Source organism: Paraburkholderia atlantica, from assembly GCF_000092885.1.
GTDB lineage: Bacteria > Pseudomonadota > Gammaproteobacteria > Burkholderiales > Burkholderiaceae > Paraburkholderia > Paraburkholderia atlantica.
Window position 1 is genome coordinate 2462563 of sequence record NC_014117.1, and the last position, 114156, is coordinate 2576718.

Consider the following 114156-nt stretch of genomic DNA (forward strand, 5'->3'; position numbering starts at 1 on the left):
GATCTGATCAACGCGCTCGTCAAGCTGTATGAGGACAACGCGTCGACATTGACGCCCGACCCGCTCTACACCGCGTTCTACTACTCGCATCCGCCGGCGTCGCAGCGGATCGACCGACTGCTGCAGCACGCATGAGCGGCCGCGCTCCGAAGAAAGCGGCGCGCGGTGCCGGGTCCGGCATGCACGGCACGCGCACGGGCGGGCTCGTGGTGGCCGCGCACGGGCGACACTATCTGGTCGCTCCTGAAGACGGCGGCGCGCCGCTGCAATGTTTCCCACGCGGCAAGCGCAGCGAGGTCGCGGTCGGCGATCGGGTGATCTACGAGCCGACTTCGGCGGATCAAGGCGTGATCGTCGAAATCGGCGAGCGGCGCAATCTGCTGTACCGCTCGGATCAGTACAAGTCGAAGCTGTTCGCCGCGAACCTCGACCAGCTGCTGATCGTGCTCGCGACCGAGCCGCATTTCAGCGAGGATCTGCTCGGCCGAGCGCTCGTCGCAGCCGAGGCGAACGAACTGAAGCCGCTGATCGTGCTGAACAAGATCGATGTCACCGCTGCTCTGGACGGCGCGCGCAAGCGGCTCGAGCCGTATCGCGCGCTCGGCTATCCGGTGCTCGAAGTGTCGATCCGCATGCAGCCCGAGGCCGCCCGCGCCACGCTGACCGAACATCTGCACGGTCACGCGACGCTGCTGCTCGGCCAGTCCGGCATGGGCAAGTCGACGCTCGTGAACCTGCTGATTCCCGATGCCGAAGTGGCGACGCGCGAGATCTCGACCGCGTTGAACAGCGGGCGCCATACGACGACGTTCACGCGTCTTTATCCGCTGCCTCATTCGTCGGATACGGCCGGCGTGAATGCCGTCAACGGCGCGGCCGGCGCGCTGATCGACTCGCCGGGCTTCCAGGAATTCGGCCTGCACCATCTGACCGAAGGCCGGCTCGAACGCGCGTTCCCCGAGTTCCGGCCGCTGCTGCCGAACTGCCGTTTCTATAACTGCCATCATCTGCACGAGCCTGGCTGCGCGATCCTCGAAGCGGTCGCCGACGGCCGCATCCGCCGCGAACGGCATGCGCTTTATGCGCAACTCGTGCACGAGGCGAGCCAGATCGTCCGCTGACATGAAACTGATGCGCGCGCCGAACCTGATCATCGGACAGCATTGGGTCAACGTGCTGGAGACCGCGGGCATCGCGTGCGAGCTGCATAACCGCTATCTGAACGGCGCGCTCGGCGAGATTCCGGCCGATCAGTGCGCGCCGGAGCTTTGGCTCGTCGATGAACGCGATGAGGCGGTCGCGCGGCGGCTGATCGAAGCGGCGTCTCGAGGACCCGCGCCCGGCGCGCCTCTATGGCAATGTCGGCAGTGCGGCGAGATGCTCGAGGCGCAGTTCACCGTGTGCTGGCAATGCGGGACTGTGCGCGATCCGTTGCAGGGGTGAAACGGAGTCGGGAATGGAAAAAGCCGGGCGACGCCCGGCTTTTTCTTGTGCTGCGCGCGTGGCGTGGCTGCTTCAGGCGAGCCACACCGCGATGGTCAACATCAACAGCAGGATCATCCACAGCACGACCGCGCGCCAAACCAGCCCCACCGCCGATTGCAGCGTGCGCGGAGTGCAGTCGTCGCCGACCTGCATCGGACCGCCGTCGCCGGTGGCGAGCGCGTCGAGGCTCGACGGCTCCGCGAGCGGTCCGGCCAGGCGTGCGCCGAGCGCCCCGCTCCCCGCGGCGAGCAATACGCCGTCGTTCGTATCGGGCCACTGCCGCGCATGATTGCGCCATGCGTAAATCGCATCCTCGAAATTGCCGACGATCGCAAAGCCCAGCGACGTCAGCCGCGCCGGCACCCAGTCGATCACGAAGAACGCGCGCTGCGCGAAGCTCGAAAACGCGACGGTGCGGTCGTCGGCCGGCCGCGCCCATGCGCGCGCCAGATATTCCGCGCAACGGTACAGCACCGCGCCGGCGGGACCGACCGGAATCAGGAACCAGAAGAACACGCCGAACACGTGGCGATGCGACGCGACCACCGCGTGAATCAACGTGTGACGCACGATCTCGCTGACCGGCATGTCGACTGTCTCGAGCCCGGTCCATTCGTTGAGAATTTCGCGCGCGCGGGGCACGTCGTCGTTGTTCAACGCGAGATGGATGTCGGTGAAGTAGTGGCTGAACTGCCGGAAGCCGAGCGTGAAGTACAGGACCACGACGTTCCACAGGAACGCGAGCATGAAGTGAATGTGATACAGCACGTAGTAGACCAGCGCGACCGCGAGCGTCCAGGGCACCACTACTACGAGCCACGCGAGCAGACCATGACGTTGCTTGCCCGCATCGAATCCGTGCGCCGCCGACTCCGCATGGTATTGAAGCAACGCGGACACCGGATTGTTCGGCGATAGCGCGCGTACCTGTTCAATGATCAGAGCCAGCAATACGGAGAAAAAAGTCATGCGATGCGCCGTGCTTTTTAAGTTTTTACGATTGTTTTATAACGATAGCACAGGGTCGGATGAGTCTGAACGCGGACGCTGACAAAGCGCCGACAAGTGCGTCGTTCGCGCAACTTGCATCGTCGGCGCGGCGACGCGAGTCATGTAACTCACGCGGCGAGGAACCGATACAGGTTGCGCAGCATCGCGGCCGTCGCGCCCCAAATGAAATGTTGGCCACTTTGTACGGCTGCTGGCGTGACCGTCTGCGTGTCTGGTTCGCCGCGCTGCTCGGCGGCTTCCGGAGCCACCGTCAATTCGCCACGCGGATACGGCATCGCGAAAAAGCGGCGCTCTCCGCCCTCGTAGCGGAACAGGCGCTCTTCGTGGTTGGACGGGTCCATCAGGAACGCGAGCGGCACTTCGAAAACCTCGGCCACTTCGAGCGGATCGATCTCCAGCGAGAACGGTGGGTGCACGAGAGCGATGATCGGCGACACGCGAAAGCCGGTGCCAGTCAGATAGTCGGGCAACGCGCCGAGAACTTCGACGCGCGACGCGTCGAGGCCCACCTCTTCGCGCGCTTCGCGCAGCGCCGTGGCGGTCGCATCGGCGTCGAACGGTTCCTGGCGGCCGCCGGGAAAACTCACCTGGCCGGCGTGATCGCTCAGATGGTCCGCGCGCTGCGTGAGCAACACGGTAAGGCCTCGCGCGCGCACGACGAGCGGCACCAGCACCGCAGCCACGCGTGGATCGAGGTCCGCGTTGCGCCACGGCGCATCGGCAATTTTCTCGGGGGTCCAGGCAAGTTGCCGATCGAAGCGCGCCCGCAGTGCATCGGGCGTGAGACGCTCGCCCGTGACCGGTGGCAGATCGGCGCCCGTCGCGATGACAGGCAGAGTTTCGGGCTCAAAGACGGGGCGGATCAACGGGTCTCTCTGATGAGCGGGGACATGCCGCTATTTTGACCTGGCCAACAAAAAAGCACCCGCGAGGGGTGCTTTTTCTTACAGCATTTACGCTTGGGAAGCAGCGCGGTCCTTCGAGACCAGCTTTTCCTTGATTCGAGCCGACTTGCCCGAACGCTCGCGCAGATAGTACAGCTTCGCACGACGCACATCGCCGCGACGCTTGACGACGATGCTTGCCAGCAGCGGCGAATACGTCTGGAACGTACGCTCGACGCCTTCGCCCGACGAAATCTTGCGGACGATGAACGACGAATTCAGACCACGGTTACGCTTGGCGATAACGACGCCTTCGTAAGCCTGCACACGCTTACGCGTGCCTTCAACCACGTTCACGCTGACGATGACCGTGTCGCCCGGACCAAAATCCGGAATGGTCTTTTCGCCGAGAACGCGCGCGATTTCTTCCTGCTCGAGTTTTGCAATCAGATTCATCACTGACTCCTAGATCCATCTTGTCGGCGTTCGTACCTGCCCGCGCGCTTACTGCGTTGGGCTACGGCCCCGATAGAGGATGGGTTCACATCTGGCGCCGCACACGCATGTACGGCACCGCCTTTTGTCCGCTCGAAAGACCGGGGCCTCAGGCCTTCGGCTCTTCCTTCGCGAGACTTGCGAGCCACGCCTCGTCGGCACGGCTCAGCATTCTGTTCTTTCTGGCCTTCACGATCAGATCTGGCCGTTTGTTCAACGTGTTGCGCAGTGCTTCGCGCCGCCGCCACGCTTCGATTTCCGCATGATGGCCGCCGAGCAGCACATCGGGCACCCGCACACCCTCGTATTCCTCGGGGCGCGTGTAGTGCGGACAATCGAGCAGCGCGTCGACGAAGCTATCCTGCACAGCCGACTGCGAGTCGTTCAGCACGCCAGGCAACTGACGCACGACCGCATCCATCAACGCCATCGCGGGCAGCTCGCCGCCCGACAGCACGAAGTCGCCAAGGCTGACTTCCTCGTCGACGACACGGTCGAGCAGACGTTGGTCGATCGCTTCGTAACGCCCGCACAACAGGATCAGCCCGGGTTCGGCCGCGAACTTCATCACGCGCTCGTGATTCAGCGTGGCGCCTTGCGGCGACATCATCACGACGCGCGACGCGCCGATGCCCTGCTCCGACTGCGCCGCTTTCGCGGCACCGATCGCGTCTTCGAGCGGCCGGGCCAGCATGACCATGCCGGGGCCTCCGCCGTACGGGCGATCGTCGATCGTGCGGTAGTTGTCGGTCGTGAAATCGCGAGGATTCCACGTACGCAACCCATAACGCTGCTGCTTCGCGGCCCGGCTAGTGATACCCCAGTCGGTCAGCGCGCGGAACATTTCTGGAAAGAGCGTCACGACATCGAACTGCATCGCTCTCCCCACTCAACGATTGATTTCAATAGTCAGCTTCCCAGTCGACGACAATTTGCTTTGCCGCCTGGTCCACCGTTTTGACAAAGACGCCGACGAACGGGATCAAACGCTCGCCTGCGACCGGCTTGCCGTTTTTATCGGTAGCCGGATATTCGATGCGCAGCACCGACTGCGCGCCGTTGTCGACCATGCTGGCGACCTTACCAAGGTTGAGCCCGGCAAGATTCACCACGTCAAGGCCGATCAGATCGACCCAGTAGAATTCGTCGGCTTCGAGCGCCGGAAATTCGCTACGGCTGATGTACACGCGAGAGCCGCGCAAACCCAGCGCCACATCGCGGTCAGCGACACCACCCAGACGGGCGACCACGCTGTCGCTATGCGTTTTGGCCTGCAAGGACGGCGCCGATTTGCGCTCCGGGCCTTTCAGCAGCCACCAGCGCTTCGCGCTCAGCAAGGCGTCGCCACCCTGCCCGGCATCCGCATGCGCGGCCACCTTGACCCAGCCTTTGAGACCATACGCATCGACGATTGCGCCGACTTCGACCGCATCGGCCGGCCAGCTTGCCGCCGTTTCGATGCGCATTTCTGCAGCTTTGGAATCGGCGTTCGCGACCTTGGCCTGCGCCTCTTTCGCCTTGCCGTCGGTTCGTTCGACCGGCTTGCGGACGAATGCACCGAACGACGCCTGACCAGACGCCTTTGCGCGCGGAGCTGCCTTGGCGCTACCAGAACTGCCGGAATCACGCTCAGACATCGAATAACCTCGACAACAACTTCGCAGCCTGCTTTGGCGTCTGCTTCAGTAAAACAAATTGCGCATCGGACTGCTCACGCGAGTCGCGCGAGCCGCCGGCCGAGCCGACGACGATACGCCTGCGGGCCGCCATATCAAGCAGCCGGCTGCGCCTTTTGCGCTTCCTTCACGAGACGCTCGACGGTCGGCGACAGTTGCGCGCCAACACCTTGCCAGTACGTCAGGCGATCCTGAGCGATACGCAGGGACTCGCCCTTCGTAGCGACCGGGTTGTAGAAACCGACGCGCTCGATGAAGCGGCCGTCGCGACGGCTGCGCGAGTCGGTAGCGACGATGTTGTAGAACGGGCGCTTCTTGGAGCCGCCACGAGCCAAGCGGATGATGACCATACTAGAATCCTTGAAAACCGGGGTTCGGAACGACTGAAACACGCGATTATAGCGGGAAACCGACGCCATAACAAACACTTACCGGGATAAACTGAGCAACCGGGCTGCACCGGCCTTCTACAAGAGGTGCGCGACCCCGCTCAAACGCCCGAAATACCTGAAGGAGTGCGTGTGCTACGCCAGCCGAACCTCGCGTTTCCATTCGCCTTTTTTTCCTTTTTCGTGCGCTTTGCTGGACTTTCCCGCACTCCGTGCCGCCGGATTCTCCGCGTGGCAGCGGCCGCGTTGCTGGCCGCGCAGGCGTTGACGGTAAACGCCGCGCTGCCCGTCGAGAAAATCAAGCTGCCACCGGGCTTTCACATCGAGGTGTTGTCGGACGACGTGCCGAGCGCACGCGCGATGACGTTGTCGCCCAAGGGCATTCTCTACGTGGGCAGCGAGGATGGGCACGTCTATGCGCTGGAGCTGCGAAACGGCCACGTGACGGGCCGCCATGTGATCGCGTCCGGTCTGCAGATGCCAACCGGCGTAGCGTGGGGCGATGGCGCGCTGTATGTATCGGCCGTGTCGAAAATCGTGCGCTTCGATGCGATCGACTCGCACCTGAACGATCCGCCGAAACCGGTCGTCGTCACCGACAAGCTGCCGACGGACACGCATCACGGCTGGAAATTCGTCGCGTTCGGCCCGGACGGCAAGCTGTACGTGCCGCAAGGCGCGCCATGCAACATTTGCCAGAGAGATCCGGACCGCTTTGCGCTGATTGGCCGCATGGACCCCGACGGTAGCCACTACGAGGTCGTCGCGCGCGGCATCCGAAATTCGGTTGGCTTCGCATGGCACCCGGTCACCCACGAACTGTGGTTCACCGACAACGGTCGCGACCTGCTCGGCGACGATATCCCGAGCGACAAGCTCAGCCGCGCGCCACAAGTCGGCATGAACTTCGGCTTTCCGTACTGTCATGGCGGCGACACGCCCGACCCGCAGTTCGGCAAAGATCATCCGTGCAGCGAATTCACGCCGCCCGTGGTCAAGCTTGGCGCGCACGTGGCGGCGCTTGGCATGCGCTTCTACGACGGCCCGATGTTTCCAGCCGACTACCGCAACAACATCTTCATCGCCGAGCACGGCTCGTGGAACCGCAGCAAGAAGGTCGGCTACCGCGTCGTGCGCGTGATCACCGACCCTGACGGCAGCCACGCGCGCCAGCAAGTCTTTGCCGAAGGCTGGCTGCAACCCGGCGAATCGGTCTGGGGCCGTCCCGCCGACGTGCTGCCGCTTCCGGACGGTTCGCTGCTGATCAGCGACGATACCGCCGGCGCGATCTATCGCGTCACATATTCGGCGCCGTAGCGCGCGGATGCACGGATGTCCCGGCTGACCGGCCGCACTCATCTTCAGCCAGGTGTGGCGCATCCCGCCGCCCGCTTTCACCGCGGGCGCCCGCCCCCAACGTGACCGCCCGCCCGCCGCAGGCGTAGAATGCGCGTCGGTCCGCGCCCTGCGGCGCGCCGCTCCTTTCGACCGCCTGTCACTCTGCCCACCCGTTCATGTCCACCGTTGCCTCGACCTCCCCGCGCTTCAGATCCAAAACGCTCACCGCCGCGTTGGCGTTCCTGTTCGGCAGCCTCGGCGCCCATCGCTTCTATCTGTATGGCATGCGGGACATCTTCGGTTGGGCCCATTTGCTCGGCACGCTGATCGGCATTCCCGGCGTGATGCTGCTGATCGCGACCGAGCGCGGGTCGGTCCCAGGCTGGGCGCTCGCGTCGATTGGCGCGGTTTCGTTGTTCGCGGCGTTTCTGGCCGCGCTCGTCTACGGGCTGCGTCCGGATGAGAAATGGGATGCGCAATTCAACGCCCACACGCAACGCAAAAGCCGCTCAGGCTGGACGGTGATTTTCGTCGTGATCTTTTCGCTGCTGATCGGTGCGTTTCTACTGATGACCGGTCTCGCGCTTGCGTTTCAGACCTACTTCGAAAGTCAGGTTGAGGCGGCCAAAGCGATTTCGCAGTAACGCCCCGTAGCGGGACCAGCAAGCATTCCCTCGCGCTAGAAAAGCCTAAGTTGCGGATTGTCGCGCGCCGGTGCGCTTGGCTGCTCGGCGCGCAGCGACTCGATCCGGCGAAACTGCGACATGTCGAGAATGCCGCGGTCGCGCCCGCTCAGCCCTAACCGGCGCACGGCCTTGTGAAAGCGCTGCCTCAGCAGATCCGCCCATAAGCCCTCTCCCTTCATGCGGGTCGAGAACGACGAGTCGTAATCCTTGCCGCCCCGCATATCGTGCACACGGTTCATCACCCGCTCGGCCCGATCCGGGAAATGTGCGCTCAGCCAATCCTTGAACAGCGGTGCGACCTCCCACGGCAACCGCAACACGATATAGCTCGCGTTGCTGGCGCCCGCTTCCGCGCACGCGTCGAGCACGCGCTCCATGTCCGGCTCGGTGACGAAAGGGATCACCGGCGCGATGCTGACGCCGACCGGTATGCCCGCCTCACTGAGCGTTCGGATCGTGCGCAGCCGACGCGACGGCGTGGCCGCGCGCGGTTCGAGCGTGCGGGCGATGTCGGCGTCCAGCGTGGTGATGGTGATCGCCGCCATGAATTGCCCGCGCTCCGCCATCGGCGCGAGCAGGTCGATGTCGCGCTCGATCAGCGACGATTTGGTGATCGCCGCGAACGGGTGATTGCGCTCGCTGAGCACTTCGATCACCCGACGTGTAAGTCGCAAGTCGCGTTCGGCCGGCTGCCATGCGTCGGTCGCGACACCGAGCGCGATCGGCTCGGGCACATAGGATTTCTTCGACAGTTCCCGCTCGAGCAGTTCGGGCGCGTTGATCTTCGCGTAGATGCGGCTTTCGAAATCGAGCCCCGGTGACAACCCCAAATAGCTGTGCGTGGGCCGCGCGAAGCAATAGATGCAACCGTGCTCGCAACCGCGATACGGATTCAGCGACACATTGAACGGAATGTCCGGCGACGCGTTGCGTGTGAGGATAGTTTTCGCGCGTTCCTCGAACACCTGCGTGCGCAAAACCTTCGGCTCGCTGTCTTCGTCGGCCGCCTGCCAGCCGTCGTCGACGGCCTCGCGCTGGTCGACTTCGTAGCGGCCTTGCAGATTCGTGACTGCACCGCGCCCCTTGCGAGGCGCCGGCGGCGCGATCGGAAATTCGGGAATGTCAGGGGTGTCGGGGTCGTCCACGGCGGGCCACGCAAAGCAAACGCAAACAGGAAGCGCCAAAGGAAAACGGCGCAAAATACCTGTATAAATATACAGTGTTTACGCCGTTTGTCGAGCACTTCGTTGCCCGCGAGAGCGTGATGAGCCTCGTCAGCGATCAAGGCACTTAGTCGGTCACCGCGATGGTCAGCGTCTCCTTGATTTCCTCCATCACCACATAGCTCTTCGACTGCACCGCCCCCGGCAACTGCAGCAGGATGTCTCCGAGCAACTTGCGGTAGTCGGCCATTTCGCCGATGCGCGCCTTGATCAGATAGTCGAAATCGCCCGACACGAGGTGGCACTCGAGCACCTCGGGAATCTTCTGCACCTCGCGCCGGAACTGGTCGAACATGTTGCCGCTCTTGTGGTCGAGCGTGATCTCGACGAACACCAGCAGCGCCGCGCCCAGCTCGGCCGGGTTCACCCGTGCGTAGTAGCCGGTGATCACGCCGTCGCGCTCCATCCGCTTGACGCGCTCGATGCATGGCGTCACCGACAAACCGACCCGTTCCGCCAGGTCCTTCATCGCCATACGGCCGTCTTGCTGCAGGAGCCGCAGGATCTTGTGATCGAGCTTATCGAGAGCCCGCACGGGATGGCGCTGGGTACGCATAGTGTTTTTGCTGAAAATGATGAAAATACGATAACAAAACCTGCTTCACTGTTAATAGTATAGCGGTTAACACTGGGCGGCCGGCATTTCACCTCACGTTGCAGCGCGTTGAATCGAATCAGATCGAATCCAGCGACGCGCGCCTTGCCCTCACTCAATTCTTGGATATCCGGAGCAGCTATGCGAGTCGTCGTTTTGGGCAGTGGCGTCGTCGGTGTGACGAGCGCGTATTACCTCGCGCGCGCCGGTCACGAAGTGACCGTCATCGATCGCGAGGCCGGCCCGGCGCTCGAAACCAGTTTCGCCAATGCGGGCCAGATCTCGCCGGGCTACGCGTCGCCGTGGGCCGCGCCGGGCGTGCCGCTGAAGGCCGTCAAGTGGATGTTCCAGAAACACGCGCCGCTCGCGATCCGCCTCGACGGCACCGCGTTCCAGCTGCAATGGATGTGGCAGATGCTGCAGAACTGCACGGCGCCCCGCTATGCGGTGAACAAGGGCCGCATGGTGCGGCTCGCCGAATACAGCCGCGACTGCCTGCAGGCGCTGCGCGCCGACACCGGCATCCAGTACGAAGGCCGCACCGGCGGCACGCTGCAGGTATTTCGCACGCAGCAGCAGTTCGACGGCGCCGCGAAAGACATCGCCGTGCTGGAGGAAGCCAACGTGCCGTACGAACTGCTGACCGCTGACCAGCTCGGCAAGGCCGAACCGGCGCTCGCGGCGGTGTCGCACAAGCTCACCGGCGGCCTGCGCCTGCCCGGCGACGAAACCGGCGACTGCCAGATGTTCACGACGCGCCTCGCGGCGCTCGCCGAGCAGTTGGGCGTCAAGTTCCGCTACAACACGCCGATCGACGCGCTCGCGATGGCCGGTGGCCGGATCGCCGGCGTGCAGTGCGGCGGCGAACTCGTGCGCGCGGACTCGTTCGTGGTCGCGCTCGGCTCGTACTCGACGCGCTTCCTCGATGGCATGGTGAAGATTCCGGTCTATCCGCTGAAGGGCTATTCGATCACCGCGCCGATCGTCGACGCGACTGCGGCGCCGGTATCGACCGTGCTCGACGAGACCTACAAGATCGCGATCACGCGCTTCGATGACCGGATTCGCGTCGGCGGCATGGCTGAGGTCGTCGGCTTCGACAAGTCACTGCGCGAGGCGCGCCGCAAGACGCTCGAGCTTTCGGTGAACGACCTGTTCCCGGGTGGCGGCGACACGTCGAAGGCGACGTTCTGGACCGGTCTGCGGCCGATGACGCCGGACAGCACGCCGATCGTCGGTCGCACGCCGGTGCCGAACCTGTTCCTGAACACCGGCCACGGCACGCTCGGCTGGACGATGTCGTGCGGCTCGGGCCAACTGCTTGCCGACCTGATGTCGGGCAAGCAGCCGGCGATTCGCGCGGACGATCTGTCGGTGCATCGCTATCTCGGCGAGACCGCGGGCGAACATCGGCCGGCGTATGCGTGAGTTCGAGTGCGTGCGGCGACGTGGCCTTGGCCACAAGCACAGACCTCGACAAACAGCAGCAGTAAAAACAAACGGCGCCTCGCGAGGCGCCGTTTGCTTTTCAATGTACCGCCGCAATCGCGGCAGGCATCAACGCATGCTCAGAACTGGTCTTCCGACAGAGCCAGCACGCCCTCTCCACCCTTCGCGCTAACGATCGACACTTCGAGCGCGGCCGCCTGTGGCAGCACATGCTCGGCGTAAAACCGTGCAGTTGCAATCTTCGCGTCATGAAACGCGGGGTCCTCGTCGCGCCTCGCCGCCGCGGCGAGCTGCGCACGCGCCATCTGCCAGCCACCCAACACGATGCCCGCGAGCTTCAGATAGGGGACGCTGCCCGCGAACACCGCATTCGGATCGCTCTTCGCATTCGCGACAACGAAATCGACGACCGCGCCAAGCGCACGCTGCCCCTGCGCGAGCTGTGTGCGCATCGACGCGAACGCCGCGCCCTGCTGCGCGCCGAGCGCTGCAACCGTTTCGGCGATGCCAGCCAACAGTTCCTTCGCGACCTTGCCGCCGTCGCGCAGCGTCTTGCGACCGATCAGGTCGTTGGCCTGGATCGCGGTCGTACCTTCGTAGATCGGCAGAATGCGCGCGTCGCGGTAGTACTGCGCGGCGCCGGTTTCCTCGATGAAGCCCATGCCGCCATGCACCTGTACACCCAGGCTCGTCACGTCGATCGACAGTTCCGTGCTCCAGCCCTTCACGATCGGCACCAGGTATTCGTAGATCGCCTGATGCTTCGCGCGCGTAGCGTCGTCCGGATGACGATGCGCGATATCGCAGTGCGCGGCCGCGACATACGCAAGCGCGCGCGACGCCTCGGTCAGGCTGCGCATCGTCGACAGCATGCGGCGCACGTCCGGGTGCTGGATGATCGCGACCGACTGCTTCGCGGAGCCATCCACCGGACGGCTCTGCACGCGCTCCTTCGCATACGCGACCGCCTTCTGATACGCGCGATCCGAGATCGCGACCCCTTGCATGCCGACCGCGAAACGCGCGGCGTTCATCATGATGAACATGTATTCGAGGCCGCGATTCTCCTCGCCGATCAGCTGGCCGAGGGCGCCGCCGTGATCCCCGAACTGCAGCACCGCTGTCGGGCTCGCCTTGATGCCGAGCTTGTGCTCGATCGACACGCAATGCACGTCGTTGCGCTCGCCGAGCGAGCCGTCCTCGTTGACGAGAAACTTCGGCACGAGGAACAGCGAAATGCCCTTCACACCATCGGGCGCGTCAGGCGTGCGCGCAAGAACGAGATGCACGATGTTCTTCGCCATGTCGTGCTCGCCCCACGTAATGAAAATCTTCGTGCCGAACAGCTTGAACGAACCGTCGCCCTGCGGCTCGGCGCGGGTGCGTACCAGCGCGAGATCGGAGCCCGCCTGCGGCTCGGTCAGGTTCATCGTGCCGGTCCATTCGCCTGAGATCAGCTTCGGCACGAAGGTCTGTTTCTGCGCTTCGCTGCCGGCAGTCAATAGTGCTTCGATCGCGCCGTCGGTCAGCAAAGGACACAACGCGAACGACAGATTCGACGCGTTGAGCATTTCGACGCATGGCGTCCCGATCAGCTTCGGCAGCCCCTGCCCTTCATAGTCGAGCGGATGCTGCACGCCCTGCCAGCCGCCCGCGGCGAACTGGCGGAACGCGTCGCTAAAACCGGGCGTCGCGGTGACGACGCCATCCTTCCAACTGCTCGGGTTGCGATCGCCGTCGACGTTCAGCGGCGCGAGCACTTCGCCACATAGTTTCGCCGACTCTTCGAGCACGGCCCGCGCCGTGTCGAGGTTCGCGTCTTCGAAGCCGGGCAGCTTCGCGATGTCTTCGAGTCCGGCCAGTTCTTTCATCACGAACAGCATGTCCTTGATGGGCGCCGTATAGCTCATTTCGGTTCTCCTCCCTTGATATGAAAAAAGGGCGCGGGACTTGGTCGGTCCTGCGCCCTTCGCTTGCTTTCGGCGGCCTTTTTCAGCCGCCGCGGCGCTTAGCCGAGTTCCTTCACGAGTTCCGGCACGAGGGTGAACAGATCGCCAACGAGGCCGTAATCGGCGACGCTAAAGATCGGCGCTTCTTCGTCCTTGTTGATCGCGACGATGACCTTCGAGTCCTTCATGCCGGCGAGGTGCTGGATCGCACCCGAGATGCCGACCGCGACGTACAGTTGCGGCGCGACGATCTTGCCGGTCTGGCCGACCTGGTAGTCGTTCGGCACGAAGCCCGCGTCGACGGCCGCGCGCGATGCGCCGAGTGCCGCGCCGAGTTTGTCGGCCAGTGGTTCCAGAACCTTCGTGTAGTTCTCGCCATTGCCCAGACCTCGGCCGCCCGACACGATGATCTTCGCGCTCGTCAATTCCGGACGATCGAGCTTCGTCACTTCGCGGCTCACGAACTGCGAGATGCCGGCGTCGGCTGCGGCTTCGATCTTTTCGATCGCTGCGCTGCCGCCTTCGGCTGCGACGGCGTCGAAGCCGGTCGAACGTACCGTGATGACCTTGATCGCATCTTGCGATTGAACCGTCGCGATCGCGTTGCCCGCATAGATCGGACGCTCGAACGTGTCGGCGCTATCCACTGCCGTGATGTCGCTGATCTGCGCGACGTCGAGCTTCGCGGCGATACGCGGCGCGACGTTCTTGCCGTACGCGGTAGCCGGCGCGAGGATGTGCGTGTAGTTCTTCGCCGCATCTTGCACAAGCGTCAGCACCGTCGCTTCGACGTTTTCCGCGAGACCCGCTTCGAGTTGCGGCGCGTCGGCCAGCAGTACCTTGGCGACGCCGGCGATCTTCGCTGCCGCATCGGCCGCGGCCTGCGCGTTGTGACCCGCGACCAGCACGTGAATGTCACCGCCGATCTTCTGTGCCGCTGCGATCGTGTTCAGCGTCGCGGCCTTGATCGACGCGTTATCGTGTTCTGCAATTACCAGATTCGTCATTTCTTGCGTCTCCTCACAGCACCTTGGCTTCGGTCTTCAGCTTCTCGACCAGCGTCTTCACGTCCGGCACCTTCACACCGGCGGAACGCTTCGGAGGCTCGGCGACTTTCAGCGTCTTCAGACGCGGCGTGACGTCTACACCGAGATCTTCGGGCTTGATCGTTTCCAGCGGCTTTTTCTTCGCCTTCATGATGTTCGGCAGCGTCACGTAACGCGGCTCGTTCAGGCGCAGATCGGTCGTCACCACGGCCGGCAGCGTCAGCGACAGCGTTTCGGCGCCGCCATCCACTTCACGCGACACCGTCGCCTTGCCGTCCGCGACAATCACCTTCGACGCGAACGTCGCCTGCGGCAGGTTCGCCAGCGCGGCGAGCATCTGGCCGGTCTGATTGGAGTCGTCGTCGATGGCCTGCTTGCCGAGGATCACCAGCTGCGGTTGCTCCTTGTCGACCAGCGCCTTGAGCAGCTTCGCGACTGCGAGCGGCTGCAGCTCTTCGTTCGATTCGATCAGGATCGCGCGATCCGCACCGATCGCGAGCGCGGTGCGCAGCGTTTCCTGCGACTGCGTCACACCGGCCGACACGGCGATCACTTCGGTCGCCACACCCGCTTCCTTCAGACGCACGGCCTCTTCAACCGCGATTTCGTCGAACGGATTCATCGACATTTTCACGTTCGCAATATCGACGCCCGTGCCGTCCGATTTCACGCGGACCTTCACGTTGTAGTCGACCACTCTTTTCACTGGCACCAGAATTTTCATGCACACGCTCCAAAGTTACGAATACGTCAACCCGACGAACATTATAGCGACTGCCCTGATGGCAGCCGTGTCGCGGGCGCTCTGCGGGAGGATATCGCTCCTCCGCGGCGTGACGGCAATATCGAACGATCGTTCTATTTTAATCTCTAAAAAACCCGGGAGACAACCCCGGGTTCCGAATCCGACCTCTAATTTCGCATCGCCGTCGTGTTCTGCGAGGTCCGTGGACCATTGCATCACCAGGAGGTGATCACCGCGCCGCCGAATTTGCCGTCGACGAACTGCTTCACTTCCGGCGAGTGGTACGCCGCGACGAGCTTAGCGACCCACGGCTTGTTCTTGTCCGCTTCGCGGATCGCGATGACGTTCACGTACGGACCCTTCGGGTCCTCGATCGCGATGGCGTCCTGCTTCGGCTTGAGGCCCGCTTCCATCGCGAAGTTGGTGTTGATCGCGGCGGCATCGACGTCGCCCAGCGAACGCGGAATCTGCGCCGCGTCCAGCTCGACGATCTTCAGCTTCTTCGGATTGTCGACGATGTCGAGCGGCGTCGCCTTCAGGCCGGCATCGGCGCGCAGCTTCAGCAAGCCCTGCTTCTGCAATAGCAGAAGCGCGCGGCCGCCGTTGGTCGGATCGTTCGGCACGGCGATCTTCGCGCCCGGCTGCAGTTCGGCGAGCGACTTCACCTTCTTCGAGTAGATGCCCATCGGGTACGTGACTGTATCGGCGATACGGATCAGTTTGTAGCCACGGTCCTTCACCTGCGCCTGCAAGTACGGGTCGTGCTGGTAGCTGTTCGCGTCCAGATCGCCGCTCGCGAGCGCAGCGTTCGGCTGCACGTAATCGGAGAATTCGACGATCTTGATGTTCAGGCCGTTCTTCGCGGCGACCGACTTCACGACATCCATGATCTGCGCGTGCGGGCCGCCGGTGACGCCGACCTTGATCGTGTCGTCGGCATGCGCCGCGGTGGTGGCGAAGAGCGTTGCCGCGCCCAGCGCGGCGGCCAGCTTGAGAATGAAGCGACGTTGCATGATGGACCTTTTCCGAATCTCTATTAGCGGGCTTCCGAACGCCCTTGTTTATTTATGGCTCAAACGACGCACGAGCCAATCCCCAAACGACTGCACCAGCTGCACGAACACGATCAGGATCAGCACGACCGCGAGCATCACTTCCGGCAGGAAGCGCTGATAGCCGTAGCGGATGCCGAGGTCGCCAAGACCACCGCCGCCGATCGCGCCCGCCATCGCCGAATAGCCGACCAGCGACACGAAAGTGATCGTCAAGCCGGCGACTACGCCCGGCAGCGATTCCGGCAACAGCACCTTGAACACGATCTGACTGGCGGTCGCGCCCATCGCCTGGGCCGCCTCGATGAGCCCGCGATCGACCTCGCGCAGCGCCGTCTCGACCAGGCGCGCGATAAACGGCGCGGCGGCGATCGTCAGCGGCACGATGGCGGCCGCGGTGCCGATCGACGAGCCGACGACGAGCCGCGTAAACGGAATCACCGCGACCAGCAGGATGATGAAAGGTGTGGAGCGCACCGCATTGACGATCACGCCCATCACGCGATTCACCGCGACGTTTTCGAGCACGCCCTGACGGTCGGTCAGATACAGCAGCACGCCGAGCGGCACGCCAACCACGGCGCCAATCAGCCCGGAGATGCCCACCATGATGAGCGTCTCCCAGAACGACTGGACGAACATATCGAACATTTCACTCAACATGCGAGAGCTCCTCCACTACAACACCCTGCTCGCGCAGAAACGTGATCGCCTGCGCGACCTTGGTCGGATCACCGCCCGCCAGGACCGCGAGCGAGCCGAACGCCTGCCCCTGGATCTCGTCGATCTGGCCGTGCAGGATGTTGAAGTCGAGTTCGTAGCGGCGAATCGTCTCCGACAGGATCGGTTGATCGACGCCGGAACCGGTGAACGCGAGGCGCAACAGATGGCCGCTGCCGGTCTTCAGGCGCTGCGCGACGCGCGCCTTCATGGCGGGCGGCAGTTCCTGCGCAATCACGTCGCCGATCAGCGCGCGCGTGACTTCGTGGTGCGGCTGCAGGAACACGTCGATCACCTTGCCTTCTTCGACAACGCGGCCCGCGTCGAGCACAGCGACGCGATCGCAGACCTGCTTGATCACGTCCATCTGGTGCGTGATCAGCACGACCGTCAGGTTCAGTTCGCGGTTGATGCGCTTCAGCAGATCAAGAATGGCGCGCGTGGTTTCGGGGTCGAGCGCGGAAGTCGCCTCGTCCGACAGCAGCACCTTCGGCTTGCTCGCAAGCGCCCGCGCAATGCCCACGCGCTGCTTCTGCCCGCCGCTGATCTGCGCCGGATAGCGGTCCTTCTGCGCCGACAGTCCGACGAGCTCGAGCAGCGGCAGCACGTTGGCCTCGATTTCGTCGCGCTTCATGCGGGCCAGTTCGAGCGGCAGCGCGACGTTCTCATACACGGTGCGCGACGACAACAGATTGAAGTGCTGGAAGATCATGCCGATCTCGCGACGCGCGTCGCGCAGTTGCGCGGCGGGCAGCGTCGTCAGATCGCGGCCGTTGACGAGGATGTTGCCCTCGGATGGGCGCGTCAGCAGGTTGATCGTGCGCACGAGCGTGCTCTTGCCCGCGCCGCTGCGGCCGATGATGCCGAACACCTCGCCCGCCGGAATCGTCAGATTGACGTTGTGCAGCGCTTCGACCCAGCCCCGGGGTCCGGCGAACCGCTGGGAAACATTGCGTATTTCGATCATGGACAAACGAAAACGGCGGAGGCTGCCGGCGAGCATCGTGCTCCCGACAAGCGGCCGCCGTTTCTTTTATTGGGATTTGAGGTCGCCATTCTACCGCAGCGGCGACATACCCTTTAATAATCAATTCCGATCTTTTCATAACCTGAGGGCATTAGAGCCGCGCCTTTATGCACAAACCCTCGCGCGCGTCGCGCCGCTGCGACTATGATCGGGCCACCCCCTCCGTACAGGCTGCCGCCATGCAGACTTCCCCGAGCCACACCGTGCGCGCGAGCGCCGGCAGTCTTAAGAAAGACGCGCCGCAGCGCGCGTCGGTCACGACCGGCGATGGCATCGAGTTGCCGCTGTATCGCTGGCAGCCGAACGGGCCGATACGCGCGACGGTCGCGCTGCTGCACGGCCTCGCCGAGCACGCCGGCCGTTACGCGGCCGTCGCGGACCGGCTCAACGCGGCGGGCATCGAACTCGTCGCGATCGATCTGCGCGGACACGGGCACGCGCCCGGCAGGCGGGTCTATGTGAAACGCTTCGACGACTACCTGCTCGATGCGCAGGCGCTGCTCGATGCCGCCGCGCAAAGCTGCGCGCCGCTCTTCTTGATGGGTCACAGCATGGGTGGCGCGGTGGCCGCGCTGTACGCGATCGAACGTCTCGGCTCGAACGGGCGGCGCCTGAGTGGTCTGATCCTGTCGAGTCCCGCGCTTGCGCCGGGCCGCGACGTGCCGAAGTGGATGCTCGCGCTAAGCCAGCTGATCAGCCGCGTCTATCCGGGCTTCCCGGCGATGAAGATCGACCCTACGCTGCTGTCGCGCCTTCAGCCGGTGGTCAAAGCCAACCTCAACGATCCGCTCGTGCATCACGACGCGATTCCGGCGCGAACGGGCGCCGAGCTGCTGCTTGCGATGGCGCGGATTGAACGTGGTCGCGCGGGGCTGCGCATGCCGCTGCTCGTGTTTCATGGCACCGACGACAAACTGACCGAGCCCGACGGCAGCCGCGCGTTCGGCGAGCAAGCGGGCTCGCCTGACAAGACTCTTACGCTGCATGAGGGCAGCTATCACGAGACGATGAACGACCTCGACCGCGACCGGGTGATCGCGGCGTTGGTCGACTGGATTGAAAGACGGTCGGTGGGACGGAGTTGAGAAGATGCGGCGCCTGGTAGCCGTCGACTACCGCTTCCACGCCGGCGCGCGTTTGTCGATAAAAGCCTGCACGCCTTCGAGCGCCGAGTCGTCCATCATGTTGCAGGCCATCGTCTGCCCCGCGAGCTGGTACGCGGCTTCGATACCCATTTCGAGTTGCCGGTAAAACAGGCCCTTGCCCGCGCTGACCGCTTCGACCGGCTTCGCGCAGATGCTCCCGGCGAGCCGCGCGACTTCGTCGTCGAGCGCGTCGGCTGGGGCGACGCGGTTAACGAGCCCCTGCTTGCGCGCTTCGGCGGCGTCGATGAAGTCGCCGGTCAGCAGCATTTCAAGCGCGGACTTGCGCGACAGGTTGCGCGACAGAGGCACCGATGGTGTCGCGCAGAACAATCCGAGGTTCACGCCCGACACGGCGAAGCGCGCGGTCTCGGCGGCGACCGCGAGATCGCACATTGCGACGAGCTGGCAGCCGGCCGCGGTCGCGATGCCGTGCACGCGCGCGATCACCGGCTGCGGCATGCGCTGGATCGTCAGCATCAGCTTCGTGCAGCGCGCGAATAGCTGCTGGTAGTACTCGAGCGACGGCGCCGCGCGCATTTCCTTCAGGTCGTGGCCCGCGCAGAATGCGCGGCCTGCGCCGGCGATCACGACCACGCGGGCATCGGTCTTCGCGATGTCGGTCAACGTCTGTTGCAGTTCGTCGAGCAGCGCTTCGGACAGCGCGTTGAATGCATCGGGCCGGTTCATCGTTACGCGCACGACGCCCGGTACGTCATACGCGTCGTGTTCGATGGTGACCAGCGACGCGTCGCCGGTATTGACGGGGTTGACGTTCATGGCTCAAATCTCCGCCAGCGACCGCACGTGCGCGACCACGCTGCGCCCGAGCGCCGACAGGTTGTAGCCGCCCTCGAGACAACTGACGATGCGCCCGCGCGCGTAGCGCCGCGCGATCTCGCGCACCTGGTCGGTAATCCACGCGTAATCGTCTTCGACGAGACCCATGTTGCCGAGGTCGTCCTCGCGATGCGCGTCGAAGCCGGCCGAGATAAACAGCATCTCCGGCCTGAACTCGTGCAGGCGCGGCAACCACAGCATATCGACCGCTTCGCGCACGGCCATGCCGTTCGAGCGTGCCGGCATCGGCACGTTGCACATGTTGGACGCCTGGTTGTCGGCGCCCGTGAACGGATAGAACGGGTGCTGAAAGATGCTGCACATCAGCACGCGCGGGTCGCCGGCGAACGCGGCCTCGGTACCGTTGCCGTGATGCACGTCGAAGTCGACGATGGCGACCCGTGCGAGACCATGCACGTCGAGCGCGTGGCGCGCGGCGATCGCGACGTTGTTGAAGAAGCAGAAGCCCATCGCGCGCGCCGGCTCCGCGTGATGGCCGGGCGGCCGCACGCTGCAGAACGCGTTGTCGTAGCGGCCTTCGATCACCGCGTCGGTGGCGGCGACGGCCGCGCCCGCCGCGCGCAACGCGGCCCGCAACGTGTGCGGATTCATCGTCGTGTCGGGATCGATTTCGGCGACGCCCTCGACCGGCGAGCGGCCGCGGATGTAGTCGACGTGCGCCTGCGTGTGCACGCGCAGCAGCGCGGCCTCGTCGACGAGCGGCGCCGACTCGCGCTCGATCAGCGCGTCGATGCGGCTCGCGATCAGCTGATCCTCGATCGCCTGCAGACGCGCGGGACACTCGGGATGCCACTGGCCCATGTCGTGCAGCAGACAGTCGGGGTGGGAATAGAAACCTGTTGCCATAGTTCGTGTTGTGCGTCTCTTCTACGGCGCGGCGCATGAACTGCGCGCGCGACGTGTCTCCGTCGAGGGGCGCGCGCCCCCGCGCGCCCATATTCGTCAAGTTACCACACGACGCCGCTGTCGCCGATTCAGCACGGTTTTGCGGGAGCCGTCGGGTATACTTCCCCGACCCGTTATTCGCCGTTTCGTTCCTGCCGCTTTCCGACTGCTTCCAGCCTTTCACGCATCGCGCTCACTGCTCACCATGACCGTCAAGCTTGCTCTGTCCGCAGGATCCCCATGCAACCGGCTTCGCCTCAACACCCTCGCCGCCTCACTGACCGTCGCATCGTGCATGTTCATCGCAGCAAGTCCCGCGAGCGCGCAAAGCGCCCCGCGCAAAGCCTCGGTGCAGCTCGCGCAGAGCCAGCCGCAACAGCCGGTACCGCAAGGGCAAACGTTTGAGGAAGAGATCATTCCGCAGCGTTATGCGAACAACGCGAACGTCGATGCGTTCATCAACGAGATGGTCGCGCGCTACGATTTCGACGAAGCGTCGCTGCATGCGCTGTTTGCCGGCGTCAGCTACTCGGCGACCGCGGTGAAGCTGGTCACGCCGTCGCTGACGCCGTCGGTCAAGAACTGGCGCTCGTATCAGGCGCGCTTCCTCGACCCGGTGCGCGTCAATGCCGGCGTGCAGTTCTGGCGCGAGAACCGCGCCACGCTGCAGCGCGCGTATCAGGAGTTCGGCGTGCCGCCGGAGATGGTCGTCGGCATCATCGGCGTCGAGACGATCTATGGCCGCTACATGGGTAATTTCCGCGTGCTCGATGCGCTGACCACGCTGAGCTTCGACTATCCGAACACCGCGAATCGCGCGGACCGCCAGGCGACCTTTCGCAAGAATCTCGAAGACTACCTGGTATGGACGCGCGACGCGCAGATCGACCCGAACACGGTGCTCGGTTCGTACACGGGCGCGATCGGCATTCCGCAGTTCCTGCCGAGCAGCATCGTCCAATACGCGGTCGACTACGAGGGCAACAAGCACATCGATCTGCGCACGAGTGACGCCGATGCGATCGGCAGCGTCGCGAACTATCTGCGCCAGAACGGCTGGGAAAGCGGTCGGCCGGTGGTATGGCGAATCGGCTCGGACGCGGGTAGCCTCGGTGTCGCGCAGGCGGCGGCCACCGGTCAGCCGGAGCCGCACTGGCCGCTCGACCAGTTGCTGCGCGCCGGCCTCGTGCTGAACGAGCCGAACTTCGACATCGCTTCCGAAGCAGGCACGCCGGTCACGGTGGTCGATCTGCCGACACCGGGACGCGGCACCGAGTTCGTGCTCGGCCTGAAAAACTTTTACGTGCTCACCCGCTACAACCGCAGCTTCTTCTATGCGCTCGCGGTGTATCAGCTGGGTCAGAAGGTCAAAGCGCAGATGGAAGCAATCGACGCGGCGAATGCCGCGAAAGCGGCCAACAACGGCGGCGCGTCGCGAGGTCAGGCGGATCAGTCGAACTCAGATTCGCAGTGAGTCACGCAGCGAGTCGCCGTGGGCGCCTCGCGTTGACGGAGGTAAAAAAAGCGCCGGCTCGACCGGCGCTTTTCATTGGCTCGTGCGCCCGCGAAGGCGCTCGGTGACCCGCTTACGCGGGAAAGACCCCAGTGGACAGATAACGGTCGCCGCGATCGCAGACGATGAACACGATCGTCGCGTTCTCGACCTGACGCGCGATGCGCAGCGCGACTTCGCACGCGCCGCCCGACGAAATTCCGGCGAAGATGCCTTCGACCGACGCCAGGCGGCGCGCCATCGCCTCGGCGGCGGATTGACTGACGTTCTCCACACGGTCGACGCGGCTGCGGTCGAAAATTTTCGGCAGATACGCTTCCGGCCATTTGCGAATACCCGGAATACGTGAACCCTCTTCCGGCTGCGCGCCGATGATTTCAATCTGCTGGTTCTGCGTCTTCAAATATGTCGACACGCCCATGATCGTGCCGGTCGTGCCCATCGACGACACGAAGTGCGTGATGCGCCCTTCCGTGTCACGCCAGATTTCCGGACCCGTGCCTTCGATGTGCGAGGCCGGATTGTCCGGGTTGGCGAACTGATCGAGGATGATGCCCTTGCCTTCGCGCTGCATCTGCTCCGCGAGATCGCGCGCGTACTCCATGCCGCCCTTGACCGGCGTCAGAATGATTTCCGCGCCGTAGGCCGCCATGCTCTGACGGCGCTCGACCGACAGATCTTCCGGCATGATCAGCACCATCTTGTAGCCGCGGACCGCCGCAGCCATTGCGAGCGCGATGCCCGTGTTGCCGCTGGTCGACTCGATCAGCGTGTCGCCCGGCTTGATGCGCCCGCGCGCTTCGGCCTTCTTGATCATCGACAATGCCGGACGGTCCTTCACCGACCCCGCCGGGTTGTTGCCCTCGAGTTTCGCGAGGATCACATTGTTGCGGCTGCGGATCTCGTCGTCGGGAAGCCGGACGAGTTGTACGAGCGGCGTATTGCCGACCGTGTCTTCAATCGTTTTGTATGCCATATGAGGTCTAGCGATCGATGCGCGAAAGAGTGTCTTCAATCCATCGATTCTAAACCACGAACTCCGGCGCTGGCCTGCAGCCCTTCTGTCCGCATGGATGCATGCCGCTTGCGGCGCAAAAAGCCCGCGGCTGCGAGCCGCGGGAAGTGGTGTGTGCAAATCGAAGCAATGGGATGTTCGCGGACCTTGCGCGCCGCAAGCCGCGAGTCAGCATGGCATGCGCAAGGCTCGCGGCCGCTTACTTCTTCACCGCCACTGCGGCGGCGCCCTTCTGCGTGGCGGCGGGCGCGGCCGCAGCGGCCGGCTCCTTGGCCGCTGCAGCTGCCGCAACCTGCGTGCTAGCAGCCGCGCCAACCGGTCCGACAGCGAGACCCTCCGCCTGCAGGCGCTCGATGGTGTGGCCGCCCATGCCCTTGACGCGCTTGCCGAGATCGGCCGCGTCCTTGAACGGGCCGTGCGCATTGCGTTCGTCGACGATCGCTTTGGCTTTTGCCGGACCGATGCCCTTGATGCCGCGCAGCGCGTCCTCGTTAGCCGTGTTGACGTCGACCGCCGCATACGCGTGGCCGAAAGCGGCGAGCATCGCCGCGGTAACCAGTACTTTTCGAAACATATTGGAATCTCCCTGTTGCCACTGGCCGGCGACCATCACCGGCCAGGAGATTCCAGTTTAAAGAGGACGGCGTACTAATTACACCTGGCCGAACAGCCAGCGCACGTAACGATCGACACCTTCCTGCACGCTCAGAAACGGCGCGTCGTAGCCGGCCGCGCGCAGCTTCGACTGATCGGCCTGCGTGAAGCACTGATACTTGCCGCGCAGCGCGTCGGGAAACGGAATGTATTCGATCAGCCCGCGTTGCACCTGATCCGCGAGCGACAGCGCCGGCTCGTTGTTCAGCGCACGCAGCGTGTTGACCACGGTGCTCGCGATGTCGTTGAACGGCTGCGCGCGGCCGGTGCCGAGATTGAAAATGCCGGACTTCTCCGGATGATCGAAGAAGAACAGATTGACCTTGACGACGTCTTCGACCGAGATGAAATCGCGCGTCTGCTCACCAGCCGCATAGCCGTTGTATTCGCCGAACAGCTTGACCTTGCCCTCGGCGCGGAACTGGTTGAAGTTGTGAAATGCGACCGACGCCATGCGCGCCTTATGCGTTTCGCGCGGACCGTAGACGTTGAAATAACGGAAGCCCACGATCTGGCTTTTCGCGGTGGGCAACACGCGGCGAATCACCTGGTCGAACAGGAACTTCGAATAGCCGTACACGTTGAGCGGCTGCTCGAGCTCGCGCTCCTCGACGAAGCGGCTCGAGCCGCCATACGTCGCCGCCGACGACGCATACAGGAACTGGACGTCCTGCGCGAGACAGATGTCGAGCACGTCGCGGCTATAGCGATAGTTGTTGTCCATCATGTAGCGGCCGTCGGTTTCCATCGTGTCCGAGCAGGCACCTTCGTGGAAGATCGCGCGCACCTTGCCGAAGTCGCCGCGCCTGAAGCGGTCGACGAATTCGGTTTTGTCGAGATAGTCGTCGATTTCGCAGTCGACCAGATTCCTGAACTTGTCCGCGCGCGTGAGGTTGTCGACGGCGATGATGTGCTGTTCGCCGCGCTCGTTGAGCGCCTTCACGAGATTGCTGCCGATAAAACCGGCCGCGCCGGTGACGATGACGGTCATGATGATCCTGCCGTAGTGAGCTTGGTAGTGAGCTTCGTTCAGTCAACGCCGCGAGGGGCCCGCTGGTCCGTCGACGACGGCGCCCCGCGGGCTGCATCAGGAGAAGAGTTCGTCGTAGTCGACGGTGGCGGTGCCCAGTTTGCCGACCACGATGCCGGCCGCGCGATTCGCAAGCCCGACCGCGTCGACGAGGGAAAGACCCGCGCCGAGCATCGCGGCAAGCGTCGCGATCACGGTGTCGCCCGCGCCCGACACATCATACACTTCGCGCGCAACGGCCGATGCGTGCAGGATGCCATCGTCGGCAAACAGCGTCATGCCCTCCTCCGAGCGCGTCAGCAGCAGCGCCTCGAACTGTAGTTCGGCGCGCAGCTTCGTGACGCGCGCGATCAGGTCTTCCTCGGACTTCCACTGCCCGACGACCTCGCGCAATTCCGCGCGATTCGGCGTGATCAGCGTCGCGCCGCGATAGCGTTCCCAGTCGTCGCCCTTCGGATCGACGAGCACCGGTTTGCCGGCCGCGTGCGCCTTCGCGATCATTTGCGTGACGTGCGTGAGGCCGCCCTTCGCGTAGTCGGACATCAGGATCACGTCGTGCGATGGCAGCAGCTCGTCGAAACGCGCAAGCCCCGCTAGCAGCACTTCATGCGCCGGCGAGTTCTCGAAATCGACGCGCAGTAATTGCTGCTGACGCGATAGCACCCGCAGCTTGATCGTCGTCAGCAAGGCCGGATCGCGTTCGAGATGCGGCGTCACGCCGCTTTCGTCGAGCAGCTGCACGATGCGCTCGCCGGGCTCGTCATGACCGACCACGCACAACAGGCCCGCTTGCGCGCCGAGCGCGACCGCGTTGCGCGCGACGTTCGCCGCGCCGCCCAGGCGATCTTCCTGGCGCTGCACGTGCACGACCGGCACGGGCGCCTCCGGAGAAATGCGGTTGACGTCGCCGAACCAGTAACGGTCGAGCATCACGTCGCCGACCACCAGCACGCGCGCCGCACTGAGCTGCCCGCGCGGCACGACCGTCAGCTTCTGCGCCGTCGTGGACGCGGGCGCCGCGGGCATGGCCTCAGGCATCGGCCGGAAGTTCAGAGGGTTGGGCATAGGGGCGTCCAATAGCGTGGTAGTCGATACCGAGCTCGATCATCGCGTCCGGTTCGTACAGATTGCGGCCGTCGAAAATCAGCGGTGTCTTCAGCACCGATTTCAGATGCACGAAATCAGGACTCTTGAACTCCTTCCATTCGGTCACGATCACGAGTGCATCGGCGCCCGTCAGCGTTTCGTCCTGGGTGCTCGTGAATGTGAGGCGCGCGAGCTGCTCGGGCGCCGCATGCAGATCCATCGCGAACACGCGCTGCGCCTCGGTCACGGCGACCGGATCGTACGCGCGCACGTTCGCGCCGCGCGCGAGCAGCTCACCGATCACGCGACGGCTCGGCGCCTCGCGCATGTCGTCCGTGTTCGGCTTGAACGCGAGGCCCCACACCGCGAACGTGCGGCCGCCCAGATCTTCGCCGAGCTTCGCTGCGATCTTGTTCACGAGCACGTCCTTCTGCTGGTCGTTCACTTCCTCGACCGCCTCGAGAATGCGCAGGTTGTGGCCGCTCTCGCTCGCGGTGCGGATCAGCGCCTGCACGTCCTTCGGAAAGCACGAGCCGCCATAGCCGCAGCCCGCGTACAGGAAGTGATAGCCGATGCGCGGATCGGAACCGATGCCGCGGCGCACCGCCTCGATGTCGGCGCCGACCTTGTCCGCGAGATTCGACATCTCGTTCATGAACGAGATGCGCGTCGCGAGCATCGCGTTGGCCGCGTACTTGGTGAACTCGGCCGAGCGCACGTCCATGTACAGCGTGCGTTCGTGATTGCGGTTGAACGGCGCGTACAGACGCTTCATCATTTCGCGCGCGCGCGCGCCGGGTTCGTCTTCATCGATGCCGATCACGATCCGGTCGGGGCGCATGAAGTCGTCGACGGCCGCACCTTCCTTCAGGAACTCGGGGTTCGACACCACTGAGAAGCGATGCTGCGCGCTTCCCGCGAGCCCGCGTTTCGCGAGCTCTTCGTTGATCACCGCGCGCACGCGTTGCGCGGTGCCGACCGGCACCGTCGATTTGTCGACGATCACCTTGAAGCCGTTCATCGTTCGGCCGATGTTGCGCGCGGCCTCGAGCACGTATTGCAGGTCGGCGGAGCCGTCTTCATCGGGCGGCGTGCCGACCGCGATGAACTGCACGTCGCCGTGCGCGACGCTCGCCGCAACATCGGTCGAGAACGTGATGCGGCCGGCCGCGCGCGTGCGGGCGATCATCTCCTGCAAGCCCGGCTCGTGAATCGGCACGCCGCCTTTGTTCAGGATGTCGATCTTGCGCTGATCGACGTCGAGACAGAAGACGTCGTTGCCGATTTCGGCGAGACAAGCGCCGGTGACAAGGCCCACATAGCCGGTGCCGATAATGGTGATTTTCATACGCTGTCCGGTAGATGGTTCCGGTGATGAATGCCGCTCATGAGGCCGGCGATAAACTCGTTGCGAAATTCGCGGGGCGATGGCGCGGCAATGAACGCCGACGCGGCCAAAGCCGCCCGTGCGGCATCAGCTTGACGCGGCAATCGGCTCGACGCGGCGCGGCGCATAGGTTTCCCAACCGCTGCATCCCGGGCACTGCCAGTAGAAAAGCCGCGCCCTGAAACCACAATTCTGGCACGTATAGCGTGGCAGATTTTTGGTGCGCTGGCGGATCAGTGTGCGCATCAGCTCGAGCTCGCTGCGCCGCGGCTCTTCGGCGACGGCCTGCTGCGCTTCGAGCAGACGCGTCATGCCGGCGAGATTCGGCGACTTCTGCATCTGCGTGCGCGCGAGCGCATGCGCGGCATCGGCGCCGCGCAGCGACGCGACGTGCTGATACGCGACGTCGAGTAGATCATTGCTCGGGTGACGGTCGACCCAAGTGGTCAGCAGATCGGCGCCCTCCTGCGCGCGGCCGAGCGCTTCATACGCCTTCATGATCTTCTCGGCAACGAGCGGCAGATAGGCGGGGTTCTGCTCCTCGACCCGGCGCCACTGCCCGATCGCCGCTTCCGGCGCGCCGCCGGCCGCGTCGACATCGCCGAACAGGATCGTCGCGCGCACGTTGGTCGGGTTCGCCTTCAGCGCGAGACTGAGCTGATGACGTGCTTCGTCCGGCTTCTTCTGCTGCAGCGCTTCCTGAGCAAGTTCGCAATGGAACTGCGCGATTTCCTTGTCGAGCGACGGCGCGCCCATCGTTTCGAGATGGCGCGCGGTATCGATCGACTTGACCCAGTCCTTCTCGATCTCGTAGATCGTCAACAGCGCGCGTTGAGCGCCCAGTGCGTAATCGCCCGCCTGCAGCGAGCGGAAGGTTTCTTCGGCACGGTCGAGCAGACCCGCTTTCAGGAAGTCCTGGCCGAGTTCGTACAGCGCGTGATCGCGCTCGTTGACCGGCAGATCCGCGCGGCTCAGCAGATTTTGATGCACCCGAATGGCGCGGTCCGTTTCGCCGCGCCGGCGGAACAGATTGCCGAGCGCGAAATGTAATTCGACGGTTTCAGGATCGAGCTTGACGACTTCGATGAATGCGTCGATCGCCTGGTCGGGCTGCTCGTTGAGCAGAAAGTTCAGGCCACGAAAATACGACCGCGGCAGGTTGGCGCTTTCGGACAGCAGCGTCTTGAGGTCGTAGCGCGCCGCCATCCAGCCGAACGCGAACGCGACGGGTATGACCAGCAGCCACCAGAAGTCTAGATCCATGCGATTAATGCAAATGTGCGGGAAAGCGAAAACGAAAAGCCGCGCTCAAAGCGCGCGACGCAAGACAGCTCAGACAGCTCAGATCAGCGGCGGCATCGGCGGCTGCTCCACCACGGCCGGAGTCTCGCGTGCCACGCGCAACTCGCGCCTGAGCCGGCCATTCTCCATGCGCAGACGCACGACGGCCGGCATCGCCGACACGAGCCCCGCGAGCAGGCCGATCACGAAAAACGCGAGGCCGATCAGAATCAAAGGCGCCGACCAGACATAGCCGGCGAGGAAATTCAGCGTAGCGGGTTGCGTGTTGGAAAGCGCCAGCACCAGCAGCAGCACGAACACCAGCACACGGATCAGCCAGACGATAAATTTCATGAATAGATCTCTTCACGGCAGTTGCGGGGTGACGCCGGCTTGATGACGCGTCGCGCCACGGTGTTGCCCGCGCCGAAGTGACCCGTATTGTAATGGATGCCCTCGCGGCTGGGCAGCAAGTGGCGGGACGGGGCACTTACGGGAGATTCGCGAAATGCAATGGCCGCAACGGAAGGCACCACTTCTCAAATGATGGACGAAAAAAAAGCGCCCGAAGGCGCTTTTCCTGGTCTTTTGCCGACTGGCTTTGGCCGCTGACGCTAGCTATGCCACGCTGCAAGACACACAGCGTAGTCATTAAAGGTCGTCATCCGGCTCCTCGGCCTTCAGCGGCTCGCCCGCGCGACGATCCACCCGCTCGCGCAATTCCTTGCCCGGCTTGAAGTGCGGTACGTACTTCTCGGGTACCAGCACCTTCTCGCCCGACTTCGGATTGCGTCCGACGCGGGAGGGACGGCGGTTGAGGCCGAAGCTGCCGAAGCCACGAATTTCGATGCGATGGCCTTTGGCAAGTGCCTCCGACATCGCATCAAGCATCGTCTTCACCGCGAAGTCCGCATCCTTGAGAACAAGTTGCGGAAATCGCGTAGCCAGCTGGGCGACCAATTCCGATTTGGTCATACTGCAGCAGACCTCTCAGGCTTACTGGTTCTGGCCGTCGAGCTTGGCCTTCAGCAGCGCGCCGAGGTTCGTCGTGCCGGTAGCGGCTGCGCTCGAATCCGAAGCAGCGAGACCACGGATGGCTTCCTGTTGTTCAGCCGAATCCTTCGCCTTGATCGACAGGTTGATGCCCCGCGACTTGCGATCGATATTGATGATCATCGCGTTGACCTTGTCGCCTTCCTTCAGCACGTTGCGAGCGTCTTCCACGCGGTCTTGGGCGATTTCCGAAGCACGCAGATAGCCTTCGACTTCACCCGACAGCTGGACCACAGCACCCTTCGCGTCCACCGACTTGACGGTACCGTCGACGACCGAACCCTTGTCGTTCATTGCAACGTAGTTGCTGAACGGGTCGCCTTCGAGCTGCTTGATACCCAGCGAAATACGTTCCTTCTCGACGTCGATGCCGAGAACGATCGCTTCCACTTCGTCGCCCTTCTTGTACTTGCGAACGGCCTCCTCGCCGGTTTCGCTCCACGACAGATCCGACAGGTGAACCAGACCGTCGATGCCGCCCGGCAGACCGATGAACACGCCGAAGTCGGTGATCGACTTGATGGCGCCGCTGATCTTGTCGCCCTTCTTGAAGTTGCGGCTGAAGTCGTCCCACGGGTTCGGCTTGCACTGCTTCATGCCGAGGCTGATACGACGGCGGTCTTCGTCGATTTCGAGAACCATGACTTCGACTTCGTCGCCCAGTTGGACAACCTTCGACGGAGCAACGTTCTTGTTGGTCCAGTCCATTTCCGACACGTGGACGAGGCCTTCGATGCCCGATTCCACTTCGACGAATGCGCCGTAGTCGGTGATGTTGGTGACCTTACCGAACAGACGCGTGCCCGACGGGTAACGGCGCGAGATGCCTTCCCACGGATCGTCGCCCAGTTGCTTGATACCGAGCGAAACGCGGTTCTTTTCCTGGTCGAACTTGAGGATCTTCGCGGTGACTTCCTGGCCAACCGACAGAACTTCGCTCGGATGACGCACACGACGCCATGCGATGTCGGTGATGTGCAGCAGGCCGTCGATACCGCCGAGGTCCACGAACGCGCCGTAGTCGGTGATGTTCTTGACCACGCCTTCGACGATCGCGCCTTCCTTCAGCGTTTCGAGCAGCTTCGCGCGCTCTTCGCCTTGCGTTGCCTCGATGACAGCACGGCGCGACAGCACGACGTTGTTACGCTTGCGGTCGAGCTTGATGACGCGGAATTCGAGGGTCTTGCCTTCGTACGGGGTCGTGTCCTTGACCGGACGCGTATCAACCAGCGAACCCGGCAGGAACGCGCGGATGCCGTTGACCATCACGGTCATACCGCCCTTGACTTTGCCCGTGATCGTACCGGTCACGAGTTCATTGTTGTCCAGCGCCTTTTCCAGCGACAGCCACGAAGCCAGACGCTTCGCCTTGTCACGCGACAGGATGGTGTCGCCATAGCCGTTTTCCAGCGCGTCGATCGCGACGGAAACGAAGTCGCCCGCCTGCACTTCTACCTCGCCCGCGTCATTCAGGAACTCTTCGAGCGGGATGTAGGCTTCGGACTTCAGACCAGCGTTCACGACCACGAAGTTGTGGTCGACACGCACGACTTCGGCGGAGATCACTTCGCCAGCGCGCATGTCCTGCTTGGTCAGCGACTCTTCGAACAGAGCCGCAAAAGATTCGGTATTCGGGGTAGAGGTTTGCAGGTCGGACATAAAAATCAGAGTTTGCATGGTCTTCGCAACGCCTGGCTCACCGGACCGGTCAGCAACTGCGGCAAATACGCGAACGCCACGCGGGGTTAAAGGGTTAAAAACAACGCTTCGCGACCATCGCGAAGCACCTACCAACAACGGCACTGCCGCCGCTGGCCACTACTGCGTGACCAGCGCTTCATACCATTGCACCACCTGCTCGACCGCCTGGTCGACCGACAATGCGGAGGTATCAAGCAGCTTTGCATCCGCCGCGGGCTTGAGCGGCGCGGCCGCGCGCTGACTGTCACGCTCGTCGCGCTCACGCAAATCCCGGAGCAAGTCATCTATATTAGCAGAAAATCCTTTTTGGATCAATTGCTTATGCCGGCGCACCGCGCGAGCCTCGACGCTCGCGGTCATGAACACCTTCAGCGCGGCGTCCTGGAAGATCACGGTGCCCATGTCGCGGCCGTCGGCGACCAGCCCCGGCTCCTTGCGAAACGCCCGCTGGCGCGCCACCAGCGCGGTTCGAACGGGCGCGTGCACGGCGATCGCCGAGGCGCGGCTGCCCACTTCCTCGGCGCGAATTTCGGTCGATACGTCGATCCCATCTAGCTGCGCGAGCCCCTCGCGAAACGTGATGTGGAGGTCGTCGATCAGTTTGACAAGTGCGTCGACGTCGTCCGCCGCGATGCCATAGCGCAAGCTCGCGAGGGCCGCGAGCCGGTACAGCGCGCCGCTGTCGAGCAGGTGAAAGCCAAGATTGGCGGCCACCATCGCGGCCACAGTGCCTTTGCCGGAGGCGCTGGGGCCGTCGATCGTAATGACGGGCGTCTGGTGAAAGGGACGGGTCGGTTTCATCTAAAAATGTCGCACATCGGGCGATCCGCACGCGAATCTGGGTTGCATCAGGGTTGCGCGAGCGCCGTGAAGCGCTCGAAATAATCGGGGAACGTCTTGCCGACGCACTTCGGGTCGTTGATCCTGATCGGCACGCCGCCCAAACTTACGAGCGAGAAGCACATCGCCATGCGGTGGTCGTCGTAGGTATCGATCGCGGCATTCGGGATCAGCTTTTCGGGCGGCGTGACGACGAGGAAATCCTCGCCTTCCTGTACCTTCGCGCCAACCTTGCGCAGCTCGGTCGCCATCGCGGCGATGCGGTCGGTTTCCTTCACACGCCAGCTCGCGATGTTGCGCAGCGTGGTCGTGCCGTCCGCGAACAGCGCGGCGACCGCGATCGTCATCGCGGCGTCGGGGATCAGGTTGAAGTCCATGTCGATCGGATCCAGCTTGCCATGGTCGTTGCCGACGCCACGCACTTCGATCCAGTCGTCGCCCATCTGCAGGTTCGCGCCCATCTTGATCAGCGCATCGGCAAACCCGACGTCGCCCTGGATGCTCGCGCGGCCCACTCCTTCCACTCTGAGCGGCCCGCCGCCAAGCGCGCCCGCGGCAAGGAAATACGACGCGGACGACGCATCCCCTTCCACCATGATCGTGCCCGGCGACCGATAACGCTGCCCCGCCGGCACCACGAACTGGTGCCAGCCGTGACGCTCGACCTCGATGCCGAAACGCGCCATCAGCTTGATCGTGATCTCGATGTACGGCTTCGAGATCAGCTCGCCGTCGACCTGCACGGTGGTGACGCCGCTCGCGGTGCGCAACAGCGGCAGCGTCATCAGCAGCGAGGTCAGGAACTGGCTCGACACGTCGCCGCGTACGCGGATCGGCGCGTCAGCCATGATCTGGGCGGGACGGATGCGCAGCGGCGGATAGCCTTCGTTCTGCTCGTAGTCGATCTTCGCGCCGATCTGGCGCAAACCGTCGACGAGATCGCCGATCGGCCGCTCGTGCATGCGCGGCACGCCGTGGATCCGGTAGTCCCCGCCGTTCACGGCGAGCGCCGCGGTCAGCGGACGCACCGCCGTGCCCGCATTGCCAAGGAACAGGTCAGCCGTGCGCGCCGTAAACGCGCCGCGCGTGCCGGTCACGACGCAGGTGTCGCCGTCGCGCTTCAAACGCACGCCGAGCTTTTCGAGTGCGTCGAGCATCACGCGGGTGTCGTCGGAATCGAGCAGGTTCGTGATCGTCGTCTCGCCTTCGGCGAGCGCGGCGAGCAGCAGCACCCGGTTCGAGATGCTCTTCGAGCCGGGCAGACGAACCGTGCCGGACGCACGGGAAAAAGGTCCGAGATCGAGGAATTCCATGATGTGTCCAGTTTCCGGTTATTTCGATGCGTCGCCACTGGCCACGCCAGCCGCGCGCTGCTCTTGCCACTGACTGCGCGCGACGCGCGAGCGCGCGAACACGGCTTCGAGCGCGGCGCCGTCGCCGGCTTCGATCGCCGTGCGCAGGCGCGCGAGTACCGCGGTGTACGCATCGAGCTCGTCGAGCAGCGCCGTGCGATTGGCGACGCAGACGTCGCGCCACATCTCCGGACTCGACGCGGCAATGCGCGTGAAGTCGCGAAACCCGCCCGCCGCGAACGAGAACTTCAACGCGGCGTCGGGCGAATTGAGGATCTGCTCGACGAGCGCGAAGGACAGCACATGCGGCAGATGACTGACCGACGCGAATACGCGGTCGTGCTGCTGCGGCGTCATGTCCCGCACCAAGGCGCCGGTGGCGCGCCACATCGCCGCGACGCGCTCGACCGCTTCCGGCGCATTCTCCGGCAGCGGGCACAATACGACGTTGCGGTTCACGTACAGATCGGGCAATGCGGCATCGACGCCGCTCGACTCGCGGCCGGCGATCGGATGGCCCGGCACGAACTGCCCGATCCGCGCGCCAAGCGCCGCGCGCGCGGCGGCGACCACGTCGGACTTGGTGCTGCCCGCATCGGTGACGATCGTCTTCGCGTCGAGATGGGGCGCGATGCGTTCGAGCAGCGGCTGGGTCTGCGCGACCGGCGCCGCGAGCAGCACGAAGTCCGCGCCCGCGAGCGCGTCGCGCAGCGCGACGTCGTCGTTGAGCACCGCGGCGCCGTCGATCACCCCGAGCGCCAACGCGCGCTCGCTCGACGCGGACGTCCGTCCGACGCCGATCACCGTGCGCGCTCCACCGGCTTCGCCGCGTTCACGCAACGCGCGCGCGAGCGATCCGCCGATCAGGCCGACACCGAAAATCACCAGCTTGTTAAAAGAAAACGCGGCCACGTCGCTCACACAATACGGACATTAAGCGCGCCATTCCTGCCTTTCGACGCGCGGGGTCAAGGTTCAATGTTTACGCTGCGGCAGGCTCGGCAAGCGTCTTCTCGAGCGCAGCGAGGAATGCTTCGTTTTCCTCCGGCAAGCCGATCGTGATGCGCAGCCACTGCGGCAAGCCGTAGTTGGCGACCGGTCGCACGATCACGGCCTGCTTCAGCAGTGCGAGGTTCACCCGGGCGCCGGCTTTGTCGTCGCTGCCGACGCGCACGAGCACGAAGTTGCCTTCGGACGGCACGTATTCGAGGCCGAGCTTGTCGAACGCCTCGGTCAGAAGCGTATAGCCCTGCGCGTTCAGCGCCGCACTTTTCTGCAGAAACGCGCTGTCGTTCAGTGCCGCAATCGCCGCGGCTTGCGCGAGCGTATTTACGTTAAACGGCTGACGCACTCGATTCAGCAAATCGGTCAACCCGGGCTGCGCGATCGCGAAGCCGATGCGCAAGCCCGCAAGCCCGAACGCCTTCGAGAACGTACGCGAAACCAGCAGGTTCGGATAGCGGCGCACCCAGTCGATGGAGTCGTAGCGCTTGTCCGCCGACAGATACTCGGTGTACGCCTCGTCGAGCACGACGACCACGTGGCGCGGCACCTTGCCGAGAAACGCCTCGAGCGTCGGGCCGTCGACGAACGTGCCGGTTGGATTGTTCGGATTGGCGACGAACACGAGACGCGTGTCGTCGTCGATCGCGGCGAGCATCGCGTCGAGGTCGTGACCGTAGCGCACCGCCGGCACGACGATCGCGCGCGCGCCGACGCCTTGCGTCGCGAGCGCATAGACCGCGAACGAATACTGCGAGAACACAACCGCCTGGCCCTTCTCGACGAACGCGTGCGCCGCGAGTTCGAGGATGTCGTTGCTGCCGTTGCCGAGGGTGATCCACTCAGCCGGCACGCCGTAACGCGCGGAGAGCGCCGCCTTCAGCTCGAAACCGTTCGAGTCCGGATAGCGGCCGAGATCGGCGACCGCCTGCGCCATCGCGCGCTGCGCGGATTCCGGCATGCCGAGCGGATTCTCGTTCGATGCCAGCTTCACGATGCTCGCCTCGTCGAGACCGAACTCGCGGGCCACTTCCGAAACTGGCTTGCCGGCGATGTACGGCGCGATCGCACGCACATAGGAAGGGCCGAAAGACGCTGTCATGAAAATCTCCGAACGACGATGGATAGTGAAATATGCGTTCGGGCGGCGCACGCGGCGCCGCCCGGGCTGCGCTGCCGGCCCTTAGCGGGCGCGCGGATACGAGCCGAGTATCTTCAGGAACGCGGCTTTTTCGCCGAGGCCCGCGAGCGCGGCCGCCACGGCCGGATCGTCGCGATGGCCTTCGACGTCGATATAGAAGTAGTACTCCCACGTGCCGACGCGCGCGGGGCGCGATTCGAAACGTGTCATCGACACGCCGTGGCGCGCGAGCGGCTCGAGCAGCTTGACCATCGCGCCCGGTTCGTTCGCGACCGACACGATCAGCGAGGTCTGGTCGTAGCCGCTCGGACCGGTCGGCTCCTTGCCGATCATTACGAAGCGCGTACGGTTGTGCGGATCGTCCTGGATCAGCGCGTTGGTGACCTGCAGGCCGTAGTGGATCGCGGCGCGATCGCCGGCGATGGCCGCGACGGTCGGATCTTCGGACGCCATCCGTGCGGCTTCCGCATTGCTCGACACCGCCTGACGCTCGAGATGCGGCGCATTGGTCGACAGCCAGCGCTGACACTGCGCAAGCGCTTGCGCGTGCGCGCAGACGCGCGTGACGCCGACGAGCCCGTTCTGCGTGAGCAGGTTGTGATGGATCGGCAATGCCAGTTCGCCGCCGATGGTCAGCTGCGTTTGCAGCAGCAGGTCCAGCGTGCGCGACACCGCGCCTTCGGTCGAGTTCTCGACCGGCACGACGCCGTAGTCGGCAGCGCCAGCCTCGACCGAGCGGAATACTTCGTCGATCGACGGGCACGGCAACCCTTCGATCGACTGACCAAAGTACTCGTGCATCGCCTGTTCGCTATAGGTGCCGACCGGCCCGAGGTACGCGGCCTTGATGCTCCTTTCTAGCGCGCGGCTCGCTGCCATGATCTCGCGCCAGATCGCGCTGATGTGTTCGTCCGCGAGCGGCCCCGCGCTCATTTCCTGCAGGCGCGCGATCACCTGCATCTCGCGCTCGGGCCGGAACACCGGCGCGTTGAAATGCTTCTTGACCTCGCCCACTTCGAGCGCGACCGACGCGCGCTGGTTCAGGAGCGCGATCAGCTGCGCGTCGAGCGCGTCGATGCGATCGCGCAGAGGTTTGAGTCGTGTATTGAGTTCGTCGTCCATGCGTAAAACGGCTCTGCGGGGTAACTGCTGGAAAAGATGCGCGCGCCTGCCGGTCAGTGCGACTCAGGCGCTGCGCTGTTCGAATTCCTTCATGTATTCGACAAGCGCTTTGACGCCTTCGAGCGGGACGGCGTTATAAATCGACGCCCGCATGCCGCCGACGGACTTGTGGCCCTTTAGCTGCACCAATCCCCGCGCTTTCGCGCCGGACAGGAAATCCTCGTTGCGCGACTCGTCGGCAAGGAAGAACGGTACGTTCATCCGCGAACGCGAGCCACGTTCGACCTTGTTCAGATAGAAGCTGCTCGAGTCGATCGTGTCGTACAGCAGCTTCGATTTTTCAAGGTTGCGTGCCTCCATCGCCACGAGGCCGCCCTGCTTCTTCAACCACTTGAACACGAGCCCGGCGATATAGATCGCATAGGTGGGCGGCGTGTTGTACATCGAGTTGTTCTCGGCGACGGTCTTCCATTCGAACGCCGACGGGCAGATCGGCATCGCGCGATCGAGCATGTCCTCACGCACGATTACGACCGTCACCCCCGCCATGCCGATGTTCTTCTGCGCGCCGCCAAACAGCACGCCGTATTTGGCGATGTCCATCGGGCGCGACAGGATATGCGACGACGCGTCCGCGACGAGCGGAATGTCGCCGAGGTCGGGAATCTCGAAAGTTTCGACGCCGTGAATGGTCTCGTTGGTGCACAAATGCACGTAAGCCGGATCGTCCGACAGTTGCCATTCAGAACGCGCCGGCGCGCGGGTGAAGCCGTCGGCTGTCTTGCCTGTCGCGGCAAGATGCACGGTGCCGTATTTGTGCGCTTCCTTGAACGATTTTTGGGACCACGAGCCGGTGACAACGAAATCAGCGCGCGGTTTCGAACCGAGCAGGTTCATCGGCACGATCGCGTTTTCGCCGAGCCCGCCGCCCTGCAGGAACAGGATGCGGTGGCTTGCCGGAACCTGCAGCAATTCGCGCAGATCGGTCAGCGCTGCTTCGTGGATCGACATGAATTCCTTGCCACGATGGCTCATTTCCATCACGCTCATGCCGCTGCCTTGCCAGTTCAGCATCTCGTCGGCTGCCTGGCGCAGCACTTCTTCGGGCATGGCCGCCGGGCCGGCGGAGAAATTAAAAACGCGCATGTGAGGTCCTGGAAGCGGGCGCGAAATAACAATGTCGCGCGGGAATCGGCGAAAAGAACTGCGAAATGGCTCGGCGAAAAAGAAAATGGCCGTCTGCGCCAGTGCGCAAACGACCATTATCGCATTGTCGCCGCCAACCCGCCACGCCGGGCGGCCCAGCAGGCGCGGCGACAGGCCGACTGATGAGCGCGGCCCGCGAGCGGAATTTACTTGGCAGCCGCCTTGACCGATGCGACTTCCTTGTCGGCCTGATCACGCGTTGCTTTGATCGATTCCGGCATGTACTTCTGCATCAGACCGTTCACGACGTCGCGGCCAACCTGGTCTTGCACCTGGATGAACTTGCGGCCGGTCGGGCTCTTGTAGAACGTGGTCAGGTCCTTGATTTCCGACACGCTGTAGTACTTCGCGTACGCATCGTACTGAGCTTGCATCGCGTCCTGACGGAAAGCGTCGGTTGCGAAGACCTGACCTGCCGCGTCCACCAGCTTCGGTACCGCGTTCTTTTGCAGGGCCGGCACGGCAGCCTGCTTCTGCTTGTCCGTCATCGTCTTGTTCTCGGTCAGCGCGTCCGACAGGATTGCCGGCACGAGCTGCTTGGCCTGCATCTGCGCGCTGTTGCCGATTGCGCCAACCAGCTTCTGCGCGTCGATGGCGTCGAGCAGGTCCTTGATGGCAGCTTGCTTGGCCGGATCAACCGGTGCTGCTGCGGCAGCCGGAGCTGCGGGCGCCTGGTTCTGCAGCGCTTGAGCCATGGCGAAGGTCGGCACGATGGCAGCCAGCAACATCAGTTGTTTAAATCGTTTTTGCATCATTACTCCCTAAGAGAAATTAACTTGAACCGCACGCCGCACGGGAAAGCGTACCGGCCCGATACGCGTTGACCCGCAGCGTAGCTTCAACGTATTAACTGAGACTGAAAGCCGCTGGCACGGATCAGGCCGCGCCGCCGCCCTCACCGCCGTTATCACCTTCAGTGGAGCCGTCGGAATCGATTTCCGACTCGCCCTCCGCCTCAGCTACCTGTTGCAGACCGGACAGCTTGGTCCCTTCGTCAAGGCTGATGAGTGTAACACCTTGCGTTGCGCGTCCCATTTCACGAATTTCCGACACTCGCGTGCGAATCAGCACGCCCGTCGTGGTAATCAGCATGATCTGCGCTTCAGGGTCCACGAGCGTCGCGGCAACGACCCTGCCATTGCGCTCCGACGTCTGGATCGCGATCATGCCCTTCGTGCCACGGCCATGACGCGTGTACTCGGTGATCGGCGTGCGCTTGCCGAAACCGTTCTCGGTCGCGGTGAGCACCGACTGCTGCTCGTCGCCGGCCACCAGCAACGCGATCACGTTCTGGCCGTCCTCGAGCTGCATGCCGCGCACGCCGCGCGCCTCGCGGCCCATCGGACGCACGTCGTTTTCGTCGAAGCGCACTGCCTTGCCCGAATCCGAGAACAGCATCACGTCGTGCTGGCCGTCGGTGATCGCGGCGCCGATCAGGTAATCACCCTCATCGAGACCGACCGCAATAATACCCTTGCGCAGCGGCCGGCTGAATGCTTCGAGCGGCGTCTTCTTTACCGTTCCCAACGCGGTCGCCATGAACACGAACTTGTCGGCCGAGAACTCCTTGACCGGCAGCACGACCGTGATCTTTTCGCCTTCCTGCAGCGGGAACATATTGACGATGGGCCGCCCGCGCGAATTGCGCGAGCCCTGCGGTACCTCGTAGACCTTGACCCAGTACACACGGCCGCGATTCGAGAAGCACAGGATGTGGTCGTGTGTATTGGCGATGAACAGCGTGTCGATCCAGTCGTCTTCCTTCATGGAAGTGGCCTGCTTGCCACGACCGCCGCGCTTCTGGGCCCGATATTCGGACAGCGGCTGCGATTTCACGTAGCCCGCGTGCGACATCGTCACGACCATTTCCTGCGGCGTGATCAGGTCTTCGGTGTTCAGCTCGGTCGCGTTCAACTCGATCTTCGAGCGACGCGCATCGCCGAATTCGGCCTTGATCGACGTGAGTTCTTCGACGATGATCGCCGAAATGCGTTCCGGGCGAGCCAGGATGTCCAGCAGGTCAGCGATCTGCGCCATCACGTCGCGGTATTCGCCAATGATCTTGTCCTGCTCGAGACCGGTCAGGCGTTGCAGACGCATCTGCAGGATTTCCTGCGCCTGCGTATCGGACAAGCGGTAGAGGCCGTCGGCCTGCATGCCGAACGACGGGTTGAGCCCCTCCGGACGATAAGCTTCGCGACCGCCGGCCGACGCGTTATCCGTCTCGGCGCGCGACAACATTTCGCGCACGAGCGACGAATCCCATGAGCGCGACATCAGTTCCTGCTTGGCGATAGGCGGTGTCGGCGCGGCCTTGATCAGCGCGATGAATTCGTCGATGTTCGCGAGCGCAACCGCAAGACCTTCGAGCACGTGACCACGTTCGCGCGCCTTGCGCAGTTCGTAGACGGTGCGCCGCGTCAGCACTTCCCGGCGATGCGACAGGAAGCACGTCAACATTTCCTTCAGATTCAGGAGCTTCGGCTGACCGTCGACGAGCGCGACCATGTTCATGCCGAACGTGTCCTGAAGCTGGGTCGCCTTGTAAAGGTTGTTCAGCACGACCTCGGGCACTTCGCCGCGCTTGAGCTCGATCACGACACGCATGCCGCTCTTGTCGGATTCGTCGCGGATGTCGGAAATGCCTTCGAGCTTCTTCTCGTTGACGAGTTCGGCGATACGCTCGAGCAGCGAACGCTTGTTCACCTGATACGGCAATTCGTCGACGATGATCGCCATGCGCTGGCCACGGTCGATTTCCTCAAAGTGCGTCAGCGCGCGCATCACGACCCGGCCGCGACCGGTGCGATAGCCGTCTCGCACGCCGGCCACGCCGTAGATGATGCCGGCGGTCGGGAAGTCGGGTGCGGGGATGATCTCGATGAGCTCGTCGATCGTCGCTTCCGGGTTTTTCAGCAAATGCTGACACGCGTCGACGACTTCGTTCAGGTTGTGCGGCGGAATGTTGGTCGCCATGCCGACCGCGATGCCGGACGAGCCATTGATCAGCAGGTTAGGGATGCGCGCGGGCAGGATGGCTGGCTCGTTCTCGCTGCCGTCGTAGTTCGGCACGAAGTCGACCGTTTCCTTGTCGATGTCGGCCAGCAGTTCGTGGCCGATCTTCGCCATGCGGATTTCGGTGTAACGCATTGCCGCGGCGTTGTCACCGTCGACCGAACCGAAGTTCCCCTGGCCGTCGACGAGCATGTAGCGCAGCGAGAAGTCCTGCGCCATCCGTACGATCGTGTCGTAGACAGCGGTGTCGCCGTGCGGATGATATTTACCGATGACGTCGCCGACGATACGCGCCGACTTCTTGTAGGCGCGGTTCCAGTCGTTGTTCAGCTCGTGCATCGCGTACAGCACGCGCCGGTGAACCGGCTTCAAGCCATCGCGGACATCGGGAAGCGCTCGCCCTACGATCACGCTCATCGCGTAATCGAGATACGAACGGCGCATTTCCTCCTCAAGGGAGATTGGCAGAGTCTCTTTGGCGAATTGATCCATTATCCGTATCTTTTACGTGCGAAGGCGCGGGTTCGCCGCAACTTCGCGTAAGCATTGCAGGCGCAACGCATCACGCGATTCTAACATGCCACGCATCGGCGCCCGACGACGGTACGTATACATATTAGAGCGGTACCCGCCAACACCTCGCCAATCTCACAATTTCGGGCTCATCAGGCTCGATTCCTGCATGGGGCCAATTCGCCGCTCAGGCAGAGCCGGCGGACCGTTCAGACGAAAACATTTGTTGCGCATGCACCACAATTGGAGGGGGATTTGAATGGGGGCAGATTTTTTTTTCGTCGGAGGGGAACGATATGGCAAAATGCCAACGCACAAAGAGTCAGACACTGCTCGAAGTCTAGACAGCCGGTTTTTGTTCCGCACCAATGTTATACTTCGAGCAATGTATGACTGGTCATCCGTCAACAGGCTCGCAGTAAACCTGCGGTAATCTCAATTTCGAGAGGAGAAATATGAATAAACTTTCAAAGCTCGCGTTCATTGCAGCTACCGCAGTTATGGCTGCATCCGCCATGGCGCAGTCGGTGCCGGCGTCGCGACAAGCTACCAACGACAACTGGGTGAATGGTACTGGCGAATACGTGTGGATGAACGGCACGAACGAGCTTTGCTGGCGCAATGCATTCTGGACGCCCGCAACGGCTAACGCCAAGTGCGACGGCGCTCTGGTTGCTCAGGCTCCGACCCCGCCGGCACCGGTCGCTCCGGCTCCGGCTATCTCCAGCGAAAAGATTACGTATCAAGCTGATGCGCTGTTCGACTTCGACAAGGCAATCCTGAAGCCGGCTGGCAAGGAACGTCTGAGCGAACTGGCATCGAAGATTCAGGGCATCAACCTCGAAGTCGTCGTCGCTACGGGCCACACCGACCGTATCGGTTCGGACGCCTACAACGACCGTCTGTCGCTGCGTCGTGCTCAAGCTGTGAAGGCCTTCCTGGTCAGCAAGGGCGTCGAAGCCAACCGTATCTACACGGAAGGCAAGGGCCGCCGCAACCCGGTTACCACCGGTTGCAACCAGAAGAACCGCAAGCAACTCATCGCCTGCCTCGCACCGGACCGCCGCGTGGAAGTCGAAGTTGTCGGTACGCCGAAGCAGTAAGCTGGAAAATTACCGCAGTATCGAAAGCCCCGCTTCCGCGGGGCTTTTTTTATGTGCGGGTGCCGCCATGCGATGTGATGCGCGACGGAAGAACACCCCGCTCCGCTACTAGCGGCTCTCAGGTCGCATCGGCAGTCGCTCGCCGACACGCTTTTGCCGCTCTTTCTCTTGCCCTATATACTCAGGGTTTATCCTCGAGCGTCCGCTCACCGCTTTCATCGAGGCAGCCTTCGCCATGACCAACGCCGATCCCCACGAACTACAGAAATTCAGCGACCTCGCGCATCGTTGGTGGGACCCGAACGCCGAATTCAAACCGTTGCACGAACTGAATCCGATTCGCCTGAGCTGGATCGACGCTCACGCGCATCTCGCCGGCAAAAAGGTGCTCGATATCGGTTGCGGCGGCGGCATCCTGTCGGAATCGATGGCAGGCTTGGGCGCTCATGTGAAGGGCATCGACCTGTCGACACAGGCACTCGGCGTCGCCGATCTTCACAGTCTTGAAAGCGGTGTAACCGTCGATTACGAAGAAATCGCAGCCGAGGCGCTGGCCGCGCGCGAACCGGGCACTTATGACGTGGTCACCTGCATGGAAATGCTCGAGCACGTGCCCAAGCCGGCGGCGATCGTCGAGGCCTGCAAGAATCTCGTGAAGCCGGGCGGCTGGGTGTTTTTCTCCACGCTGAACCGCAACGTGAAGTCGTATCTGTTCGCGGTGATCGGCGCCGAATACATCGCGCGAATGCTGCCGAAGGGCACGCACGACTACGCGCGCTTCATCCGCCCGTCGGAACTCGCCGGCTTCGTGCGCGCCGCCGATCTGCGCACGGCCGACATCAAGGGCATCGTGTACAACCCGCTCAGCAAGCATTTCGCGCTGTCGTCCGACACGAGCGTCAACTATATGCTCGCTTGTCGCCGCGACGCCTGACCTGCCAGAACCGCCCGATCCGCCGTATCCGAAACTAACAATGAGCGACCCGACTCCCCTGCCGCAACGCGAAGACAACGACGACACGCTCGGCTTTTGCCTCGCCGTACTTTTCGATCTCGACGGCACGCTTGCCGACACGGCGCCCGACCTCGCGGCCGCCGTCAACAAGATGCGCCACGACCGGGGACTCGAAATGGTGCCGCTCGAAAAGCTGCGGCCACTGGCCTCGGCCGGAGCGCGGGGACTGATCTGCGGCGCGTTCGGCATCGGGCCCGATCATCACGAATTCGCATCGATGCGCGAGGAGTTTCTCGCGAACTACGAAGCGGATCTATGCATCGAGACGACGCTCTTTCCGGGCATCGCGGAAGTGCTCGACGAACTCGACGCGCGCGGCGTGCGCTGGGGCATCGTCACGAACAAGGTCGCGCGGCTCACCGAGCCGCTCGTCGCGCAACTCGGGCTCGAGGAGCGCGCCGGCTGCGTGGTGAGCGGCGACACGACTCCGCATTCGAAGCCGCACCCCGCGCCACTGCTGCACGCGGCGCGTGAGCTGAACATCGCGCCGGAGCGCGTCGTCTATATCGGCGACGACCTGCGCGACGTCCAGGCGGGTTTTGCCGCGGGCATGAAGACAGTCGCCGCGGCGTACGGCTATTGCGGCAACGACATTCCGCCGACACGGTGGCACGCGCAACACGTCGTGGAGTCGACGGCGGAGTTGCAGACGCTGCTGCGCGACATTGGCTGACAAAGTCCGACCACCCAACGCGTGCCGTCGATCTATTGTAAAATCTCCTTTGGCTCATATATGTGAGCAACGAACCGCGGGGGCGACCTGGTTTCGACAGGGGTTGCGAAGCGGCTAGGGCATGTCGAGGACCCGTCACCTCGTTAATCAATGGGAAAAACGTAACTGCAAACGACGATACGTTCGCACTGGCAGCCTAAGGGCCGCCGTCCTCTGCCTAGTTCACTGACGGGCTAGTGTCGCAAGACCGGTAGCAATACCGACAGAGGTCATATACGTCAGTTAAGCCTTGGCGGCGTCACGACGTCCGGGTCGAAAATCTAGTGAATCGCCGTAGTGCAGCGTGTTCGTCCGCGTCGCTGCGGTTAAATCAAAAGACAGAACTAAACATGTAGAACTGGTCGTAGAGGACTTCTGGACGCGGGTTCGATTCCCGCCGCCTCCACCAAACACCTGGCACGTTCGCAATGAACGGCTGCGAAAACCCCGGTAGCTTGACGCTGCCGGGGTTTTCTATTTTCCGTTCGGTCTGCGGCGCTTCTCGGGCAGGTCAGACGCCCTCCTCTTCACTCAGCGGGTCCCACAACACGACCCGGTAAATCCACGGCCGCTGCCTATACCCGTAACTCGAAGCGCGTCGTCACTCGTCGACCGCGTCGCTACAACAGGAGCCCGCGTCATGCGCAAGACCATCGCCTTGCTGGTCCCACTCGCGCTTACCGTGCTGCACGCGAGCGCCCTCGCCGACCCGCCAAAACTGTCCGAAGGCCGCTTCGTCACCGCCGACGGCATGACGCTCTACACGTTCGACAACGACACCACCCCTGGCGTCAGCGCCTGCACCGGCGGCTGCATGAGCAACTGGCCGGCGGCCACGGCGGAGCCGACCGACAAGCCGTTGGGCGACTGGACGCTGACCCCGAGCCCGGCCGGCAAGCAACAATGGGCGTACAAGGGGCACCCGTTGTATCACTACGCGGCCGACAAGCAGGCAGGCGATGCAAAGGGGAACGGCTTCAAGGAAATCTGGCACATCGCCAGGCCATAACTATCGTCCCCGGCCGGCAACTGCGCCACCATCGCACACCGCCACAAAGCACAACGCCGGCCAAAGGGCCGGCGTTACGTCAAACCTCGAAGCTCGAGCGATGCCCGAGCCAATCCTCAGTCGTCTTTCGGACATTGCAAATTGCAGCCGTTCGGATCGCCCATGTCACCGCGCTTGCGCGCTGCCGAACGTTTGCCGTGCTGATATTTGTCCGACGGCGCCGACGCGGCGAACGGCATCTGCGGATGCTCGTTGAGGCGGAATTCATCGTTCAGGATGCCGCCCGGCACGCCAGGCGAGTTTTGCGCGTAAGCGACGGAGACGGTGGCACAGAGCACACCAGCCGCGACAGCGGTGGCACACGCGTGGAAAAGAGCTTTCATGTTGGTTCAGCGCGGCTTGCCGCGCGGTTAGAGCGGATACGAAGCCAAGAGAGTAGCCGAAACCGGCGCGCCGCGCAGCGGCCCAAGCCGAGCGTGATCGCGCTTCTGATTACAAGCTCTTACGCCACCGTTACGGGAGCGCGCCGCCGAGCCCCTCATCCAGATCGACGAGCCTGCCGCAGTCGCACGGATCGTAGCCGGCTAGCTGCTCGACGCGATGGTGAAACGCGCTACCGCGCAACAGATTGATCACCGTCGCGAGCGGCGCGCGTGACAAGTGCGCGCGGTCGCACGCGAAGTAATAGTCCTCGTCGACGATCGGAATGAAGTCGAGCCCGAAATGATGCGCGGCCGGCTGCACGCCGAAGCCTAGATCCGCCATGCCGCTCGCGACGAACGCTGCGATCGCGGAGTGCGTCAGCTCGGTCGACGCATAGCCGTTGACGCGGTCCGGGTCCACCCCGATCTGCCGCAGCGCGAGATCGAGCAGCATCCGCGTACCCGAGCCCGGCTGACGGTTGACGAAACGGATGTCGTCGCGCGCCAGATCGCCGAGCCCGCCGATTCCCTTGGGATTGCCCTTGCCGATGAAGAGTCCTTGCTTACGCCGGGTCAGATGCACGAGCACGTGGCGTTGCGGATCGAGCCAGCGCCGGTAGGTATCGGCGCACACCGCGCGAAACTCGCCGAGCGGCAGGTGAAAACCGGCCAGATCGCACTCGCCGCGCGCGAGCGCGCTGACCGCGTCGGCGCCGTCGCGGTACTTGATCTCGACCGGCAGATCGTTGGCGACCAGCGCCGTCACCAGCGCGGCCACCGCATAACCGTGCGACGCGTGGATGCGCACGTTATCGGCGGGGGGCGCGAGCCAGCGGTTCAGATCGCTGGCCACTTCGCTCGCAAGCGCCTGCAGATTGCCGTCGAGCCGCTCACCGCAGAGCCGCTGTCCACGCAGCACCGCGTGTCCGAGGTCGGACAGAACAGAGCCGCGCCCACGCTCTTTCGCGATCAGCGGACCGCCAAGCCGCTCCTCGATGCTGCGCAGCAAACCCCACGCGTGCCGGTAGGACAAACCCTTAAGCGCGGCGGCCTGCGCAATGCTGCCGGATTCATCGACAAGCGCGAGCAACGGTACCACGTCAGACAGGCTGGCTTCGCGGCCGTCCGCACCCTTCACGACCAGCTCGACCTGACATTCGATCCTGACCATATATGTTTGACTGTTTCCTATTGCACGCGCCGGCTGGCCCGCCTATCTTTCGGCTATACCATATCGAATAAGCGAAGCATACGTGCACGTATTATGAATAACAAGTGCATATATCGCTTTGGAGGAGCCCCCAACTTGGACGATTCTCTCGCCACGGCGCCGGATCAGCTCGTGCAACGACACGCGCAACCGGGCCGCACACTCATGACGGTCCTGCATGCGATCCAGGACGAAATCGGCTTTGTGCCACCCGCCGCAGTCGGACCGCTCGCTCGCGTGCTGAACTTGTCGCGCGCGGAAGTGCACGGCGTCATCACCTACTACCATCACTTCCGCACCACGCCGGCCGCGCCCGTCACGGTACAGCTGTGCCGCGCCGAAGCATGCCGCAGCATGGGCACGGAGGCGCTCGCCCAGCACATCGAGGCGCACACGGGTTGCCGCTTCGACGCTGGTCACCATGACGGCGCAACGGTAGAGCTCGAATCGGTGTACTGCCTCGGCCAATGTGCGCTGTCGCCGGCAATGATGCTCAACGGCACGCTGCACGCACGCGTTACGCCACAGAAATTCGACGCGCTGCTCGCCGCAGCCAGCAAACGCGTGGAGGTGCCGGCATGACGCGCATCTATGTTCCGCGAGATTCGTCGGCGCTCGCGCTCGGCGCCGACGCCCTGGCCGAAGCCATCAGCAGCGAAGCCGCGCGCCGCGGCATGGCGATCGAATTGATCCGCAACGGTTCGCGCGGGTTGCTGTGGCTCGAACCGCTGGTCGAAGTCGCGACGCCCGAAGGCCGCATCGGCTATGCGAATGTCGACGTCGAAGACGTCGCCGCGTTGTTCGACGCGGGCTTCGTCGACGGCGGCGAGCATGCGCGACGCGTCGGCGTGGTCGACGAAATTCCGTATCTGAAGAAGCAGCAGCGCCTGACCTTCGCGCGGATCGGCATCACCGACCCGCTGTCCATCGACGACTACGTCGCGCACGGCGGCCTCGAAGGCTTGCGCAACGCGCTGCGAACCGACGGCGATGCCGCCTGCGAAGCGCTGATCCAATCCGGCCTGCGCGGCCGCGGCGGCGCCGCCTTCCCGGCCGGCATCAAGTGGCGCACGGTGCGCGGCGCGAAGGCCGCGCAGAAGTACGTGGTCTGCAATGCCGACGAAGGCGACTCGGGCACCTTCTCCGATCGTCTGGTGATGGAGAGCGATCCGTACGTGCTGATCGAAGGCATGGTCATCGCGGGGATCGTGACCGGCGCGACCGTCGGCTACATCTACGTGCGCAGCGAATACCCGCACTCGATCGCGACGCTCGAAGCGGCCATCGCCCGTGCGCGCACAGCCGGCTGGCTCGGTGACAGCGTGCTCTCGAGCGGGCAGCGCTTCGAGCTGTTCGTCGCGAAAGGCGCGGGCTCGTATGTGTGCGGCGAAGAAACCGCGATGCTGGAATCGCTAGAAGGCAAGCGCGGCATCGTCCGCGCGAAACCGCCGGTGCCCGCCCTCGTGGGTCTCTACGGCCAGCCCACCGTGATCAACAACGTGATCACGCTCGCCACGGTGCCGATCATCTTCGCGCGCGGCGCGGCGTTCTATAAGGACTTCGGCATGGGCCGCTCGCGCGGCACACTGCCGTTCCAACTGGCCGGCAACATCAAGCGAGGCGGCCTCGTCGAACTAGCGTTCGGCGTGACATTGCGCCAACTGCTCGACGACTTCGGCGGCGGCACCGCGAGTGGCAGGCCGGCGCGCGCGGTGCAGGTCGGCGGCCCGCTCGGCACGTATTTGCCGGAAAGCCAGTGGGACATCCCGATGGACTACGAGGCGTATGCGGCAGTCGGCGCGGTGATCGGCCACGGCGGTCTTGTCGTCCATGACGACACGTCGAACCTTGCCGAGCTCGCGCAATACGCGATGCACTTCTGCGCGCTCGAATCGTGCGGCAAATGCACCCCGTGCCGGATCGGCTCGACGCGCGGCGTCGAGGTGATCGCGCGGATTCGTAACGGCGATACGTCGACGCGTCAGGTGCAATTGCTGCGCGATCTGTGCGACACGATGGTGTCGGGCTCGCTGTGCGCGATGGGCGGCATGACGCCGTTCCCGGTGCTTTCCGCGCTCGATCATTTCCCTGAAGACTTCGGTCTCGCCGCCGATCCCACTGCCGACCACGCCAATAAAGCGGCCGCGGCCTGACTCCAGGAGTTCACTATGTCCGACCAGTTCAACTCTCCCGCCGGCGCCCCGAAGGAAGTCCCCTTGGGGGGCGCCCCGAAGGAAGTCCCCTTGGGGGGCGCCCCGAAGGAAGTCCCCTTGGGGGGCGGCTGCGGCTCAGGCAACTGCGCATGCAAGTCGCAAGCCATGGCACGCGCCGCCAACCCATTCGCTGACGACACCGACTACGGCACCCCCGCACGCCACTCGGACGTCGACGTGACGCTCGAAATCGACGGCCAGGCGGTGACCGTGCCGGCCGGCACGTCGGTGATGCGCGCGGCGGCCGAAGCCGGCGTCAACGTGCCGAAGCTGTGCGCGACCGATTCGCTCGAACCGTTCGGCTCATGCCGCCTGTGTCTCGTCGAAATCGAAGGACGGCGCGGCTATCCGGCCTCGTGCACGACACCGGTCGAAGCCGGCATGAAGGTGCGCACGCAGACCGACCGTCTGCAGACGCTGCGTCGCAACGTGATGGAGCTGTACATCTCCGACCATCCGCTCGATTGCCTGACCTGCCCCGCCAACGGCGACTGCGAACTGCAGGACATGGCGGGCGTGACCGGCCTGCGCGAAGTGCGCTACGGCTTCGACGGCGAAAACCATCTGAAGGACAAGAAGGACGAATCGAATCCGTACTTCACGTACGACCCGTCGAAGTGCATCGTCTGCAATCGCTGCGTGCGCGCGTGCGAGGAAACCCAGGGCACGTTCGCGCTGACGATCACCGGACGCGGCTTCGAATCGCGCGTCGCGGCGAGCGAGAACCAGCCGTTCATGGAATCGGAGTGCGTGTCGTGCGGCGCGTGCGTGGCCGCGTGCCCGACCGCGACCTTGCAGGAAAAGACCGTCGTAATGCTCGGCCAGCCCGAGCACTCGGTTGTCACCACTTGCGCGTATTGCGGCGTCGGCTGCTCGTTCAAGGCCGAGATGAAGGGCAACCAGGTCGTGCGGATGGTGCCGCACAAGAACGGCCAGGCCAACGAAGGCCATGCGTGCGTGAAGGGCCGCTTCGCGTGGGGCTACGCGACGCACAAGGACCGCATCAAGAAGCCGATGATCCGCGCGAAGATCACCGATCCGTGGCGCGAAGTCAGCTGGGATGAAGCGATCTCGTACGCGGCGTCGGAATTCCGGCGCCTCCAGGCGAAGCATGGGCGCGATTCGATCGGCGGCATCACGTCGTCGCGCTGCACGAACGAAGAAACCTACCTCGTGCAGAAGCTCGTGCGCGCCGCATTCGGCAACAACAACGTCGACACCTGCGCGCGCGTCTGCCATTCGCCGACCGGCTATGGCCTGAAGACGACGATCGGCGAATCGGCCGGCACCCAGACGTTCGCCTCGGTCGATAAGGCCGACGTCATCATGGTGATCGGCGCGAATCCGACCGACGGCCACCCGGTGTTCGGCTCGCGGCTAAAGCGCCGCGTGCGCGAGGGTGCGAAGCTGATCGTGGTCGATCCGCGCCGCATCGATATCGTCGATACGCCGCACGTGAAGGCGTCGCATCATCTGCAATTGCGGCCCGGTACCAACGTCGCGATCGTCAATGCGCTCGCGCATGTGATCGTCACCGAAGGCCTGCTCGACGAAGCGTTCATCGCCGAGCGCTGCGAAGCCCGCGCGTTCGAGCAGTGGCGCGATTTCGTCGCGCTGCCGGAGAACTCGCCGGAAGCGACCGAAGCTGCAACCGGCGTACCCGCGCAACAGGTACGCGAAGCCGCGCGCATCTACGCGACCGGCGGCAACGCCGCGATCTACTACGGACTCGGCGTCACCGAACACGCGCAGGGCTCGACGATGGTGATCGGCATCGCGAACCTCGCGATGGCGACCGGCAACATCGGCCGCGAAGGTGTCGGCGTGAATCCGCTGCGCGGCCAGAACAACGTGCAGGGCTCCTGCGACATGGGCTCGTTCCCGCACGAGCTGCCCGGCTATCGGCACATCGGCGATCCGCTCGTGCGCACGCAGTTCGAAAACGCCTGGAACGTCACGCTGCAACCCGAACCGGGCCTGCGCATTCCGAACATGTTCGACGCCGCGCTGCACGGCACCTTCAAGGGCCTGTACTGCCAGGGCGAGGACATCGTGCAGTCGGACCCGAACACGCATCACGTGGCGGCGGCGCTGTCGTCGATGGAATGCATCGTGGTGCAGGACATCTTCCTGAACGAGACCGCCAAGTACGCCCACGTGCTGCTGCCCGGCTCGTCGTTCCTCGAAAAGGACGGCACGTTCACCAATGCCGAGCGCCGCATCTCGCGGGTGCGCAAGGTGATGCCGCCGCTCGGCGGTTACGCGGACTGGGAAGTCACGCAGCTGCTGTCGCGCGCGCTCGGCTACGAGATGGACTACACGCATCCGTCCGAGATCATGGACGAAATCGCACGGCTCACGCCGACCTTCCACGGCGTGTCGTTCCAGAAGATCGACGAAATGGGCAGCATCCAGTGGCCATGCAACGAGGACGCGCCCGACGGCACGCCGACGATGCACGTCGGTACCTTCGTGCGCGGCAAGGGCAGCTTCGTGATCACGAAGTTCATCGCATCGCCGGAGAAGGTCACGCGCAAGTATCCGCTGCTGCTGACGACCGGACGCATCCTGACGCAGTACAACGTCGGCGCGCAGACGCGCCGCACCGACAACTCGCTGTGGCATGACGAAGACCGGCTCGAACTGCATCCGCACGACGCGGAGGAACGCGGTATCAAGACCGGCGACTGGGTGGGCATCGAATCGCGCGCGGGACAGACCGTGTTGCGCGCGAAGGTGACGGAGCGGATGCAGCCGGGCGTCGTCTATACGACGTTCCACTTCCCCGAATCGGGCGCGAACGTGATCACGACCGACAGCTCCGACTGGGCCACCAACTGCCCCGAATACAAGGTGACCGCCGTGCAGGTGATGCCGGTCGAGCAGCCGTCGCAATGGCAGAAGGACTATTCGCGCTTCAGTAGCGAGCAGCTCGAACTGCTGAAGCGGCGCGAACAGGCTGATTCGGCTGCCGCCGTTACCGCAGGCAAGTGAGGCGAGCCATGGACAATCGGAATCTGATCGACATGGCGAACCGGATCGGCGACTTCTTCGAGTCGATGCCCGACCACGAGGAAGCGCTGACCGGCGTCGCCGAACACATCCGCCGCTTCTGGGAGCCGCGCATGCGGCGCGCGCTGCTCGCAACGCTCGACGAAGCGCCAGACACTTATGACATCGCGCTAACGAACTTCACGCGCGAGGCGATCGTCAGGTATCGCGAGAAGTTGACGCCGGCCCAGGCGTCGGCGGCTTAGGCCTAGGCGATTTCGTCAATCACCGAGGCGCGGCGGCGAGATCCGCTGCCGCGCGCGTGCCACGCAACAGGTGACCCTGATCACAACGTCGCCTGCTCCGCTATCTCTCCCCCCACCGCAAACCACGCCTCACAGTGCCGTACGAGACCGTGCAGGTCCGAGCCGGTGCGTCCGCGCGCGCTGATATAGCCATCGGGCCGCACCAGATAAAACGACGGCCGCGTGCGCCCATACGATTCGGACAGCGCCGGGCCGCCATCGCCGCTCGTATCGGTGACGCGCCAGGTCCGTACCGCGTTCGGCAGCAGCCGCTCGACCTCGGCGGCGAGCTTTTCCACCTCCGGGTCCGGCGGCGCCGCGTGTTTTGCGGCCGGATCGAGCGGCGTGCCGTCGACGGGCAGCGGCGGCACCAGTAGAAACAGCGAGAAGAACGCCGGATCGTGCAGATCGAAAATGCAGCCGACGCCCGGCGCGCGCCCGAGTGGACCATCGACGACATGCACCAGCGCATCGGGCGCGCGCTCGCCCGCGCGCGGTCCGCCGTCGAGCACGCGTTCGAGCGTCAGCGGACTGCGCCGGTACTGGATCGCCAGCTCGCTAATGGTCGCGCGCGCGGCATCGCGCAGCGGCCCGAGCGCGGCCAGCACCGGCATCACGCGCTCGCGCAGCAGCTTCAGCGGGCCGTGATCGGCCTCGGCCATCTGCGTGATGAAGCCGGTCTGCCGCAGCACCTCGCGCTCGATCGGATGCCGTTCGGTGTGATACGTGTCGAGCAGGCGATCCGGCGCCGCGCCGCCGATCACACGCGCGAGCTTCCAGCCGAGGTTGAGCGCTTCCTGGATGCCGGTGTTCATGCCCTGCGCGCCCGCGGGGCTGTGCACGTGCGCGGCATCGCCGGCGAGGAAGATGCGGCCCACGCGCAGCCGATCGACCATCCGGCTATTCACGTGGAAATACGCCGACCACGCCAGATCCGACACCTCGACGCGCTCGCGCACGCGCCGCGCGATCAGCGCCTTGCATTGTTCGAGCGACGGCACCGCGGTGGTGGCCGGCGGCGCGGCGCTGCCGGACGGTTCGACCGCATGATCGGCGATCAGTCGATGACGGCCGTGGCCCATCGGAAACAGCGCGACGAGACCGTCGCCCGACGCGAAGATCTGGAACTCGTCGTCGGGCCAGTCGGTTTCCGCGTGCAGGTCGGCGAGCAGGAAAGTCTGCTCGAAGGTCTTGCCCTCGAAGTTCAGGCCGAGGCGATGGCGAATCGAGCTATGCGCGCCGTCGGCGGCGATCAGATATGACGGGCGCATCGCTTCCGTGCGGCCGTCCGCGCGGCGCAAGGTCGCCTGAACGCTCGCGGAGCCTTGCATGAACGCCATCAGTTCGACGCCGCGCTCCACCTTCACGCCAAGCGTCGCCAGATGCTCGGTCAGAAGCCGCTCGGTCACAGACTGGTCGAGAAACAGCAGATAGGGATAGCGCGTGTGCAGCGGGTCGAAATCGAGCTGCGCGAGCCGCATGCCGTTCGAAAACAGATTCGCGACGCGCGCGCGATGGCCGAGTTCGAGAAACGGCTCGATCAGCCGATGCTGCTCGAGCAGTTCGAGCGTGCGTGCCTGAATGCCGATCGCGCGCGAATAAGGGTTCGGCTGCGGCGCCTTGTCGATCAGACGCACGGGGATGTGGGCACGCGCGAGACTCATCGCTGCGGCAAGTCCGGTGGGACCGGCCCCGACGATCAGCACCGGCGACGCGTCGTAGGCGGCAGCGTCCATGCGGAACTCCGGAGGCAACACTGCGTTCTAGTGTACGCCGCCGCTCTCGCGCACACCGGTGCGCTGCATCAATCGCGCGGAAGGGACGCCCCATCGCTCGAAATGCGCCCGCGAGCCGCGCAAATCCGGGCCCTTTGCGCAAGTATGGGAAAATGCGGCCCAGTCTGATTGATCCGAATACCCTCCCCGTCATGCAACCTGTATTTGACCGCGCGTTCGCGGCGCATCGTGACGGCCGCCTCGACGACGCCGAACGCGGCTACCGCGCCACGCTCGACCACAACCCCAGCCATGTCGACGCGCTGCATCTGCTCGGCGTGCTGAGGCACCAGCAGGGCCAGCACGCCGAAGCCGCGGCGCTGGTGCGGCGCGCGGTCGACCTGCGCCCGGAAGACGCGGCGCTGCAGCTGAACCTCGGCAATGCGCTGAAGGCGCTCGGTCAGATCGACGCCGCGATCGAGCAGTTCCGCAATGCGCTGACGCTCGCGCCGACGTTCCCGATGGCGCACTACAACCTCGGCAACGCGTACGCGTCGCTGGGCCGTCACGAAGACGCCGCCGATGCGTTCGAACGCTCGCTGCGCCTGCAGCCGGAAGACGCGTCGTCGCACAACAATCTCGGCAACGCACTGCACGCGCTCGGCCGTCACGCGGAGGCGATCGCGTCGTTCCGGCGCGCGCTCGAACTGCGCCCCGGTCACGCGGGCGCACTGAACAACATGGGCATGTCGCTGAACGCGCTCGATCGGCCGGACGAGGCGGTGCCCTGCTTCGAGGCCGCGCTCGCGGTCGAGCCGCGCTTCGTCGCCGCGCACTTCAACCTCGCCAACACGTTCGATGCGACCGGCCGACATGCGCAGGCAGTCGCGTCATTCGAAGCGGCGCTGCGTCTGCAGCCGAACCTGCCTCCCGCGATCTATGGCATGGGCAACGCGCTCGCGGCGCTCGGCCGGGCCGAACAGGCCTTGCCGTATCTGGAGCGGGCGGTCGGGCTCGATCCGCAATTCGCGCTCGCATGGCTCGCGCTCGGCACCGCGCACCAGGCGCTCGGCGCGCACGCGGCCGCGGTGCGTGCGCTCGATCAGGCGCTGCGGCTGCGCCCCGACCTCGCGTCCGCGCATATGAACCGTGCGCTCGCATGGCTCGCGATGCGCGACTTCGAGCGCGGACTGCCCGAATACGAATGGCGCTTGCAAACCGTCGCGGAGCCGGCGATCCAGACGCTGCCGCGCTGGCACGGCGAATCGATCGACGCATACACGCTGCTGATCCATGCCGAGCAGGGTTTCGGCGATACGCTCCAGTTCGTGCGCTTCGTGCCGCTCGCCACGCAACGCGCCGCGCGCGTCGTGCTCGAAGTGCAGCCGCAACTGGTGCCGCTGCTCGCGCCCGTCGCGCAGGCATGGCGCGTCTCGCTGATCGCGCAGGGCCAGCCGCGTCCCACCGCCGATCTGCAAATTCCGCTCCTAAGCCTGCCGCTCGCGCTCGGCACGCGCTACGAGACGATCGAAGCGCGCACGCCCTATCTGAGCGTGCCGCCGGCCTATGGCCGCAAATGGCGCGGCTCGCTCGGCGGTCAGGCGAAGCGCAAGATCGGGCTCGCGTGGTCGGGGCGCATCCAGCGCAACGAAACCCGCACGATGCCGCTCGCCGCGCTGGAGCCGCTGTTCGCGCTCGACGGCATCGACTGGATCGTGTTGCAGCCCGATCTGTCCGACGACGAACGCGCGGCGCTCGACGCGCATCCGCGCGCGGTCACGATCCATCGCTTCGACCAACGCATCGGCGACTTCGCGGATACCGCGGCGATCGTCGAGCGGCTCGACGCGGTGGTGTCGATCGACACGTCGATCGCGCACCTCGCCGGCGCGCTGCGCAAGCCGCTGTGGCTGATGCTGCCGTTCGCCGCCGACTGGCGCTGGTTCGACGGCGACACGCGCAGCCCGTGGTATCCGGACGCGACGCTGGTGCGTCAGCCGCGGCCGGGCGCGTGGGATGAAGTAGTCGAAGTGGTCGCCAACGAATTGCGGCACGGTTAGCCACGGACCACGCGCCGCCAAAAACGAAACAGAAAACCCCGCTTTCGCGGGGTTTTCTGTTTTCAGAACACGAAGCGAACCCGTCAGGCCGCCCGATACTGATTGCGCGACTCCGGCGTGCGATACAGGAACAGCGTCGCCAGCAGACCGCAGATCGCCGCCACGCCGAGGACCAGACCCGGCGCCGCCTTGTTGTTGGTCACGTGGATCAGCAGCGTGGCGATGGCCGGCGTGAAGCCGCCGATCGTCGTCGCGAGACTGTACGCGAGCGAGAAGCCGGCGGTGCGCACTTCGACCGGCATCACTTCGGTCAGTGCGACGACCATCGCGCCGTTGTAGCAGCCGTACAGGAACGACAGCCACAGCTGCACGGCCAGCAGACGCGCGAACGACGGCTCGGCGACGAGCCATTGCAGCGCCGGATACGCGGTGAGGATCGTCAGAATCGTGAACGCGAGCAGCACCGGACGGCGGCCGATGCGATCCGACAAAGCGCCGGACACCGGTAGCCAGATCAGGTTCGAGATACCGACGCAGACGGTGACGACCAGCGCGTCGATCGCCGTCAGCTTCAGCACCTCCTTGCCAAAGGTCGGCGTATAAGCGGTGATCATGTAAAACGACACGGTCGTCATGACGACCATGCCCATGCCACCCAGCACGACGGGATAGTTCGCTGCCATCGACTTCAGGATCTCGCCCATGCTCGGACGATGCTTGCGCGCCGCGAACTCCTCGGTTTCCTGCAGCGAGCGGCGGATGATGAACAGGAACGGCACGATCAGACAGCCGATCAGGAACGGCACGCGCCAGCCCCATGCGAACATCTGGTCGGCGGGCAGAATCTTGTTGAGCATCACGCCGATCAGTGCGGCGAATACCACCGCGACCTGCTGGCTGCCCGACTGCCACGAGCAATAGAAGCCCTTGTTGCCCTTCGTCGCGATCTCCGACAGATACACCGACACGCCGCCGAGCTCGGCGCCGGCCGAGAAACCTTGCAGCAGCCGGCCGAGCAGCACGAGCACGGGCGCCACGAGCCCGATGGTCGCGTAGCCCGGTATCGTCGCGACCGTCAGCGTGCCGAGCGCCATCAGGCTCAGCGTGAGGATCAGGCCTTTGCGACGGCCGTGATGGTCGATGTAGGCGCCGAGCACGATCGCGCCGAGCGGACGCATCAGGAAGCCCGCGCCGAACACGGACAGCGACAGCATCAGCGACGCGAAATCGCTGCCGCTCGGGAAGTAGGTCTTGGCGATCGCGGAAGCGTAGTAGCCGTAGACCATGAAGTCGTACATCTCAAGAAAGTTGCCGCTGACGACGCGGAACACTGTCTTGACCTTGGATTCTTCGGTTCTGGAAGCGGCGTGGGTCGCGGTAGACATGACACTCTCGGAGAGGCCCGCCGCCCAGTCGGACGGATCGATGCGGACGGCGACGAGCGGGCAGTTGGAACGATCCGCTGCGTTTGGCAAGGGATCCCGCAGGCGGACACGCCGGTATAAGCGAAGCGCGCCCGGGGCGCCGCACTCTGCTGCCCGTGGCGTTCATCCGAGATCAGGGTAAACGCTGAGCTTGATGCGGGGCCGATGCCACGTAATGTTACTGCTGATAAGGTCGACGCGAAACGCATACAGTTTGCTTACGCACGACACCTGCGGGCGGCGGTAGACTGCCCGCGCGAGGCCATTCAGTTGATAACTCCGATGCAAACCACCTCTGCTCTTTCCCTGCGCCCCGCCACGCTCGAGGACGCCGCGCTGATCGCGTCGATCCACAGTGCCAGCTGGCAGGCCACCTATCGCGGTCTGTTGCCCGACGCGTTCCTCGACGGTGAAGTCTCGCGCGAACGCGCCGCCTATTGGGAAGCGCGTCTCGGCGCGCCGGGCGGCGAGCGCCGCATCGTGCTGATCGCCGAATTGGCCGGCGAGCCGACCGGCTTCGTGTGTGTCGAGCGACAGCCCGAGTCCGCATGGGGCGTGCTGCTCGACAACCTGCATGCGCTGCCTGGTTATCAGGGCATCGGCGTCGGCAAAACGCTGATGCACGCAGCCGTTGACTGGGCGCGCGCGCAAGGCGAAGCACAGCTGTATCTGTACGTGCTCGAGGGCAACACGGCGGCGATCGGCTTTTACGAGCGGCACGGTTGGCAGTTGGTCGGCGCGGAGCCCGACCATATGGGCGGCGTGGATATCACCGCGCTGCGCTACGTGTACCGGTTGAAGCCCTGAGCATCGAAGTTGAGTGTGCGTGCAGCCGGTGATGTCCCCGTTTTCGGAGTCATCTGAAGGTCGGACAAGGTAGTTTCGAGGCACGATTTTCTGTCGCCGATGGCTTCATCGGCCCCCTACAGATTTCGTCACTGCCTCACCGGTCGTCCTGTTACGAGACGCCGGAAGAAACCGATGACCAGCACGCCGCTCACCTTGATCGAAGGCGCATTCGCCCTTCCCCCTCTCCGTCCGCTCGACCATCCGTCCGAACCCTTCGGCCGCGAGTGGGCATTGCTGCCCGACGCTCAGCGCTCGCGAGCCGGACCCGATTCGCTATATGCCGCGCTGCTGCGCACCGTCTGCATCGGGCATCAACAATTGCTGTCGTATGGGCATCGGGTGTCGATCGACGGCGCGCTGAGCGGCGTGAAGCGTCCGGCAGAGGCGCTCGTCGCGGACGCCACGCGGCATGCCGGGGAAGCGGCGAATACCGCGACGGTGACGCGTCCCGCTATGCAACGGAAGGTGCCTCAGAATCCAATGCGTATCGCGCTCAAGGCCCGCTCGCCGCGAATCGCGCAGCGGCGCTCAGTTTGGAATCGGCGTACGGTCGCGGCGAGTGCCGTGGTAATCGGCTGCGTCGCGGTGCTGGTGTGGTGGACCGTCGATCAGCCTCTGGCGCCGCGGCTCATGACCTCCGACATGCTGAAATCGGCGCAAGCTTTGCTGCCGCGTCGTGATGCGCCGGTGATTGCCGGGGCCGTCACACCGGCGCCTGTGCTTCCGCCATTACCTGTCGACGTGGCCGCCGCCGCACCCACGCGCATGGCGGCATTGCCTGAGCGCACCACCACGCGAAATGTCCGCCCGCCGCGTGATGCGATTCACTCGTCACATGCGCATCGTGCGCTTCGCGCGCAAACGCGTCCCCTTCCGGTAAATCGCCGTGCCGCGAACGAGTCATCGCATGAAGCGCGCAATCGAGCCCGGTTCGACAAAGACGAATACGCTGATGTGACGACCTTCGCCATGATGTCTTTACTCGACGCCGCGCCGCGGCCGCGCTCCACCGTGTCGAACAATCGGCCGGTCAACAGCACCGAGTGGATGGATCACATATCGCAGCGTCGCGTCACCGAAATCCCGGAACAATTCGCGCAATGAGCGCCGCCGCGACTTCGACGCAGGCAAATCCGCTTCCGTCTGCTGCTGCAAGCGTGTGACCTGGCTCCAAACCCGCCCTGCTTAAAATCGCGTCTCCCGCGCGACCCGCAGGAACGTATCGAGCAACGGCGTGCAATCGAGCAGCTCCGGGCCGCCCGCGCGATGAAACTCCGGATGCCACTGCACGCCCATCACGAACGGCGCGCGCCGATAGCGCACGGCCTCGATGATGCCGTCCGACGCCGACACCGCCTCGATATTCAGATCACGGCCCAGCGTCTTGACTGCCTGATGGTGGATCGAGTTGACGATCGCGTCGCGTCGTCCGGGGAACATGTTCAGCAGTGTCGAGCCATCCGGGAAATGCACGCCGTGACGGTGCTGATCGTAGTTCTCGTTGACGTGGGCGTTCGCGGTAGGCACATCGGTCGCGATGTCCTGATACAGCGTGCCGCCGAACGCAACATTGATCAGCTGGCAGCCGCGGCACACGCCGAGCACCGGCTTACCCGATTCGACGAACTCGTGCAGCAGTTCGAGTTCGTACATGTCGCGCACGCGGTCACCGGGCCATTCGTGGCTGCTCGCCGTTTCCGCATAGGTCTGCGGCGACACGTCGGCGCCGCCTTGCAGCAACAGGCCGTCGAGATGCTTCGCATAGTCGCGCAGACGGATGTTGCTCGGGTGCAGCATGCCCTGATGACCGACGGTCGGGATCATGAACACCAGCACGTCGCGCGACATCACCCAGTGCGCGATCGACTCCTCCAGATACTGCAGCGTCTTGCCGCGCAAGCCCTTCGCACCAGGTTCCGGGTGGAAGATGCGCGCCGACACGCCGATGCGCAGCGTACGCTGCGTGATCCGCTGCCCTGCGCGATCGAACAGCTGCCGCGCACGCGCCGCGACGATGCGGCCGAACACGCTCCACGCCGAATCGCTCTGCTTCAGGTAGCGCGGCGGCGACGGCGGAAGCGCGTTGGGGGGCGGCGGATTGGTTGCGCTGAAATCGGGTGCCGCGCCGAAACCGGGCGGCGGCGAGCCGGGCGCACGCGCCGCAGGCGCGGCGGCTTCCTCGGTGGCGATCTCGCCGTCGGCCACCGTCGGTTTGACGGCGGGCTCGGATTTCACCGTGCTCGCGCCGCCGGCGTACGTACCGGCGCGCCGCGCTTCGCGCTCGTGCACCGCGGCTTCCTGCCGCGCGGTCGATTCGGCAGCGGCGCTGCGTGCCTCGACCGCGTCGCGCAGCCGCGCCGCACGCGGATCGTCGCGAGTGACTGACGAAGCGCTGATCGGATCGTCGGTCGACGACCTGGCGGTCGCCTCCTCGGCGGCCGGGCTCGTGTCTTTGGCGGCCGACTGGGTGGCATCTTCATGCGACGGAGGAAGCGAGGGGGCCGATGCTGCTGGCGTGCCGCTCGGCGCGGGCGAGCTCGGCGGTGGACTGCCGGTCGTGCCGGCGTTTTCGGGTTTGTTTTCGCTCATGACTGTCGGACGGGCGCCTTCCGCGCGAACGAATGAATATGCCCTGATTATCCGTCAGTGCAGCAGGCCCGGCAAACCCGCAAACAATTACTCACATTGTTGCAAGGCGTTGCACCAAACCCTCTGCATCAAGGGTCTGGTCGCTCGTCGAATGTTTCCCGCAACGCGATCTGCATCGACGCGTGAATCTTCACGCACCAGCGCCACACGAGCGCGAGCAGCAGCGCAGCGCACCCGAGCACCGCGACGAGCAGGCCCCTTGGCGGCAGGATGCTGCCTGACAGCGCCGCCACCAGCAGAAACACGCCGATCATCGATACGAGCGGCACGAGGTCGGCGATCGCGTGGCGCAGCGCGCTGGTGAAGCGCCCGGCAGTGGTCGGCTGCACGCTGACTTCGGCGAGCAGCAGCGCGAGCGACTTCGTCTTGCGATACACGGCCACGAGGAACGGCAACGACACCACGAGCGCGACACTCCACTGCACGACGCGCTGCAATGGCTCCTCGTCGAGCCAGTGCGCGAGCAGCCGGCCGCTATGCGGCGCGCTATACGACACGACGAGGAAAATCGCCGCAACGAGCGCGAGATTCACCGCGATCTGCACGACGATGCGCCGCGTCATGCTGATCAGCGTCGGCTCGCCGCGCGCCGTGATCAAACTGCGCAGCCATTGCCCGTACATGCCGAACGCGTTGGACAACGTGGCGGGCATCGCATTCGCGATGCGGCGCGTCAGCGGATCGGCGACGCGGATCAGATAGGGCGTCGTCAGCGTGGTCAACGCCGACACGGCGACCGCGATCGGATACAGAAACCCGCTCGTCACCTTCAACGTCAAACCGAGCGTCGCGATGATGAACGAGAACTCGCCGATCTGCGACACGGTCATGCCGACGCGCATCGAGGTGCGCCCGTCCTGTCCCGACAGAAACGCGCCGAGCCCGCACGACACGATCTTGCCGACGATCACCGCGAGCGTGATCACGGCGATTGGCCATCCATAGTCGAGGATCACGGCCGGGTTCAGCATCAGTCCGATCGTCACGAAGAAGATCGCGGAAAACGCGTCGCGCAGCGGCGCGATCAGATGCTCGATCCGATGCAGATGGCGCGACTCGGCCATGATCGCGCCGATCAGAAACGCGCCGAGCGCGATGCTGTAATCGAGCTTGACGACCAACAGACAGAAGCCGAAGCAGAAGCCGAGCACGGACACCAGCATCATCTCGTTGCTGCCGGTGCGCGCGACGTAGTTCAGCGCGCGCGGCACCAGCAGCACGCCGACCAGCAGCGACACCGTCATGAACAGCAGCAGCTTGCCGAGCGTGACGGCCGCGAGCCCGGCCGACAACTGCCCGGTCTGCGCAATGCCGGTCAGCAGCACGAGCATCGCGATGCCGAGAATGTCCTCGACGATCAGAATGCCGAACACGAGTTGCGCGAAGCTTTCGCGTTTGAGTCCGAGGTCGGACAGCGCCTTCACGATGATCGTCGTCGACGAGATCGCGAGGATCGCGCCGAGGAACAGCGAATCCATCGGGCTCCAGCCGAATGCATTGCCGATCGCGTAGCCGATCCACAGCATCAGCACGATCTCGGACAGCGCGGCGACGATCGCCGTCGCGCCGACCTTGAACAGCTTGCGCAGGCTGAATTCGAGGCCCAGCGAAAACATCAGGAACACGACGCCCAGCTCGCCGAGCGTCTGGATCGTCTGTTCGTCGTGGATCAGCTGGAACGGCGGCGTGTACGGTCCGATGATCACGCCGGCCGCGATATAGCCGAGCACCACCGGCTGCTTCAGGCGATGGAACAGCACGGTGACGACGCCCGCCAGCGCCATCACGACGGCCAGATCCTGGATGAAGCCGATGCCATGGTGCATGAACGTTTTCCTTACAAACAGTAATCTCAGAAAGCGCAGTGTAACAAACGGACTGACCATGTTTCTGGCGAATTCGCGCGTCGCGCCGCGCCGGCAGTAGCAGGCCGCTCGGCCGCAAAACCTTGCTCTACAATGCGGACGGACCTTCCCGTTGGCTCGGCACCGCCCCGCTCACGCGCCCGAGCTGCGCTCAACCGGATTTCTACCGACATCATGGCCACTGACTTCGCCCCGTTCCCGCCGCTTGCCCAGCTTGCCGCCGATCTCGCCGCCGGCCGCACTACGAGCCGCGCGCTCGTCGAAACCGCGCTCGACCGGATCGCCGACCCGGCCGGCCAGGGCGCCGCCGTCTTCATGCACGTCGACGCCGACGCCGCGCGCGCCGCCGCCGACGCGCACGACCGCCTGCGCGCGGCCGGCACCGTGCTGTCGCCGCTCGCCGGGATTCCGGTATCGGTCAAGGACCTGTTCGACATCGAAGGCCAGCAGACCCGCGCGGGTTCAGTCGTGCTCGCCGATGCGCCACCCGCGAAAGCTGACGCGGTCGCGGTCGCGCGGCTGAAGCGGGCCGGCGCCGTGATCGTCGGGCGCACCAACATGAGCGAGTTCGCGTTTTCCGGGCTTGGCCTGAATCCGCACTACGGCCATCCGTTGTCGCCGTACCGGCGCGGCGTGAAGGGCGACGAGCGGGTTTCGGGCGGCTCGTCGTCGGGCGCGGCGGCATCGGTCGCCGATGGCATGGCCGCAGTCGCGCTCGGCACCGACACCGGCGGCTCGATCCGCATTCCAGCCGCGTTGTGCGGGCTGACCGGCTTCAAGCCGACCGCCGCCCGCATCCCGAAGCAGGGTGGCGTGCCGCTGTCGTCGACGCTCGATTCGTTCGGGCCGATCGGCGTGTCGGTCGCGTGCTGCGCGCTGGTCGACCGGATGCTCGCCGGGCTCGAGCCGCGCATTCCGGCCGCGCGGCCACTCGAAGGCGTGCGCCTCGGCGTGCTGACCAACTTCGTGACCGACGGCGTCGAGCCCGAAGTCGCACGCGCGATCGATACCGCGCTCAAGCATCTGGAGGCGGCCGGCGCGATCGTCAGCGAGGTGCGCTTCGCGCCGCTCGACCGCCTTGCGGAAATCAACCGCTTCGGCTTTTCGCCAATCGAGGCGTATGCGTGGCATCGTCCGCTGCTCGACAAGCATCGCGAGCAGTACGACCCGCGCGTGCTCGTGCGCATCATGAAAGGACAGCCGGCCACCGCGGTCGACTACCTGGACCTGCTCGCCGAGCGCGCCGCGATGCTCGATGAAGCCGCGCGCACGCTGTGGCAGCGTTTCGACGCGGTCGTCGCGCCGACGGTGCCGGTCGTGCCGCCGCGCCTCGCCGACCTGCTCACCGACGACGATACGTTTGGCCACACTAACGCGCTGATCCTGCGCAACCCGAGCGCGTTCAACTTCCTCGATAGCTGCGCGCTGTCGCTGCCGTGCCATCTGCGTGGCGACGCACCCGTCGGCCTGATGATGGCGGGCGCGCCGCACGCCGACGACGCGCTGCTCGCGATCGGCCGCGCGGCCGAGGCGGTGCTGAATGCGATCCGCTAAAGCGCGGCAATCGTCAGGCGATAAGCGGCGCGAAAGGCGTTCGCGCTAGAATCGCCGGCACCCGCTCTTTCGTCTCCAGACCAATCGAAGATCCATGACTAACGACTCCGCGATGCTGCGCCGCGAGCGCACCCTGCTGAATCTGCTCGGCCTGATCTGTCTCGCCCTCGTAGGCGGCGCGTTGTACCTGCAGTTCGGCCTGCGCCAAGACCCGTGCCCGCTGTGCATCATCCAGCGCTATTTCTTTCTGCTGATCGCGATCTTCGCGTTCCTCGGCGCGCGCTTCAAGAACTGGCGCGGCGTGCGCCTGCTCGAAGTGATGGCGGCGCTGTCGGCGCTCGCCGGCATCGCGACCGCCGCTCGCCATGTGTACATCCAGGCGAATCCTGGCTTCAGCTGCGGCTTCGACGAGCTGCAGCCGATCGTCGACAGCCTGCCGCCCGCGCACTGGCTGCCGAGCGTGTTCAAGGTCGCGGGCCTGTGCGAAACCGCATATCCGCCAATTCTCGGGCTGACGCTGCCGATGTGGTCGGGCGTCGCGTTTATCGTCGCGTTCGTCGCGCTGATGCTGAGCCTGGTGCGCAATCGCCATCGGGTGCCCTGACGACCGATCCGCATCGCCAATAACGCCGGACTTCGTGTCGCCGATGCCGGGCCCCGAAGTCCGGCGTTTTTTCTGCGCGACGTTCTACGAACGCGCGCCATTGTTGTCGCCCCGCCCCGCGCACGCAACTTCTCGCTGCCGCGCGAATCGTACCGGGATCATGATCGCCGCCGCATGAGCTTCATGCGACGCGGGAAATATTTTCGGGCCGGGGTAGTGCTATCTTCGGGTATGGATGGCGATCTACGTGCGCGAGGCCGGCTTTTGCGACCCCATGCGTAACGCGCGCCCGGTCCGCACTGTCTTCCGAGTCGCCATGACAACGCAAACCATCCGCTTCTATCACCAGGGGTCCGTCCGCGAGGTCGCGGGCGTTCCGGCGACGCGCACCGTGCTGCAGCACCTGCGCGAGGACTTACGCTGCACCGGCACCAAGGAAGGCTGCGCGGAGGGCGACTGCGGCGCGTGCACAGTCGTGATCGGCGAGCTGGACGCGCGCGGCGAGCTCGCGCTGAAGGCGGTCAACGCCTGCATCCAGTTCCTGCCGACGCTCGATGGCCGCGCCCTCTTCACCGTCGAAGACCTGCGCGCCGCGAACGGCGCGCTGCATCCGGTGCAGCAGGCGCTGGTCGACTGTCACGGTTCGCAATGCGGCTTCTGCACGCCAGGCTTCGTGATGTCGATGTGGGCGCTCTACGAAAACCAGCCGGCCAGCGCCGGACTGCCGACCCGTGATGAAATCGACGCCGCGCTGTCCGGCAATCTGTGCCGCTGCACCGGCTACCGGCCGATCATCGATGCGGCGCAGAAGATGTTCGACTACCCGCAGCATCCGCGGGTCGCGCTAGATCGCGATGCGATCGCGGCCACGCTGCGCACACTGCAGCGCAAAGACACGTTCGAATACAGCGCCCCCGACACCCGTGGCGCCGCGTTCGGCTCACCCACCTTCCACGCCCCGCTCACGCTCGACGCATTCGCGACGTTGCGCGCCCAGCATCCGGACGCGCGCATCGTCGCGGGCAGCACCGACGTCGGCTTGTGGGTCACCAAGCAGTTTCGCGATCTCGGCGACCTGCTGTACATCGGCAACGTCGCCGAGTTGAAGACAATCGCGCGCGACGCGCAAACGCTGACCATCGGCGCGGCGGTCTCGCTCGAAGACGCGTACGCGGCGCTCACCGCCGACTACCCCGAGCTCGCCGAACTATGGACGCGCTTCGCATCGCTGCCGATCCGCAATGCGGGCACGCTCGGCGGCAACGTCGCGAACGGCTCGCCGATCGGCGATTCGATGCCGGCACTGCTCGCGCTCGGCGCCGAGGTCGAACTGCGCCGCGATCGCGCGACTCGCACGCTGCCGCTCGACGCGTTCTACCTCGGCTATCAGAAGACCGCGCTCGCGGCAGGCGAATTCGTCAGCGCGCTGCGCGTGCTGCGTCCGGCCGGCGCACTGCGGTTTCGGACTTACAAGGTGGCGAAGCGGTACGACCAGGACATCTCGGCGGTGTGTGCGGCGTTTGCGTTGCACGTCGCGCAAGACGGCACGATCCGCGCGGCGCGCGTCGCGTTCGGCGGCATGGCGGCGACACCGAAGCGCGCCGCGCATGTCGAGGCCGGGCTCGACAGCGCGACGTGGAACGACGAGACCGCCCGCCGCGCGATGGACGCGCTCGCCGCCGATTACCAGCCGCTTACCGACATGCGCGCGTCGAGCGCGTATCGGCTGAAGGTCGCGCGCAATCTGCTGTGGCGCTTCTACCTCGAAACGCGCGACGACGCGCCGCTCGCGCTCTGCGATGTCAATGCGTTCGCGTTCGAACCCGACGCAACCGTCGCGAAGGAGTCGCCGTGATGAACCGCACCGATGCCTTTATCGAACGCGCGGGTGAGCGTACCGAGCAACGCGACGGCGCGTCGATCGGCGTGCCGCTGCCGCACGAATCCGCCGCGCTGCACGTGAGCGGCGAAGCGACTTACACCGACGACATCGCCGAGCTGCACGGCACGCTGCACGCGGCGCTCGGTCTGTCGCGCCATGCGAATGCGCGCATCGTGTCGATGGATCTCGATGCGGTCAGAAACGCGCCCGGCGTGATCGCGGTGCTGAGCGCCGACGACATCCCCGGCGAAAACAATTGCGGCCCGGTGCTGCACGACGACCCGATCCTCGCCGACGGCGAAGTGCTGTACCTCGGCCAACCGGTCTTCGCGGTGATCGCCGAGAGCCACGAACTCGCCCGCCGCGCGGCCGCGCTCGCGAAAAGCGACGACGTGATCCGCTACGAACCGCTCGACGCGATCCTCACCGCCGCCGATGCCAAAGCCGCGAAGCAGTTCGTGCTGCCGCCGCTGCATCTGCGGCGGGGCGATCCGGACGCGAAGATCGCCGCCGCGCCACATCGGCTGGCCGGCACGTTCGAGGTCGGCGGCCAGGAGCAGTTCTATCTCGAAGGCCAGATCGCCTATGCGGTGCCGAAAGAGATGGACGGCATGCTCGTCTACAGTTCGACGCAGCATCCGAGCGAAACGCAGCAAGTGGTCGCGCATATGCTCGACTGGCCCGCGCATAACGTCGTGTGCGAATGCCGGCGCATGGGCGGCGGCTTCGGCGGCAAGGAATCGCAATCGGCGCTTTTCGCGTGCGTGGCCGCGCTCGCGGCGCAACGCTTGCGTCGGCCGGTCAAGCTGCGCGCCGATCGCGACGACGATTTCCTGATCACCGGCAAGCGCCACGACGCGGTCTACGAATACGAGGCGGGCTTCGACGATCAGGGCCGCCTGCTCGGCGTGCGCGTTGAAATCGCGCTGCGCGCCGGCTATTCCGCGGATCTGTCCGGCGCGGTCGCGACCCGCGCGGTATGCCACTTCGACAACGCGTACTATCTGCCCGACGTCGATATCGTCGCGCTGTGCTGCAAGACCAATACGCAGTCGAACACCGCGTTTCGCGGCTTCGGCGGACCGCAGGGCGCACTCGTGATGGAGGTGCTGCTCGACGGCATCGCGCGCGAATTGCGACGCGATCCGCTCGACGTGCGGCTCGCGAATTACTACGGCGTCGGCGAACGCGATACGACGCCGTACGGGCAGCGCGTCGAAGACAACATCATCACGCCGCTGACGGACGCGCTGCTCGATTCGAGCGACTACCGCGCGCGGCGCGCGGCACTTGCCGAATTCAATGCGAAGAGCCCGGTGCTCAAACGCGGCCTCGCGTTTTCGCCGGTCAAGTTCGGCATCTCGTTCAACGTGCCGTTCCTGAATCAGGCCGGCGCGCTCGTGCACGTGTACAAGGACGGCTCCGTGCTCGTCAATCACGGCGGCACCGAGATGGGCCAGGGGCTCAATACGAAAGTCGCGCAGGTGGTCGCGAATCAGTTCGGCTTGCCGCTATCGCGCGTGCGCGTGACCGCGACCGATACGTCGAAGATCGCCAACACGTCCGCGACCGCGGCTTCCACCGGCAGCGATCTGAACGGCATGGCAGCCGTTGCCGCCGCACAGACGATCCGCGCGCGCCTCGCCGAAGTCGCGGCGCGCCAGCTCGGCGGCGACGCGAGCGACGTGCAGTTCGCGCGCGGCAGCGTGTCGGTAAACGGCGGCGCGCTGCCGTTCGAACAGCTCGTCAACGCCGCGTATCTTGCGCGCGTGCAGCTATGGTCGGACGGCTTCTACGCGACGCCGAAAGTGCATTGGGATGCGAAGACGCTGAGCGGTCATCCGTTCTATTACTTCGCGTATGGCGCGGCGGTGTCGGAGGTCGTCATCGATACGCTGACCGGCGAGTGGAAGCTCGTGCGCGCGGACGTGTTGCACGACGCGGGCCAATCGATCAATCCGGCGATCGATCTCGGCCAGATCGAAGGCGGCTTTATTCAGGGCATGGGCTGGCTCACCACCGAAGAGCTGTGGTGGAACCGTGACGGCCGCCTGATGACGCACGCGCCATCGACGTACAAGATTCCCGCGGTCAGCGACACGCCAGCCGCGTTCCACGTGCGGCTCTACGACAACAGCAATACCGAGCCGACCGTGTTCCGCTCGAAGGCGGTCGGCGAGCCGCCATTGCTGCTGCCGTTCTCGGTGTTCTTTGCGATTCGCGATGCGATCGCGGCCGCGGTGCCGGGCGCGCGACATGCTCCGCCGTTGCGCGCGCCGGCCACGCCCGAGGCGATACTCGATGCGCTGGACGCGTTGAGTGTGTGGAAAGCGTCGCAGCACGCAGATCCGACCGAAGCCGCCGCGCACCCCGATAGCGCCGACACCCACACGCCACCCGCCGCGCCGACACCTGACGCGGCCCCGCAAGGAGAATCGCCGGATGCAAGCCTGGCTCACTGACCTGCAACATCTGCTCGCGCACGGCGACGCGGCCGTGCTGGTGACGGTCGCGCGCGTCGAAGGTTCGGCGCCGCGCGAAGCCGGCACGAAGATGATCGTCACGCGCGAGGCGGCCAGGCATACGATCGGCGGCGGCCACCTCGAATGGAAGGCGATCGAGACCGCGCGCCAGGTGCTGCGCGACGGCATGCGCGCACCGCACATGCGGCGGCTCGAACGCTTCGCGCTGGGGCCGAGCCTCGGGCAGTGCTGCGGCGGCGCCGTGGTCCTCGCGTTCGAGCGGCTCGACGTCGGCGATCTCGGCTGGCTCGCGTCGCTCGCCAAGCGTCTGGCGGCGGGGCAATCGACGGTGCGTAGCGTATCATTCGGCCCCGCGCCGGATGCGGTGATGCTGTCCGAGCCCGAGCCCGGCATCGACGGCGCCGACTGCCTGCTATGGGACGGCGCCGGTTTCGACGACAGCAGCGCGCTGTTGACCGAAACCATCGCGCCGGGCGAATTCTCTGTCGTGCTGTTCGGCGCCGGTCACGTCGGCGCGGCGCTCGTGCGCGTGCTCGCCACGCTGCCCTGCACGGTGCGCTGGGTCGACGAGCGCGACGCGCAGTTTCCGCCGCTCGATACGCTGCATGCGCCGAACGTGACGATCGACGCGAACGACGCACCCGACGAAGCGATCGATCAGGCCGCGCCGAACACGTACTTCATCGTGATGACGCACAACCACGCGCGCGATCTCGACCTCGCCGAGCGCATCCTGCGGCGCGGCGACTTCGCGTTCTTCGGCATGATCGGCTCGCACACCAAGCGCAAGCAGTTCGAACACCGGCTCGCGGCGCACGGCATCGATCCGGCGCGGATCGCGCGGATGAAGTGTCCGCTCGGCGTCGACGGCATCGTCGACAAATCACCGGAGGTCATCGCGATCTCGGCGGCCGCGCAGGTGCTGCAGGCGGTCGAGGCGAACGCGGGCGCGCGCCACGCGACGCAGGCGGTCTGATCCGCGAGCCGCGCCGCTCATTACTCCACACAATTTCAAATCACCATGAATACGACAACCGCTACCCCCGCTGCCGTCGTTACGCTCGCCGACAAGACCGCGCGCGCGCCGAAGGCCGAGCTGCATATCCATATCGAAGGCTCGCTCGAACCCGAACTGATTTTCGCGCTCGCGCAGCGCAACGACGTCAAGCTCGCCTACGACTCGGTGGAAGCCTTGCGCGCCGCCTATGCGTTCACCGATCTGCAATCGTTCCTCGACATCTACTACGCGGGCGCGAGCGTGCTGCTGCACGAACAGGACTTCTACGACATGACGATGGCCTACGTCGAGCGCTGTGTCGCCGACAACGTCGTGCATAGCGAAATCTTCTTCGACCCGCAGACGCACACCGAGCGCGGCGTGCGGATCGCAACCGTAGTGGCCGGCATCGAACGCGCGCTGGCCGACGCGGAAAAGCGCGGCATGACGAGCAAGCTGATCCTGTGCTTCCTGCGCCATCTGTCCGAGGACGATGCGCTCGCCACCTTCGACGAAGCGCTGCCCCTTTTCGAGCAGTACAAGCATCGGCTGATCGGCGTCGGGCTCGATTCGTCGGAGCGCGGCCATCCGCCGTCGAAGTTCGAGCGCGTGTTCGCGAAGGCGCGCGCGCTCGGTCTGAAGCTCGTCGCGCATGCGGGCGAAGAGGGCCCGCCCTCCTACATCTACGAAGCGCTCGACGTGCTGAAGGTCGACCGCGTCGATCACGGCGTACGCAGCATCGAGGACCCGGCGCTCGTCACGCGCCTTGCCGACACGCGCGTCGCGCTGACCGTTTGCCCGCTGTCGAATCTGAAGCTGTGCGTGTTCGACGACCTGACCAAACACACACTGAAGGACCTGCTCGATCGCGGCGTCGCGGTGACCGTCAATTCCGACGATCCGGCCTATTTCGGCGGCTACGTTAACGCGAACTATCTAGCGACGATCGACGCGCTGAAACTCGACGACGCCGAGGTCTACACGATCATCCGCAACGGCTTCGAGGCGTCGTTCGTGACGCCCGAGGAACGCGCGATGCTGATCGGTAAGCTCGACGCGCATTGGCGGCAGTGAGCCGCGCGTTGATGGATTTCAACTGACCGGCCTCGACTGACGTCGGCGGCCAGCGGATTCGCTTCGTTCGGGAGACGGCAATGGCCCGAACCGGGCAACCGCTGCCTGCGCCGCCCAGCTTTCAACATTCGGAGACAGCTTTTCCATGACTGAATCGGCTCATACCGCGCAAGCGGCACAAACGGCATTCCGTGCGCCGCTGCTGACCTTCAACGGCGATCCGGCGCACGCGCCGAACGCCGCGGTGTTCCACGAGGACGGTCTGTTGATCGTCGAAGACGGCCGCGTCGTCGCGGCGGACGCGTATGCGGCGCTCGCTTCGCGGCTTGCGCCAGGCACGCAAGTCGTGGAGCGGCGCGACAAGCTGATCGTGCCGGGCTTCATCGATACGCACATCCACTATCCGCAGACGGACATGATCGCGTCGCCGGCGCCGGGTCTGCTGCCGTGGCTCGATACGTACACGTTCCCGACCGAGCGTCGCTTCGCCGACATCGACTACGCGCGCGACACCGCGAGCTTTTTCGTCGACGAACTGCTCGCTTGCGGCACGACGACCGCGCTCGTGTACTGCACGGTCCACAAGGAATCCGCCGATGCCCTGTTCGCCGAGAGCGATGCGCGCAATCTGCGCATGGTCGCGGGCAAGGTGCTGATGGACCGCCACTGCCCCGAGTTCCTGCGCGATACCGCGCAATCGGGCTACGACGACAGCGCCGAGCTGATCGGCCGCTGGCACAATCGCGGCCGCCAGATGTACGCGCTGACGCCGCGCTTCGCGCCGACCTCGACCGAGGCGCAGCTCGAAGCCTGCGGCGCGCTCGCGCGACTGCATCCGGACGTGTTCATCCAGAGCCACGTCGCCGAGAACACCGACGAGGTGAAATGGGTCGCCGAGCTGTTCCCCGGCCACCGCAGCTATCTCGACATCTACGATCACTACGGCCTGTTGCGCCGTCGCGCGGTGTACGGCCATTGCATCTACCTCGACGACGAGGACCGCAAGCGCATGGCGCAAACCGGCGCGCTCGCGTCGCACTGCCCGACGTCGAACCTGTTCCTCGGCAGCGGCCTGTTCGACTTCGACAGGGCCGACTCGGCCGGCATGCCGATCGCGCTCGCGACCGACGTCGGCGGCGGCACGTCGTTCTCGATGCTGCAGACGATGAACGAAGCGCACAAGGTTGCGCGCCTCGGCGGCCACCATCTGACGGCGACGCGCATGTTCTATCTGGCGACCGCCGGGGCGGCCGAAGCGCTCGATCTCGGCGACAAGATCGGCACGCTGAGGGACGGCTCCGAAGCGGACTTCGTCGTGCTCGATCCGCAGGCGACGCCGCTGCTCGCGCGCCGCACCGCGCGGCGTGAATCGCTCGAAGAGCTGCTGTTCGCGTTCGCGCTGCTTGGCGACGATCGCGCGGTGTATGAAACGTATGCGGCCGGCAAGCGCGTGCATCGCCGCGACGACGCGCGCCGGCACGTACCGGGGCGCGCGAAGATCGCGGCCTGAGGCTGGCTCGGCCGAGGCGCGCCTCAGCCCGCCTTGCACACCTCGTGCAACGCGTCGAGCCGCCGCACCGGGTCCGCGACATACGGATTCGACTCGTCCCACGCGTAACCGGCGAGCACCGCACAGATCATCCGACGGATCGGCGTCACCTGCTCCGGGTAGTAGATGATGTCCTGCAACTCGCCCGTGTACCAGCGTTCGACGAACGCGCGGAACGTGTCGATGCCCTTGCGCAACGGCACGTCGTAGTCGGCTGACCAATCCACCTGCTCGCCGTCGAGCTGCCGGTTCAGCGCGCGCGCCGCCAGATGCGCGGAGCGCAGCGCAATCGTCACCCCCGACGAAAACACCGGATCGAGAAACTCACCCGCATTGCCGAGCAGCGCATAGCCCGGCCCGTGCAAACTCGCGACGTTCGCCGCGTAGCCGCCGATTCTCCGCACCGGCATCAGGAACGGCGCGTGGCCGATCAGCCGGTTCAGCGTCGGCTCCTGCTGGATCAGCGCGCGCAGCGTCGCCTCGCGCTCCCCTTCCGGCACGTCGAGAAAACTCGCCTCGGCGACACACCCCACCGAAGAACGGCCGCCCGCGAGCGGAATCATCCAGAACCACACGTCGCGACGCTCGGGATGCGTCGCGATGCAGATCTTGTTGCGATCGATGTCGTCGAGCGCGAGGCCGTCGCGCACGTGCGTGAACAATGCGGCGCGCGTCGGCATGCGCGTCGGAGTCTCCAGCTTCAGCAGACGCGGCAGCACGCGCCCGAAGCCGCTCGCATCGAGCACGAAACGCGCTTCGACCTGATACGCGCGCCCCGCTTCATCGACGACGTCGAGCACGGGCGCCTCGCCCGTCTGCACCGCGCTCACCGTGTGGCCGAAGCGCACGTCGGCGCCCTGCGCGGCCGCGCAGTGAATCAGCACGTCGTCGAACAGCGCGCGCTCGACCTGGTACGTGGTGCCCCAGCCAGGCGAATGCTTGTCGCGGAAGTCGAACGACGAGGTCTGGTCGCGATACACAAAGTGCGCGCCGTTCTTGTACTGGAAACCCGCCTCGACGACGGCCTGCAGCATGCCGGCCTCTTCGAGGTACGCCATGCTTTGCGGCAACAGGCTCTCGCCAATCGAGAAGCGCGGAAAGTGCTGACGCTCCAGCACCAGTACCGAGCGGCCCGCCTGGCGCAATAGCGCGGCAGCTACCGCGCCGGCCGGACCCGCGCCGATGATCGCGGCGTCGACCACGGTCCGCTTTGAAGAATCGCTGTTCAAATCACTCCTCCAACCGTTTGCATGGGTGGCCGCTCCGTGTGCGCGCCGCGCCATGCTTCGAACATCAGGCTGGCGCAACTACCGCCGAACCCGAATGAGACCGACATCGCCGTGTCGATGCGCGCGTCGCGCGTCACGCGTCCGAGCGGGAGGTCGCGCACTTGCGGCTCCGGCGTATCGACCAGCGCCGTGCCCGCGATAAAGCCGTCGCGCATCATCAGCAGCGTATAGATCGCCTCGTGCGCGCCGCACGCGCCGAGCGAATGCCCTGTCATGCCCTTGGTCGACGAAAACGCAGGCACGCCTTGCGCCGATGCACCGAACACGTCGCGCAACGCGTGCAGCTCTTCGAGATCGCCGAGCGGGGTCGACGGCGCATGCGTATTCACGTAGTCGGGACGCCGGCCCGCCTGCTCCAGCGCGCCGCGCATCGCACGTGCAATGCCGGCCGCGCGCGGCGCGATCATCCCCGCGCGATCGGTGCAATCGGCGAAGCCCGTCAGCTCCGCATAGATGCATGCGCCACGTGCGAGCGCATGATCGAGCGCTTCGAGCACCAGCACGCCGCCGCCCGATGCAATCACGAAGCCGTCGCGCTGCGTGTCGTACGGCCGCGATGCGCTCAGCGGCGTGTCGTTGAAGCCGCGCGACAACGCGCCCATCGCGTCGAACATCAGCGTCGTGTTGTCGTGCAGCGCCTCGCTGCCGCCCGCGAGCACGATCTGCTGGCGGCCGGTCTGGATCAGCTGCATCGCCTGCCCGATCGCGAGCGCCGACGTCGTGCATGCCGACGACGGCGAATAGCTGACGCCTTCGAGCCCGAACATCTGCGCGACGTTCGCCGACGCGGTGCTGCTCATCGCCTGCGGCACCGTGTACGGCGGCACCTTGTCGACGCCGCGCGTTTGCGCGGTCGCGAGCGCCGCGTCGTAGCTCGCCAACGTGCCGACGCCCGAGCCGATCACGACGCCCGCATGCGGCGACTGCAACGAAGCGAGGTCGAGCCCCGCATCGTCAATCGCACGTTGCGCCGCGTGGCACGCGAAGCGCGCGGTGTCGCCCATGAAGCGTTCGAGCTTGCGCTCGAATGGCGCCTCGTGCGCGACCGACGCAACGCCGGCGACCTGCGATGCAAAACCGCGCTTGCGCCACGCGTCGATACGCTCGATGCGCGAGCGCCCCGCGCGCAGTGCAGTGGAAACTTCATCGAGCGTATTGCCGAGACACGACACGATGCCCATGCCGGTGACGACGACGCGTTGCAGGCCGCCGCTCATCGAACGCGCCGGAAAATCAGCGACGTGTTGATGCCGCCGAACGCGAAGTTGTTGCTCATCACATACTCGGCGTCGATCGCGCGCGCGCCGCCGACGATGTAATCGAGCGGCGCGCAAGCCGGATCGACGTGGTCGAGATTCAGCGTCGGCACGTACCAGTTGCGCTTCATCATCTCGATCGTCCACCACGCCTCGATCGCGCCGCACGCGCCGAGCGTATGGCCCACATAGCTTTTCAGCGAGCTGATCGGCATGCGCGCGCCGAAAGTCTGCGCGGTCGCATGGCTTTCGGCGATGTCGCCGCGATCGGTCGACGTACCGTGCGCGTTCACATAGGCAATCGCTTCGGGCGCCAATTGCGCGTCGCGCAGCGCGAGCTGCATCGCAAGCGCCATCGTGTCGGCGGTCGGTTGCGTCATGTGCGCGCCGTCCGAGTTGCAGCCGAAGCCGACCACCTCGGCGTGAATCCGCGCGCCGCGCGCCAGCGCGTGCTCGTACTCTTCCAGCACCAGCGTCGCCGAGCCCTCGCCGACCACGAGACCATCGCGCGCGGCATCGAACGGACGCGGCGTCAGCTGCGGCTCGTTGCGCGTGCTGGTCGCGTACAGCGTGTCGAATACGGCGACCGCCGGACCCGACAACTCTTCCGCACCGCCCGCGAGCATCAGCGTCTGCTTGCCGGACTGGATCGCCTCGTACGCATAGCCGATCGCCTGGCTGCCCGACGCGCACGCGCACGAGGTCGGGATGATGCGGCCTTTGAGGTCCCAGAACAGGCTCACGTTGACGGCCGTCGTGTGCGGCATCATCTGCACGTAGCTGTTCGACGTGACGTTGTTCATCGAGCCGGTTTCGAGCATCGTGCCGAACGCGCGGATCGGCTGCACCGAGCCCGACGACGAACCGTACGCGACGCCCATGCGGCCGTCGGCGATGGCCGGGTCTTCGGCGAGCCCCGCGTCGGCGAGCGCGAGTTCGCTCGCGCGCACCGAGTACAGCGACACTGGGCCCATCGAGCGCACCTTCTTGCGCGGGTAATGCGCGGGGGTCGTGAACCCGGGCAGCGGACACGCGAGCCGCGTATGCAGCGACTCGAAGTAATCCCACTCGGGCATGCGGCGCACCGCGTTCTCGCCGCGCTTCAGGCGCGCTTCGACCGCATCCCAGCTATCGCCGAACGCGGTTACGCCACCCATGCCGGTGATGACGACGCGCTTCATCAGACCATCCCGCCGTTCACGCCGATCACCTGGCGCGTCACGTACGACGCGCCATCCGACATCAGAAAGCTCACCACCGACGCGACTTCCGCCGGCTGGCCGACGCGGTTCATCGGCACGGTCTTCAGCGCGTGGTCGACCGTGACCTGTTCGAGCATGCCGGTTTCGATCAGCCCCGGCGCGACGCAATTGACGGTGATATTGCGCGACGCGAGTTCGACCGCGAGCGCCTTGGTCGCGCCGATCAGTCCCGCCTTCGCGGCGCTGTAGTTGACCTGGCCGCGATTGCCCATCACGCCCGACACCGATGCAATCGTGACGATGCGGCCGCCCTGGCGCGCGCGCACCATCGGCATCGTCAGCGGATGCACGACGTTGTAGAACGCATCGAGGCCGGTTTCGATCACGACGTCCCAGTCTTCCTCGGTGAGCGCCGGAAACGCCGCGTCGCGCGTGACTCCCGCGCTGCACACGATGCCGTAGTACGGACCGTGCGCGGCGACGTCGGCTTCGAGCGCCTCGCGGCACGCGGCGCGCTCGCGCACGTCGAATTGCAGCACGCGCGCCGTGCCGCCCTGCGCGGCGATGCCCGTCGCGACCGCGTCGGCTTCGCTGCGCCCGGTGCGGCAATGCACGGTCACGGCGAAACCGTCGGCGGCCAACTTGTACGCAATCGCCCGGCCGATGCCGCGGCTTGCGCCGGTAACGAGAACTCGCCGGCTCATGTACTGATACTCCCTTCGATGAATGACAGGAAATCGGGCGGTTGAAACACCTTGATCACGGCTTCGGCGCAGCGCGCGTCGCCGTCGTCGATCGTGCATTCGTAGGCGCCGTGGCCTGCGTCGCTGCGCAGCAGTTCGCTCACGTGAACCCGCAGGCGCGCGCCGCTTCGGAATGCGGGCTGCAACGCCTGATAGCTGCGCGAACCGAGCAGCACGCCCGGGCGCGCCTCGCCGCCGCCACGCATCGCAAGAAGTGAGATGTGCGCGGCGATCGCCTGCGCCATCACCTCGATGCCGATCCACGCGGGCATCGCGCCGGCGGTGTCGGCATACCATGCGTGCGGGTCCACGTTGGCGAAGGCGCTCAGCGTCGTGTCGTCGAACGTATCGACCGCGTCGAGCAGCAGCATGCTGCCGCGATGCGGGATGATCGCTTCGATCGGCTGCCGCACGAGTTGCTCGACGGTTGGTAGCGGGGTCGTCATGCGCATCACCGGGCCAGAATCAGGCTGACATTGCTGCCGCCGAATGCGAACGAATTGCTCATCGCGTACTGCGCGCCCGCGCTCGGTAGAGAGCGCTGGCCGTCGACGAGATCGAGCGCCGGCAGCGCGGGATCGGCTTCGCCGTCCCACAGATGCGGCGGCAGCGTCGCGTTCTCATGCGCGAGCGTGAGCCACGCGAAGCCGAGTTCGGTCGCGCCGGCCGCGCCGAGCTGATGGCCGGTCAACGGCTTGGTGCCGCTCGCGGCGACCCCGTCCGGGAACACGCGCGCCATCAGAAGCGCTTCCATTTCGTCGTTCTTCTGCGTGGCGGTCGCGTGCAGATTCACATAGCCGACCGCCGACGCCGCGATGCCCGCGTCCGCGAGCGCGTCGCGAAGCGCGAGTTCGCCGCCGACGCCCTGCGGGTCCGGCGCCGAAATATGGTGCGCGTCGCTCGATTCGCCGACGCCCGCGAGCCGCACCGCGGCTTCGTCGCGGCTCATCAGGAACACGGCCGCGCCCTCGCCGACGTTGATGCCGCGGCGATTGCGGCTCATCGGATTGGTGCGCGCGCTGCTGGTCGATTCGAGCGACGCAAAGCCCTGCACCGTCAACTCGCATAGCGAATCGACGCCACCGACGACGACTGCGTCGCACAGCTGCAATTGCAGCAGCCGGCGCGCCGACGCGAACGCCTTCGCGCTCGACGTGCACGCGGTCGAAATCGTAAACGCCGGACCCTGCACGCCGAGCGCGGCGGCCGCGAATGGCGCGGCGGTGCCGATTTCCATCTGCCGGTAGTTGAAGCTCTCCGGCAACTCGCCGGCGCGGGCGTGATAGACGAACGCGGTTTCGGCCGCTTCGATGCCCGACGTGCTGGTGCCCAGCACGACGCCGATGCGCTCCGGGCCATAGCGCTCGCGCGCGGCTTCGATCGCGGGCGCGATCTGCGCGAGCGCGGTGAGCAGCAGCCGGTTGTTGCGGCAGTCGTAGCGCGCGAGATCGGCGCGCGGCGCGAGATCGAGCGGCGCAAGCACGCTGCCGACGAACGCGTCGCCGATTCCGGTATGCACGTTGCCCATGCCGGGCGAATTCGCGGCGGCGAGCGCCGGCACGATCTCTTTGACGTCGCCACCGAGCGCGTTGATCATGCCGAGCGCGTGCAAATAGACTGTTGGCGCTTTCATGCCGCCCTCCGTGATTCCGATGACCTGTCCGATGACTTCGTCGATGGCATGCCGATAGGCGCGAGCAACACGGCAACCGTGATGCCGAGCGCGAGCGTCGCGCCGAAACTCCTGAGCGCGGGCATCGCGCTGACGCCCAGCATGCCGAACGATAACAACGTGGTCGCCGCCGACAGCAGCACGCCGGTCCACACCGCGCCGAGATCCGCGTCCGCGCGCGCGCAGCCTTCGCGCAGGAACACCGCATAGTTTGCGCCGACGCCCAGCACCAGCATCAGCGCGAGCCAGTTGAACAGATTGAGCGGCACGCCCGCGTAGCCGAACACCGCCAGCGCGACGCCGACCGCGAACAGCACGGGCAAGGTCGTGACGATGCCGCCGCGCACTCCGTAGCGCAACATCAGCAGAGCGCACACGAGCACGAGCGCGCCGCCGAGCCACCAGCCGCTGTCCACGCGATACGCGCCGAACAGCTTCGACACGCTCGCGGCCTTGTCGACGAACACAACGCCGGGCAAGCCGCCCGCGAGCGCGATCAGCGCGGGTTCGTTGCGCGGCGTCACGCCTTGCGGAATCACGACGGCCGCGTAGCTTGTTTCATGCGCCTGATTCGCGTCGTTCGGTCCCACCGCTCCGAGCCACAGATGCCGATACGGCTGCGACCACGGCGCCGCGAGCCAGCGCTCGACGGTCAGCGGCGCGAACGGTTGAGCGAAGCCGGCGAGCCACGCATCGGCAACTTCGTCCTTGAAGCCCGCTTGCAGCAGCGTCGCACGCAACGCGGTGGAGTCGCCGAACACATGCTGTGCAAGCAGCGCGCGATCTTCGCTTTGACGTTGCGCGGACGGCACGAACTGCGCGACCGACTGATAACCCCCGACGCTATCGGGGGTGCCGTTCAGCGCATCGAGCTTCGCGGCGAGCGCTTCGGCGCGTTGCAGCACCGCTTCCGGGGTCGCGCCGCGCACGACGAAAAATTGCGCACTGTTATCGACGCCGACCGCCGCGCGCACTGCGTCTTCCTGCGCGGCCAGTGACGCATCGCGCTGGATCAGCAGATGAATGTCATCGTCGCTGGTCAGACGCAGCCAGCCGGGCACCGACGCGATCAGCAGCAGCGCGGCAACCAGCCACGCGCGCTTGCCGCCGAGCGCATGCTGCCAGCGCGCGAGCAGCCGCGCCGCGCCCGCGAACAGGCGGCGCGGGCTGTGCTTCGGCGCGCGCGTGAGCAGCGCGGGCAGCAGCCACAGCACCGACGCGAATGCGGTCGTGATGCCCACCATCGCGAAGCACGCGATCTGCTTCAACGCAGGGAACGGCACCCACATCAGGATCGCGTAGCCGAGCAGGCTCGTCGCCAGCGCCACGCTCAGCGCGGGCCGCACGCTGCGCGCGGCGTGCCGCGCATCCCAGTCCCGGCCCGCGCCGAGATAGACGACGAAATACTGGATCGAATAGTCGACGGCCTCGCCGATCAGGCTCGCGCCGAACACGAGCGTCAACAGATGTAGCTTGCCGAAGATCAGCAGCGTCACCGCGAGCGCGCACACGATGCCGAGCGCGGTCGAGACGAAGCCGAACAGCAACAGACGCGGCGAGCGGAACACCCACATCATCAGCAGCGCGATGCCGCATAGCGACGCGATGCCGATCACGTGCACCTCGCGTTCGGCAGCGCTGCGCGCGGCCTCGGCGTAGAACACGGCGCCGGTGCGCGCCACCGATACATCGGGGAACGCCTGGCGCAACGTGTGTTCCGCATCGGCGAGCGCCGCGTGTACCGCGCGCTGCGTCTTCGTTTCATAAGCGGAGCCCGGCAGCGTCGCGATGATCAGCACGCCGGTCGTGTCGCCCTGTGCGTCGTGACGATGCGACACCAGCAGGTTGTCCTCGACTTCGAGATTCGTGGTCGCGAGCGGCAAATCGCCGAGCCAGCGTTCGAGCCAGCCGAACGGATCGTCGCCGAGTTGCGTGCTGAGGCCGCCTTGCAGCGGGCTGTAGATGCGCTGCGCGAGCATGTCGTGCAGCGTCGTGGCGCTGGCGCTCGAGAGCGCGGTGCGATCGGCCGGCGCGAGCAGGCCGAAGCGGTACGGCAGATACAGCGCCGCGATCTGCGACAGGTCGAACGGCGGCAGTTCGGCCGTCACCGACGCAAATGCGCCGCTCTTTTGCAACGCCGCGCCCAGTTGCTTCGCGGCCGCTTTCGCATGTGCATCGTCGTGGCTCGTGACGAGCAGCACGGTGCGATCGCCGAGCGCGCTCGCGAGCGTGTCGACCGCTTTTTCGGCGACCGGGTCCGCTTCGGTGGCGGGCAGCAGCGCAAGCAGATTGGTTTCGAGCGGTGACGCTCCGGCGAAGCGCCAGCCGCAATAGAGCGTCGCCAGCAGCGCAAGCACGAGCCACGCGGCGCGCACGCCCCATGCCTGCTTCGCGGATCGCTGCTGCAGCATGTCCATCACGGCGCTCCGAACAGGCTGCGCTCGTCCGGCGTCGGCTCGGCGACGGCCGTGCTGTTCGCGAACTCGAGCTTAGTGACGTCGCCGTTCGCGAGTGTGATGCGCAGGCTTTGCAGATAATCGCCGCCGCTCATGTCGAGGCCCTTGATCGATTGCGCGAGCTGCGGTTGATTCGGCGTGAGACGCATGCGCCATTGCGCGGCGCTGCCTTCGGCGCTGACGTCGAACTGCGAGTACAGCGCCGACAGATCGCCGCCCAACATCGCGCGCATCATCTTCGACACCTGCGCGACGCCGCGCGTGGCCTGCGCGCTATGTGTGCTCACGCGTCGGCCGCTGGCGTCGACCTGCGCGACGCCAGCATCGGTGATCACGTAGGTGGCCTTGTACGGCGTGTCGATTTGCCAGATCACGCCGCGCTCGCGGAAGAACAGCAAGGTGCCGTTGCTGACGAGCGGCTGCTTCATCGCGGCGAGCGTCTGGGTCTGCGTGAATTGCGAGCGGACGCCTTTGGCCTGCGCGAGATGCGCGGCGATCTGCGAGACTAGCGCGGCGTTGGCGTTGTTAGCGGCGTTAGAGGCAGGGGCTGGGTTGGTGGCGGTGGCCGCATCGGTTGACGCCGCTGGCAATGCAAGCGCCGCTATCATGCCGATCACACCTGCCGCCCTCGACATGACCGCGCGCAGCGCGCAGCGATTCATCGTCCCCATACGCGCTCCAGCTTTTCGAATACGACCTGCGGCGACACGAACTGCAATTCCTCGGTGGCAGCATCGACGGCGACCTGGATCGTATAGCCCTTCGTGAGCCGCGCGCCCGATGCGCAATCGACGATTTCATAGCCTATTTTCAGGCGGTTTTCGTATTCGAGCAGTTCCGCGCGCACTTCGAGCTTCTGTCCGTACAAGGCGGGCCGCACGTACTTCAGATGCGCCTCGACGATCGGCCACAGATAGCCGGACGCCCGCATCTGGCGATAGTCGTAGTCGAACGCGCGCAACAGCGCCGCGCGGCCCAACTCGAAGTACTTCAGATAGTTGCCGTGCCAGCACACGTTCATCGCGTCGACGTCGTGAAACGGCACTTCGACGGTCGCGCTCGCGGCGAGCACGTGCTGCGTTTTCGCGGGCTCGCTCATAGATTGATTCCTTGTTGATCGTCGATCATGTCCAGCAGTTCGCACGCGGCAATGCGCGCGGTGAGCGCGCGCAGCTCGCCTTCGAGCGCGCGGTCCTCGTCGACGAACGGCGAATGCGCCCCCAAGTCGTCGACAAATGCGCGCAGCGGCGCGGGCACCGGCGTCGCGCTGTCGATCCGCAAGCGCAACTGCACGGCCTGCACCGTTGCGAGCGTGTGCGCGGCGGCGACCTGTTCCGTCAATTCGAGCACGCGCAGGCAGTCGCGCGCGGCGATCGTGCCCATGCTGACCTTGTCCTGATTGTGCGCTTCGGTCGAGCGCGAAAACACGCTCGCGGGCATCGTGTTCTTCAGCGCCTCGGCGGTCCATGCGGACGACGAAATCTGCACGGCCTTGAAGCCATGATTGATCGCCGCGCGTTCGGGCGCTGCGCCCGACAGATTGCGCGGCAAGCCGTTGTTGAAGTTGACATCGACCAGCAGCGCAAGCTGCCGGTCCATCAGATCGGCCAGATTCGCGACCGCCACCTTCAGCGCATCCATCGCGAAGGCGATATGGCCGCCATAAAAATTGCCGCCGTGCAAGATGCGTTCGTTGTCAGGATCGATGAGCGGATTGTCGTTCGCGCTGTTTAGCTCGTTTTCGACGTCGCGGCGCACCCAGCCGAGCGCATCGCGTGCGACGCCGATCACATGCGGCGCGCAGCGAATCGAATAGCGGTCCTGCAGTCGATGCCCCGGCGTGTCGGCGCGGCCGGCCAGATCGGCGCGAATCCACCCGGCCGCTTCGGCCTGGCCCGCGTGCGGCTTCACGTCGAACAGCGTCGCGTCGAAGTGCGCGGCGCGGCCGTCGAGCGCGACGGTCGCCAGCGCGGTCAAACGAGCGGCAAGCCGCGTCAGGTGCTCCGCGCGCGCCACCGCGAGACACGCGAGACCCGTCATCACGGCGGTGCCGTTCATCAGCGCGAGGCCTTCCTTCGGCGCGAGCGTCAGCGGCTCCACGCCCAGTTCGGTCCACACGTCGCGCGCCGCGCGCAAGATACCGGCGTACTGCACGTCGCGCTCGCCCGCGAGCGCCGCCACGTACGACAGCGGCGTCAGATCGCCGCTCGCGCCGACCGAGCCCTCGGCCGGAATGCGCGGCAACACGCGATGATTGATCAAGGCGGCGAGCCGTTCGAGCAGCACCGTGCGCACGCCCGAAAAACCATACGCGAGCGAATTCAGACGCGCGGCGATCACCGCGAGGGTCTGCGCGTCGTCGAGATACGCGCCCATGCCGCAGCCGTGATAACGCGTCAGTTGCAGCGGCAATGCGTCGACGAGCGCCATCGGCACGTCGACGACGCAGGCGTCGCCATAACCGGTGTTGACGCCGTACACGGTCGCGCCGGCGGCCAACTGGCGGCGCAGGAACGCCGCGCCGCGCTCGATGCGCGCACGCCAGAGGGGATCGTCGCTCAGCGCGACCGGCGCACGCTGGCGTGCAATCGCGACGACCTCTTCGATCTTCAGTCGGCGCGCGCCGACGACGATGGGCGCGCAGCCGGCCTCCACCTTCGCGGCGGTATTCGCAACAACACGTGCGCGTTGCACCTCGTTCAGATCATGTTCGGCCATTCGCGCCTCGCTTGGGGCTGGCCCAGAAATCGAAGAAGTTGAACCATTGATAAGGGGCCTTGCGGCAATAGTGTTCGAGCCGCAGCGCGTAGCGTTGTGCCCACGCGGCCAGATGCTGCGCGCGTTCGCGGCGCGGCAGCTCGATTCGCTCGGCGAACGGCTCGAAGTACATGCGATAGCCGTCGCGTTCCTTCAGGCAGAAGAACAGGTAAACCGGACAGCCGAGCGCATGCGCGAGCACGTAGGGCCCTTGCGCGAACGGCGCGCTCGCGCCGAGGAACTGCGCGTCGGTGGTGCGTCCCGCCTCGCGCGCCGGCACCCGATCGCCGACGATCACCAGCAGCTCGCCCGCGTCGATGCGCTGTTGCATCAGCACCGCGGTCTCGGGACCGAAGTCGCCGACTTCGAGCAGATGCCGCGCGAAGTCGCGATTGGACGACGCCAGCACCTGATTGAAGCGGCGAGCGTGCTCAGTGTAGACGACCGCCGTGACCTTCGCGTGATCGCCGCGGATCGCGAGCGCGCGCATCATCTCAAGATTGCCGAGGTGCGCGCCGATCACTAGCGCGCCCTTGCCGCTCGCGATCAATGCTTCGAATGCCGCGGGGTCGTCGAATGTGACTTCGGTGTCGTCGACGCGGCCGGTCCATGCGGCGAGCTTGTCGAAGCCCGATTGCGCGAACGCGAGCATGTGGCGATACGCGGACAGCCAGCCCGGGCGCGGCGTATCCGCCGACGGCGCGACCGCGTTCAGATGCGTGAAGTAGTTGGCCGACGCGGCGCGCGCGGCGCGGCCGGTCAGCAGAAAGTACGCGACGACCGGATGCAGCCACAGCGCGGTGAAGCGGCGGCCGAACAGCTTGCAGCTCAGCGCGAGCAGGCTCATGCCGACGCGGCTGCCGCGTTCGGCGATGCGCCACCACGCTTCGGGTCGGGGTTCGTCGGCAGATTCGTCCGCTGTGTCGTCGCGCGCGCCACGGCGCGGCATCAGCTTGTGCGCGAGCAGCATCGGCAGACGCCACAGCATGCCGAACACGAGCCGAGTATGGCTGCGGCTGATGCGCACGTTGTCCCACAGCACGTCGAAATGCGACACGCCGTCGGCCGCGTAGGTCACGCGCGTCGGGATCGAGCGGAACGCGGCGCGCCGCCAGTGCAGACGCACGAGGATCTCGATGTCGAAATCCATGCGCGTCGGCAGCCGCACTCTGTCAATCAGCTCGCACGCGAGCGCGAGCGGATACAGACGAAAGCCGCACATCGAATCGCGGATTGTCAGCGACAGCGTCTCGATCCATACCCACACGTGGGTCAGATAGCGGCCGTACAGACGTGCCTTCGGCACGCTGTCGTCGTACACGGGACGGCCGAGAATCACCGCGCCGGGTTCGGCGCGCGCGGCAGCGATGAAGCGCGGCATGTCTCTCGCGTCGTGCTGGCCGTCGGCGTCGATCTGCAGCGCGTGCGTGTAGCCCGCGGCGCGCGCCGCGCGCAGGCCTGCCATCACCGCCGCGCCCTTGCCGCCGTTTTCGGGCAGACGCAGCAGCGTCATCTGCTGCGCGTATTGCAGCGCGAGCGCGGCGAGTACCTGCTGGGTCGGCTCGTCGCTGCCGTCGTCGACGACGAAGATCGGCAAGCCGTGCACCGCGAGATGCGCGACCGTCGCGCCGATCGCGTCCTTGTGGTTGTAGATCGGAATGACGATGCAGGGCGCGAACTTCATCACGCGTCCTCCCGATGCACGAGCACGCCCGACGCGCATTCACGTCCATCGAGCCGGTACGCGAACTGCACACGCCGGCGCGCGGCATCGTAGGCGAGCGTGAGCTCGAGCACCGCACCGGGCGACACCGGCGCCATGAATTTCAGCCGATCGACCGACGCCACCGCGCGCACCCGCGGCCAATGCCCGGCCGCGAGCCGCGCCGCCCAGTCGACCTGCACGACGCCAGGCAGAATCGGCAGACCCGGAAAGTGGCCCGCGAAATGCTGGAGTGACGGCGGCACGCGCAGCACGTAGTGCAGTGTGTTCGCTACGCGCGTTTCGGCCAGCACTTCCATGCCCTCGTCGAGCGGCGCGAACGCGGCCGCGACCGCGCTCGCGGGCAGTTTGCCGCGTGCATCGAAGGGCAGGCTCGCACGAAAACGCCAGTGACGCGGCAGCACGACCGCATCGAAGTAATCGGCCAGATGCCGGCGCAGCGTTTTCGCGAGCGCGACGCGGCCTTCATCACGCAGTGTCGCGCCGCCCGCTTCGGTCAGCGCGACCACTGCGCCGACCCGTTCGCGGGTCGCGCCTTCGAGCGGCACCAGCGCCGCCTGCGCGACATACGGATGCAACGCGAGACGCGCCTCGAGCTCCGGCAGCGACACGCGCTTGCCGCCGAGCTTCAGCACGCGGTCGAGGCGCCCTTGCAAACGGAAGCGCCCGTCGGCGTCGAACACGATCCGATCGCCCGTGCGATGCCAGCCGTCGTGATCGAGATGCGGCGAGCGCACGCACAGCGCGCCGTCGTCGTCGCGGCGCACCTCGGCGCCGGCGACCGGCTGCCACGCGTCGCCCTGATCCTGACGCCGCCACGCGATTCCACCGGTTTCCGTACTGCCGTAGATTTCGAGCGGCGCCGCGCCGTGACTCGCCGCATAGGCCTGCGCGGCGTCGGCCGCGAGCGGGCCACCCGACGAAAAGAACGCGCACGGCGCGGGCTTGAGCGCGCCGAAGCCCGGCAACGCGGGCCAGCGCGACAGTTGCGCGGGCGTCGACACGACCGCAGTCGGACCGCATTGCGCGATACGCGCCTGCAGCTGCAGCGGCTCCATGCCGATTGCGCGATCGAACGCGCGGCCGGCCGCGAGCGGCCACAACACGCGAAACAGCAGACCGTAGATGTGGTGATGCGGCACGCTCGCGAGCATCGTCGCGTCGCCGAGCAATGCGCCCCACTGCTGTTCGAGTGTGTGGACTTCGGCGTTGAATTGCGCGAGCGTCTTGCGGATCGGCTTCGGTGTGCCGCTGCTGCCCGATGTGTACAGCGTCAGCGGTGCGTGGGGGTCGATCGGGTAGGCGCTGTGAGCCGTGACATGCGTCGCTGCGATGAACGGCGGCAGACCCGCATCCGTCAGCAGGAAGTCGTATGCGTCCGCGAGATCGGCGAGGTAGCCCGGCGTTGCATTCGCAGGAATCACCGGCTCCTTGCCGCAAGCGAACAGAGCGAACAACGCGCAGGCGAACTCGAACGGATCGTCGATACAGAGCGCGCAGCGACGCGCGCGGTGCGTCTGCACGAACTCGATCAAGGCCGCGACGCGCGCGCGAAACGCCGTGCGATCGAGCAGCACGGCGCCGTCGCGGCACACCAGTGCGGCGGGCGCTGCATCGGCCGACAACAGATCATGCAACGCGATCATCAGGCCGACTCCGAACCGGCACGCGCGGCGCGCGGCAGCACGAACAGGCGTCGCCACACGTATTCGCCCGCCAGCAGCACGCCGATTAGTACATAGGCGATCGCGCCGTTGTACAGCGACCAGGCCGCGCGGCTCCAATAGAGCGCGGTATAGGCGGAAAACGCACCGTTCAGCACGAAAAACGCGCACCAGACCTGGGTCACGCGCCGCGTATAACGCACCGCGCCCGGCGGCAGATCGGGACTGCCGAGGCGCGCGAATTTTTCGATCATCGACGGCCCGCGCACGAGCGTCGCGCCGAACGCGACCAGCAAACCGCGATTGACGAGCAACGGATAGAAGCGCAGCAGCAGCTCGCTATCGGTGACGACGATCGTCGCCGACGCGCAGCTCAGCATCGCCACCACGCTCCAGTCGAGTCTGGAAAGCTGCCGCAGCGGCATCGCGGCCGGCCCCCCACCGGCCCAGCGCTGCAACCACAAGGTCACGAGCAGCATGCCGCCGACGAGACGCGGCGCGTCCCAGCGCCACGCACACAGGATCAGGACGGGGTAAGCGAGTTTCAGCAGCACCAGCACGACTGCCCTGCTCCAGCGAGGCCGCGCGCCGGACCCGCTTGCGGCGTGACGTGGCTCCGACATCTGCATGCGCGGGTGCGCGGCCCGCATCAGCCTTGCGCCGCGAGCAGCGATTCGACCGCGCCAATCACGTCGCCGACCGTGCGCACGGATTTGAAGTTCTCCGGCTTGATGCGGCGGCCGGTCATCTCCTGCAGCTTGATCGCGAGATCGACCGCGTCGATGCTGTCGAGATCGAGGTCTTCGAACAGGTGAGCGTCGGGCGTCACGCGCTGCGGCTCGATCGCGAAGTTTTCCTGAAAGATCGCGCGGATGCGCTCGAGAATCTCAGTCTCGGTCACGATTCAATCCCCTTCCTTGCGGTTTCGTTCGCAGCGTGCGCCGCTTCGCGCTGACCCTCGACCAACGCGGCGAGCGTGTTGATCGAGCGAAAGTGCTGGCGGGTACGTTCGTCGTTCGCCGCGATGGTCAGTTGGTATTGTTTGCGCAGCACGATGCCGATTTCGAGCGCGTCGATCGAATCGAGACCGATGCCGTCGGAACCGAACAACGGGGCGTCGTCGTCGATATCGGCGGGGCTCAGGTCTTCGAGATCGAGGGCTTCAATCAGAAGCTTTTTAATTTCCAGTTTTAAAGAATCCATAATCGAACAGGTGCTGGGTAATGTGGGCTTCTACGGCATTCGTCACGCTGCGCGCCGCGATGGCGGCGGTGGCGTCGTGCGCGGCCAGTTCGTCGACGCCAAGCGGCGCGAGCACATTCACGCGCATCCGGAAAGCGCGCGCCGGCACGTCGTACCAGCGCATCTGCCGCGTGAACGCGGGCGGATCGCAATCCATCAACACCGGCACGATCGGCGCATCGGCCTTCAACGCCATGTGCGCGAAACCGCGCGAAAACGCGTGCAGCCGGTTGGGCGCGGGGCTACGCGTGCCCTCCGGAAAAATGATCATCGTGTAGCCGGCCGCGAGCTGCTTCGCGCCGGCCTCGACGAGCGCGATCGCGTCCGCGTTGCTCACGTATTCGGCCGCGCGCACGATGCCCCAGAAACACGGGTTGTGCCAGTGCACGTGCTTGACGACACAACACGCACGCGGCGTCAGCGACAGCAGGACCATCACGTCGAGGTAAGTCGGGTGATTCGCGACGACGATCGCCGGTCCGGCCGCGCGCAACGCCTCGGCGCCGGATACTTCGAGCTCCATCACGCCGAGGCCGCGCAGCACCGCGACCAGCGCGCGGAAAAACCGGTGGATCACGACGGTCACCGCACGCTGCCGCGACGCGCGATGCGGCCACAGCCACGCGAGCGGAAACACGAGCACCGAAAACAGCACGCCGCACACGCCGAACGCGACGAAGGCGAGACCGGTCGCGCAAAAACGCCACGCGTAATCAAGCCGCGCGCTCATCCCACCTCCAGTGCCACAGCGCGCCGGCGCGCTGCCAGCGTGCGGGCTGGCCGGTTTCGAGGCAGTGCAGCAGCGCCTGGCTCTGGGTCGGAAAGCTCGCGGCGTCGCTCAATGCGGTTCGCGGCTCGCCGGCTTGCTGGGCCACCTGCTCGTCGGCGCGGGTCAAGCTGCAAACAACGTGCCCGGCGGACGCATCCTTGTCGAGCAACACGGCGATCGCGCCGCCGTGCACTTCGTCTTCGATCGTGCCGTACGCGAGATCGGCCGGTTCGTCGGCATAGACGAGCAGCACCGGCGCATCCGGTTGTGTCTCGTATTGCGCGTACGCTTCGAGCAGCGCATAGCCGAGCGTCTGCGCACCAGCCGATACCGCGCTCGCGGCCGAACGGTCGCCGCGCGCGATGCCGAACACCCCGGTCATCGCGTTCAACACCGACAGGCTGAAAGCGGTCGGCGACACCGGTTCGCCTGCGCTGATGCTGCGCAGGATGTCGGTGGTGCGCCGCAATTCCCCGTGCCGCGACGCGAACACCACGCGCGCGGGTTCCTGCGCGACGCAGTCGTGCGCGACCTTGAGCGCGACCTTGGACAGCGTGCTGAGACGCCGCCGCACGATCGGCTCGATAAAGCCGACATCGGGTGCGGCAGGCGAGGTGGCCGGCCAGCTAGACCAGCGACCGACCGGAATGGTCCAGTGCAGATCGGGCATATGGTGTTCGCGCGTAGATACGGGAAAGGGGCTCAAGCGCCTGACTGAATACAGAGCCGTCACAGCGAGCGGCGCCGCGCGGATCGGGAGGTTCCAGCCGGGATCGACCGGTCTGCTGGCATGGGAATGCAGCACCGGCGATCGGGCCTGACTTGTCAGGCGCCCCTGACGATCGGGGTATGGGGGATGGCGGATCGGGCTCCTTTTGTGGCCGAATAGTGCCGGGTATTTTGAAGCAAATCGTCGAGGAAAGACGTATCCATCTGTATCCGCGCCTGCGGCGCAACACATTGTTAGACGATTTGACGGAGCCGGCCGCGGCGACGCACCGGAAGGGCCGTTTCGCGCGTCGGCGCCGGCGTGCCAACGCCGACAGAATCGACCAAAAGAACCTTTCATTGATCTTTCGCCGAATACGTCGTAGAGCGAAAACGCCCCCGCCGCGTCGTCGGCGCCCGAACAACATTCGTCACAGCGATGCTGCGGCGCCTGCTATACTCCGCCGCTCATTGGGGAGTAGCCGCCCCGCGGCACGTCCGCACCGCTTCGCCGGTGCGTCGCACGTGTGGCTCGCGGGGGCGCCTGTCAACACACTTGGCCAGCACGGCCATGGCAGTCGCAGCCTCTGGCCTGGCGAGACCGATGATCCACACGCGCCGCAACAGGGCCCGGCGTGTCGTGGGTCGTCGCTCGTTCATCTTCGGCCCGAGGAATCCATTCAACGTGACTCAAGCTTTTCTCATTTCGACCGGCGCGGTCGCGCTCGCCGAAATCGGCGACAAGACGCAACTGCTGTCGCTCGTGCTGGCCGCGCGCTATCGCAAGCCGATGCCGATCATTCTCGGCGTGCTCGCGGCGACGCTGATCAATCACGCGGGCGCCGGCGCGCTCGGCGCGTGGCTCGGCTCGATGCTGACGCCGACCATCATGCGCTGGGCGCTGGCGGCGTCGTTCATCGGCATGGGGCTGTGGATTCTGGTGCCCGACAAGCTCGAAGACGAGGAAGCCAACACGAATCGCACGCACTTCGGCGTGTTCGGCGCCACGGTCGTCACGTTCTTCCTCGCGGAGATGGGCGACAAGACGCAGATCGCGACGGTCGCCCTCGCCGCTCGCTTTCACGATTTCTTCGGCGTGGTGGCCGGCACGACGCTCGGCATGATGATCGCGAACGTGCCGGCGATCCTGCTCGGCGACCGCTTCGCGCACCGTCTGCCGACGAAGCTCGTGCATGGCATCGCCTCGGTGATGTTCGTCGTGTTGGGTGCGATGGCCTTGTTCGGGGTCGGGGTCTAAGCTACTGCGCGGCTTTCGGCGCCGACGTGGCGCCCGCAGGCGCCGCCGGCAATGACACTTCGTTCGCGGCCGCGCCGCCGCCGAGCGGGATCTTCACGGTGTGCACGGCGCCGTTGGCCAGCGGGAAGTCCGCCAGCGCGCTACGCGCCAGATAAGGCATCGCCCGCAGCAGCGACGACTCCTCGCCGAAATTGCGCGCCGTCACGTTATAGACCTCCCGGCCGCTCGCCCGCTCGGTGATCCGGATGCCGAGCAGATGCGTGAACACCGGGTAGCTCTGATTCACGTAGGTCGCCGGGAACGGCCCCCACGGACCCCACGGATCGAACGGCCGGCCCCAGTAAGGGCCGGGCCACGGGTTGTAGTAGACCGGCTGCGCGACGGTCACGACATCCGAGCGGATGCCATAGGCAAGCTCGACCAGATAGCGCGCGTCGTCGTGAGCGACTTCGCGGAACGCGTGCACCGCGAGCTCGTTTGCGACGATCCGCTCGTACGCGCTCAGTTCGAGATTGTTCTTCTGATCCTCGTGGCGCGTGAACGCATAGGTGCGGGTTGCGTCGCTGCCGGTCCAGTCGGAGAACGCCGTGACCTGCGTCGTCACATAGGTCGTGCAGCCGGACAGCAGCACGCTCAGCGCGACGAACAGCAACGCGACGCGGCGGGTCCATCGATCGAAGTTCATGGTCTGCCTCGTGATGCCTCTGGTTGCATCTATTCTGCTTCAGTTAAAACCCTGCTTCAGCCGCGATTATTCCGTCGCGCGATCCGCTCGCCGGCTGACGATGCTGAGCCTCCGGCACGGGCGGCGCCCGATAATACGCTGACCTCGGCAGCCAGCAAAAGGTTCTTCCCGTGCCTGTCGAAACCGGCCGCGCTGCCCGGCGCCGAAACTCGGCCCCCTTGCCCTCCGCACGATTGCCCGAGGCTTTGTACAATGAGTCGACCAAGCCCGGCTCGCGCGCCGTTTGCGCGCCCGACCGCTCGAGTACACCACCAAAGAACACCATGGCCGATACCGCAACGCCCAATGTGATCCGCCGCGCCGATTACGCGCCGCCCGCCTTCCTGATCGACACCGTCGCGCTGGAGTTCGATCTGGTCCCCGAACGCACGGTCGTCAGGAACACGATGCGCGTGCGCCGCAATCCGGATGCGTCGCGTGCCGCGCATCTCGAACTGATGGGCGAGCAACTGGAGTTCGTCGGCGCCGAAATCGACGGCAAGCCGTTTGCGAATGCGCATCCGCACGAGCACGGCCTGCTGCTCGACAACGTGCCGGACAGTTTCGAGCTGACCCTCACGAGCATCTGCAACCCCGCGGAAAACACCACGCTGTCGGGGTTGTATGTGTCGAGCGGCAACTTCTTCACGCAGTGCGAGGCCGAGGGCTTTCGCCGCATCACCTACTTCCTCGACCGCCCCGACGTGATGGCGAGCTTCACGGTGACGCTGCGCGCGAGCAAGGCCGACTATCCGGTGCTGCTGTCGAACGGCAATCTGCTCGAAGAAGGCGAGTTGCCCGACGGCCGTCATTTCGCGCGCTGGGAAGATCCGTTCAAAAAGCCGAGCTATCTGTTCGCGCTTGTCGCGGGCAAGCTCGTCGCGCTCGAAGAACGCGTGAAGACCGGCTCGGGCAAGGAAAAGCTGCTGCAGGTTTGGGTCGAGCCGCATGATCTCGACAAGACCCGTCACGCGATGGATTCGCTGATCCACTCGATCCGCTGGGACGAAGAGCGCTTCGGGCTCGAACTCGACCTGGACCGCTTCATGATCGTCGCGGTCAGCGACTTCAACATGGGCGCGATGGAGAACAAGGGGCTCAACATCTTCAACACGAAGTACGTGCTGGCAAATCCCGAAACGGCCACCGACACCGACTTCGCGAACATCGAGGCGGTGGTCGGCCACGAGTACTTCCACAACTGGACCGGCAACCGCGTGACCTGCCGCGACTGGTTCCAGCTGAGCCTGAAGGAAGGCTTGACGGTGTTCCGCGACCAGGAGTTCTCGGCCGACATGGCGGGCGGCGCCAGCGACGAAGCCGCGCGCGCCACCAAGCGCATCGAGGACGTGCGCGTGCTGCGCCAGATGCAGTTCGCCGAGGACGCGGGTCCGATGGCACATCCGGTGCGCCCGGAGAGCTACGTCGAGATCAACAACTTCTACACGATGACCGTCTACGAGAAAGGCTCGGAAGTCGTGCGGATGTATCAGACGCTGTTCGGCCGCGACGGCTTTCGCAAGGGCATGGACCTGTACTTCAAGCGTCACGACGGCCAGGCCGTGACGTGCGACGACTTCCGTCACGCGCTCGCCGACGCGAACGGCCGCGACCTCGCGCAGTTCGAGCGCTGGTATAGCCAGGCCGGCACGCCGCGCGTGTCGGTGCGCACGCGCTACGACGCCGCGCAGCAGCGCTACAGCGTGACGTTGCGCCAGGGCTACGGCGATGCGGTGCCCGCCGCGCGCGAAACGCAGAAGGGTCCACTGCTGATTCCGTTCGCGATCGGTCTGATCGGCAAGGACGGCCGCGATCTGCCGCTGAGGCTCGACGGCGAGGCGAAGGCATCGGAGTCGACCACGCGCGTGCTCGAATTTTCCCAGACCGAGCAGACCTTCACGTTCGTCAACGTCGGACAGGAACCGCTGCCGTCGCTGCTGCGCAATTTCTCGGCGCCGGTGATCGTCGAGTACGACTACACGGCCGAACAGCTCGCGTTCCTGCTCGCGCACGACAGCGATCCGTTCAACCGCTGGGAAGCCGGCCAGCGGCTCGCCACCCGCGAGCTGCTCACGTTGGCCACCCGCGCGGCGACGGGCGCGGCGCTGCAACTCGACGACTCGGTGGTCGCCGCGTTCGGGCGCGTTTTGACCGACGAGACGCTGTCGCCGGCGTTCCGTGAACTCGCGCTGATGCTGCCGTCCGAAGCGTATCTGGCCGAGCAGATGGCCGAGTCGAATCCGGCCGCGGTGCACGCGGCGCGGCAGTTCATGCGCAAGCGCCTCGCCAATGCGCTGCGTGACGACTGGCTGAAGGTCTACGAGCAGCATCGCACGCCGGGCGTCTATGAGGCGACGCCGGAGGCGGCCGGTCATCGCGCGCTGAAGAATCTCGCGCTGTCGTATCTGACCGAGCTCGACGATTCCGCGAACGCGGTACGCCTTGCCTCCGCGCAATATGAAGCCGCGAACAACATGACCGATCGCGCGGCCGCGCTGTCGGCGCTGCTCAACGCGGCCGCGCCGCAAGGCGGCAGCCCCGAGGCGCAGCACGCGCTCGACGACTTCTATCGACGCTTCGAGAAAGAGCCGCTCGTCATCGACAAATGGTTCGCGTTGCAGGCCACGCAGCGCGGCGGCGCACAGCATCCGGTGATCGATACGGTGCGCAAGCTGATGACGCATCCGGCCTTCAACCTGAAGAACCCGAACCGGGCACGTTCGCTGATTTTCAGCTTCTGTGCGGCGAACCCCGCGCAGTTCCACGCGGCAGATGGCTCCGGCTACGCGTTCTGGGCCGAGCAGGTGATCGCGCTCGACGCGCTCAATCCGCAGGTGGCCGCGCGCCTCGCGCGTTCGCTCGAGCTGTGGCGGCGCTTCACGCCGGCGCTGCGCGACAGCATGCGCGCGGCGCTCGAGAAAGTGGCCGCGCAGGTCAAGTCGCGCGATGTGCGCGAGATCGTCGAGAAGGCGTTGGCGTGATGCCTCGCTGAGTTGTCGCGTCGCATCGGAAAGCCGGCACGCGTTGCCGGCTTTTTTTCGCGCTGGTGGCGAAATTCTGCGCAGCGAGTTCCTCGAGTCGCTCGGCATGTCCGTCGACGGCCGCGGCGCTCGCGGCCAGCGTCAGCGGCATCGTCCCGGCCAGGACGCGCCGCAAGACCTGAAGGCGGCCGTGCGACCAAAAGCACGGAGCCGACACACACGAGCGGTTAAAATCCCATCATTCTTCTAGCCTTCCCGGAGTACAGCAATGTCATTGCAACGTCGTACCACTCTCACGAAGTACCTGATCGAGCAGCAGCGTGAAACCAACAACCTGCCCGCCGATCTGCGCCTGTTGATAGAAGTCGTCGCGCGCGCGTGCAAGGCGATCAGCTACCACGTCAGCAAGGGCGCGCTCGGCGATGCCCTCGGCTCGGCGGGCAGCGAAAACGTCCAGGGCGAAGTGCAGAAGAAGCTCGACATCCTGTCGAACGAAATTCTGCTCGAGGCGAACGAATGGGGCGGCAACCTCGCGGGCATGGCCTCCGAGGAAATGGAACAGTTCTTCCCGATTCCGGCCAACTATCCGAAGGGCGAATATCTGCTCGTGTTCGATCCGCTCGACGGCTCGTCGAACATCGACGTCAACGTGTCGATCGGCACGATCTTCTCGGTGCTGCGTTGCCCGGATGGCCACCAGGCCACCGAGCAATCGTTCCTGCAGCCGGGCACGGAGCAGGTCGCCGCGGGCTACGCGGTGTACGGCCCGCAAACGGTGCTGGTGCTGACCACCGGTAACGGTGTGAACTGCTTCACGCTCGATCGCGAGCTCGGCTCGTGGGTGCTCACGCAAAGCGACATGCGTATTCCGGTCGAAACGCGCGAGTACGCGATCAACGCTTCGAACGAACGCCACTGGTATCCGCCGGTTCAGCAATACATCGGCGAACTGAAAGCAGGCAAGGAAGGTTCGCGTCAGGCTGACTTCAACATGCGCTGGATCGCATCGATGGTCGCCGACGTGCATCGCATCCTGAATCGCGGCGGCATCTTTATGTACCCGGCCGACAAGCGCACGCCGGACAAGCCGGGCAAGCTGCGTCTGATGTACGAAGCCAATCCGATGGCGTTCATCGTCGAGCAGGCGGGCGGTGCTGCAACCAACGGCGAGAAGCGTATTCTCGACATCCAGCCCAAGAGCCTGCACGAGCGCGTCGCGGTGTTCCTCGGCTCGAAGAATGAGGTCGATCGCGTGACGCGCTACCACCTCGAAGCGAAGAAGTGATCTCGAAAGAAAAAATGCATCAAGGGGCTTGCCAAGTCACTGAAGTAGTCCCTATAATCTCGTTTCTCCTGATGCCGGAATAGCTCAGACGGTAGAGCAGCGCATTCGTAATGCGAAGGTCGGGGGTTCGATTCCTCTTTCCGGCACCATCAAGATTCAAACAAAAAGCCCAGTCCTCGTGACTGGGCTTTTTGTTTTGCCGTCGCGCGAGACATTGCCGCCCCGCCTCTTCGCAAGTCACGCGCGACACAGGCTCAGCACTCTTGCGCGCAGCGGAAACAGAAACAGATAAGCGAACCATTCGGCGCGGATCGTGCGTGGACGAACACAACGCTCTCGACTGCGGTGCGCGGCGGGCCAGCCTAGTCGGGAACGCGGAGCGGGTCGTACGACCGTGGCATCGCGAGATTGCGCGCAACTACGGTATCGGCCTGGTGCGGCGCTCCGGATGCGGCTATCGCTTGCGCGGGCGCCGACGCGAACCACAAGACCCTGCCGGCGCATTCGATGCCAACCTGACGTCCGTACCAGTAGACAGCGTTTTCCATCGCGACCTCTCCCCGAACATGAAAGACATCATGATCCGCGCCGCGCGTTGCGCGTCCGTCTGCCAACGCACGTCGAGCCATCAGTAGGCGCTGCGGGCTGCGTTCGACTTGTCGCCAAATGAGGGCCTTTTGTCACAGCAATAAGAGAATCAGTTTGCCAACCAACAGTCGGCCAGTTAATCAACGACAAATTCTTTAAATAAGGTATTGGACGGTCAACGGCGCGCGGAATGTTCCGTTTACCAAGAAATAGGCAGGCAGTTATGCAATCGGCAAATTACGAAGGTTCAGTTCCGAAACGGGAAAATACTGCCGATGCGGCGATGCACAAATTTGTCACGTCTTATTCACAAGAATGCGGTAGATGCAGTGCAGCGGCAATACCGATCGATCGTGCTCAAACGTAAGCTGGGCAAGGTGCGAGAGGGACGGGCGAAGGAGCGGGACAGCGGAGGATTTCGTGCGTGCAATTAAGCGGATCGCGAAACGCCAGCGATAGTAAGACCGACAAATTTTATTCAATCACTCTGCTGAGGTGTCGGCTTGTGCCGTTAAAGCAACAGAGTACATATGACTCGCATCGGACACTGGTGCAATGCGAGGAACGAGGCCGATAATCGATTCGCAAAGGAGAAAGATCATGGATGCCAAACCACCGAAGATTCCGACCCCGGACAAAGTTTTTTACCCGGATCCGGAACCCGTGGCCGTCGAGTTTTTGGGAGCCGAGCTGCCCGAGCATGTTCGCGCTTTCTTCGACGAACAACGCAAGTCGTGCGATCCGAAGTAACGGACCACTGGCGCGGTGCAGCATTGGCGCTCGTTGATGTCATGCGCGGCGAATACTCGCGCCCTCATTACCCGTCCGACACTTCCGTGAGGACGGTGGGTCAGTTCGCCTGATCCAGCAGCCACGCTGGGCAACACGGCTCGAGCGTACGAATACGCGCGCCCTTCTCGCGCCCATTTTCCTGCCCGACAACCTGTATAAAGCGGCCCGATATGCGCCGTTTGCGGGGCATCATTTATTCTTTTGGTTTTTCCGTCAACGGCCGCCCGGCCACGTCCACCTCATGAACCGTTTGCATCGCTTCGGCGCGTCATGCGCGCTCGCCATCGCCGCCGCCATCGCCTTCTCGCCGGCCCCCGCCCTCGCCGATGGTGACGACACCGCGCTCACCAACCTGATCGCACTGGTTTCGCAGCGCCTTGCGCTCGCAGAGCCGGTCGCGCGCTGGAAATGGGCGAACCACCAGCCGATCACCGATACACCGCGCGAAAATGCGCTGCTCGGGGAAGTGGAAAAGCGCGCCGCGGCGGCAAACGTCGACCCGGCGTTCGCCCGCACGTTCTTCCAGGATCAGATCGATGCGAGTAAAGACGTGCAGAACGCGCTCTTTGCGAAATGGCGCAGCACCCAGCCGCCGCAGGGTCCCGCACCCGACCTCGCAACAAGCACGCGACCGCAACTCGATAAGCTGACGCAATCGTTGATGGCCAGTCTGGCGCGCGTGCAGCCGCTGCGCGCGGCGGACGATTGTCCGTCGCGCGTCGCGCAGTCGCTGGCTAACTGGAAAGCGCTGACGCGCTATGACTCCGCGCATTCGAGCGCGATGACGCGCGCGCTAGGTCATGTGTGCGAGACCGGTGGAGTCGGCGCGACCGGCTGATTCCGGCAACGCCACAGTGCGCGCTGCATAAGCGTCACACGACGATGCTCGACTCCGGCGCATCACGCGACGCGCTCAACGGCATCACGCGTAGACCACGCGCCAGATGGCTTTGCAGGATACGGTACGTCGAGAGTTCGAACGCACCCGCCAGCGCAGACCCATGCAGCTGCGCCGCCTGCACGAGCGACGGCGCGTGCCCGAGGTACCGCCAGCGATCGACCACGTGGAAGATGCGCTGCGCGTCCTCACGCTCCTCGAACACGATGGGCCCCTCGAACGGCCACGGCGCGTTCGCGGGATCGCTCTTCGTCACACGCGGCAAGCGGTTATGGCCCGGCCGCAGTGTTGCGATCCACTGCGCCTCCGCTAGCATCGCGCCGAGCTCGCCGCCCGTCGCGCGCCATTCGACGCGCCGCACCAGCTGCGCAAGGCGCATATCCTTCGACGAACGCCGCTCGCCGGTCAGGTGCGAGCGCAGCCGCTGACGCACGCGCACGCTGCGGCCGACATACAGCGGCGCATCGCCTTCGCCATAGAACGCATACACGCCACAGCCTGCCGGCGCGGTGTCGAGCAGATCTTCCGTGATGTCGCCGGCGAGACGGTAGCGCCGCGTCGTGCGCTCGATCTGCGCGCGCAGCGCGTCGAGCGGCACGAGCGTCGGCAGACGCTGCCAGAACTGCCAGATCAGATCAGCGTCGGCGAGCGCGCGGTGACGGTCGGACGGCACCAGCGCATGACGTTCGACGAGTGCATCGAGACCATGACGCTTTTCGCCGGGAAACAGCGCACGCGACAGTCGCACCGTGCAAAGCACGTCCGGGTCGAACGCAATTCCCGCGCGACGAAATTCGCTGCGTAAAAATCCGCGATCGAAACTCGCGTTGTGCGCGACGAACAACTTGCCGTTCAGGCGCTCGAACAACGCGGGCGCGATCGATTCGAACGTCGGTGCGCCGCGCACCATATCGTTCGTAATGCCGGTCAGTTGCTGGATGAACGACGGAATGGGCTGCTGCGGGTCGACCAGGCTGCTCCAGCGCGATACGCCGGCCGGTCCGACTTCGACAACGCCAACCTCAGTAATGCGGTGCTCGCTCGTCGAGCCGCCGGTCGTTTCGAGGTCTACGAAAACGATGGGTGCATCGAGTGCCGGTTCCGGCGAAAGCAGTTCAGACATGGGACAAGGGATTCGGACACATGAATTTGCGGCAAGTATGCACCAGCTGGACGGTGCGCATCCAGACCGTGCTGCGTTCGCAGGCAGAAAACTGCGTCGGCACGGGTCATCGATTTTGCACCGATATTCCTCAGACGCTTAAACCATTAAATCTGGACTAGCGAATTCGCTTCAATGAGTTATCTTCCGACAATAATGGGTAGGGTTGAATCAGGCAGTTACCGAACCAGGTGAAAAGTTTAGATAAAATAAAAAACCCTCGCGCGACGGCGAGGGTTCTTCGCTCCCGACTGCGTGGGAAGCGCGCCCGACGCAGCGCATTTACAGCGGCTGAATGTTGGCCGCCTGCTTGCCCTTCGGGCTGGTCTTGACTTCAAAAGACACACGCTGGTTTTCCTTCAGCGACTTGAAGCCCTCGCTGCGGATCTCCGAAAAGTGCGCGAAAAGATCCTCGCCACCCGCGTCCGACGTGATGAAGCCAAAACCCTTAGCATCGTTGAACCATTTGACGACACCAGTTTCCATTTCCTGTTTTCCCTCGGTGATTTATCAAGCGGGCATTGCCCTTGAATCGATCCAACCCCGATTCAGTTGCCCATATCTGATCAAGACAAAAACCAGAAACAGCCAATCAAATTCGGCTTTGCCGTTATACGGGGAACAGAGAATGGCCGTCAAGTAAACTTTTCATATGCGTTTAGCGTATAAAAAGATAAGACTTCGAATCCCATGGATATAGTGGGCTCGTCAAATTTACCTGGAATGATTAATCCAGACTGTGAACGGAAAAATTTGCGAAAAATATGCAAGGCGAATGTAACAAAATCCATCTTTGCGTAAGTGTTTGTCCGACTTGTTGCGGCGCAGCCCCGCTCGCATGATGCAGATCAGTTGTAGCGATGCGCTTCAGGAGGTTGTCATGTTCCAGGAAATTCGCCGTCTCTTCCCCTGGCTAACTCATTCGCACGCAAAGGTCATACCAGACCAACCTGCACGAGCCGCGGAACCGTCCACGGTTTTCGACTTTGATCCGATGTGGCATGGAGACCATTGGCAGAACCTGCTCTCCTCACCGATGGATGCGCGCCGTTATGTGATGGAAGACTGGAGCGCGTCCACGCAGGCTGACTGGGACGACGCGGACGGCACCGCGCCCGCTCATTAGAGCAGTTCACGAAGTTCGTCCGCCATAAAAAAAGCGCGACTGGAAGGTCGCGCTGACAAAGGTTTGGAGATCTTTTTCGTCAACGAAAAAGTCTGCTTCGGAAAGCAGAAACTAGAGTATAGCGGTGGTATGCGATTTCGATTATTCACACAATTAACAATCGTCTATTGCCGCAATTGCAACAATCGTTTTCGGCATTTCTTCCCGTTGCTTTTCCGCATCGTTTGGTGTCGCGAATCAGCAACGCGGCTTGGCAAAAATCCAGACGCCGAATTCGCCGAGTCGGCGCAAAGCCTTTGTCTATAAGGCTCGAATGGCGATTAATGATCGTTTCTCCTTGCGTAATACTTTATTGCGCGAATCGGAACATCAACTCCTGGAAGTGTCTCTCTACACTCTGCCTAATCGGAAACCGGCGCGAATCTGGTCAACGCGCTTCTCACGCGGCTTCCGCTTCTCGCAGCACTCGCGTGAAGGTCTCCTAAGCCAGGGTTTTATGCCTCTCTCGCTCTTGGAGTTATATCAATGAAGAAGACACTCATGGTCGCAGCCCTGTCGGGCGTTTTCGTCACGGCAGCGCACGCGCAAAGCAGCGTCACCCTGTATGGCCTGATCGACGCGGGTATCACCTATACGAATAACCAGCGCGTCAGTGCTACCCAGCACGGCGCCAACGTTGCGATGACGAGCGGTTCGGTGAACGGTAGCCGCTGGGGCCTGCGTGGCGCTGAAGATCTCGGCGGTGGTCTGAAGGCCATCTTCACGTTGGAAAACGGCTTTGGAATCAACGACGGCACGCTCAAGCAGAACGGCCGTATGTTCGGCCGGCAGGCATTCGTCGGTCTGTCGAGCGACCAGTTCGGCGCTGTCACGCTCGGCCGTCAATATGACAGCATGGTCGACTTCGTCGGCCCGCTGGCGCTGACCGGCACGCAATACGGCGGCACCCAGTTCGCCCACCCGTTCGACAACGACAACCTGAACAACTCGTTCCGTATCAACAACTCGGCCAAGTACACGAGCGCGAACTACGGCGGCTTCAAGTTCGGCGCGTTGTACGGCTTTTCGAACCAGGCTAGCGGCTTCGCGAACAACCGCGCATACAGCGCTGGCGCATCGTACAACTGGGGCGGCCTGAACGTCGCAGCCGCTTACTTGCAACTGAACGCCAACGGCGCAACCAGCGCGGCCGCAGCGTTCAATTCGGGTGGCGCAGTATCGGGCGACAACACGTTCTTCGCGCAACGTCAGCAAACATGGGGCGCAGGCGCCAACTACGCGTTCGGCCCGGCAACCGTTGGCATCGTTTACTCGCAGACGAACCTGCACGGCCTCGTCGGCATCAGCCAAGGCTCATCGGGTGTCTCGGGTGGCATCGGCTTCCCGTCCAACAGCGCCCAGTTCCAGAATTTCGAGGGCAACGCTCGTTACGCTCTGACACCGGCGATCAGCATTGCCGCTGCGTACACGTACACCCGCGCTAACCTGTCCAGCACGCACGTGCACTGGAACCAGGTCGACCTGCAAACCGCATACGCGTTGTCCAAGCGTACCGACGTGTACCTGCAAGGCGTGTATCAGGCAGCAAACGAAAACTCGATCGTCCCCGCCTTCATCAATGGCGTGGGTAACGCTTCGGGCAACAACAAGCAAGTCGCTGTAACGGCTGGTCTGCGTCACCGCTTCTAAGCACCGCGCAAGGACTGGCAGTAGAGAAGGCGCCGTTCGCGGCGCCTTTTTTTATGTTCGCGCCGAAGGGGTCTTTCGCCAGACTTTGCCTGCGCCTCCGCCAGCGCCTAGCGGCCGCTATGAGGCGGCGGGTACTTGACGTCGAGAATGTCGATCGGCTGCGGCCCGGCCGGCGTGAATAGCGTGACCGTATCGCCGACTTTGGCCTTCAGCAGCGCACGCGCAATGGGCGAAATCCAGCTCACATGCCCAATGTCCAGGTCGACCTCGTCGACACCGACGATCGTCACCTTATGCTCCTCGCCGTCCTCGGTCGCATAATCGACCGTCGCGCCGAAGAACACCTGATCGACGTTTTCCTGGCGGCTGCTATCGACGACCTCGGCCAGATCGAGCCGCTTGGTGAGAAATCGGATTCGCCGGTCGATTTCACGCAAACGTCGTTTGCCGTAGATGTAGTCGCCATTCTCCGAGCGGTCGCCGTTCGACGCCGCCCACGACACGAGCTTGACGACCTCGGGCCGCTCGACATCGATCAGATGCAGCAACTCATCGCGCATACGCCGATGACCGGCGGGAGTCATGTAGTTTTTGGTGCCTGCGGGCACGTCGGGCTGGGTGACGTCGAGATCGTCGTCGTTGTCTTCGCTCGACTCTTTGACAAAGGCCTTGTTCATAATCATCCATTAACAGCTGCTAGCAACAACCTGATAAAAGGTTACACGATTGGGCCCGCGACACAAATCGTCGTGATGGGCTTCCATTTTTCAAATCTGTTGGCTATAATCTCGTTTCTGTGTGCGGCTGTAGCTCAGTTGGATAGAGTACTTGGCTACGAACCAAGGGGTCGTGGGTTCGAATCCTGCCAGCCGCGCCACCTTATTCGAGAACTTCCTTGCCGGGAGTTCTCAGGTTTCACCGGTTTTTGCAGTAAGCATCACCGTTTTGCGTGCGGCTGTAGCTCAGTTGGATAGAGTACTTGGCTACGAACCAAGGGGTCGTGGGTTCGAATCCTGCCAGCCGCGCCATCCATGAAGGGCCTTCCAATCGGAAGGCCCTTTGTTTTTATGACGCCCCAAGCCGTGCCCATGCGCCGGCAACTCAACGCGGCGGCGACTGGATATCCCCAATCTGCCCGTCCGGGTGCGGCAAGTCCTCGACGACCCCGCCTACCGTCTGCTCGCTGATCGTCTCGGCCCGCATGCCTGTCAGTGCCTGGCGCTCCCGCAGCACGTCGTCAACGGTATCGCCAAAATGGCTCGCGACGAACGCCCGCAGCAAAGCAATGCGCAGCGAGTCGCCCCTGCCCTCCGAGGCTCGCTGGCCGTCTTTGAACTCCGCGACGCACAACGCTCCTTTTTCGCTCTGCTCGCGCACGTCGAGGCGCATCGCGCGCTCGAGCACGACGGCAGCCGCCTCCCATGACGCGCAAGGCGTGAACCGCCCGTCCCACGGACGACCACGATCGTTGCCGCGGATCGCGACAGTCTCGCCACTATCGGTAAAGTAGATTTCGCGCACGAAGTCGTGCAGGCTGCGCGCCACCCAGTAATCCAGCGCCACGCCAGCGAGGTCGGATACGTTCATCTGCGTTCTCCCCGGGTTCAGGTGAGACTTGCCTTCAGTTGTATCCTGAGCCGCACGAAAGATGCCTGGCTGGCGTGCAGCGCCAGTCCAGGCCGCGCCGACGCCCAGTCGGAAGCCGCTCAGTAATCCGCGCGCTCGCGGTCGATACGCATGCCGCCGTCGTGGCGGTGATGCCCTTCTTCGCTCGGCCGCTCACGCGTGATGCGCATCACGTCCGGATTCGTGCGCACGCGCCGCATTACATTGGCCAGATGCACACGATCGCTGACCTGAATCACGAAGCGCAGAATCGTGGATTCCTGCGACAGATCTTCGTCCATCGCAATATGGACGATGTTCGCGTCCGCCGACGTGATGTCGGCCGCTACGCGGGCAAATACGCCCTTGGTGTTCTTGACCAACACCTTGACCGCGACATCGAACAGACGCCCGGGCTGCGGCGCCCACGCGACGTCGATCCAGCGACCCGGATCGCGGCGATGGATACGCTGCGCGACGCGGCAGTCGGTGGTGTGGATCGCCATGCCGAGGCCGATGCCGATATAGCCCATGATGTCGTCGCCCGGAATCGGACGGCAACACGCGGACAGCTGCACCGACATGCCTTCGGTACCAGTGATGACCACCGGCGGCGCATGCGGCGTCGAGCCGGATTCGGAGCGCGAGCCGTCGTCGTCGGCGTCGCGCCCGCTCATCAGCACTTCGATGCGCTTGGCCATCACCGCGGCGACCCGCCGGCCGAGACCGATGTCCGCGAAAATTTCCTGACGGTTCTTATTGCCCGTCCACTGCACGAGCTTTTCCCACGCTTCCGGCGTCACGTCCGATAGCGCGAGGCCGTAGCCCTTCAACGCCTGATCGACGAGACGCTCGCCGAGCTGCACCGACTCGTTCAGGCGCATCGTCTTCAGATAATGACGGATCGCCGAGCGCGCCTTGCCGCTGCGCACGAAGCCGAGCCACGCGGGGTTCGGCTTCGAATACGGCGCCGTGATCACTTCGACGATGTCGCCGCTCTTCAGCTCGGTACGCAACGGCAACAGCTCGTTGTTGATCTTCACCGCGACGCATTGGTTGCCGAGGTCGCTGTGGATCGAATATGCGAAGTCGAGCGCGGTGGCGCCGCGCGGCAGCGCCATGATCTTCGACTTCGGCGTGAACACGTAGACCGCGTCCGGGAACAGGTCGATCTTCACGTGCTCGAGGAATTCGCTCGAATCGCCCGCTTCGCTCTGAATGTCGAGCAGCGACTTCAGCCACTGATGCGCGCGCTTTTGCACGTCGTTCAGATCCGCACTGCCGTTCTTGTACAGCCAATGCGCGGCGACGCCCGCCTCGGCGATCTCGTGCATCTTGCGCGTGCGTACCTGAAACTCGATCGGCGCGCCGAACGGGCCGACGAGCGTGGTGTGCAGCGACTGGTAGCCGTTCACCTTCGGGATCGCGATGTAGTCCTTGAACTTGCCCGGCACCGGTTTGAACAGCGCATGCAGCGCGCCGATGCAGGTATAGCACTCGAGCGCGCTGTCGACGACCACGCGAAAACCATACACGTCGAGCACCTGCGAGAACGACAGCTGCTTGTCGCGCATCTTCTTGTAGATGCTGAAGATGGTTTTCTCGCGACCGGTGACTTCGGCGTCGAGCTTTGCGTCGGCAATCGCACGCTGCACCGATTCAAGAATCTTGCCGACCACCTCGCGACGATTACCGCGCGCCGCCTTCACGGCTTTTTCGAGCGTCGCGTAACGGTGCGGGTTGAAGTTCGCGAAGCTCAGGTCCTGCAGTTCGCGATAGGTGTTGTTCAGGCCGAGCCGGTGAGCGATCGGCGCGTAAATGTCGAGCGTTTCGCGCGCTACGCGGCGACGTTTCTCCGGCGGCACCGCGCCGAGCGTGCGCATGTTGTGGAGCCGGTCCGCGAGCTTCACGAGGATCACGCGCACGTCGCGCGCCATTGCGAGCAGCATTTTGCGGAAGTTCTCCGCCTGCGCTTCCTCGCGATTGCGAAACTCCATTTTGTCCAGCTTGGACAACCCGTCGACCAGTTCCGCGACCTTCGCGCCGAAGCGCTCGGCGAGCTCCGCCTTGGTCACGCCCTGGTCTTCCATCACGTCGTGCAGAAGCGCCGCCATGATCGACTGGGCGTCGAGATTCCAGCCCGCGCAGATTTCCGCGACTGCGACCGGATGCGTGATGTAGGGCTCGCCGCTCTGGCGATACTGGCCGAGGTGGGCTTCGTCGCTGAAGTGAAACGCCGCCTTGACGTCCTTGATTTCTTCCGGCGGCAGATAGCCGGCCAACGCGGACGTCAGATTGGCGATGGAGACGACGTCATGCCGGCGCGGCTGCTCCGGCGTGGCGGTCGGCCCGAACAGATGACGAAACGATTGCTCGAGGACCGCGTCGATGTACTTGCGTGCAGACGACGGTGCGTCGGTGTCGTGTTCCGCTTCCGTGGCGGTGGGCGGGGTAGCACTCATGGTCGCCTCCGGTAGCGGTCAGGGTTGGACACAGTTCTGCACGTTGAGCAATCCGGTGTGGCGAATACCGGGTAAGTCGAAAACGAAAATCCGTGCGCCTTAGACCGGCACCTTCTTCAGCATTTCGACGCCGACCTGACCCGATGCGATTTCACGCAGCGCGAGGACGGTGGGCTTGTCGCGGCTTTCGATCTTCGGCGTGTGGCCTTGCGCGAGCTGACGCGCGCGATAGGTTGCGGCAAGCGCGAGTTCGAAACGGTTCGGGATCTGTTTGAGGCAGTCTTCGACGGTAATGCGGGCCATGTTGGGTTCCTTCTCAGTATGTTGCTTATTCTACCTTATGTGCCTGACAGCACGCCGGGTTCACGGGTGCGGCAGGTGGATGCCGAGCTGCATGAAAAGCTGCGTGTGACGCGCGTACTGCGACGCGAAGCGCGAGCGCGTCGCGCCGACGAGGCATTGCAATTCAGCCAGCGCGCGATCGAAGTTTTCGTTGATCACGACGTACTCCGCTTCGGCCGCGTGCGCGATCTCACCGCCTGCCGCGAGCAGGCGTCGCGTGATCACGTTCGGTTCGTCCTGGCCGCGCTTTTTCAGACGCTCTTCGAGCGCTTCGAGCGACGGCGGCAGAATGAAAATCTCCACCGCGTTGTGGAACTGCTTCTTCACCTGTTGCGCGCCCTGCCAGTCGATTTCGAGCAGCACGTCATGACCGTTTTTCATCTGCTCCTCGATCCACACGCGCGACGTGCCGTAGTAGTTGCCGTGCACTTCCGCACTTTCGAGAAACTCGCCCGCGTCGTGACGCCGCATGAAATCTTCGACGGTCGTGAAGTGATAGTGCTCGCCGTCCTGCTCCTTCGGACGCGGCGGGCGGGTCGTGTACGAGATCGACAGACGGATCGCGTCGTCGCCCGCAAGCAGCGCGTTGACGAGCGTCGACTTGCCCGCGCCCGACGGCGCGACGACCATGAACAGATTGCCGGGATAGGCGCCGGCGTACGGATGGCGCGGAGCGCCGGGTTCGCGTGGATGGTGGTCGGTCATGACGTAGTGCTCCAGCCTTATTCGAGATTCTGTACTTGCTCGCGCATCTGTTCGATCAGCAGCTTCAGGGTCATCGACGAATCCGCGAGTTCCTTCGCCGCCGCCTTCGAACCGAGCGTGTTCGCTTCGCGGTTCAGCTCCTGCATCATGAAGTCGAGCCGCTTGCCGACCTTGCCGCCCTTCTCGATCACATGACGCGTTTCGTTCAGGTGCGCGGTGAGGCGCGACAGCTCTTCGGCGATGTCGATGCGAATGCCGTACATCGTCACTTCCTGGCGAATCCGCTCGTTGATCTCTTCGCGCGACACGATCGTCGCGGCCCCATCCGGCGCGGCGATGCCGAGCGCCTCCTGCAGACGCTCGACGATCTTCTGCTGATGCCGCGCAATCAGTTCGGGCACGAGCGGCGTGATCTTCGTGACGATCGTTTCCATTTCGGTGACGTTGCCGAGCAGCATCGTCGCGAGTTGCGCGCCTTCGCGCGCGCGCACGTCGATCAGGTCCGCGATCGCCTGCTTGCCGCACGCGAGCACCGTGTCGCGCAACGTCTCGGGCGCAATGCCGCTTTCGGCGAGCACACCGGGCCAGCGCAGAATTTCGCCAGTCCGCAGACGGCCGGCTTCCGGAAACGTGTCGAGCACGGCGCGTTCCAGCTGCGCGAGTTGCGCGAGCGCATCGCGGTTGATCGCGCCCGCGTTCGCCGACTGCTCGCTGCGCTGCAAATTCACGCGAATGTCGACCTTGCCGCGCGACAGCTTGTTCATCAGCATTTCGCGCAGCGTCGGTTCGACGACGCGCACGTCTTCCGGCATGCGGAAGTTCAGATCGAGAAAGCGCGAGTTCACCGTGCGCAATTCGACCGACACGCTGACGCCGCCAGTGCCCGAAGCCGCCACGAGTTCGCGCGTAGCGCTCGCATAGCCAGTCATGCTGTAGATCATCGTATTTCTCGCGATTGCGGCCATGCGTTCGACGATGGCCTGAGAAGCGGATCGCCCGGCGTGTACGAGACGCGGGGCGGGGAACCGGCATTATCCCATTTTTGGCGGCGCCATCCGCCCGCGAGCGAGCACGGATGCGGCCCGGCACGTGGCTGCTTTCACGGTACGGATTGCCGCTCGTCGTTGCGATGACCGTCGCGCGCTCATGCGGCATTCATCATCCGCAAGCTTGTGTGCCATGCGTATGGACAACCGCCCTATTCGATCGGCGGTAAAATTAGGGTTTTTCCTCCGCCCCTCTTCCGGCCTTTCGGCACACAACGCGACCCATTCCGACATGAGCAACGACACCCACCGCCCCAGCGGCCGCCAGCCCAACCAGTTGCGCGACGTGCGCATCACGCGTCACTACACGAAGCATGCGGAGGGCTCGGTGCTGGTCGAGTTCGGCGACACCAAGGTGATCTGCACCGCGAGCGTCAGCGAGAGCGTACCGCCGTTTCTGCGCGATCGCGGCCAGGGCTGGCTCACCGCCGAATACGGCATGCTGCCCCGCGCCACGCATACGCGCAGCGACCGCGAAGCCGCGCGCGGCAAACAGACCGGCCGCACGCAGGAAATTCAGCGGCTGATCGGCCGCGCGCTGCGCTCGGTGTTCGATCTCGAAAAGCTCGGCGCGCGCACGATCAATCTCGACTGCGACGTGATCCAGGCCGATGGCGGCACACGCACCGCGAGCATCACCGGTGCGTTCGTCGCCGCGCATGATGCGGTCGCCAGATTGCTCGCCACGGGCCGCATCGAAAGCTCGCCGATCACAGATTACGTCGCCGCGATTTCGGTGGGCGTGTACGACGGCGTGCCGGTGCTCGACCTCGACTACGACGAAGACTCGCAGTGCGACACCGACATGAACGTCGTGATGACGGGCGCGGGCGGTTTCGTCGAAATTCAGGGCACCGCGGAAGGCGTGCCCTTTTCGCGCGAAGAAATGAATGCGCTGCTCGATCTCGCGAGCGACGGCATCAGCACGCTGATCGCGAAGCAGAAGGAAGCGCTGGGAGTGCGGCAGTGAATGAGGTTCGTCAGGACGGCCGCGGCAACGATGCTCACGGCATGACGTTGGGCATGCCGTTGAAAAAAGTCGTGCTCGCGTCGAACAACGCGGGCAAGCTGCGAGAATTCGCGGCGCTACTCGGCGCGGCCGGCATCGAGTTGATTCCGCAAGGCGAACTCAATGTGCCGGAAGCTGAAGAGCCGCACCCCACCTTCGTCGAAAACGCGCTGGCCAAGGCGCGTCACGCGGCGAAGCTGACCGGCCTGCCCGCGCTCGCCGACGACTCCGGCCTTTGCGTGCGCGCGCTGCGCGGTGCGCCGGGCGTCTACTCGGCCCGCTTCGCGCAACTCGCCGGCGGCGAAAAAAGCGACGCGGCGAACAACGCGCGACTCGTCGAAGAACTGCGGAGCGCGAGCGATCGCCGCGGCTATTACTACTGCGTGCTCGCCCTCGTGCGTCACGCGGACGATCCCGAACCGCTGATCGCGGAAGGCCGCTGGCATGGCGAAATCCTCGACGCGCCGCGCGGCGAGCATGGCTTCGGTTACGACCCGTACTTCTATCTGCCGTCGCTTAACGCGAGCGCCGCCGAGCTCGAGCCGGCGGTCAAGAACGCCAGCAGTCATCGCGCGATCGCGCTGCGGCAACTGCTCGCTCGCCTGTCGGAGGAAGCGTGATTCCGATCCGATCGACGCCGGCGGACATCGGCAACGGTGTCGTCAAGGCATTCACGTCCCCGGGCGGCATCCGTTTGACGTCGCTGCCGCCCCTGGCACTTTATGTGCATTTTCCGTGGTGCGTGCGCAAGTGCCCGTATTGCGATTTCAATTCGCATGAGTGGAAGGGCGCGTCGTTCCCGGAGAGCGACTACCTCGACGCGCTGCGCGCCGATCTGGAAATGGCCTTGCCACTGATCTGGGGCCGCCAGGTGCATACGGTGTTCATCGGCGGGGGCACGCCGAGTTTGCTGTCGGCGGCGGGGCTCGATCGCATGCTGTCGGATATTCGCGCGCTGCTGCCGCTCGACGCCGACGCGGAAATCACACTCGAAGCGAACCCCGGCACGTTCGAAGCCGACAAGTTCGCGCAGTTTCGCGCGAGTGGCGTGAACCGGCTGTCGGTGGGCATCCAGAGTTTCAACGAAACGCAGCTGAAGGCGCTCGGCCGCATCCACGACGCGGCGCAAGCGCGCCACGCGGTCGAAGTCGCCGCGACCACGTTCGACAACTTCAACCTCGACCTGATGTTCGCGCTGCCCAAGCAAACGCTCGCCGAATGCCAGGCCGACGTGGAAACGGCGTTGTCGTTCGCACCGCCGCATCTGTCGCTGTATCACCTGACGCTCGAACCGAACACGCTGTTCGCCAAATTTCCGCCCGCGCTGCCCGACGACGACGCGTCCGCGGACATGCAGGACTGGATTCATCAACGCACCGCCGCGGCCGGCTACGAGCGCTACGAAGTGTCCGCGTACGCGCGGCCGCATCGGCAGAGCAAACACAATCTGAACTACTGGCGCTTCGGCGACTATCTCGGCATCGGCGCGGGCGCGCATACGAAGCTGTCGTTTCCGAATCGCATTGTGCGTCAGGCGCGCTATAAACATCCAACCACGTTCATCGAGCAGGCCAGGGCCGGCGCAAGCGTGCAGGAAGAGCACGAGGTCGGGCCGCGCGATCTGCCGTTCGAGTTCATGCTGAATGCGCTGCGCCTGGTGGAAGGGTTTCCGGTGCATCGGTTCATCGAACGCACGGGTCTGTCGATCACGACGATCGAACCGGCGTTGCAGGAAGCAGAACGGCGCAAGCTGATCACGCGCGACCACGAACGGATCGCGCCGACGCCGCTCGGGCAGGCGTTCCTGAATGACCTGCAGGCGCTATTTCTGAAGGATCCGCTGTGATGGCGACTCGCCTGGACTCGGCAGCGAAGTCTTTCCAGGTTACAATTCGCGGTTTGGAGGTGTGGCCGAGTGGTTTAAGGCACCGGTCTTGAAAACCGGCGAAGGAGCAATCCTTCCGTGAGTTCGAATCTCACCGCCTCCGCCAGTCTTCCAAGAAAAACCCCGTAAGTTCAGCGACTTACGGGGTTTTTGCTTTTCTTATCCCGATGATCCTTGTGCGAGTGCCATCAGCGACCAGAAAGACCATAGACGAGAGGTACGGTTGCTGCCCGCGAGCATCCGCGCTACGGGCGCGAAAAACCGCAATGTTCTCGCAGGCGCTTTTTTCTGTTTCGTCGAAACCCGTGGAGATTTTGGGCGGTCGCCCATGTACGGACTGCCTGTCGCACGGTAACTATCTGACTGCTGTCAACACCGGCAGCGACTTCAGATAGAACAATGACACACCTATGTCCCTGTCCGTATTTGAGATGCACTCCGTGGAGCTGTTCTGCCAGCGGCCACCGGGTGCCTGTTATGTCATCTGTGACGAGTGGCACTATAAAGCGTGCCTTGGCAAGGCAGCAGACCGTCAGAAGGCCAGGGCGGAGACCCGGGAATTTCTTGAGATTGCCGAACTGAATCACAGGAAGTGGGAGGAGGACCGGAAGCTGGTCAGGCGCATCCAGAAGAGTGGCTGGCTGTTCTTCCATAGCGCGCGGCACCGTAGCCCTGACACCGATGGCTGGTGGGTCATCCTTGGTCTTCTCGAAGAGGTTCGCCGGGGTAACCTGGTTGCCATTAAAGGTCCGCGTGATGGCATGTTTCCGTCACCGTACAGCAGCACGCCGTTAAGGAATCCGGTAGCGAGGACCGGCAGTCACCCGGACCGCGAGCCCATTCTGTCCGTCCAGTATGATCCGGCCACCTGGCAAAACGAGCTGAACGCTGCGCGGGCAGCCAGAGCTGGCAATAGAGGCGCATCAACGCTGCTCGGCGACGCCCAGCCGTTTGAGTATGCACCTGATGCGTTGAGCGGCGATGTCGTTGAACTCGCCGCGAGCACCAATAACCCACGCTATGCCGCCAAGATGCTTGGATACCAGCAAAACGCGTTCAGCGACATGCTTCACGCTATGAAGCAGTACAACAAATTGCGCGGCGACAACAACGTAATCTGGCATGACGATGGAGACGTGGAGTTTAACGGCGTGATTATCGACAACATGCACAGTTGGGCACCCTAAAGGAATGTAATGGTAACGACCCATCAACTTGCACATGCTTCTTTCACTATCTATCAGGATGTGGAGCGACCCGAATTCTGGACAAACTATTTTGGCGTTGAACCGGACATGCAGAGCGTTCGGGGGCAGTTCCGGACTACACCATCTGGGCGCACTAGCAAGTACCCCGCTCGAATTGGTGTATGGAGTGTAGATAGCAAGGGGCATGTTCAGAGTAATCTTCTTGCGCCTCACCTTCGCTATCTTGTCGAACGCTTGGCATTGCCCCGATCAGACCTGCCCGAATTGCTCAAGCGCACTGGCGCACAGATGCGTTTCTTCTGTTATTGGGACAATGAGAGCGGCGACCGCGTGCCTGATGTGCCCGACGATATTCGCACCATGATGGAAGCGATGGGCGGCACGGTTGAGATTGATGAATATCGATAGAGCCTCACTCGAATGCACCAGCCGATCCTCGCGAGTCGGCTTTTTTGTGCGGGCTTGTAAGGCACAGCGCAAGTGTTTATGGGCCGCACTTGTGAATCAATCCCCTATGCCGCAAACATGCACGGCCCACGCTTCCATCGTCGGCCGGCGCTGTTCCACCGAATCGATGCGGTGATAAGCCGCCTCAACCTTGTTCGACACAGTATGCGCAAGCGCCCGTTCGGCAAGGGTTGCGCCAAGGCATTGCC

The 114156-nt window shown here is 64.7% G+C and carries 103 protein-coding genes, 4 tRNA genes, 1 other RNA gene and 1 riboswitch (1 of these 109 only partly in view); of the genes, 43 read left to right on the plus strand and 65 right to left on the minus strand.

Annotation, left to right across the window (positions count from 1 at the left end; translation table 11 throughout):
* The 3 genes in view from BC1002_RS10985 to BC1002_RS10995 are tightly spaced (at most 1 nt apart) and all read left to right on the plus strand, a layout consistent with a single transcriptional unit that may run on beyond the window.
* Positions 1–135 carry the 3' portion of a M48 family metallopeptidase gene (locus tag BC1002_RS10985; protein WP_013090110.1) on the plus strand. Its footprint begins 1125 nt before the window's first position, so 135 of the gene's 1260 nt are visible here — the last part of the coding sequence; the start codon falls outside the window, past its left edge; the stop codon is at positions 133–135.
* Positions 132–1121: a ribosome small subunit-dependent GTPase A gene (gene rsgA, locus BC1002_RS10990; protein ID WP_013090111.1), complete on the plus strand. Its 990-nt coding sequence runs from the start codon at positions 132–134 to the stop codon at positions 1119–1121. Before BC1002_RS10985 ends, rsgA begins: the two co-directional genes overlap by 4 nt.
* A 1-nt stretch (position 1122) precedes the next feature.
* On the plus strand, positions 1123–1443 hold the full coding sequence (locus BC1002_RS10995; protein ID WP_013090112.1) for a putative signal transducing protein: 321 nt from the start codon (positions 1123–1125) through the stop codon (positions 1441–1443).
* Positions 1444–1515: 72 nt separating this feature from the next.
* Here the strand turns inward: BC1002_RS10995 and BC1002_RS11000 are convergent, their stop codons facing one another.
* The 6 genes from BC1002_RS11000 to rpsP all read right to left on the minus strand — a co-directional run bounded on the left by BC1002_RS11000 (position 1516) and on the right by rpsP (position 5901).
* Entirely contained in the window at positions 1516–2454 is a 939-nt protein-coding gene (locus BC1002_RS11000) for a CobD/CbiB family protein (protein ID WP_013090113.1), read from the minus strand.
* A gap of 149 nt (positions 2455–2603) precedes the next feature.
* A complete protein-coding gene (locus tag BC1002_RS11005) occupies positions 2604–3362 on the minus strand; it encodes an NUDIX hydrolase (RefSeq protein WP_013090114.1) in 759 nt (252 codons plus the stop codon).
* Between the two features lie 87 nt (positions 3363–3449).
* The gene (rplS, locus tag BC1002_RS11010; protein WP_013090115.1) at positions 3450–3836 is read right to left on the minus strand and encodes a 50S ribosomal protein L19; all 387 of its coding nucleotides are present in this window, start codon (positions 3834–3836) and stop codon (positions 3450–3452) included.
* Between the two features lie 148 nt (positions 3837–3984).
* Entirely contained in the window at positions 3985–4752 is a 768-nt protein-coding gene (gene trmD / locus BC1002_RS11015; protein ID WP_013090116.1) for a tRNA (guanosine(37)-N1)-methyltransferase TrmD, read from the minus strand.
* A gap of 25 nt (positions 4753–4777) precedes the next feature.
* Positions 4778–5512, minus strand: a complete 735-nt coding sequence (gene rimM / locus BC1002_RS11020; RefSeq protein ID WP_013090117.1) for a ribosome maturation factor RimM — start codon at positions 5510–5512, stop codon at positions 4778–4780.
* A 134-nt stretch (positions 5513–5646) separates the two neighbouring features.
* Entirely contained in the window at positions 5647–5901 is a 255-nt protein-coding gene (gene rpsP / locus BC1002_RS11025; RefSeq protein WP_013090118.1) for a 30S ribosomal protein S16, read from the minus strand.
* A gap of 171 nt (positions 5902–6072) precedes the next feature.
* On the opposite strand from rpsP, the gene BC1002_RS11030 reads away from it, so the two are divergent.
* Together BC1002_RS11030 and BC1002_RS11035 are read left to right on the plus strand one after the other, a co-directional pair.
* On the plus strand, positions 6073–7257 hold the full coding sequence (locus BC1002_RS11030) for a PQQ-dependent sugar dehydrogenase (protein ID WP_013090119.1): 1185 nt from the start codon (positions 6073–6075) through the stop codon (positions 7255–7257).
* Between the two features lie 197 nt (positions 7258–7454).
* Positions 7455–7922, plus strand: a complete 468-nt coding sequence (locus BC1002_RS11035; protein ID WP_013090120.1) for an NINE protein — start codon at positions 7455–7457, stop codon at positions 7920–7922.
* Positions 7923–7957: 35 nt separating this feature from the next.
* On the opposite strand, the gene BC1002_RS11040 is transcribed toward BC1002_RS11035, so the two are convergent.
* Complete coding sequence (locus tag BC1002_RS11040; RefSeq protein ID WP_013090121.1) at positions 7958–9109, minus strand: PA0069 family radical SAM protein; 1152 nt, start codon at positions 9107–9109, stop codon at positions 7958–7960.
* A 145-nt stretch (positions 9110–9254) separates the two neighbouring features.
* Positions 9255–9743, minus strand: a complete 489-nt coding sequence (locus BC1002_RS11045; protein ID WP_013090122.1) for an Lrp/AsnC ligand binding domain-containing protein — start codon at positions 9741–9743, stop codon at positions 9255–9257.
* Positions 9744–9923: 180 nt separating this feature from the next.
* Between BC1002_RS11045 and BC1002_RS11050 the strand changes: the two genes are divergently transcribed.
* Entirely contained in the window at positions 9924–11210 is a 1287-nt protein-coding gene (locus BC1002_RS11050; protein ID WP_013090123.1) for a D-amino acid dehydrogenase, read from the plus strand.
* A gap of 140 nt (positions 11211–11350) precedes the next feature.
* On the opposite strand, the gene BC1002_RS11055 is transcribed toward BC1002_RS11050, so the two are convergent.
* The 6 genes from BC1002_RS11055 to BC1002_RS11085 all read right to left on the minus strand — a co-directional run bounded on the left by BC1002_RS11055 (position 11351) and on the right by BC1002_RS11085 (position 17710).
* Positions 11351–13141, minus strand: coding sequence for an acyl-CoA dehydrogenase (locus tag BC1002_RS11055; RefSeq protein WP_013090124.1), 1791 nt, complete (start codon positions 13139–13141; stop codon positions 11351–11353).
* 98 nt (positions 13142–13239) lie between these two features.
* A complete protein-coding gene (locus tag BC1002_RS11060; protein WP_013090125.1) occupies positions 13240–14187 on the minus strand; it encodes an electron transfer flavoprotein subunit alpha/FixB family protein in 948 nt (315 codons plus the stop codon).
* A gap of 13 nt (positions 14188–14200) precedes the next feature.
* Complete coding sequence (locus tag BC1002_RS11065; RefSeq protein WP_013090126.1) at positions 14201–14950, minus strand: electron transfer flavoprotein subunit beta/FixA family protein; 750 nt, start codon at positions 14948–14950, stop codon at positions 14201–14203.
* A gap of 236 nt (positions 14951–15186) precedes the next feature.
* Positions 15187–15984, minus strand: a complete 798-nt coding sequence (locus tag BC1002_RS11075) for a MetQ/NlpA family ABC transporter substrate-binding protein (protein ID WP_013090127.1) — start codon at positions 15982–15984, stop codon at positions 15187–15189.
* 48 nt (positions 15985–16032) lie between these two features.
* A complete protein-coding gene (locus BC1002_RS11080) occupies positions 16033–16686 on the minus strand; it encodes a methionine ABC transporter permease (RefSeq protein ID WP_013090128.1) in 654 nt (217 codons plus the stop codon).
* Positions 16676–17710 carry a methionine ABC transporter ATP-binding protein gene (locus BC1002_RS11085; protein ID WP_041734395.1) on the minus strand — a complete coding sequence of 345 codons (1035 nt, stop codon included), beginning with the start codon at positions 17708–17710 and terminating at the stop codon, positions 16676–16678. Before BC1002_RS11085 ends, BC1002_RS11080 begins: the two co-directional genes overlap by 11 nt.
* 239 nt (positions 17711–17949) lie before the next feature.
* Here BC1002_RS11085 and BC1002_RS11090 point away from each other — a divergent pair, with 239 nt between their 5' ends.
* Positions 17950–18855: an alpha/beta hydrolase gene (locus tag BC1002_RS11090; protein ID WP_013090130.1), complete on the plus strand. Its 906-nt coding sequence runs from the start codon at positions 17950–17952 to the stop codon at positions 18853–18855.
* Between the two features lie 27 nt (positions 18856–18882).
* Here the strand turns inward: BC1002_RS11090 and BC1002_RS11095 are convergent, their stop codons facing one another.
* Positions 18883–19692 (minus strand): enoyl-CoA hydratase, encoded by an 810-nt coding sequence (locus BC1002_RS11095; protein ID WP_013090131.1) that lies wholly within the window; start codon positions 19690–19692, stop codon positions 18883–18885.
* Between the two features lie 3 nt (positions 19693–19695).
* Positions 19696–20619, minus strand: coding sequence for a histone deacetylase family protein (locus BC1002_RS11100; RefSeq protein ID WP_013090132.1), 924 nt, complete (start codon positions 20617–20619; stop codon positions 19696–19698).
* A gap of 334 nt (positions 20620–20953) precedes the next feature.
* Here BC1002_RS11100 and mltB point away from each other — a divergent pair, with 334 nt between their 5' ends.
* Positions 20954–22132, plus strand: coding sequence for a lytic murein transglycosylase B (gene mltB, locus BC1002_RS11105; protein WP_041734396.1), 1179 nt, complete (start codon positions 20954–20956; stop codon positions 22130–22132).
* A gap of 112 nt (positions 22133–22244) precedes the next feature.
* Here mltB and cysM read toward each other — a convergent pair whose 3' ends face one another.
* From cysM to gyrA, 17 genes are all read right to left on the minus strand, one after another.
* The gene (gene cysM, locus BC1002_RS11110; protein ID WP_013090134.1) at positions 22245–23147 is read right to left on the minus strand and encodes a cysteine synthase CysM; all 903 of its coding nucleotides are present in this window, start codon (positions 23145–23147) and stop codon (positions 22245–22247) included.
* 238 nt (positions 23148–23385) lie between these two features.
* The gene (locus tag BC1002_RS11115; protein ID WP_013090135.1) at positions 23386–23760 is read right to left on the minus strand and encodes a ComEA family DNA-binding protein; all 375 of its coding nucleotides are present in this window, start codon (positions 23758–23760) and stop codon (positions 23386–23388) included.
* 78 nt (positions 23761–23838) lie between these two features.
* A complete protein-coding gene (gene rfaD, locus BC1002_RS11120; RefSeq protein ID WP_013090136.1) occupies positions 23839–24831 on the minus strand; it encodes an ADP-glyceromanno-heptose 6-epimerase in 993 nt (330 codons plus the stop codon).
* Positions 24832–24927: 96 nt separating this feature from the next.
* Positions 24928–25935 (minus strand): D-glycero-beta-D-manno-heptose-7-phosphate kinase, encoded by a 1008-nt coding sequence (gene rfaE1, locus BC1002_RS11125; RefSeq protein ID WP_013090137.1) that lies wholly within the window; start codon positions 25933–25935, stop codon positions 24928–24930.
* Positions 25901–27304 carry a UDP-glucose dehydrogenase family protein gene (locus tag BC1002_RS11130; RefSeq protein ID WP_013090138.1) on the minus strand — a complete coding sequence of 468 codons (1404 nt, stop codon included), beginning with the start codon at positions 27302–27304 and terminating at the stop codon, positions 25901–25903. The genes rfaE1 and BC1002_RS11130 overlap by 35 nt, the downstream gene beginning before the upstream one ends.
* Before the next feature lie 126 nt (positions 27305–27430).
* Complete coding sequence (gene lapB, locus BC1002_RS11135; RefSeq protein WP_013090139.1) at positions 27431–28606, minus strand: lipopolysaccharide assembly protein LapB; 1176 nt, start codon at positions 28604–28606, stop codon at positions 27431–27433.
* Between the two features lie 78 nt (positions 28607–28684).
* A complete protein-coding gene (locus BC1002_RS11140; protein WP_013090140.1) occupies positions 28685–28978 on the minus strand; it encodes a LapA family protein in 294 nt (97 codons plus the stop codon).
* Positions 28979–29275: 297 nt separating this feature from the next.
* Complete coding sequence (locus BC1002_RS11145) at positions 29276–29599, minus strand: integration host factor subunit beta (RefSeq protein WP_006050255.1); 324 nt, start codon at positions 29597–29599, stop codon at positions 29276–29278.
* 21 nt (positions 29600–29620) lie between these two features.
* Positions 29621–31354, minus strand: coding sequence for a 30S ribosomal protein S1 (rpsA, locus tag BC1002_RS11150; RefSeq protein WP_008921410.1), 1734 nt, complete (start codon positions 31352–31354; stop codon positions 29621–29623).
* A 141-nt stretch (positions 31355–31495) separates the two neighbouring features.
* On the minus strand, positions 31496–32179 hold the full coding sequence (cmk, locus tag BC1002_RS11155) for a (d)CMP kinase (protein WP_013090141.1): 684 nt from the start codon (positions 32177–32179) through the stop codon (positions 31496–31498).
* A gap of 47 nt (positions 32180–32226) precedes the next feature.
* Entirely contained in the window at positions 32227–33531 is a 1305-nt protein-coding gene (aroA, locus tag BC1002_RS38820) for a 3-phosphoshikimate 1-carboxyvinyltransferase (protein WP_013090142.1), read from the minus strand.
* An 18-nt stretch (positions 33532–33549) separates the two neighbouring features.
* A complete protein-coding gene (locus tag BC1002_RS38825) occupies positions 33550–34491 on the minus strand; it encodes a prephenate dehydrogenase (protein WP_013090143.1) in 942 nt (313 codons plus the stop codon).
* 61 nt (positions 34492–34552) lie between these two features.
* Positions 34553–35674 carry a histidinol-phosphate transaminase gene (gene hisC / locus BC1002_RS11170; protein ID WP_013090144.1) on the minus strand — a complete coding sequence of 374 codons (1122 nt, stop codon included), beginning with the start codon at positions 35672–35674 and terminating at the stop codon, positions 34553–34555.
* An 81-nt stretch (positions 35675–35755) separates the two neighbouring features.
* Positions 35756–36835: a prephenate dehydratase gene (pheA, locus tag BC1002_RS11175; RefSeq protein WP_013090145.1), complete on the minus strand. Its 1080-nt coding sequence runs from the start codon at positions 36833–36835 to the stop codon at positions 35756–35758.
* A 63-nt stretch (positions 36836–36898) separates the two neighbouring features.
* On the minus strand, positions 36899–37981 hold the full coding sequence (gene serC / locus BC1002_RS11180; RefSeq protein WP_013090146.1) for a 3-phosphoserine/phosphohydroxythreonine transaminase: 1083 nt from the start codon (positions 37979–37981) through the stop codon (positions 36899–36901).
* A 206-nt stretch (positions 37982–38187) separates the two neighbouring features.
* Positions 38188–38793 carry a DUF2059 domain-containing protein gene (locus tag BC1002_RS11185; protein ID WP_013090147.1) on the minus strand — a complete coding sequence of 202 codons (606 nt, stop codon included), beginning with the start codon at positions 38791–38793 and terminating at the stop codon, positions 38188–38190.
* Positions 38794–38917: 124 nt separating this feature from the next.
* Entirely contained in the window at positions 38918–41548 is a 2631-nt protein-coding gene (gene gyrA, locus BC1002_RS11190; RefSeq protein ID WP_083788685.1) for a DNA gyrase subunit A, read from the minus strand.
* Positions 41549–42024: 476 nt separating this feature from the next.
* Here gyrA and ompA point away from each other — a divergent pair, with 476 nt between their 5' ends.
* The 5 genes from ompA to BC1002_RS11210 all read left to right on the plus strand — a co-directional run bounded on the left by ompA (position 42025) and on the right by BC1002_RS11210 (position 45408).
* Positions 42025–42672: an outer membrane protein OmpA gene (gene ompA, locus BC1002_RS11195; protein ID WP_013090149.1), complete on the plus strand. Its 648-nt coding sequence runs from the start codon at positions 42025–42027 to the stop codon at positions 42670–42672.
* A gap of 235 nt (positions 42673–42907) precedes the next feature.
* The gene (gene ubiG, locus BC1002_RS11200; protein ID WP_013090150.1) at positions 42908–43606 is read left to right on the plus strand and encodes a bifunctional 2-polyprenyl-6-hydroxyphenol methylase/3-demethylubiquinol 3-O-methyltransferase UbiG; all 699 of its coding nucleotides are present in this window, start codon (positions 42908–42910) and stop codon (positions 43604–43606) included.
* A gap of 40 nt (positions 43607–43646) precedes the next feature.
* The gene (gene gph / locus BC1002_RS11205; protein WP_013090151.1) at positions 43647–44360 is read left to right on the plus strand and encodes a phosphoglycolate phosphatase; all 714 of its coding nucleotides are present in this window, start codon (positions 43647–43649) and stop codon (positions 44358–44360) included.
* Between the two features lie 78 nt (positions 44361–44438).
* Positions 44439–44808, plus strand: a transfer-messenger RNA (tmRNA) gene (gene ssrA, locus BC1002_RS35880).
* Between the two features lie 231 nt (positions 44809–45039).
* Complete coding sequence (locus BC1002_RS11210) at positions 45040–45408, plus strand: COG4315 family predicted lipoprotein (protein WP_013090152.1); 369 nt, start codon at positions 45040–45042, stop codon at positions 45406–45408.
* A 116-nt stretch (positions 45409–45524) separates the two neighbouring features.
* Here BC1002_RS11210 and BC1002_RS11215 read toward each other — a convergent pair whose 3' ends face one another.
* Both BC1002_RS11215 and BC1002_RS11220 read right to left on the minus strand, forming a co-directional pair.
* Positions 45525–45791: a hypothetical protein gene (locus BC1002_RS11215; RefSeq protein ID WP_013090153.1), complete on the minus strand. Its 267-nt coding sequence runs from the start codon at positions 45789–45791 to the stop codon at positions 45525–45527.
* Between the two features lie 130 nt (positions 45792–45921).
* Positions 45922–47001: a substrate-binding domain-containing protein gene (locus tag BC1002_RS11220; protein ID WP_013090154.1), complete on the minus strand. Its 1080-nt coding sequence runs from the start codon at positions 46999–47001 to the stop codon at positions 45922–45924.
* Between the two features lie 135 nt (positions 47002–47136).
* On the opposite strand from BC1002_RS11220, the gene BC1002_RS11225 reads away from it, so the two are divergent.
* From BC1002_RS11225 to BC1002_RS11240, 4 genes are all read left to right on the plus strand, one after another.
* Positions 47137–47622: an NAD(P)H-dependent oxidoreductase subunit E gene (locus BC1002_RS11225; protein WP_013090155.1), complete on the plus strand. Its 486-nt coding sequence runs from the start codon at positions 47137–47139 to the stop codon at positions 47620–47622.
* Positions 47619–49193, plus strand: coding sequence for a formate dehydrogenase beta subunit (locus BC1002_RS11230; protein WP_013090156.1), 1575 nt, complete (start codon positions 47619–47621; stop codon positions 49191–49193). The genes BC1002_RS11225 and BC1002_RS11230 overlap by 4 nt, the downstream gene beginning before the upstream one ends.
* Positions 49194–49358: 165 nt before the next feature.
* The gene (gene fdhF / locus BC1002_RS11235) at positions 49359–52247 is read left to right on the plus strand and encodes a formate dehydrogenase subunit alpha (protein ID WP_238537889.1); all 2889 of its coding nucleotides are present in this window, start codon (positions 49359–49361) and stop codon (positions 52245–52247) included.
* Positions 52248–52255: 8 nt separating this feature from the next.
* On the plus strand, positions 52256–52510 hold the full coding sequence (locus tag BC1002_RS11240) for a formate dehydrogenase subunit delta (protein ID WP_013090158.1): 255 nt from the start codon (positions 52256–52258) through the stop codon (positions 52508–52510).
* Positions 52511–52590: 80 nt separating this feature from the next.
* Here the strand turns inward: BC1002_RS11240 and BC1002_RS11245 are convergent, their stop codons facing one another.
* Positions 52591–54285, minus strand: a complete 1695-nt coding sequence (locus tag BC1002_RS11245; protein ID WP_013090159.1) for an FAD-dependent monooxygenase — start codon at positions 54283–54285, stop codon at positions 52591–52593.
* Between the two features lie 191 nt (positions 54286–54476).
* Here BC1002_RS11245 and BC1002_RS11250 point away from each other — a divergent pair, with 191 nt between their 5' ends.
* A complete protein-coding gene (locus tag BC1002_RS11250) occupies positions 54477–56324 on the plus strand; it encodes a tetratricopeptide repeat protein (protein ID WP_041734400.1) in 1848 nt (615 codons plus the stop codon).
* 83 nt (positions 56325–56407) lie between these two features.
* Here the strand turns inward: BC1002_RS11250 and tcuC are convergent, their stop codons facing one another.
* On the minus strand, positions 56408–57709 hold the full coding sequence (gene tcuC, locus BC1002_RS11255) for an MFS transporter (RefSeq protein WP_013090161.1): 1302 nt from the start codon (positions 57707–57709) through the stop codon (positions 56408–56410).
* Positions 57710–58030: 321 nt separating this feature from the next.
* Here tcuC and BC1002_RS11260 point away from each other — a divergent pair, with 321 nt between their 5' ends.
* Positions 58031–58555: a GNAT family N-acetyltransferase gene (locus BC1002_RS11260; protein WP_013090162.1), complete on the plus strand. Its 525-nt coding sequence runs from the start codon at positions 58031–58033 to the stop codon at positions 58553–58555.
* 174 nt (positions 58556–58729) lie between these two features.
* Complete coding sequence (locus BC1002_RS11265; protein ID WP_013090163.1) at positions 58730–59701, plus strand: hypothetical protein; 972 nt, start codon at positions 58730–58732, stop codon at positions 59699–59701.
* A gap of 81 nt (positions 59702–59782) precedes the next feature.
* Here BC1002_RS11265 and BC1002_RS11270 read toward each other — a convergent pair whose 3' ends face one another.
* Positions 59783–61186, minus strand: a complete 1404-nt coding sequence (locus BC1002_RS11270; protein WP_013090164.1) for a gamma-glutamyl-gamma-aminobutyrate hydrolase family protein — start codon at positions 61184–61186, stop codon at positions 59783–59785.
* A gap of 128 nt (positions 61187–61314) precedes the next feature.
* Positions 61315–63072 (minus strand): cation:proton antiporter, encoded by a 1758-nt coding sequence (locus BC1002_RS11275; RefSeq protein WP_013090165.1) that lies wholly within the window; start codon positions 63070–63072, stop codon positions 61315–61317.
* A gap of 213 nt (positions 63073–63285) precedes the next feature.
* Between BC1002_RS11275 and BC1002_RS11280 the strand changes: the two genes are divergently transcribed.
* From BC1002_RS11280 to guaD, 7 genes are all read left to right on the plus strand, one after another.
* A complete protein-coding gene (locus BC1002_RS11280; RefSeq protein WP_013090166.1) occupies positions 63286–64665 on the plus strand; it encodes an amidase in 1380 nt (459 codons plus the stop codon).
* A 94-nt stretch (positions 64666–64759) separates the two neighbouring features.
* Positions 64760–65269, plus strand: a complete 510-nt coding sequence (locus tag BC1002_RS11285; RefSeq protein WP_013090167.1) for a disulfide bond formation protein B — start codon at positions 64760–64762, stop codon at positions 65267–65269.
* A 316-nt stretch (positions 65270–65585) separates the two neighbouring features.
* Positions 65586–67124 carry a xanthine dehydrogenase small subunit gene (gene xdhA, locus BC1002_RS11290; protein ID WP_193373023.1) on the plus strand — a complete coding sequence of 513 codons (1539 nt, stop codon included), beginning with the start codon at positions 65586–65588 and terminating at the stop codon, positions 67122–67124.
* Positions 67124–69613 carry a xanthine dehydrogenase molybdopterin binding subunit gene (xdhB, locus tag BC1002_RS11295; RefSeq protein WP_013090169.1) on the plus strand — a complete coding sequence of 830 codons (2490 nt, stop codon included), beginning with the start codon at positions 67124–67126 and terminating at the stop codon, positions 69611–69613. Before xdhA ends, xdhB begins: the two co-directional genes overlap by 1 nt.
* Entirely contained in the window at positions 69594–70610 is a 1017-nt protein-coding gene (gene xdhC / locus BC1002_RS11300) for a xanthine dehydrogenase accessory protein XdhC (RefSeq protein WP_013090170.1), read from the plus strand. The genes xdhB and xdhC overlap by 20 nt, the downstream gene beginning before the upstream one ends.
* A 45-nt stretch (positions 70611–70655) precedes the next feature.
* Positions 70656–71705 carry an adenosine deaminase gene (locus BC1002_RS11305; RefSeq protein ID WP_013090171.1) on the plus strand — a complete coding sequence of 350 codons (1050 nt, stop codon included), beginning with the start codon at positions 70656–70658 and terminating at the stop codon, positions 71703–71705.
* Between the two features lie 145 nt (positions 71706–71850).
* Positions 71851–73215: a guanine deaminase gene (guaD, locus tag BC1002_RS11310; protein WP_013090172.1), complete on the plus strand. Its 1365-nt coding sequence runs from the start codon at positions 71851–71853 to the stop codon at positions 73213–73215.
* Positions 73216–73238: 23 nt separating this feature from the next.
* Here guaD and BC1002_RS11315 read toward each other — a convergent pair whose 3' ends face one another.
* The 17 genes from BC1002_RS11315 to BC1002_RS11395 are packed head-to-tail and all read right to left on the minus strand — an operon-like array spanning position 73239 to position 90697.
* On the minus strand, positions 73239–74483 hold the full coding sequence (locus BC1002_RS11315) for an NAD(P)/FAD-dependent oxidoreductase (protein ID WP_013090173.1): 1245 nt from the start codon (positions 74481–74483) through the stop codon (positions 73239–73241).
* The gene (locus BC1002_RS11320; protein WP_013090174.1) at positions 74480–75760 is read right to left on the minus strand and encodes a beta-ketoacyl-[acyl-carrier-protein] synthase family protein; all 1281 of its coding nucleotides are present in this window, start codon (positions 75758–75760) and stop codon (positions 74480–74482) included. The genes BC1002_RS11315 and BC1002_RS11320 overlap by 4 nt, the downstream gene beginning before the upstream one ends.
* A complete protein-coding gene (locus BC1002_RS11325) occupies positions 75757–76980 on the minus strand; it encodes a beta-ketoacyl-ACP synthase (RefSeq protein WP_013090175.1) in 1224 nt (407 codons plus the stop codon). Before BC1002_RS11325 ends, BC1002_RS11320 begins: the two co-directional genes overlap by 4 nt.
* On the minus strand, positions 76980–77705 hold the full coding sequence (locus tag BC1002_RS11330) for a 3-ketoacyl-ACP reductase FabG2 (RefSeq protein ID WP_013090176.1): 726 nt from the start codon (positions 77703–77705) through the stop codon (positions 76980–76982). The genes BC1002_RS11325 and BC1002_RS11330 overlap by 1 nt, the downstream gene beginning before the upstream one ends.
* The gene (locus BC1002_RS11335; RefSeq protein ID WP_013090177.1) at positions 77702–78196 is read right to left on the minus strand and encodes a hotdog family protein; all 495 of its coding nucleotides are present in this window, start codon (positions 78194–78196) and stop codon (positions 77702–77704) included. Before BC1002_RS11335 ends, BC1002_RS11330 begins: the two co-directional genes overlap by 4 nt.
* A complete protein-coding gene (locus tag BC1002_RS11340) occupies positions 78196–79377 on the minus strand; it encodes a beta-ketoacyl-[acyl-carrier-protein] synthase family protein (RefSeq protein ID WP_013090178.1) in 1182 nt (393 codons plus the stop codon). Before BC1002_RS11340 ends, BC1002_RS11335 begins: the two co-directional genes overlap by 1 nt.
* Positions 79374–81833, minus strand: a complete 2460-nt coding sequence (locus tag BC1002_RS11345) for an MMPL family transporter (RefSeq protein WP_013090179.1) — start codon at positions 81831–81833, stop codon at positions 79374–79376. Before BC1002_RS11345 ends, BC1002_RS11340 begins: the two co-directional genes overlap by 4 nt.
* Entirely contained in the window at positions 81833–82543 is a 711-nt protein-coding gene (locus BC1002_RS11350; protein WP_013090180.1) for an outer membrane lipoprotein carrier protein LolA, read from the minus strand. The genes BC1002_RS11345 and BC1002_RS11350 overlap by 1 nt, the downstream gene beginning before the upstream one ends.
* Positions 82531–82971, minus strand: a complete 441-nt coding sequence (locus BC1002_RS11355) for an acyl-CoA thioesterase (protein ID WP_013090181.1) — start codon at positions 82969–82971, stop codon at positions 82531–82533. The genes BC1002_RS11350 and BC1002_RS11355 overlap by 13 nt, the downstream gene beginning before the upstream one ends.
* On the minus strand, positions 82968–84590 hold the full coding sequence (locus BC1002_RS11360) for an HAL/PAL/TAL family ammonia-lyase (protein WP_013090182.1): 1623 nt from the start codon (positions 84588–84590) through the stop codon (positions 82968–82970). Before BC1002_RS11360 ends, BC1002_RS11355 begins: the two co-directional genes overlap by 4 nt.
* The gene (locus BC1002_RS11365) at positions 84577–86313 is read right to left on the minus strand and encodes a glycosyltransferase family 2 protein (RefSeq protein WP_013090183.1); all 1737 of its coding nucleotides are present in this window, start codon (positions 86311–86313) and stop codon (positions 84577–84579) included. Before BC1002_RS11365 ends, BC1002_RS11360 begins: the two co-directional genes overlap by 14 nt.
* On the minus strand, positions 86313–87998 hold the full coding sequence (locus tag BC1002_RS11370) for an ApeI family dehydratase (protein WP_013090184.1): 1686 nt from the start codon (positions 87996–87998) through the stop codon (positions 86313–86315). The genes BC1002_RS11365 and BC1002_RS11370 overlap by 1 nt, the downstream gene beginning before the upstream one ends.
* A complete protein-coding gene (locus BC1002_RS11375; protein ID WP_238537890.1) occupies positions 87998–88639 on the minus strand; it encodes a COG4648 family protein in 642 nt (213 codons plus the stop codon). The genes BC1002_RS11370 and BC1002_RS11375 overlap by 1 nt, the downstream gene beginning before the upstream one ends.
* Positions 88640–88665: 26 nt before the next feature.
* Positions 88666–88917, minus strand: a complete 252-nt coding sequence (locus tag BC1002_RS11380; protein WP_013090186.1) for an acyl carrier protein — start codon at positions 88915–88917, stop codon at positions 88666–88668.
* Entirely contained in the window at positions 88914–89219 is a 306-nt protein-coding gene (locus BC1002_RS11385) for a phosphopantetheine-binding protein (protein ID WP_013090187.1), read from the minus strand. Before BC1002_RS11385 ends, BC1002_RS11380 begins: the two co-directional genes overlap by 4 nt.
* Positions 89194–89988 carry a 1-acyl-sn-glycerol-3-phosphate acyltransferase gene (locus tag BC1002_RS11390; RefSeq protein WP_013090188.1) on the minus strand — a complete coding sequence of 265 codons (795 nt, stop codon included), beginning with the start codon at positions 89986–89988 and terminating at the stop codon, positions 89194–89196. Before BC1002_RS11390 ends, BC1002_RS11385 begins: the two co-directional genes overlap by 26 nt.
* Positions 89972–90697 carry a beta-ketoacyl synthase chain length factor gene (locus BC1002_RS11395; protein ID WP_013090189.1) on the minus strand — a complete coding sequence of 242 codons (726 nt, stop codon included), beginning with the start codon at positions 90695–90697 and terminating at the stop codon, positions 89972–89974. Before BC1002_RS11395 ends, BC1002_RS11390 begins: the two co-directional genes overlap by 17 nt.
* A gap of 499 nt (positions 90698–91196) precedes the next feature.
* Positions 91197–91410: riboswitch (yybP-ykoY riboswitch) on the plus strand.
* A gap of 10 nt (positions 91411–91420) precedes the next feature.
* On the opposite strand from BC1002_RS11395, the gene BC1002_RS11400 reads away from it, so the two are divergent.
* On the plus strand, positions 91421–91993 hold the full coding sequence (locus BC1002_RS11400; RefSeq protein ID WP_085954284.1) for a TMEM165/GDT1 family protein: 573 nt from the start codon (positions 91421–91423) through the stop codon (positions 91991–91993).
* Between the two features lies 1 nt (position 91994).
* On the opposite strand, the gene BC1002_RS11405 is transcribed toward BC1002_RS11400, so the two are convergent.
* Positions 91995–92678 carry a DUF4136 domain-containing protein gene (locus tag BC1002_RS11405; protein WP_013090191.1) on the minus strand — a complete coding sequence of 228 codons (684 nt, stop codon included), beginning with the start codon at positions 92676–92678 and terminating at the stop codon, positions 91995–91997.
* A 323-nt stretch (positions 92679–93001) separates the two neighbouring features.
* Here BC1002_RS11405 and pepN point away from each other — a divergent pair, with 323 nt between their 5' ends.
* The 5 genes from pepN to BC1002_RS11435 all read left to right on the plus strand — a co-directional run bounded on the left by pepN (position 93002) and on the right by BC1002_RS11435 (position 99201).
* On the plus strand, positions 93002–95698 hold the full coding sequence (gene pepN / locus BC1002_RS11410; RefSeq protein ID WP_013090192.1) for an aminopeptidase N: 2697 nt from the start codon (positions 93002–93004) through the stop codon (positions 95696–95698).
* A 268-nt stretch (positions 95699–95966) separates the two neighbouring features.
* Positions 95967–96983, plus strand: a complete 1017-nt coding sequence (locus BC1002_RS11415) for a class 1 fructose-bisphosphatase (RefSeq protein WP_013090193.1) — start codon at positions 95967–95969, stop codon at positions 96981–96983.
* 73 nt (positions 96984–97056) lie between these two features.
* A tRNA-Thr gene (locus tag BC1002_RS11420) sits at positions 97057–97132 on the plus strand.
* 1039 nt (positions 97133–98171) lie between these two features.
* Positions 98172–98321, plus strand: a complete 150-nt coding sequence (locus tag BC1002_RS38425; RefSeq protein WP_008921206.1) for a hypothetical protein — start codon at positions 98172–98174, stop codon at positions 98319–98321.
* Between the two features lie 283 nt (positions 98322–98604).
* Positions 98605–99201 (plus strand): chorismate mutase, encoded by a 597-nt coding sequence (locus BC1002_RS11435; protein ID WP_013090195.1) that lies wholly within the window; start codon positions 98605–98607, stop codon positions 99199–99201.
* A gap of 34 nt (positions 99202–99235) precedes the next feature.
* Here the strand turns inward: BC1002_RS11435 and BC1002_RS11440 are convergent, their stop codons facing one another.
* Positions 99236–100384 carry an exonuclease domain-containing protein gene (locus BC1002_RS11440; RefSeq protein WP_013090196.1) on the minus strand — a complete coding sequence of 383 codons (1149 nt, stop codon included), beginning with the start codon at positions 100382–100384 and terminating at the stop codon, positions 99236–99238.
* A gap of 321 nt (positions 100385–100705) precedes the next feature.
* Positions 100706–100909, minus strand: coding sequence for a cold-shock protein (locus BC1002_RS11445; protein ID WP_013090197.1), 204 nt, complete (start codon positions 100907–100909; stop codon positions 100706–100708).
* Between the two features lie 394 nt (positions 100910–101303).
* Between BC1002_RS11445 and BC1002_RS11450 the strand changes: the two genes are divergently transcribed.
* A complete protein-coding gene (locus tag BC1002_RS11450) occupies positions 101304–101549 on the plus strand; it encodes a hypothetical protein (RefSeq protein WP_013090198.1) in 246 nt (81 codons plus the stop codon).
* Positions 101550–102074: 525 nt separating this feature from the next.
* Positions 102075–103238, plus strand: coding sequence for a porin (locus tag BC1002_RS11455; RefSeq protein WP_013090199.1), 1164 nt, complete (start codon positions 102075–102077; stop codon positions 103236–103238).
* Between the two features lie 107 nt (positions 103239–103345).
* Here BC1002_RS11455 and greB read toward each other — a convergent pair whose 3' ends face one another.
* Positions 103346–103915, minus strand: a complete 570-nt coding sequence (gene greB / locus BC1002_RS11460) for a transcription elongation factor GreB (RefSeq protein WP_013090200.1) — start codon at positions 103913–103915, stop codon at positions 103346–103348.
* A gap of 123 nt (positions 103916–104038) precedes the next feature.
* Here greB and BC1002_RS11465 point away from each other — a divergent pair.
* Together BC1002_RS11465 and BC1002_RS11470 are read left to right on the plus strand one after the other, a co-directional pair.
* Positions 104039–104115, plus strand: a tRNA-Arg gene (locus BC1002_RS11465).
* A 74-nt stretch (positions 104116–104189) separates the two neighbouring features.
* A tRNA-Arg gene (locus BC1002_RS11470) sits at positions 104190–104266 on the plus strand.
* 73 nt (positions 104267–104339) lie between these two features.
* On the opposite strand, the gene BC1002_RS11475 is transcribed toward BC1002_RS11470, so the two are convergent.
* The 5 genes from BC1002_RS11475 to BC1002_RS11495 all read right to left on the minus strand — a co-directional run bounded on the left by BC1002_RS11475 (position 104340) and on the right by BC1002_RS11495 (position 109293).
* Positions 104340–104825 carry a phage protein NinX family protein gene (locus BC1002_RS11475; protein ID WP_013090201.1) on the minus strand — a complete coding sequence of 162 codons (486 nt, stop codon included), beginning with the start codon at positions 104823–104825 and terminating at the stop codon, positions 104340–104342.
* Between the two features lie 119 nt (positions 104826–104944).
* Complete coding sequence (locus BC1002_RS11480) at positions 104945–107305, minus strand: RelA/SpoT family protein (protein ID WP_013090202.1); 2361 nt, start codon at positions 107303–107305, stop codon at positions 104945–104947.
* Between the two features lie 99 nt (positions 107306–107404).
* Positions 107405–107608 (minus strand): DNA-directed RNA polymerase subunit omega, encoded by a 204-nt coding sequence (gene rpoZ / locus BC1002_RS11485; protein ID WP_008921215.1) that lies wholly within the window; start codon positions 107606–107608, stop codon positions 107405–107407.
* A 60-nt stretch (positions 107609–107668) separates the two neighbouring features.
* Positions 107669–108352, minus strand: coding sequence for a guanylate kinase (gene gmk / locus BC1002_RS11490; protein ID WP_013090203.1), 684 nt, complete (start codon positions 108350–108352; stop codon positions 107669–107671).
* Between the two features lie 17 nt (positions 108353–108369).
* Entirely contained in the window at positions 108370–109293 is a 924-nt protein-coding gene (locus BC1002_RS11495) for a YicC/YloC family endoribonuclease (RefSeq protein WP_013090204.1), read from the minus strand.
* Positions 109294–109630: 337 nt separating this feature from the next.
* Here BC1002_RS11495 and rph point away from each other — a divergent pair, with 337 nt between their 5' ends.
* From rph to BC1002_RS11525, 6 genes are all read left to right on the plus strand, one after another.
* Positions 109631–110368, plus strand: a complete 738-nt coding sequence (gene rph / locus BC1002_RS11500; protein WP_013090205.1) for a ribonuclease PH — start codon at positions 109631–109633, stop codon at positions 110366–110368.
* Positions 110365–111027 (plus strand): RdgB/HAM1 family non-canonical purine NTP pyrophosphatase, encoded by a 663-nt coding sequence (rdgB, locus tag BC1002_RS11505; RefSeq protein WP_013090206.1) that lies wholly within the window; start codon positions 110365–110367, stop codon positions 111025–111027. The genes rph and rdgB overlap by 4 nt, the downstream gene beginning before the upstream one ends.
* On the plus strand, positions 111024–112253 hold the full coding sequence (gene hemW, locus BC1002_RS11510; RefSeq protein WP_013090207.1) for a radical SAM family heme chaperone HemW: 1230 nt from the start codon (positions 111024–111026) through the stop codon (positions 112251–112253). Before rdgB ends, hemW begins: the two co-directional genes overlap by 4 nt.
* Before the next feature lie 55 nt (positions 112254–112308).
* Positions 112309–112398 (plus strand) — tRNA-Ser (locus BC1002_RS11515).
* A 304-nt stretch (positions 112399–112702) separates the two neighbouring features.
* Positions 112703–113479: a hypothetical protein gene (locus BC1002_RS11520; RefSeq protein ID WP_013090208.1), complete on the plus strand. Its 777-nt coding sequence runs from the start codon at positions 112703–112705 to the stop codon at positions 113477–113479.
* 9 nt (positions 113480–113488) lie between these two features.
* Positions 113489–113908, plus strand: a complete 420-nt coding sequence (locus BC1002_RS11525; protein WP_013090209.1) for a DUF4279 domain-containing protein — start codon at positions 113489–113491, stop codon at positions 113906–113908.
* Positions 113909–114156 lie beyond the last annotated feature (248 nt).

Bases quoted from the DNA above. Each gene is read 5' to 3' on its own strand.
- rsgA (WP_013090111.1), top strand. From the start codon at position 132: ATGAGCGGCCGCGCTCCGAAGAAAGCGGCGCGCGGTGCCGGGTCCGGC.
- BC1002_RS10995 (WP_013090112.1), top strand. From the start codon at position 1,123: ATGAAACTGATGCGCGCGCCGAACCTGATCATCGGACAGCATTGGGTC.
- BC1002_RS11000 (WP_013090113.1), bottom strand. From the start codon at position 2,454: ATGACTTTTTTCTCCGTATTGCTGGCTCTGATCATTGAACAGGTACGC.
- rplS (WP_013090115.1), bottom strand. From the start codon at position 3,836: ATGAATCTGATTGCAAAACTCGAGCAGGAAGAAATCGCGCGCGTTCTC.
- trmD (WP_013090116.1), bottom strand. From the start codon at position 4,752: ATGCAGTTCGATGTCGTGACGCTCTTTCCAGAAATGTTCCGCGCGCTG.
- rimM (WP_013090117.1), bottom strand. From the start codon at position 5,512: ATGTCTGAGCGTGATTCCGGCAGTTCTGGTAGCGCCAAGGCAGCTCCG.
- rpsP (WP_013090118.1), bottom strand. From the start codon at position 5,901: ATGGTCATCATCCGCTTGGCTCGTGGCGGCTCCAAGAAGCGCCCGTTC.
- BC1002_RS11035 (WP_013090120.1), top strand. From the start codon at position 7,455: ATGTCCACCGTTGCCTCGACCTCCCCGCGCTTCAGATCCAAAACGCTC.
- BC1002_RS11045 (WP_013090122.1), bottom strand. From the start codon at position 9,743: ATGCGTACCCAGCGCCATCCCGTGCGGGCTCTCGATAAGCTCGATCAC.
- BC1002_RS11050 (WP_013090123.1), top strand. From the start codon at position 9,924: ATGCGAGTCGTCGTTTTGGGCAGTGGCGTCGTCGGTGTGACGAGCGCG.
- BC1002_RS11055 (WP_013090124.1), bottom strand. From the start codon at position 13,141: ATGAGCTATACGGCGCCCATCAAGGACATGCTGTTCGTGATGAAAGAA.
- BC1002_RS11060 (WP_013090125.1), bottom strand. From the start codon at position 14,187: ATGACGAATCTGGTAATTGCAGAACACGATAACGCGTCGATCAAGGCC.
- BC1002_RS11065 (WP_013090126.1), bottom strand. From the start codon at position 14,950: ATGAAAATTCTGGTGCCAGTGAAAAGAGTGGTCGACTACAACGTGAAG.
- BC1002_RS11075 (WP_013090127.1), bottom strand. From the start codon at position 15,984: ATGCAACGTCGCTTCATTCTCAAGCTGGCCGCCGCGCTGGGCGCGGCA.
- BC1002_RS11080 (WP_013090128.1), bottom strand. From the start codon at position 16,686: ATGTTGAGTGAAATGTTCGATATGTTCGTCCAGTCGTTCTGGGAGACG.
- BC1002_RS11085 (WP_041734395.1), bottom strand. From the start codon at position 17,710: ATGATCGAAATACGCAATGTTTCCCAGCGGTTCGCCGGACCCCGGGGC.
- BC1002_RS11090 (WP_013090130.1), top strand. From the start codon at position 17,950: ATGCAGACTTCCCCGAGCCACACCGTGCGCGCGAGCGCCGGCAGTCTT.
- BC1002_RS11095 (WP_013090131.1), bottom strand. From the start codon at position 19,692: ATGAACGTCAACCCCGTCAATACCGGCGACGCGTCGCTGGTCACCATC.
- BC1002_RS11100 (WP_013090132.1), bottom strand. From the start codon at position 20,619: ATGGCAACAGGTTTCTATTCCCACCCCGACTGTCTGCTGCACGACATG.
- mltB (WP_041734396.1), top strand. From the start codon at position 20,954: ATGTTCATCGCAGCAAGTCCCGCGAGCGCGCAAAGCGCCCCGCGCAAA.
- cysM (WP_013090134.1), bottom strand. From the start codon at position 23,147: ATGGCATACAAAACGATTGAAGACACGGTCGGCAATACGCCGCTCGTA.
- BC1002_RS11115 (WP_013090135.1), bottom strand. From the start codon at position 23,760: ATGTTTCGAAAAGTACTGGTTACCGCGGCGATGCTCGCCGCTTTCGGC.
- rfaD (WP_013090136.1), bottom strand. From the start codon at position 24,831: ATGACCGTCATCGTCACCGGCGCGGCCGGTTTTATCGGCAGCAATCTC.
- rfaE1 (WP_013090137.1), bottom strand. From the start codon at position 25,935: ATGCCCAACCCTCTGAACTTCCGGCCGATGCCTGAGGCCATGCCCGCG.
- BC1002_RS11130 (WP_013090138.1), bottom strand. From the start codon at position 27,304: ATGAAAATCACCATTATCGGCACCGGCTATGTGGGCCTTGTCACCGGC.
- lapB (WP_013090139.1), bottom strand. From the start codon at position 28,606: ATGGATCTAGACTTCTGGTGGCTGCTGGTCATACCCGTCGCGTTCGCG.
- BC1002_RS11140 (WP_013090140.1), bottom strand. From the start codon at position 28,978: ATGAAATTTATCGTCTGGCTGATCCGTGTGCTGGTGTTCGTGCTGCTG.
- BC1002_RS11145 (WP_006050255.1), bottom strand. From the start codon at position 29,599: ATGACCAAATCGGAATTGGTCGCCCAGCTGGCTACGCGATTTCCGCAA.
- rpsA (WP_008921410.1), bottom strand. From the start codon at position 31,354: ATGCAAACTCTGATTTTTATGTCCGACCTGCAAACCTCTACCCCGAAT.
- cmk (WP_013090141.1), bottom strand. From the start codon at position 32,179: ATGAAACCGACCCGTCCCTTTCACCAGACGCCCGTCATTACGATCGAC.
- aroA (WP_013090142.1), bottom strand. From the start codon at position 33,531: ATGGAATTCCTCGATCTCGGACCTTTTTCCCGTGCGTCCGGCACGGTT.
- hisC (WP_013090144.1), bottom strand. From the start codon at position 35,674: ATGACAGCGTCTTTCGGCCCTTCCTATGTGCGTGCGATCGCGCCGTAC.
- pheA (WP_013090145.1), bottom strand. From the start codon at position 36,835: ATGGACGACGAACTCAATACACGACTCAAACCTCTGCGCGATCGCATC.
- serC (WP_013090146.1), bottom strand. From the start codon at position 37,981: ATGCGCGTTTTTAATTTCTCCGCCGGCCCGGCGGCCATGCCCGAAGAA.
- BC1002_RS11185 (WP_013090147.1), bottom strand. From the start codon at position 38,793: ATGCAAAAACGATTTAAACAACTGATGTTGCTGGCTGCCATCGTGCCG.
- gyrA (WP_083788685.1), bottom strand. From the start codon at position 41,548: ATGGATCAATTCGCCAAAGAGACTCTGCCAATCTCCCTTGAGGAGGAA.
- ompA (WP_013090149.1), top strand. From the start codon at position 42,025: ATGAATAAACTTTCAAAGCTCGCGTTCATTGCAGCTACCGCAGTTATG.
- ubiG (WP_013090150.1), top strand. From the start codon at position 42,908: ATGACCAACGCCGATCCCCACGAACTACAGAAATTCAGCGACCTCGCG.
- gph (WP_013090151.1), top strand. From the start codon at position 43,647: ATGAGCGACCCGACTCCCCTGCCGCAACGCGAAGACAACGACGACACG.
- BC1002_RS11210 (WP_013090152.1), top strand. From the start codon at position 45,040: ATGCGCAAGACCATCGCCTTGCTGGTCCCACTCGCGCTTACCGTGCTG.
- BC1002_RS11215 (WP_013090153.1), bottom strand. From the start codon at position 45,791: ATGAAAGCTCTTTTCCACGCGTGTGCCACCGCTGTCGCGGCTGGTGTG.
- BC1002_RS11220 (WP_013090154.1), bottom strand. From the start codon at position 47,001: ATGGTCAGGATCGAATGTCAGGTCGAGCTGGTCGTGAAGGGTGCGGAC.
- BC1002_RS11230 (WP_013090156.1), top strand. From the start codon at position 47,619: ATGACGCGCATCTATGTTCCGCGAGATTCGTCGGCGCTCGCGCTCGGC.
- fdhF (WP_238537889.1), top strand. From the start codon at position 49,359: ATGGCACGCGCCGCCAACCCATTCGCTGACGACACCGACTACGGCACC.
- BC1002_RS11240 (WP_013090158.1), top strand. From the start codon at position 52,256: ATGGACAATCGGAATCTGATCGACATGGCGAACCGGATCGGCGACTTC.
- BC1002_RS11245 (WP_013090159.1), bottom strand. From the start codon at position 54,285: ATGGACGCTGCCGCCTACGACGCGTCGCCGGTGCTGATCGTCGGGGCC.
- BC1002_RS11250 (WP_041734400.1), top strand. From the start codon at position 54,477: ATGCAACCTGTATTTGACCGCGCGTTCGCGGCGCATCGTGACGGCCGC.
- tcuC (WP_013090161.1), bottom strand. From the start codon at position 57,709: ATGTCTACCGCGACCCACGCCGCTTCCAGAACCGAAGAATCCAAGGTC.
- BC1002_RS11260 (WP_013090162.1), top strand. From the start codon at position 58,031: ATGCAAACCACCTCTGCTCTTTCCCTGCGCCCCGCCACGCTCGAGGAC.
- BC1002_RS11265 (WP_013090163.1), top strand. From the start codon at position 58,730: ATGACCAGCACGCCGCTCACCTTGATCGAAGGCGCATTCGCCCTTCCC.
- BC1002_RS11270 (WP_013090164.1), bottom strand. From the start codon at position 61,186: ATGAGCGAAAACAAACCCGAAAACGCCGGCACGACCGGCAGTCCACCG.
- BC1002_RS11275 (WP_013090165.1), bottom strand. From the start codon at position 63,072: ATGCACCATGGCATCGGCTTCATCCAGGATCTGGCCGTCGTGATGGCG.
- BC1002_RS11280 (WP_013090166.1), top strand. From the start codon at position 63,286: ATGGCCACTGACTTCGCCCCGTTCCCGCCGCTTGCCCAGCTTGCCGCC.
- BC1002_RS11285 (WP_013090167.1), top strand. From the start codon at position 64,760: ATGACTAACGACTCCGCGATGCTGCGCCGCGAGCGCACCCTGCTGAAT.
- xdhA (WP_193373023.1), top strand. From the start codon at position 65,586: ATGACAACGCAAACCATCCGCTTCTATCACCAGGGGTCCGTCCGCGAG.
- xdhB (WP_013090169.1), top strand. From the start codon at position 67,124: ATGAACCGCACCGATGCCTTTATCGAACGCGCGGGTGAGCGTACCGAG.
- xdhC (WP_013090170.1), top strand. From the start codon at position 69,594: ATGCAAGCCTGGCTCACTGACCTGCAACATCTGCTCGCGCACGGCGAC.
- BC1002_RS11305 (WP_013090171.1), top strand. From the start codon at position 70,656: ATGAATACGACAACCGCTACCCCCGCTGCCGTCGTTACGCTCGCCGAC.
- guaD (WP_013090172.1), top strand. From the start codon at position 71,851: ATGACTGAATCGGCTCATACCGCGCAAGCGGCACAAACGGCATTCCGT.
- BC1002_RS11320 (WP_013090174.1), bottom strand. From the start codon at position 75,760: ATGAGCGGCGGCCTGCAACGCGTCGTCGTCACCGGCATGGGCATCGTG.
- BC1002_RS11325 (WP_013090175.1), bottom strand. From the start codon at position 76,980: ATGAAGCGCGTCGTCATCACCGGCATGGGTGGCGTAACCGCGTTCGGC.
- BC1002_RS11330 (WP_013090176.1), bottom strand. From the start codon at position 77,705: ATGAGCCGGCGAGTTCTCGTTACCGGCGCAAGCCGCGGCATCGGCCGG.
- BC1002_RS11335 (WP_013090177.1), bottom strand. From the start codon at position 78,196: ATGCGCATGACGACCCCGCTACCAACCGTCGAGCAACTCGTGCGGCAG.
- BC1002_RS11340 (WP_013090178.1), bottom strand. From the start codon at position 79,377: ATGAAAGCGCCAACAGTCTATTTGCACGCGCTCGGCATGATCAACGCG.
- BC1002_RS11345 (WP_013090179.1), bottom strand. From the start codon at position 81,833: ATGGACATGCTGCAGCAGCGATCCGCGAAGCAGGCATGGGGCGTGCGC.
- BC1002_RS11350 (WP_013090180.1), bottom strand. From the start codon at position 82,543: ATGGGGACGATGAATCGCTGCGCGCTGCGCGCGGTCATGTCGAGGGCG.
- BC1002_RS11355 (WP_013090181.1), bottom strand. From the start codon at position 82,971: ATGAGCGAGCCCGCGAAAACGCAGCACGTGCTCGCCGCGAGCGCGACC.
- BC1002_RS11360 (WP_013090182.1), bottom strand. From the start codon at position 84,590: ATGGCCGAACATGATCTGAACGAGGTGCAACGCGCACGTGTTGTTGCG.
- BC1002_RS11365 (WP_013090183.1), bottom strand. From the start codon at position 86,313: ATGAAGTTCGCGCCCTGCATCGTCATTCCGATCTACAACCACAAGGAC.
- BC1002_RS11370 (WP_013090184.1), bottom strand. From the start codon at position 87,998: ATGATCGCGTTGCATGATCTGTTGTCGGCCGATGCAGCGCCCGCCGCA.
- BC1002_RS11375 (WP_238537890.1), bottom strand. From the start codon at position 88,639: ATGTCGGAGCCACGTCACGCCGCAAGCGGGTCCGGCGCGCGGCCTCGC.
- BC1002_RS11385 (WP_013090187.1), bottom strand. From the start codon at position 89,219: ATGGATTCTTTAAAACTGGAAATTAAAAAGCTTCTGATTGAAGCCCTC.
- BC1002_RS11390 (WP_013090188.1), bottom strand. From the start codon at position 89,988: ATGAGCGCGCGGCTTGATTACGCGTGGCGTTTTTGCGCGACCGGTCTC.
- BC1002_RS11395 (WP_013090189.1), bottom strand. From the start codon at position 90,697: ATGCCCGATCTGCACTGGACCATTCCGGTCGGTCGCTGGTCTAGCTGG.
- BC1002_RS11405 (WP_013090191.1), bottom strand. From the start codon at position 92,678: ATGAACTTCGATCGATGGACCCGCCGCGTCGCGTTGCTGTTCGTCGCG.
- pepN (WP_013090192.1), top strand. From the start codon at position 93,002: ATGGCCGATACCGCAACGCCCAATGTGATCCGCCGCGCCGATTACGCG.
- BC1002_RS11415 (WP_013090193.1), top strand. From the start codon at position 95,967: ATGTCATTGCAACGTCGTACCACTCTCACGAAGTACCTGATCGAGCAG.
- BC1002_RS38425 (WP_008921206.1), top strand. From the start codon at position 98,172: ATGGATGCCAAACCACCGAAGATTCCGACCCCGGACAAAGTTTTTTAC.
- BC1002_RS11435 (WP_013090195.1), top strand. From the start codon at position 98,605: ATGAACCGTTTGCATCGCTTCGGCGCGTCATGCGCGCTCGCCATCGCC.
- BC1002_RS11440 (WP_013090196.1), bottom strand. From the start codon at position 100,384: ATGTCTGAACTGCTTTCGCCGGAACCGGCACTCGATGCACCCATCGTT.
- BC1002_RS11445 (WP_013090197.1), bottom strand. From the start codon at position 100,909: ATGGAAACTGGTGTCGTCAAATGGTTCAACGATGCTAAGGGTTTTGGC.
- BC1002_RS11450 (WP_013090198.1), top strand. From the start codon at position 101,304: ATGTTCCAGGAAATTCGCCGTCTCTTCCCCTGGCTAACTCATTCGCAC.
- BC1002_RS11455 (WP_013090199.1), top strand. From the start codon at position 102,075: ATGAAGAAGACACTCATGGTCGCAGCCCTGTCGGGCGTTTTCGTCACG.
- greB (WP_013090200.1), bottom strand. From the start codon at position 103,915: ATGAACAAGGCCTTTGTCAAAGAGTCGAGCGAAGACAACGACGACGAT.
- BC1002_RS11475 (WP_013090201.1), bottom strand. From the start codon at position 104,825: ATGAACGTATCCGACCTCGCTGGCGTGGCGCTGGATTACTGGGTGGCG.
- BC1002_RS11480 (WP_013090202.1), bottom strand. From the start codon at position 107,305: ATGAGTGCTACCCCGCCCACCGCCACGGAAGCGGAACACGACACCGAC.
- rpoZ (WP_008921215.1), bottom strand. From the start codon at position 107,608: ATGGCCCGCATTACCGTCGAAGACTGCCTCAAACAGATCCCGAACCGT.
- gmk (WP_013090203.1), bottom strand. From the start codon at position 108,352: ATGACCGACCACCATCCACGCGAACCCGGCGCTCCGCGCCATCCGTAC.
- BC1002_RS11495 (WP_013090204.1), bottom strand. From the start codon at position 109,293: ATGATCTACAGCATGACTGGCTATGCGAGCGCTACGCGCGAACTCGTG.
- rph (WP_013090205.1), top strand. From the start codon at position 109,631: ATGAGCAACGACACCCACCGCCCCAGCGGCCGCCAGCCCAACCAGTTG.
- BC1002_RS11520 (WP_013090208.1), top strand. From the start codon at position 112,703: ATGTCCCTGTCCGTATTTGAGATGCACTCCGTGGAGCTGTTCTGCCAG.
- BC1002_RS11525 (WP_013090209.1), top strand. From the start codon at position 113,489: ATGGTAACGACCCATCAACTTGCACATGCTTCTTTCACTATCTATCAG.